We start from the raw sequence: 113,229 nt of genomic DNA on the forward strand, positions 1-113,229 counted from the left end.
GCCCGCAGCACGGCCACCCGCCGAGGAAAGGTCAGCACCATGCCCGAGACAACAACTCCCGCCACCGAACTGGCATCGCAGTACATCGCCCAGGTGACCGGAGACCTGGAGGCGAACCTCAAGGAGCAGGAACGGATCAGTGCGGAGATCGCCTCATTGCAGGAGCAGCTCGTCGCCCTGCAGCGTGACCACTCCGTGCTGGTGAACATGCGGCAGGCACTCGGCATCGAAGCGGCCCCGGCCGAGCCCGCTGCCGAGACTCAGAGCGCCACGGTGCCCTCGCCACGGCGGGGGAAGGCCGGCGCCACGCCCGACGGGAAGCAGAAGGCACGCAAGTCCACCACCACCCGTCCTCGGAAGAAGGCAGCCGGAAAGCCCGAGGCCAAGACTGCGGGTGCCACGAAGGCAGCCGGAAAGCCCGAGACCAAGACTGCGGGTACCGCGAAGGCAGCCGGAAAGCCCGAGACCAAGGCCGCGGGTGCCACGAAGGCGGCTCAGCCCACCCTGGTCGAGCTCATTCGCCACCACCTCGCCGAGCAGAAGGAACCGCGCTCCGCTGCGGAGGTCTCCGCGGCGCTCAACCAGGCTCACCCCGATCGCGACATCGCGACCAAGGTCGTGCGCGTCACGCTCGAGGCACTGGTCGCCAAGAGCCAGGCCGAGCGCACCAAGCAGGGTCGGTCCGTCTTCTACACCGCCTCCGCGTCGGAGCCGACGACCGCGTCCGACAACGAGGCACAGCCGGAGAACTCCGAGAACTGACAGAGCGTCAGCAGTGTGCACGCACGCTGAATGACATCGCGGCGATGCCGGGGCGTCAGTGCGGCCGGCAGGCCAGTCAGGCCCACGAGGCCTGCTTGCCGACGCAGGACGCGGTGGACGGCCGTCGGCGCCCCTGGGTGCCGACGGCGTCGCACAACTCGCTCTCGCTCACTGCCTTACTCGTCGCCCCCCTCGCGGAGGCGCCGGGATCAGCTGCCGCGGGTGAAGAGCTTGTCCTGGGTGGAACCGGTGGTGCACAGCTTCTTTTCCTCGCTCGTCATCTTGCGGGACTTGACCACGACCGCGCTGTGCTTGCCGTCCGTGCCGTTCGGGGCCGGGCCGGTGACCACGTCGGGGACGAACCAGTAGTAGTGGCCCCACTTGGGGTCGTCGTAGTGGGTCTGCCAGGTGCCGGTTATCCGCTGCATCACCTGGGCGCGGGAGATCCAGCCGACTTCTCCGGGCCGCACGTTCACGGTGAAGGAACTCGTCTCCGTGTGCGTGCTCTGCCACGTGTAGTTGTACGTCGCGGTCACACTGGCCGTGATGATGCCTTCGATGCCTCCGCCCGCCGTGACCGAGCCGCCCACCGAATGGGAGGAGCCGACGGTGTCGGCCCAGGACATCGACTGGGAGGCGGGCGAGTCGGTGCAGTTGTAGAGCAGTTCGGAGACCTGGCGGGGCTCGCCGAGGTAGGCCTGGCCGATGCCTGGGGAGTTGAAGGTGCACTTGCCTTCCCCGGACGCGCAGTCGGCCATGATCTGCTCCGCGGTGGGCTGTTCCTCAGCCGCCGCGGGGACGGCCGTCGCGATCACTCCGAGCGCGGTCGCCGTCAACGCCAGCGTGCGGCTGCCGTAGCGCAGTGTGCGGTTCTTCGTCATGGTTGGTGCCTCTCACCCTTGCATGGGGGGACAGTGACCACACCCTCCCTTTTACAGGAGGGTGTTCAGTCACCGCCTGGTGCCCATGAGGCTCACGTAAACCGCAGTCCATCTACACCAAGGAAAAGCAAAGTTGTAATTGATTTCCAGAAATGATGAAGAGTCAACAGAGCGATTTGAGCCCGGAGTTGGGGAGCAGGGCGCAGATCAGTTGAGGGGATCGAGGGTGAGGTAGGCCTGGCGCGGGTTGCCGTCGTGCACGAGGGACTCGTGGTGGCCCACGTCGTCGAAGGCGAAGGCGTACGCCTTCCCGTCGGCCATCTGGGCGTGGGTCTTGCGGGCGTAGTGGTTGGTGACGTTGTCCTTGTAGAAGGCGTCGGCGCTGGAGTCGGGCTGGTTGGGGTTGGTCAGCAGGGTGGAGCGGTTGAAGCCGGCGCACAGGGTGCGTGAGATCGGGCCGCGGACCTGGTCGTTGGGTGCGTCGAGCTTTCTGTGGCAGCCGAAGACCGATGAGGCGTCCGGCTTTTCGAAGCTGGTGACGGTGGTGCCGGCGCCGTCGGTGAAGCGCATGACGTTGCCGAAGACGCGGCCGTAGTACCTCGTGCCCGGCCGGTCGGCGAACGGGGTGACCGTCAGGGTCGAGGTGGAGTACTTCTGCCAGACGCGGTTGACGTAGTCGTCCATGACGGTGGCCGGCAGTGCCCCGGTCTCCAGGCCGTACAGCGGGGACAGGGCGCGCAGTACGGTGCCGTCGGGGCGGGTCTGGATCAGGTTGGCCCAGCCTCCGGGCTGTCCTCTGAGGGCGTTGAAGAAGCCCTGGTAGCCGCCGGGCTTGAGGCGCCCGGTGGATGCCGTGGTTCCGTCGGCTCGCTGCACTCCCACCGCGTACGGTGCGGAGAACATGTCGACCTGTGTGCTGTTGATCCACAGACCGGCGTCGTTGAGGGTGTACTCCGACCAGTTGAACAGGATGTTCCTGTTGGGGTCGGTCGGGTTCTGCACGGCGGGCTGGACCAGGCCGCCGGTGGTGAGTCTGAACACCAGCTTCTGGCCGTAGGAGAAATACACGCGGCCGGAGAACTTCGGCATGCGGATCGTTGTCGACTGGCCCGCTGCCGGGCCCGGGATCGACGCGTCGGGGGCGGGAGTCGGCGGGTTGCCGCCTGCCGGCCAGGGGTGGAACGTGCCGTTCGCGTCGGCCCAGCCCTGCCGTCCGGTCGACAGTTCGGTGCCGAGGTTGTAGATGTATACCTGCTCGCCGCGGGCCGAGTTGTTGGTGATCTTCAGGGGGATCGTCGCCGGGACGGCGGCGTGGGCCGGTGTACTCGCTGCGGTCGCGAGAAGTGAGCCGGTCAGGGCCGTGGCGAGGGACAGCCCGACAGCCGCGAGGCTGCGTCTGAGAGTGCGTAACATGCTCTGTCTCCGTTCGACAGGTGGCCGATCCGGGAAGGGGTGAGAGCGCTCTCAGAGCGTGCCGCTTTGGTCCGGACCTGTCAATGCGCCGGGACAGATGCGCGGTTGTGCGTCCGTCCCATGGTCCGGCATGGCTGTCCGTGACGCCGACCGCCTGGGGGCGGCGTCACGGACAGGGGGTCAGCGCCCGAGTGCCCGGTCGGTCTCCTCGCGGAGGAGGTCGACGTAGTCGCGGGTCCAGGCCTCGATCGTGGTGCGGTCCCACAGGTCGGCCGAGTACTCGACGAAGCCCTTCAGTTCGTCGCCGGCCGGGACGAGACCGAAGGTGAGCAACGTGCGGGACGCGGCGGGGGCCAGGTCCTCCACCGCTGTGGTCAGGCCGGGCAGTTCCACCTCGGCGTCCAGGGAGCTCTGGTACGCGAAGCCGACGTCCAGCCGGTCCGGTACCTCGACGCCCGTGCGCTCCTGCAACGCGGGGGCGATCCGGCGCACCGGCATGGCCTGGTCCATGCACTCCACCGCCGTACGGGCGACGCGGTCCGTCAGGGCGGCGAAGGCACCGGCCGCGCCGCCCCGCACCGGAAGCGCGAAGCCGGAGATCGTGCAGGCCAGCAAGGATTCGAACGCGCGGCGCTCACGGTTGGCGTAGGAGATGTTGAACACCACGTCGGACTGCCCGGACTTCTGCGCGAGCAGCCGGCCGAGGGCGGCCGCGGTGACGACGAACGGCGTCGTGCCCCGCTGCCGCGCGAGGTGTTCGACGGCAGAGCGCACATCGGCGGGGACCGTGAACATCACGGCGCCGCCCCGGCCGCTCGGGTGCTCGGGCCGGGGCCGGTCCACGGGCAGGCCGACCGTGAACGGCACGCCGTCGAGCTCGCGCAGCCAGAAGTCCAGCTTGCGTTCGTCGGTCGCCCCGTCGGCCTGTTCCCGCTGCCAACGGGCGTACTGGGCCGGCTGGCACTGCACGGGTGGCAGGGTGTGGGGTTCTCCCCGCAGGGCGGAGCCGTAGAGCGCGGCCAGTTCCTTCAGCAGCAGGCTGACGGACCATCCGTCGCACGCGGAGTGGTGCAGGACGAGGAGCAGCACCCAGGTGTGCTCGCCGGTGCGCAGCAGCCGCAGGGCCATCGGTGTGCCGCGGGTGGGGTCGACGGGAGTTTCGGCGGCCCGGGTGCTCGCCTGGTCCAGGGCCCGTTGCCGCTCGGACTCGGGGCGTGCGGTGAGGTCCTCGATCGGCAACTGGACCGGGCCGGGCCGCAGGACCTGCTGTTCCCAGCCGTTCCCGCTGCGGGACAGGCGGGTCCGCAGTCCCTCGTGCCGTTCGACGAGCCGGGTCAGGGCGGTGCGCAGGGCCGCGACGTCCAGGTCTCCGGAGAGGGTGATCCGCAGGGCGACGTTGAAGACCTGCGGGAGGGGGTGTTCGGCGTGCACCGTGGCGAAGCGGGTCTGCTGGGCGGTGGCGGGTGCGCTGTGCTCCACCGTGCCGGGGGCGTCTTTGGCCTCGGCGGCCGGGCCCGGTGTCATCTCCGTGAGCGTTTCGGCCAGGTGGGTCGTCATGGCCCGCAGCGTCGGCTCCTGGTAGAAGCTCAGCATCGGGTACTCGGTGCCGAACTCCTCCCGGACCTGGTTGACCAGCCGCATCGCGGTGATCGAGTGGCCCCCCAGGTCGAAGAAGGAGGTGTCGGCCGTGACGGTGTCGGCGTCGATGCCGAACTCGGCTGCCCACAGGCGTCGTACGCGCCGTTCGATGTCCGAGTGATGGCCGGACGCCCGGTCCCCGCCGGTGCCGCTCTGCCTGCGGGAGGGTGCCGTGGTGACGAGGTCGGGCGCCGGCAGCGCGGTGCGGTCCAGCTTGCCGTTGCCCGTCAGGGGCAGGGCGGTCGGGATCCGCCAGGCGCGCGGCACCAGGTACTCCGGGAGCCGTGTGGCCAGTTCCTCGGCCAGGAGGTCGGCGAGCGCCTGCCGGTCGTCGGCCGAGGCGCCGATCGGGTCGGCGGGGACGGCGTAGGCCGCCAGATACGCCTCTCCCCGGTCGTTGCGGCGGGCCAGCACGGCCGCCTCGCGCACGCCGTCCAGGGCGTTGAGCACGCGGGAGACCTCCTCCGGCTCGACCCGGAAGCCACGGATCTTGACCTGGTCGTCGGCCCGGCCGCAGAACTCCAGTTTTCCGTCGCCCGTCCAGCGGACCAGGTCGCCGGTGCGGTACCTGCGGGCGTCCGGGCCGCCGTCGGGGTCCGGCAGGAAACGCTCCTCGGTGAGTTCGGGGCGGTGCAGATAGCCGCGCGCGACGCCGGGGCCGCCGACGTACAACTCCCCCGTCGTGCCCACGGCCACCGGGCTGCCGGCGGCGTCGACCACGCTCAGCGTCACGTTGTCGGCGGGGCGCCCCAGCGCGATGGGACGGGCGGGGTCCTGCTCGCGCGGGGACACGGTCTCGGTGGTGCACAGGACGGTGACCTCGGTGGGCCCGTACACGTTCACCGTCTCGTACGGCGCCTCGGGCCGCGGGCGGGTGCGCAGGACGTCGCCACCGAGCAGCAGGTGACGCAGTGGCGGCTGGTCTGCCGGGGGCAGGCGGAGTACTTGTTCGCCCAGGGCGGTGGGGAGGATGGAGAAGGTGACTCCTTGCTCGGCGTACCACCGGGCCAGGGCGAGCGGATCCCTGCGCGGTTCCTCGCCGGCGATCGTGACCGACGCTCCCGCGGTCAGCGCCGGCCATATCTCCAGAACCGAGGCGTCGAAGCTCTGGCTGCACACCACGGCACTGCGGTCGGCCGGGGTGAAGGCGAAGCGCCGGTGCTGCCACTCGCACAGGTCGACCACGCCGCGGTGCGTCAGCACGACGCCCTTGGGAGTGCCGGTGCTGCCCGAGGTGTACAGGACGCAGCACGGGGACCGGGTGTCGGAGGCGGGCATGGTGGCAGGCGGGTCAGTGCGGCCGGTCGCATCGGCCGGTACGACAGTCACGTGCCCGGGCAGGTTCAGCGCGGCGGCCTCGTCGTGCGTGGACACCACGGTCCGGGCCCCGCACTCGGCGACGACCTGCTCGGCGCGTGCCCGCCCCAGGGACGGATCGAGCGGCACATAGGCGCGGCCCGCCTTGAGCGCGGCGAGCATGGCGACGACGAGGTCGGCGGAGCGTGGCAGCCACAGCGCCACCACGTCGGCGTCACCGTCGGCTGTGCTGTGCTGCCCGCGCAGGACTGCGGCCAACTGTCCTGCGCGCTCGTCCAGTTCGCGATAGGTGAGGCGGCTGCCGCCGCTGATCACGGCCGTACTGTCCGGTCGCACGGCTGCCTGCCGGGCGACGAGGGCGTGCACGGTGGTGTCCGCGGGCGGGCGGGCCGGGCCGCGTTGCCAGGACCGCGGTACGGACTCCCCCACGGTGGCGGTCTCGACGGCGGCCGGGGCGAGCCGCGACAGGGGGGCCTCGGGAGTGGCGACCGCGGCGGTGAGCAGGTCCCGGAAGGTGGCGAAGAACCCCTCGACGGTGTGCTGGTCGAACAGGTCGGTGTTGTACTCCAGATGGCACCGGATGCCCTGCGGCTGGTCGGTGAAGTAGACGGTGAGGTCCGTCAGCGCCTTGTCCGGACCCACGTCCAGCGGTGTGGCCTCGATACCGGGCAGGTCGAAACGGAACGGCTCGGCACGCTGGAACTCGGCGAACGTCTGGAACACCGGCGTCCGGTCGACCGCCCTGGCCGGGGCGAGTTCCCGCACGACCTTCTCGAACGGCACCCGCGCATGGTCGTACGCGTCGAGGGCGACCGAACGCACCCGGTCCAGCAGCGCGGTGAACGCCGGATCGCCGGACAGGTCGAAGCGCAGCGCGAGGGTGTTCACGAAGAACCCGAGCACGTGCTCGGCCCGCTCGGTCCGGTCCGAGAACGGGGTTCCGACGACGATGTCCGTCTGCCCGGTGATCCTGTGCAGCGTCGCCGCGTACCCGGCGAGCAGCGTCATGAACAGGGTGGTGCGGCGGCCCCGGCTCAGCTCGCGCAGCCTGCCGGAGAGTCCGGGGTCGAGTGTGTGGAACGCCGCCCGGCCGTTGGAGGTCATCGGCGACGGGCGCGGCCGGTCGGTGGGCAGGGCGAGGACGGGCAGGTCGCCGCCGAGGGTGCGGCGCCAGTGGGCCAGGTTCGCTTCGGCCTCGGGGCTGTTCGCCGACGCCGTCTGTTCCCTCGCGTGCTGGGCACAGCTCCAGGTGAGGGCCGGAAGGTCGGGGGTGGTGCCGTCGCGTTCGGCCCGGTAGAGGGCGGACAGGTCGCGGGCGAGGACGGTGGCCGAGGCCGCGTCGACCACGATGTGGTGCAGGGACAGGACGAGGACGTGCTCCGCCTCGGCGAGCCTGACGAGCCGGGTGACGAACAGCGGGCCTTCCGCCAGGTCGAAGCGGCGAGCGCTCTCGGCCGCCAGGACGTCCTGGACGGTGGTCCGGGGGTTGCCGGTGCCGTCCACGACCTCGAAGTCGGGCTCGGCGGATGCCCGTACCAGCTGACGCGGCTCACCGCCGGTCTCCCGGAAGACGGTGCGCAGCCCCTCGTGCCGGGCCACGAGCCCGCGGAGTGCCGCGTGCAGGGCGGGTACGTCGAGGGGGCCGTCGAGACGCACCGCCTTGACCTCGTTGTAGGCGGTACGCCCCGGGAGCAGGCGCTCCAGGAACCAGATCCGCTCCTGGCCGGGCGACAAGGGGGCGTCGCTGGGGGCCGGCTCGGCGGTGGACGGCCGGCGGTGGCGGCGGCGCAGTGCGTCCAGGCGGGGCAGGCCCGAGCGCAGCTCGTCGGGTGCGACACCGAAGTCGACGAGTGCCACGATCTCGTCGGCACCCGCCGCGGTCACCGCGTCCACGACCGGGCGGACCGTGTCCACCGTGCCGATCAGGGCGCGCTGGTCGCAGTAGCGGCCGTAGGCCCGGTGGAACACGGCCTCGAGATCGTCCTCGCTGAGCGCGGCCAGATCGACGCTGTGCCCGAGGCTGTTGGTGACGCCGCTGAACAGGGACAGGGACGCGCGCATGTAGCGGGACAGCGGTTCGTACGCCTCCGTCCTCGCGGTGTCGTGGTCCTCCGCGAGGTAGGTGTGCAGCAGGACGGCCACCCGCCCGGCGTCCGGGTCCAGGCCGTGCCGGGCCCGTGCGCTCCGGTAGCGGGCGATGTTCTCCGTGAGCTGTTCGACGCTCTGGGTCATCAGGTTGGTGACGATGCCCAGGCCGTGGCGGGCGGCCAGTTCGTACGAGGCGGGGTTGCCGACCACCGCGGTGTACATGGGCGGATCGTCCTGCACCGGCCGTGGGAAGAGCCGCAGGTCGGCGGCCTCGCCGTCACCGGTGGTGCGGCGCACCGCCTCTCCGCGCCAGAACCTGCGCACCTCCTCCAGCTGTTCGAACATCAGCTCCTTGTGCCGGCCGAAACGGTCCGGGAAGAAGGCGAAGTCCTTGGAGCTCCAGCCGCTGGCGACACCGATACCGACGCGCCCGCCGGAGAGGTTGTCGACCATCGACCACTCCTCCGCGACCCGGATGGGGTCGTGGAGGGGCAGGACGACGGACCCGGCGTTGAGACGGATGCGCTCGGTCTCACGGGACAGCGCGGCCGCGAGCACCGCCGGGTTGGGGAACAGGCCGCCGAAGGAGTGGAAGTGGCGCTCGGGCATCCACAGCGCGTGGAAACCCTGCCGGTCGGCGAACCGGGCGACCTCCATCAGGAGCTCGTACTGGCCGTGTCGGGGCGCCGAGGCGTCCTGCGGGTAGTCGCCGAAGAAGTAGACGCTGAAGTCGGCGGTACGTGGGCCGGTTTCGGCGGTACGTGGGGCGGCTTCGACCACGCGCGCCGTGCGGGAGCCGGTGACCGCCGCGGTGTTCCAGGCCATGGACGCCAAGGGGGCGGCGGATGTCCGCGCCGGCGCCACGGTGGGTGCCGGGTCCGGAGATGAAGTCGGAGCCGGGTCCGGAGACAGCCCCGGAGCCGGGGACGGAGGCGCGGCCTTGGGCACCACGGGCCGCCCGCCCGGGAAGAACCCCGCCGACCGCAGCTCGCGCAGCGAGTCCCGTACGGCGTCGGCCACGAACTCGATGTCACCGTCCGAGTGGGCCGTGGACAGGAAGAAGTTGCGCCACTCCCAGACGTGCACGCCGCGCAGCATCAGGTGGTGGTAGAGGAGCTCCATGTCGGCCCGGTGCTCGAAGCGGAACTGGGAGCCGAAGTGGGTCATCCGCAGCGGGTACTCCTCGGCCTCGAAGAAGCCGTTGAGCGTCGCGGCCAGTTCCGCGGTCCGCGCGTTCAGGCGCTCCTGGAGGTGCGGACTGTGCTCCTTGAGGTGCGTGAGGACAGCGCGGGCGGCGACCATCGACACCGGGTGCTGGATGTACGTACCGCCGAAGAACGTCGTGTCGGCGGGCGGGTAACTGTCGTCGCCGTACGACCAGTAGCCGCCGTCGACACCGTCCATGATGTCGGCGCGGCCCGCGATGGCACCGATGGGGAAGCCGCCGCCGAGGAGCTTGCCGAACGTGGCGAGGTCCGGAGTCACGCCGTACAGCTCCTGCGCGCCGCGCGGGGCGGGGCGGAAACCGGTCAGCATCTCGTCGAAGAGCAGCACGATGCCGTGGCGGCGGGTCAGCTCCCGCAGCTTGCGGACGAACTCGGCCGGTTGGAGTGAGGGGTGCCTGCTCTGCACCGGCTCCACGACGACCGCTGCGATGTCGCCGGCGTGCCGGGTGATCGCCTCCAGGGCGGCGTCGCTGCCGTAGTCGAGGACCAGCAGATCCGAGACGGAGGCCTGCGGGATGCCCCGGGAGACGGGCACGGTGATCTGGTCGGCGCCGCTGCCCGAGGCGCGGCCGAGGACGTTGTCGGCGTGGCCGTGGTACGCGCCCAGGAAGGTGACGATCTTGTCGCGGCCGGTGGCGGCGCGGGCCAGGCGGATGGCCGCCGAGTTCGCCTCCGTGCCGGAGTTGGCGAAGGCCACGCGCTCCAGTCCGGTGAGTTCGGCGAGGAGTTCGGCCGCCTCGCCGGTCTCGATGGTGCGGGGGCCGAGCTGGATACCGCGGGACAGGTGCTCGCGTACGGCCTCGGTGACGAAGTCCGGCTCGTGGCCGAAGAGGAGGACGCCGAAGCCCATGGTGATGTCGACGTACTCGTTGCCGTCGACGTCCTCCAGCCGCGCCCCGCTCGCCCGGCGGCCCGCGATCGGGTACAGCATCTCCTTCGTGCCGCTGCGGAATCCGACCACGGCACGGCTGTCGGCCAGGACGCGGCGGTAGCGCTGGGCGATCTGCTTGGAGGTGGGAGTCCTGGCGGTGTAGCGGCGGACCAGGTCGTCCAGATGCTTCTGCTGGGTGTGCGGGGAGGCGTCCCGCACCATGCCGGAGTTCCTCGCGACCGACACCCGAGGGCCGTGGACGCGTGCCGGTTCGGGGGACCGCTGCTCCGGGCCGGGGGTTCCGTCGCCGATCTGCCGGGCGATCCGCTGGGAGAGCTCCTCCATCGCGGCCAGGTCACGGTCCAGTGCGGCGGATATGCCGTTCAGCCCGCTCACTTGGCCACCCTGCCGTTGAGCCGATCCGTCACCGAGGCCGTCTGGAGCGCGAGCAGCTGGGAGAGCTGGGACATCATCTGGAGCTGTATCCGGGACATCTGCTGGATCTTGTCGGCCAGGTCCTCCAGCTCCTCGCGGGTCGCGTACTCCGGAGCCGGGGCACCGGCGGCCGGGGCGGGAGCGGGAGGCGCCGCGGGAGTCGGGGCGGGAGCAGGAGGCGCGGCGGGAGCTGGTGCGGGAGCAGGCGCCGGCGCCGGTGGGGCAACCGCGGGCTCGGGGTCGGCTGCGGCGCGTGGTTGCGATGCGCCCACCCCGGTGGAGCCCGCGCCCGCGGCGTCCACCGCCGTGCTGCCCGCGTCCGGCATACGGGCCACGATGAACTCCGCGAGCCGCCGCGGCGTGCCCGTCTCCTCCAGCAGCTGCCGCATGGTCACCTTGACCTGGTGCTCCTGTTCCAGTTCCCGCAGCACGCTGATCATCTGCAAGGAGTCGGCGCCGAGGTCGAAGAAGTTCGCGTCGCCGACGATCGCCGACGGATCCCCGCCGAGATGCCGGGCGGTCGCCTCGACGATGCTGTGCAGTACTCGTGCGACCGCTGCCTCTTGCTGAACCACTTCGGCTCCCTTGCTCGCTGATGTTCCCGTGCTGAGGGCCGTCGGCGCCGGCCCCGTCCAGTGGTCCTGATGCTGGAATCGGTATCCGGGCAGCGGGACGCGTCTGCCGCCGCTGCCGGCCAGGAGCGTCTCCCAGGCGACGTCCGCTCCCGCGCAGAGCAGCCCCGCGGCCGCACCCCAGAGGGCGCCGAGCCCGGTGCCACGCCGCAGGGACGGCAGGGCCCGTACGCCCGGCAGGGCCCGGCGCGCCAGACCGCTGAGAGTGGTGTGCGGCCCGATCTCCAGCAGTAGGTCGGGCTGCTCGGCGCCGATCTCGCGCAACGCCTCGTCGAACCGGACGGGCTCGCGGGTGTGCCGGAGGAGGCGGTCCGTGTCGGGGATCCAGCCGGGCGGGCGGGTCACACCGTCCAGGGCGCTGACGAACGGGAGCAGCACCGGGCGGAAGTCCACATCGTCGAGGACCTTCCGGAACTCCTCCAGCATCGGTTCCATCGAGGCGGTGTGGAAGGCGCGGGTCACCGGCAGCCGTTGACCCGGTGTGCCGCGGTCGTCCAGCAGTTCGCACGCCCGATCGACGGCGGCCACGGGACCGGCGAGGACCTGGGCACGGTCCCCGTTGGACACGGCCGCCTCCAGTCCGGGAACCTCCGCGGCCAGGGCGAGGGCGCTCGCCCGGTCGAGCGGCGCGGCCACCATCGCGCCGGGCGCGCAGCGCTGCCGCATCAGCCGGCCGCGTTCGGTGGTCAGGCGCAGACCGTCCTCGAGCGACAGGGCTCCGGCCGTGTGCAGCGCGGCGTACTCCCCGACGCTGTGCCCGGTCACGGCGTACGGTTCGACACCGCAGTCGCGCCACAGCCGGACGAGGGCGCATTGCAGGGCGAACAGCGCGGGCTGAGCGGTGTCCGTGCCCACGAGTGGCGCCTCCCCCGAGTCCTCCCCGCACAGCGCCGCGAGCAGGGAGTCACCGGTGAGGTCGCGGTAGTGCTGGTCGCAGGTGTCGAGCACCTCGCGCACGGCGGGGAAACGCGCGTAGAGGGCGGCGGCCATGCCGGGGTAGTGGCTGCCCTGGCCGGTGAACTGGAACGCCACGCGCGGGGCGCCCTCCGCGGGGGTCGTCCCCGTGGTCACCGCCGCTCCGGGGGTTCCGGCGAGCCAGGCGTCGAGGGCGTCGGCGAGGGCTGCCGGGGTGGAGCCTCGGGCCGCGAGACGGTGGCGGCCGTGAGTGCGGCCGAGGGCAGCGGTCGTGACCAGGTCCGACAGGTGCGGTGCGGGTGGCTGCCGTAACCGGTCGCGGAAGGCCCGGGCGTTGTCCGCGAGGGCCTGCGGGCTGCTTCCGGAGACGAGCAGCACGTCGGGAGGAGCGGCCGAGCCGGTCCTGGGCGCGGGTTCCGGGGCCTGTTCCAGGATCAGGTGGACGTTGGTGCCGCCGACGCCGAGTGAGGTGAGGCCCGCGCGGCGGGGTGTGTCGCCCGCGGGCCAGGGCCGGGCGGTCCGGGGGATGTAGAAGGGGCTGCCGTCGAGGTCGATGAGGGGGTTGGGCTCGCTGAAGTTCGCCATCGGCGGGATCACGCCGTGCCGCAGGACCAGCAGGACCTTGACGAGTCCGGCCAGTCCCGAGGCGGCGTCGAGGTGGCCGATGTTGGCCTTGGCCGAGCCGAGGGCGCAGTAGCCGGCGCGGTCGGTGTCCTCGCGGTAGGCACCGGCCGCGCCCTCGAACTCGATCGGGTCGCCCTTGAGCGTGCCGGTGCCGTGCGTCTCCAGGTAGCCGATGGTGTCCGCGCCGACGTCCGCGCGTCGCAGCGCCTGGCGGATGGCGGCGTGCTGGCCCTGGGCGCTCGGCGCGGTGAACGCCGACTTGCCCGCGCCGTCGTTGCTGACGCCCCAGCCGCGGATGACACCGTGGATCGTGTCGCCGTCGACGACCGCCCGGGCCAGCCGCTTCAGTACGACGGCCAGGACGCCGGTGCCTCCCACGGTGCCGTCGGCGCCGGCGTCGAAGGCCCGCAGGCGGCCGGACCTGGACAGAATCGAGCCCTTGACGTGGCGGTAGCCCAGGACCTGCGGCACGTGGACGGCGGTGGCGCCGACGAGGGCGATGTCGCAGTCGCCCATGAGCAGCGACTGGGCGGCCGCCTGCACGCCGACCAGCGAACTGGAGCACCCCGTCTGGAGGTTGACGGCGGGGCCGGTCAGGCCCAGCCGGTAGGCGACGCGGGTGGCGGCGAAGTCGGCGTAGTTGCCGACGGTGATCTGCATGTTCGCCGCCCAGTCGGACGTGGGATGGCTGGGCAGGACGTTGTTGAGCAGGTAGTTCTGGAAGGTGTACAGGTGGTATCCGGTGCTGGCGTAGACGCCGACGCGGGAACCGCCGCGTTCGTCCGGGTAGCCGGCGTTCTCCAGGGCGTGCTGGGCGCACTCCAGGAACAGGCGTTGCTGCGGGTCGGTGAGCCGGGCCTCGCGGGGGCTCATCCCGAAGTGCTGCGCGTCAAAGCCGGCGATGTCGTCCAGCAGGCCGGAGGCGCCGACGAAGTCCTCCGCCTCGTACTCCTCGGCGGGGACACCGGCGGCGGCGAGTTCCTCGTCGGTGAAGCGGGTGATGCGGTCGGTGCCGTCCCGGATGATGCGCCAGAAGTCCTCGGGCGTGTCGGCGCCGGGCAGCCGGAAGGCCATGCCGATGACGGCCATCCGCGGGTCCGGGTCGCTGGCGTTCATCAGCCGCGTTCCTCCGTCATGGTCGGTGTGTCGCGGCCGGCGGGTTCCGCCGCGGGCGGGGCGGGTGTCGTCCTGCCCCGGCTGACCAGCCACAGGAGCAGTGCCGCGCACAGGGCGATCGCGAGGCCGTGGAAGGCGGCCACCACCTGGAGCGGCGAGAAGGTCTCCAGGAGCGCGCCGCTGACCAGCATGCCCAGTCCGAAGCCGGCGTTCTCGGCGGAGGCGGTGAGCCCGAAGAGGCGGCCGCGCTGGTCGTCGGGGGCGGTCTGGAGCCTCGACACGTAGACGATCTCGGTGAATCCGTCGGCGGCTCCGGCGACGAGCGCCGCGATGACGGCCGGCACGGTCGGCAGCCCGCTGAAGACCACGATGAACCCGGCGGACATCACACAGGCGCCGAGCGCGAACGCCCGCTCCCCCGGTGTCCGCCCGGTCTTCTTGGTGACCCGGCCGATCACCTGCTGGGCGACGATGTTGCCGATGGCCCAGGTGGCCCAGAACTGGCTGATGAACGTGGCCGGATGGTCAGGGTCGAGGCTGCTGGAGTAGATGGGGAGGGCGACGTTGTGGGAGGACGAGCCCAGCCCGTCGACCGCCCGGATGGCGATCATCGCCATCAGCAGCGGTGCCGTGCCCAGCAGCATCCGGGCCGTCCAGCGTGCGGCGCCGGAGTCCTTCGCGGAGCCGCCGCCCGCGGCGTCGGTGGCCGCCCTGGTGCGGACGGGAAGCAGGGACAGCACGGTCGCGGAGACCAGGAAGGTCCCGGCGTCCAGCGCGAACGCCGCCGTGTAGCCGAGCTCCGCGACCACCACGCCCGAGGAGGCGAACCCGGCGATCATGGCGAGTGAACGCCCCGTCACCAGCAGCCCGTTGGCCCGGACCCGGTGCTCGGCGCCGACGATCTCGGGGATGCTGCTGCGCAGGGCGACCTGGGAGAGCGTCGAGCAGCCGCCCGTGACCACGGCCAGGACGTACAGCAGCCCCGGGCGGGTGCCGTCGGGGGCGAGCAGCAGCGACAGCAGGGCCACGGCCTGGCACAGGTCGGCGCCGACCATCAGGCGCTTGCGGTCGTGGACGGAGACGAGCCGCCCGCTCACCCAGCCGGACACGACACTGGTCGCCAGGCGTACGGCCATGAAGAGGCCGGCGGCCAGCGCGCTGCCGGTGGCGTCGTAGACGAAGACGTTCAGCGCCACCATGTTCAGGTAACTGCCGTACGCCGAAATGCCGTTGCCCAGGACGAGCAGACGGAAGTACCTCATGCACCTTCCCCTGGTCTGCATGAAGGGTGTGACTGGAGTGAGACCGCGATCGCCCTGCCCGCCTGCTCAGGGGCGATACGGGATCCAGGCGGACGGCGGTCGCGGGCGTATTCGCCCGTCGCGGCCGCCGGTCATGCCCCCTCGCAGGCCCAGCACAGAAACCATTCCCCCCAAGAGGCCGCCGGACGGCGGCCATCGGTCCGCAACCCAAGCAGATCCGGACTGACGCGTTCAAGACTCCGAGACTGGTCTAGACGACTTTCGGTCCGGATTTGGCGATTTCGGAACGCTCGGGAGCGGACCTGTCCTCACCTGGCGTTCAGCGGCACAGGTCCGCCGGCGTTCAGCGGCGCAGGTCCGCCTCGTTCGCCGCCGCGATGACGCGGTCGTGTTCGGTGCGGGTGAACAGGTTCTCGGACAGCCAGCGGCCCGCGAGCGTGCGTACGGCGCGTACGAAGTGCGCGGAGGCCGGGAAGGGGGCCTGCTGCCACAGGACGTCGAGGAAGGTCCGGCCGTCGGCGCGGGCGTGGTTCGGCACGCCCGAGTCGGACCCGCCGAACACGATCGCGGGTTCGGAGCGTCTGAAGTAGGCGTGGTAGGGGGCGTCGTCGCCGATGTGGAAGGGCGCGAGGGTCAGGTCGTGCGTGGTGAAGTGCAGGGGGCGGTTCGTGGGCCTGATCGCGTCGGCCAGGTCGCCGCGGAGGGTGAAGTCCTTGAAGAACGAGAAGGTGCGGAACTGCTGTTCCGGGCTCTGGGCCGTCAGGAGGAGCGGGCCGTAGAAAAGTGACTGGACGGTCGGATCGTCCAGGGCGCGTTCGATGCGCAGGCGGTAGGGCGTCGAGATGCGGACGCGGTCCCCCCGGCGCCAGTTCCTGTTCAGGGTGAGGTAGGTGCCGGGCTCGGCTTCGGCCCGGTGCGGGGCTCCGTTGACGGTGACCGTGACGCCTGCCGTGGCCCAGGACGGGACGCGGAGTTTCAGGGCGAGCGGGCCTCCCCCCTCGCGGAAGGTCAGGGTGCGTACACCCTCCGCCGGGTAGTCGCTCGTCTGCTCGATGACCAGGCCGCGTTCCGGCCAGCGCAGGGTGGAGGCCAGGTAGAGGTTGACGTACAGGGCGCTGCCGTCGGCGGAGCGGAAGTAGACCGAGTCCTGGTACTTGGTGTGGTTCTCCATGCCGGTGCCGCCGCAGCAGGTGCCGGTGTTGCCGTACTGGCGTCGTACGCCCGGGCCCATGCCGACGAAGTAGGTGACCTCGGGGCTGTCGGTGCCGGGGGCGTCCCGGCGCGAGGCGAGGATGTGATTGGTCAGGCCCCGCTCGTAGTAGTCCATGTAGGCGGGATCGGGGTCGTGGAAGAAGAGCTGCCGGCTCAGCTTGAGCATGTTGTACGTCGCGCAGGTCTCGGCGTTCTTGTCGTCCAGGGTGGCCGCGATGGCGCCGCGGGCGCGGAACATCTCGCCCTGCCCGGTGCCGCCCAGGGCGTACGTGCGGGGGCCCGCGACCATGCCCCAGAAGTTGCGGGCCGCGGCGGCGTAGCTCTCCTCGCCCGTGTGGTCGAACAGGCGGAGGTAGCCGGTGAACTGAGGGATGTGCTGGTTGGCGTGTCTGCCCTCCAGGATGTCGCGGTTCTCCGCGCAGGCGGTCAGCAGCGCGGTGTTGTCGAAGCAGCGGGCGGCGGCGAGGTGTTCCGCCCGGCCGGTGAGGGCGTACAGGTCCGTCATGACCTCGTTCATGCCGCCGTACTCACCGGCGATGTAGATCGACCACATGCGCTCCAGTTGGGTCTTGGGGAGGTGGCCCAGCCGGCTGTGCACCCAGTCGCCCATCTTCGCGGCGATGGTCAGCGCCTGTCGGTTGCCGGCCAGGGTGTGGGCGTCCAGGAGCCCGCGCATGATCTTGTGGCAGGTGTAGTACGGCGCCCAGATGGTGGGGTACGTCGTGTAGCTCTCCAGCAAGATGAACTGGGTTTCCGGGTAGGCCGCCAGATAGCCGGGATGACTGGGCTTCGGGCTGCCGTGTTCGGCGAGGGCCTGCTGGCATTCGCCGAGGGCGGTGACCAGGTGGTCGAGCTTGGACTTGAGGGCGGCCTCGCGTGTGTCGGCGTATGCCTGGGCGACGAGGGTGAGGAAGTGGCCGCCGTAGTGGCCGCGCAGGTTGCCGTCGGCCGTTTCCCAGCCGCCCGGCGGGCGCGCGCCCCGGGTGTCGAGTCCGGCGTTGGCGCGGAAGACCGCCAGGATGCGGTCGGCCGGGTACGTGCGGGCGTAGTCGAGCATCAGGTCGCGCTTGGTGCGGAAGACGCCTCCGCCGAGGCTGACCTCGTGCAGGGCGAAGGGCCGCACCGGCCAGGCGGGCTGGGCGGGCAGCGCTCCCCCGGCCTTCGCCGTGGAGGTCGCCGGGGCGGCGTGGGCGGCTTCGGCCAGGGGCCCGGAGGCCAGGAGCGGGGTGGCCGCGGCACCGGCGGTCAGGCTCAGCACGCGGCGCCGGGTGGGTGGCTGGGACATGGCGCACTCCGATCGTCATGGATGGTCAGCGGATGGAGAGGGCCCCTCCAGGGCGAGGGTCATCCGGGGGCGTCACGGTGACCGTGGCCGTGGCGCGTTGCGAGGTGCCCGGCACGGTTCCCCCGACCTCGAAGGTTCCGGGACCGGCGTACTGGTCCGGGTCCACCGGGTCCCAGGTCACCTGTGTGCGGCTGTCCTTGGAGCCGTCGTTGTACGTGGCGACCACCGTGGCGGGGAGCGTGGGGGGCCTGCCCGGGCGGGTGGTGACGCGTTCCCCGGCGATGCTGGTGATCTCCACCGCACCGTTGAGCCGGACCCATACGGTGGCGGTGACCGGCCGCGCGGTGCGGTCGGCGAGGCCGGTCACCGTCACGCTGGTGCCGCCCTCGGCGACCTGGTCCTCGGTCAGGGCCGGCCAGGCCACCGGGGAGCGCGCCGTGGAGCCGTCGGCGTACACCAGCGTCACCTGCTCGGGCAGGTCGGGGACGGTGCCGCGGAGGGTGGGGATGTGGGTCTCGCGCACCGACTCCGGTGTCTCGGCGTAGACCTTCCACTCCTGTACGCCGAGGGCGAGGTTCGGGTGTCCGGTGAGCTTCGCCCGCAGGGCGGTGGTGGTGACCGGGGTGAAGGTGGTCCGGTTGTAGCGGTCCTCGGCGGTGCCGTAGCCGCTGGGGCCGGGGACCTCGCGCCAGGTGTCGCCGTCGCGGTACTCGATGACCCAGGACTCGGGCACGCCCACGCCGTCGGCCGCGCCGGGCTGCGCGTCGCGGAAGAAGTACAGGTCGGAGCCGGCCACGCGGACGGGGTCGTCCCACGTGTACTGGACCCACTGGGTGCCCTTCTGCGGCCAGCTCCCCCAGCGCGGGGCGTCCGAGGACGAAGCGGGTTCGCGGCCGTCGTTGACCGCGGTCACCGACTCCCAGCCGGAGGTGTGGGACGCGGTGGGGGTCGCGGACGGTGCCAGGTTCACCTGGCCGTCCCCCAGCTCCCCGACCTTCACCACGACCCGCTTCGACGACGTCGACCGGCCGTCGTCGGCGGTGAGTTCCAGGGCATAGGTGCCCGCCTCGGTGAACCGGGCGACGGTCGTGGCGGCGCGCGGGTCGTCGAAGATGACGGTGCCGCCGTCCGGGCCGTCGGCCGCCTTCCAGGAGGCGGACAGGGTGCCCTGCGGCAGCCCGTCGTCCTCGACGACGCCCGTCAGCCTGACCTGGCCCGGACGCGTGTACGTCCTGTCCCGCCAGGCCTCGACGTAGGGCGGCCGGTTGCGGGCCGCCGGCGGGCGCGCGCCGGTGTCGTGGGCCTGGATCTCCTTCAGGCCGCTGGTGTGGCCGTCGCGATGGCGCAGCAGCACCCGCAGCTTGGCCGTGGTCACCTCCTTGAAGCGCACCTGGTTGAGGTTGGCCCGCGGGTAGGGCGGTGACTTGGCGGGGCCGGCCACGGCCTGCCACTCGCCGTTCCCGTCCTGGTACTGCACGGTGTAGAGGGCGGGTTCGGCGTATCCGCCGGGCCGTTTGTCGCTGTAGAAGTGGAGCCGGACGTCGTCGACCGTGCGTCGGCGGCCGAAGTCGAGCTCGTACCAGTCCTCGGTGTTGCCCGAGCCGCGGGCGCCCCAGTAGGGCTCGTTGACGGTGAAGCCGTCGACGGCACCGGCCACGCCGTGGCCGTCGGCCTCGTGGGAGGCGCGGGCGGTGGCGCCGGCGGCGAGGTTGTCCCCGGCCCTGCCGGTGAGGTCCCGGCCGGCCTTGGCGAACAGGTCGGTGACGCGGTCCTTCGGACCGTAGGCGACGTCCTGCGGGCTCGCGACCGCCGTACGCAGGCCGGTGGTCTTCGCCTTGGCCCCTCCCCCGTCGGGGAAGCTGACCTTGCGGGTGGCGGGGTCGTAGACGAGGTGGGCGAGGCGGTCGGCGGTGAGGGCGAGCTTCCCGTCGAGGTAGACGGAGTACCCCTCGGGGACCTGGCGGCCGTACGGCCGTTTCCCGTCGCCCGGTTCGTCCCACACGACGGCGACGTCCGTGCCGCGGTAGTTGATGTCGGTGACCGCGAAGTGCGGCCAGTCGATGTCGATCGGCGACAGCTCGATCTTCCGGTCGGTGCGCGGCCGGAAGCCCATCGCGTCCTCGATCACCGTCCAGTTGGTGGTGCCGAGGATGGTGTGGTGGATCCAGGAGCGGTAGCCGATCTTCTGCGGGTCGGCGGTGCCGTCGGCCCAGAACTCGTTCTGGTCGGGCCAGCGGTTGTCGCCGCCGATGTAGTGGGCCCAGGCGTTCCAGGACAGCAGTTTCTTGTACCAGGTGCTGTCGACGTACTTGTTCGGGTACTTCCGTAGCACCGAGGACAGGAAGCGGAAGGTGACGGTGGAGTTGATGACGGAGAAGTTGTTGCTCCCCGGGTGCCCCTGTTCCGCCGCCTCGGCCTTGTCCGCCTGGTTGGCGGTGAAGAACGGGAAGACGGGGTACTGCTTCGCGTCCGCCCACAGGCGCAGCGCTTCGAGGTACTGCGGGTCCTCGTCCGGGGTGGGCATCAGGCCCACGCTGTACGGGTAGTAGTTGTTGATCTCCTTCCAGGGCACCAGGCTGTCGCTGTCGACATGCCGGTGCTTGAGCAGCTTGTCCTTGGGGTCCCAGAGGTGTTCGAGGACGGCTTTCCGCACGCGGTTCGCCGTCGCGCGCATCTCGTCGGCCTTCGCGCTCTCGCCGAGCAGGTCGTAGGCGCGGGCCGCCGCTGTCGCGTTGCTGTAGACGTACGCGGATTCGGCGCGGTCCAGGTTCCCGGGTTTCCAGTCGAACGACACGGCGTCGGCGTCGTTGCCGGTCATGGCGCCCCAGTCGTACTCGATCAGGCCGTTGCCGTCCTCGTCGTAGTTCTCCAACTGGCCGCGGACGTCCTTCTCCGCGTAGCGGGCGAGGTTGCGCACGATGCCGTCGGGGCCGCCGTGCACCTGGTAGGAGCGCCAGGCCGCCTCGGAGATGTACTGGGTGTAGCTGTTGGACCAGTTCTCCGGGTCGCCGGGGTTGTCGGTGTACTTGCCGTTCTTCGAGACCTCTCCGGCGGACACCCACGGGCCGTAGGAGTAGGCCGGGTCGCGCAGGTACTTGAGGTCGTCGACGAACATGCCGACCGTGAGTGCGATCGCGTTGTTGTAGCCGAGCACGCCCTCCATGGAGGTCGGGAACTGGTAGTCGTTGCCCGGGATGTCGGCGTCGAGGTAGTTGTAACGCAGCAGCCACCAGCGGTAGTACAGCGTCTTCTCGATGTTGTCGTCGGGGATGTCGAGGTACGGCAGGTTCTCGGCCCACCAGCGGTTGTACGTCTGCACGTGCCGGCGGAAGGCCGTGGCCGGGGAGGCGGTGCGCACGGAGTCGTACGCGGGCCGGGAGTCGTTGATCTCCTCGGTGACGAAGCCCAGTTGCACCTTGGTGGTGAGAGTGCGGCCCGCGGGCAGGGTGAGCGCGCGCGTCAGGGACTCGTCCTCGGGGGCGAAGCCGTCACCGCTGAGGCGGGGGAAGACGGTCGTGAGGTTGTTCTTCGCGGGCACCGCGCCGGTGAGCTCCCGTCCCTCGGCGGTCGTCGCGTACGGGGACGTGGCGCGCAGCCGGACCTCGCGGCTCTCGGCCCCTGTGTTGGTGAGGGCCAGGTTGGTGACGGCGACGTTGGCCTCGGTGATGAATTTGGTCTGGGTCACCTTCAGGCCGGTCGCCTCGTGCGTGAACTCGCTCCTCCAGTAGCTGGGCGTCTGTGTACGGGTGCCGGTGTCCTCCCGGAGGGTGAGATTCTCTCCGTCGGCGTTCAGGGTGAGCGTGTACGCGGAGCGGTTGTCGATGCTCTCCCAGTAGGCGACCTTGCCGGCGAAGCCCAGCCTCGCGGGCTCGTGTTCCTTCATGAACACGGCGCGTCCCCGGGTGAACAGCCAGTCGCCTGCCGGGTCCTGGCCCTTGCGGGCCAGCATCCGGTCCATCCAGAAGTCGGTGCCGTCCCCCGCCTTCCGGTCGGCCTCGTACTGGGCGCGCAGGGTGCGGTGGACGGTGAAGCCGGCCGGGAGGGCGGGGACGGGGTCGTCCGTTCCGGAGTAGACCGGGTAACCGATCGCCGAGTTGTCCGCCGCGGCCGGGGTGGTCGCGGCGAGCGGGGCGAGCAGGCCCAGGGCCAGCGCTGCGGCCAGGGCGCCGCGGCGGTGTCGTCTTCGCGGTGCGGGCACGACTACCTCCGGGTGGGCGTCGTCGGGGGCGGGGGCGGGGTCGGGGACTGGGTGGTCGGCAGCCACACGCGCATGGTCGAGGGGCCGCGGTTCGCCCAGGAGTGGTACGGGACGAGCGTGATCCCGGTGCGGTCGGCCGTCGGTGCGGTGGCCCGGTCGAGCGGGCGGTACGGCCATGGGGTGTCGTGCGGGTCGGCGGGTGCGGCGAGTTCGCCGGGGGCGACGACCGTGCCGTCCGGGCCGTCCTCCGGTTCGGCGGACGGATCCACGCGGAGCGCGTCGACGTCGTGTCCGTCGGGCAGGTCGGTGGACTCGGCGCAGTAGACGAGGGGGCCGCGCTGGACGGCCAGGGTGCCTCGGGTCGCGTCGATGCGGGGGTCGGACCCGATCCAGCGCGGTGTGACGGGCAGTTCGAGGCGTATCTCGTCGCCGGGCCGGAAGATCCGGGTGAGCCGCGCCGTGCCCGGGGCGACCGTACGGCGTCGCCCGTCCGGGTCGACCAGCCAGGCGGTCGCGCCCGCCGCCCACGCGGGGACGCGCAGGGACAGGGTCCAGGGGCGGACCGGGGAACGGCTGATCCGTACGGCGACGGTCCCGCCGGACGGGTAGTCGGTGCGGACCCGCAGCGCCACGCCCTGCCCGTCGGCGAAGGACGTGGCGAGCTCCGCGTCGGCGTACTGGTGCAGCTGAACGCCGCTGTCGTCCGTGGTCGCCAGGTACGCGGGCAGTTGGGCCAGGATGCGCGCCACGTTGGTCGGGCAGCACGACACGGCGAACCAGGGGGCACGCAGGCCCGAGTCGGCGCGCGGGCTGACGCGGTCCGCCGGAGGCATGGTGCCGCGGTGGCGGCGGTGCAGGGTGTTGGCGTAGAAGAAGGCCCGGCCGTCCTCGGACGGGGACGTCGCGATCACGTTGAACAGGGTCCGCTCGGCCAGGTCGGCGAAGCGCGGTTCGCCGGTGGCGAGCAGCAGCCGCCAGGCGAGCAGCACGGAGGCGACACCGGCGCAGGTCTCCGAGTAGGCACGGTCCGGTGGCAGGACGAAGTCGTCGCCGAAGGACTCGTCGCGGTGGTGCGAGCCCATCCCGCCGGTCAGATAGGTCCGCCGGGCGACCGTGGCCTCCCACTGCCGTACGACGGCGGCGAGCAGGGCGTCGTCGCCGGTCTCCACGGCCACGTCGACGGCGCCGGCCGCGAGGTAGAGGGCCCGGACGGCGTGGCCCCGCAGTACTTCGGCCCGGCGGACGGGCAGGTCGTCCTGGAAGTAGGCGCGGCCGAACTCGATGTCGGCCAGTGTGCCGTGGCCGCGCCGGTCGACGAACAGCGCGGCCTGGTCGAGATAGCGCTGCTCCCCTGTCAGCCGGGCGAGTTCCACGAGGGCCGTCTCGATCTCCGGGTGTCCGCAGATGCCCGGGTTGCCTCCCGGGCCGAAGGAGGCGCAGACGTGGTCGGCGGCCCGGCGGGCGATCTTCACCAGCTCGCCCTCGCCCCGGGCGCGGGCCTGGGCGACTCCCGCCTGGATGAGGTGGCCATGACAGTAGAGTTCGTGTCCCCATTCGAGGTCGCTGTAGCGGGACTGCTGACCGGGGCGGCCGAAGGCGGTGTTCAGATAGCCGTCCGGGGCCTGGGCGGGGGCGATCACGTCGGTGAGTGCGGTGATCTCCGCATCGTGGGAACCGCCCTCCCACGCCATGGCTTCGAGCAGCTTGTACGTCTCGGAGTCGGCGAACTCCCGGCCGCGCCGGTCCCGTTGGATCCGGCCCTCGGCGGCGGCCCGGAAGTTGCCGGTCCAGCCCTCGCGTTCCATCCAGTCGCGGCAGTGTCCGAGCGTCGCGGTCGCGTTGGTGTGGCGGCGCCGGGCCCAGAAGCCCCCGGTGATCCTCACCTCGTCGAGGCCGAGCGGGCGCAGTCGGCCGCGGGTCGGCGCCACCGGCAGGACGGGCGAGTGTGCCGTGTTCCCCTTCACCGGTTCATGCCTTCGGTACGTCCCTTCGGTCATGGTCGGATTCCCTGCGCCTCAGCCCTTGAGCGCGCCGGACATGAAGCCCCTGATGTAGTGCCGTTGCAGAAGCAGGAACAGCAGCAGGCAGGGCACGGCGAGGACCACCACGCCCGCCTCGGTCGCGCCGTAGTCGACGGCTCCCATGCTCTGCTGCCGCAGGTTGGCGACGGCCAGGGGCAGGGGTGCCTTCTCGCTGTCGGAGATGAGGATCAGCGGTGCGATGAAGTCGTTCCAGGCCGCGAGGAACGCGAAGAGCCCCACGGTGATCAGCCCCGGCCGCACCGCCGGGAGCAGGACCCGGCGCAGCGCGCCCGCCGTGCCGCAGCCGTCGACGAGTGCCGACTCCTCCAGCTCGCGCGGTACGGCCTCGAAGGAGATCCGCATCATGAAGGTGGCGAACGGCAGCTGGAACATCGCGAGGACCAGGCTCAGCCCGATCAGCGAGTTCTCCAGGTGCAGCCGGCCCAGCAGGACGTACAGGGGGATGAGGAGCGTCGCGTACGGGACCATGAGGATGGCCAGGGTGAGCAGGAACAGCAGGTTCTTGCCGGGGAAGTCGAAGCGGGCGAAGGCGTAGCCGCCGAGCAGGGACACGCCGAGGGTCAGGGCGACGGTCAGCGCCGACACGATGGTGCTGTTGAGGAGGTACCGCCACAGGCCCGCGTCGTAGTCGAGCAGGGTCCGGTAGTTGCCGAGGCCGTAGCCGGACTGCTGGGCGGTGCCGGGCTGGCCGCTGACCGACGCCCAGGCGTTCCACAGCAGGGGGAAGAGGAAGATGACGGCGAGGCTCGCGGCGACGACGTAGTGGGGCGTGCGGCCGAGGGCGCGGGTGAGCACCGTGGTGTCCCTTCTGCGTGCGGCGGGGTTCATGAGTCGTCGGCGTTGCGCAGGCCGCGGAACTGGAGGGCGTTCAGCAGGAGCAGCACGGCCAGGACGACGATCGACAGGGCGGCCGCGGTGCCGAGGTTCAGCCGCTGGAAGGCCTCCCGGTAGATCAACTGGACGACGGTGACGGTGCTGTTGTCCGGTCCGCCCTTGGTGAGGATGAAGAACTGGTCGAAGGCGAGCAGGGACCCGGTCACGCACAGCAGCAGGCACAGGGCGAGGGAGGGCCGCAGCAGCGGCAGGGTGATGGAGCGGAAGATCTGGCCGCGGCTCGCGCCGTCCATCCGGGCCGCCTCGTACACCTCGTGCGGGATGCGCTGGAGGCCGACGAGCAGGATCAGCATGTAGAAGCCGGCGAACTTCCAGACGATGAGGAAGACCGTCGACAGCAGGGCCGAGTTCGGGGTGCCGAGGAAGGACACCGGGTCGTCGACCAGGCCGAGCTTCTCCAGCAGGCGGCTGAGAGGGCCGGTGGTGGGGCTGTACAGGCCCCAGAACAGCAGGGAGGCGGAGGCCAGCCCGAGGGCGCTGGGCAGGAAGTAGACCGTGCGGAAGAAGCCGGCTCCGGGGCGGGATTCCTGCACGAGCAGGGCGAGGCCCAGCGCCAGGGCGAGGAGTGCGGCCGTGACGATGACGGTGTAGAGGAGGGTGAAGCGGATCGCGGGCCAGAACAGGGTGCTGCCGGTGATGTCGGTGTAGTTCTCGGGCGCGTTGACGCCGCGGTCTCCCGCCAGCAGCGGCCAGTCGCTGAGCGACATCTGCCCCACCAGCAGCAGCGGCAGCAGGAAGAAGACCGCGACGAAGACGGCCGTGGGGGCCGCGTAGGCCAGGCCCTTGGCCCTGCGGGACCGCCACCAGGGCGGTGCGGCCGCCGGAGCCGGGCGTCGGGCTGGTACTCGGGGTTCGGCGGCCGTTCGGTCGGGCGCCTTGACCTGCATGGCTCTCCTCTGCCGGACGACGTGGGAGGGGCGGGGCCGGTCGCTCAGTCCGCGAGTGAGGCGGTGACCGCCTCGTTGTCCTTCGCGACGGACGTCCCGTCGCCGAAGACCGCGTTGCGCATCAGGGTCAGCCAGGGCCCGTTGGGGTCGTTGAAGGTCTGGCCGAACTTCAGGGCGTACGGGGTGCGGCCGTGGGCGACGAGTTCGTTGATGGTGACCAGCCTCGGGTCCGCCTTCGAGTGCTTGTTGGACGCCAGGTCTGTACGGGCCACCACGTCCTTGTGCGCGGCGACCACGTCGACCTGGGCCTTGTCGCCCAGGGACCAGGCGAGGAAGTTCCAGGCCTGGTCGGCCGATTCGCTGGTGGCGGAGATGCCGATGGCGTCGCCGCCGACGAACGTGGACTTGCCGCCGTCGGGTCCGGGGATGGGTGCGACACCGAGGTCCAGGTCCTCGGGCATGAGGCCGAGCGTGGTGGACGGCATGGGCATCACGCCGACCTTGCCCTTGGGGAAGACGCCGGTCCAGGTCGTGCCCGTCTCGTCGCGAGCGCCGGGGGCGACGATGTCGTCGCGCACCCAGCCGCGGTAGGTGTCGTAGACCTTCTTGGCGGTGCCGGAGGCGAGGTCCGCCTCGGTGCCCTCCTCGTTCAGGACGTCCTCGTCGGCCGCCCAGACGGACGGCCACCAGGTGAAGACGCCGCAGCCGCCGCAGTTGCCGCCGAAGAAGGTGCCGTCGACGCCACCGCCCAGGGCGTCCACGGCCCGGGCCTGCCGGTCCCACTCGCGCAGGGTGGTGGGCGGCTTCTCGGGATCGAGCTTCGCCTTCCGGTAGAGGTCCTTGTTGTAGAAGAGCACCGACAGGTCGAGGGTGTGCGGGACCACGTACTTCTTGTCCTCGTACGTGCCGGCCTTGATGTGCGACTGGGCGAGGTGCTCGGCGAAGGGCAGGGCGTCGACGCGTTCGGTGAGGTCGGCGAAGAGGCCGCTGGAGGTGTAGTTGGGCACGAACACGACGTCGGAGGCGAACAGGTCGGGCAGGTCCTTGGATCCGGCTGCCGCGCCGACCTTGGCCTGGTAGTCGTCGGTGGGGACGACGGTCAGCTCGATCTTGTTCTTGTGGCTCGCGTTGTACGCCTCGACCAGGGCCTCGCTCTGCGGCCGGGTCGCCGCACGCGTCCACATCGTCAGCTTCGTGCCGTCGTCGACACCCTTGGCATCCGCCGCTCCCCCTCCTCCCCCGCCGCCCGGGCCGCCGTCCCCCGACCCGCAGGCCGTCACCAGGCTCGCGGCGGCGAGCAGCGCGGTGATGCCGGTGACAAGGCGGCGCAGGTGTCCACGTGGTCCTGCCGTGCTCCCCATGGTCGATCCCCCTCGTGTCGCGGCGGACCGTGCGCGGGCCTGCCGGTCGGGACGATGGCTGTGGTGGCACTGAACTTGACGACGAAAGAAACAGAAAAGGCTTTCTGAGACGCTAGGACCCGACTCACCACCCGTCAATCCCCTTGTAACAGAAGGCGCTTGGCCAATCACCGAAACCGCTGAGAGCCTCTCGACCGAAAACCTTCGCGTAGTGTGTGACGCGAGACGAGACAGGAGAACCCTCATGGCAGAGGCCACCCGCCCCGCTCGTTCGCAGCCCGCCACGCTCAGCGATGTCGCCCGGCTGGCGGGCGTGTCGATCGCCACGGCGTCCAAGGCTCTCAACGGCCGCAGCCAGGTACGGGCGGAGACCAGGGAACGGGTCATCGAGGCGGCCGAGCGGCTGGCGTTCCGGCCCAACCAGGTGGCCCGGGGCCTGCTGGCCGGGCGGACGGGCACGGTGGGGCTGCTCACCAGCGACCTGGAGGGCCGGTTCGGGATCCCGATACTGATGGGCGCCGAGGACGCCTTCGGAGCGGGCGAGGTCGCGGTGTTCCTGTGTGACGCCCGGGGGGACGCGATCCGCGAGCAGCACCATGTCCGCGCGTTGCTGGGCCGCCGGGTCGACGGCCTCATCGTGGTCGGCAGCCGGACCGATCCGCGTCCGTCCCTCGGGCGCGAGCTGCCCGTCCCCGTCGTCTACGCGTACGCGCCGTCGGAGGATCCGGAGGACCTGTCCATCGTCCCGGACAGCGTCGGCGCGGGCCGCATCGCCGTGGAGCATCTGCTGGCCTGCGGCCGTACCCGCATCGCGCACATCACCGGCGACCCCGGCTACGGCGCGGCGCGGGAGCGGGCCGAGGGCGCCCGGGCCGCGCTCGCCGACGCCGGTCTGACGCTGGTCGGCGAGCCGCGGTTCGGGGCGTGGTCGGAGGGCTGGGGCCGGGCGGCCACCGCGATGCTGCTCGACCGGCACCCGGACGTGGACGCGGTGCTGTGCGGCAGCGACCAGATCGCCCGGGGCGTCATGGACGTCCTGCGCGAGCGCTGCCACCGGGTGCCCGAGGACGTGGCGGTGATGGGCTTCGACAACTGGCGGGTCCTGACGTCGGCGTCCCGGCCGCCGCTGACCAGCGTCGACATGAACCTCGAACAGGTCGGCCGCGCGGCGGCGCACGCCCTGTTCACGGCGATCGCCGGCACGCGGCGGTCGGGGGTCGAGACCCTGCCCTGCCGGGTGGTGATCAGGGGGTCGACGGTGCCGCTGTCGTGAGCCGGCAGCCGGTCACGGCGCGAGGCGGTCGAGCGCGGCCAGCACCGGTGCCACGCCGTCCTCCCGGGCCAGTCGGCGTGCCAGGGCCTGGGCGCGGTGGCGGTATGCGGGGTCGCTCGTGGCGTGGCGCAGGGCGGGGGCGAGGGCTTCGGCGGTGAGGCGGCGCAGCGGGACGGCGCGGGGCGCGGTGCCCAGCGCGACGAGACGGGACGCCCAGAAGCCGCCGTCGAACTGCACGGGCACCGGCACGGTGGGGACTCCCGCGCGCAGTACGGCGGCGGTGGTGCCGGCCCCGGCGTGGTGGACCACGGCGGCCATCCGGGGAAACAGCGACGCGTGCGGCACGTCGCCGACCGTGATCACATCGTCGGCGTCGGCGGCGAGGCCCGCCCACCCCTGCTGGATCACACCGCGCAGTCCCGCCGCACGCAGGGCGCGCACGATCTCGCCGCTGAGGTGTTCCGGGTCCGGCACGGTGGCGCTGCCCAGTCCGACGAAGACCGGGGCGGGCCCGGCGGCGAGGAACTCCTCCAGTTCCCCGGGCAGCGTGCGGGTGTCGTACGGCCACCAGTACCCGGCGATCTCCAGTCCGGGCCGCCAGTCCCGGGGGCGGGGCACCACCAGCTCGCTGAATCCGTGCAGCACGGGCCACCGCGCCCGCTCATGGGTACGGCGGAGCACGGACGCGCCAGGCAGGGCCATCCCGTGCCGGGTGCGCAGCCGGCGCATGGCCTGGGTGAAGACCCGGTCGACGGCGGCGGTGACGGCCACTCCGCCCAGGCGGTTGCCCACGGTGCCGAGCGGGCGTCCGCCGAGCATGGGTGCGCCGAACTCGCGTGTCGGATGCTGGGGTTGGAGGAACAGTCCCAGGCTGGGCAGAGCCAGGCCCGCGGCGATGGCGCGGCCCAGCGGAGCCACGGCACCGGCGGCCAGGACGGCGTCCGCGCCGCGGGCCGCCTGTACCAGGGCGTCGGTCATCTCCTCGGCCGCGGACCGTGCCATCGACACCGCGCGCAGCAGTTTGCCGAGTCCTGTGGTGCTGGCGTGCAGGCTGCGGCCGCTGTCGGAGCGCGACACGGCGTGCGGGTCGACCGGGGTCGGACGGAACCGCACTCCGGAACCGGCGGTCAGCGACTCGAACAGGCCGTGTGTGACGAGCGTGACCTCGTGCCCGCTCCGCACCAGCCCCGCGCCCAGGCCGGTGTAGGGCGCGACGTCGCCGCGCGACCCCGCCGTCATGATCACCACGCGCATGGTCCCAGTGTGGCCCGGCCGGGCGGGCGACACGCGGTGTACGGCGGCCGGTGTCCGGGAATCGCCGGTGCGGGTGATGCCTGGGACGTGGGCGAACGGGCTTCTGTGCGGTTTTCGACTTCCAGCCCATACAGCGCGTCGTCGCTGTCGACCGTCCGGGACTTGTCCTGCTTCGGCAGCGGCTTCTCGGAGACGAGGGCCTTGAGGACGTTCTCGGCGACGGGGCCGGGGGGCTTGGCGCGGCCGTCGGCGACCAGGACCACCACGCTCCCTACGCAGGAGGCCCCACATTGGGAGGGGACTCAGGTGGGCAACGCCGAACAGCTTCGCGCCGGAGCCGTGGAACCATCTGCTCTCCCATCCGGTGTTCACATCGACCGTGGTAACTCACCGCCCCGCGGGGCCGCCCGCCGCCACCGGTGCGGGGAGCGCTCAACAGGCCCTCGAAGTAGCGGCGTTCGCGGTTGCCGTGGGGTTCGTACCGTTCCTCCAGACCATCGCCGCCCAGGCTGCTCAGCGCACGCTCGATGCGGCACGCGCCACGATCCGAGCCCGTTTTCTTCGCGGTGACGGCCAAGTCTCCGGACCGCACCTGGTGATCGAGGAGCAGGACGGGCGCATGGAATTCCGTGTACCGAGCGACATCCCTGACGCGGCACTGGAAGCGCTCGTCGCGCTCGGCGAGCACGGCCTTGAATCGCTGGCCGAGCCCGACCCGCGGGGCCGGGCCGTCACGGTAGCGTGGAACACCGAACGCCAGAGCTGGGAACGGATCGTCCACCGGCGCTGAGCGAAACCGCCAAGGCGGCGTGGTGGATGACCGGTTTGAACTCTGCGAGGGACCGCCACGCCGGTGCAGCTCTACTTCTTCTTCCGGAACGCTCGCCGCAGCACGCCCTCACCGGTGTCGGGTTCCTGCGCTTCGACTTCCACCGCCGCCTCTTCCGTGTGGACCAACTCACCGACAGTCACGCGAAAGCTGACTTTTCTCCGGTCCTTCTGCAGGACAACTATCAGCGCATTCTCATCGATACGGAATACAGACCTCTGGTAGTCAGCATACCGAGTGGAATCCGGATATTTTTTGGCAATCTCGAGAGCCATCTCCCTGGCACGCGCACGCCCCCCATCGACATACTCAACCTCGGAGACGCTGAAAACATCACCTACCCCGTGATATCCGTTCTCCTCCACCAGGACATACCAAGACTCTCCGCTCGGCATGAGACATTCCTTTCTGCCTGGCCGCCCGACCTCTGTGTCGCACTGGCCGCCGTCATCAATCTAAAAGGTAAACTCCGGAGCAGGCCGCTCCCGTGGCGCGACCCTCACGCCGGCCGGGACTGCAGGCCTCAGCGGGCCCTTTTCTAACGCCGCGCACGGCCTCCGTACCGCTGAGCCTCCATGCGCCCCGGCCACAAGGGTGCCGAGGGCGGCCTGCTCAGCGACGGGCAGGTACGGGGCGATGACGTCGACGAGACCGCAGTACCAGCCGATGCCCGCCGGGAAGAATCAGTCGGTGTCCAGTGCTTCGAGCAGACCGGCGGCGGCGTGGCGCAGCCGATGGGAGGCGTCCGTGGTGAGGGCGGTCAGTCGGCTGTGCCCTTCCTCGCTTCCGGGTGGCAGCGTGCCGGTCGCCGCGACCCAGCGTCCGAGACCGAGCACGGCCTCGTAGCGGACCGGCTCGTGCGGGTCGTCCAGGCCGCACAGGAAGCGCCGTACGTCGTCGTGGGTGTGCTCGTCGGTCTCGTCGTCCCCGTCGAGCAGCGACAGGGCGGCGGCCCGGACCTCGCCGGAGGCCGCGCCGTCCGCGAGGCGCCGTACGGCGGGCAGGGCCTGGGTGAGGCCGTCGAGGGCGTTGCGTGCGCCCCAGGTGTGCGGTCCGCCGGCAGCGAGGCGGGCGACCAGGGCCCGGGCCACGGGACGGCGTTCCCACGGGCGAAGCCCGTTCTCGACGAGTTCTCCGAGACCGTCGATCGCGCCGGCGCGCACCCCGTCGTCGGGGTCGTCCAGCAGGGGCAGCAGCAGCCAGACGGCGTCCCATCCTCCGCCGGCCCCGACGGCCGTGGCCGCGGCGGCCCTTGGGCGGGGGTGGACCGTGCGGTCGGCCATGACCGTGCGCAGGTGTGCGGCGGCCGTCGACGGGGCCGCTTCCGCCAAGGCGCGCGCGGCCGGTGCTCCGGCCTCGGGATCGCGCAGCCATCGCACCGCCGGTCCGGTCACCCGCTCATCGCCCAGACCTCCGAGACGGCGCAGCAGGTATGCGGCCACCCCGGGATCCCGCTCGGTCCCCAGCGCCGCGGCCAGCGCGTCCCGCGCCTCGGGCCGTGCCACGTCGAACAACCTCCGGGCCACGGCTTTCCGGACCTCGGCGGAAGGATCGCTCAGTCCCGTGAGCAGGGACTCCAGGAGCTGCTCGGTGCAGCGGTCCGGCAGCAGGTCCAGGGCCCGCACGCGGGCGGCGGCCGGGCCCTCGCGGGCGGTGCGGATCACCTCCGCCCGTACAGCCGCGTCGTCCCTGAAGCGGTGCACCAGACTCCGGGCCCGCCCCCACACGGTGAAGTCCGGGTCACCGAGCAGCCCGACGAGGGAAGTGACGTCCCCGGGTACGCCCAGGGCCTCCAAACCGTCCAGGGCGTTGATCCGCAGGTGGTGGTCCGGGTCGGACAGCAGCCGTGCGAAGGCCTGTGTCACCGCGGGTCCTTGGAGTCCCAGTCGGATGGCGGCGACGGATGCCCTGCGCCGTACGCGGGGGTCCGTGTCCTCCATCAACGGGACCAGCACCTCGCCGCCCGCCTCGGGATCCCCGAGCCGGCCGAGGGCCAGGGCGGCGGCCGCGCGCACGGTGGACGCGGGGTCGCCGGCCGCCTCGGTGAGGACGCGGACGTACCTGGCCCCGCCCGTCCTCCCGAGCCCCTTCACCGCCGCCGCGCGCCGCGCCGGGTCCGGCGCCTCCGACTCGCGCAGGAGGAAAGCGATCTGATGGTCCGCCCCCATGGCCACCTCCGGGAAGGAAGACCTCCGAGCCGGGAGAAGGTTGCCCGGTGACCGCGGCGGGACCGGTCCCGCCGCTGCCCGGTGGCGTCAACTGCCGGACGGTGTGGGCCTGGTGTCCGGGCCGGCTTCCGCCATCCGGCGGTGTCCGGGTGGGCGTCGCCGTCCGCGATCGTGGCGAGCCCGTCGCCGAAGAAGACACGCAGAAGTCGATGATCTTCCCGCCCTTGGCGTAGTGCGCGGCGTCGGTCACCCGGACCTTGCGGGTCAGGGCGGGATCGGTGACGACGTAGGCCGGGGCGGGGCCTGTCCGGATGCGCACCACGGGTCCGTGGTGGAACTCCCTCGCTCGGTGATCAGTGCGTCTCATCCGGTTCGCGGAACAGCGGGTGGGTAGGTGCTCCCCCTCGCATCGCGGAGGTGGAGATGGACATCGGTATAGGCCTTCCCAACACGGTTCCCGGGACCGAGGGTTCGGTTCTCGTGGAGTGGTCCCGGCGGGCCGAGGAGGCGGGGTTCAGCACGCTCGGGACGATCGGGCGGCTGGTCTACCCGGGGTACGAGGAGCTGGTCGCGCTGAGTGCGGCCGCCGCGGTCACCAGCCGGATCCGGCTGACCACGAGTGTGCTGCTGGGGCCGCTGTACACGAACAGCGCGCTGCTGGCGAAGCAGGCGGCCTCGGTCGACCGGCTCTCCGGGGGGCGGTTCGTGCTCGGTGTGGGGCTGGGCGGGCGTGACGACGACTTCGCCGCGAGCGGTCTGCCCACCGAGGGCAGGGGGCGCCGGCTGGAGGAACAGCTGACGGAGATGAAACGCGTCTGGTCGGGCGAGGAGCGGGGGTTCGCCGGTGCGATCGGGCCGGCACCCGTGCGCGAGGGTGGTCCCGAACTCGTCCTGGGCGGGTCGACGCCGGCGAGTTTCCGGCGGGTGGCCCGGCTGGCCGACGGCTGGATCATGGGCGGTGGCACGCCGGAGATGTTCGCGGAGGCGTCGGCCGGCGTCGATGCCGCGTGGAAGGAGGCGGGGCGTACCGGTGCGCCGCGCAAGCTGGCACTGGTGTACTTCGCGCTCGGCCCGGACGCCCGGGCGCACGCGGACGGCTATCTCCAGGACTACTACGGCTTCCTCGGCGACGCCGCCGCGCAGATCGCGGCGAGTGCCGCGGTGAGCGCGGAGATGGTGACGTCCTACGCCGACTCGTTCGCCGCGGCCGGCTGTGACGAGCTCATCTTCGTGCCGGCGGCGTCGGGACTCGAACAGGTGGGGCTGCTCGCCGAGGCGACCGCCTGAACGGCCGGTGCTCGCCACTCACCTCTCGGCGGCACCGCCTTCCGGGAGCGTGATTCCCGCCTGCTCGGCGCGGAGTCCGGAACGGACGAGTTCCAGGAGGCGGCCCGTCCAGTTCCGGCCGCGGCCGCCGTTGTCGCCCCAGAAGCCGGAGTCGGAGTCGTCGTAGACGAGTGTCGCGTCGTGCGTGTCCAGGAGGATCCGGGCGAGGGCCGGGTGCCTGGTGTACTTGGCCCTCAGCAGGGCGGTCATGACGGCGGTCCGGGCCTGTTCCCACCCGTCGCGGCGGGGAGCGCCTGCTGCGATGTCCCGGGCGGCGTACACGGTGTTCGCGTCCCTGATGGCGGCCCGGGCGTCGGGGTCCGTGGTGGACAGGGCCCAGTACGCGTGGGCGACGGAGGGGTAGGTGATGCCGTCGGCCGGGACGGGGGCGGGGAAGTCGTTGCGCAGTGCAGTGGTGCCCGGGTCGTCCGGGACCTTGCGGAAATGGCTCTGGTACAGGTGGATCGCGGGGGCGAACGGTGTCGCGGGCCCGTCTGCCGGGACTCGGGCGGGCCGTTCCGCGATCCACTTCGCCCGCTCCTCGAAGTAGGCGATCGCGTCGTCGTACTCCTCCTGCGTGACCGGTTCGCCGGCCGGGGCGCCGTCCAGCTGCTCGCCGGGTCCGGTCACCAGGACCTGGAGCGGCCAGTCCTTACGGTCCATGTCGCCGAGCGCGTAGTGGCGTTGGGTCTCGGGGATGGCCAGGTAGGCGGCGCGGGCGGCGGTCCGGTTCTCCTCGGTGCGGTCGGCGAGGAACGCGTCGACGGCGGCGAGGCAGCGGTCCGTGGAGTCCGGGCGTCCGTTGAGCTGGTCGATGGTGTCCCGGACCTCGGCCAGCAGCAGCTCGGGCGTGAGCCAGGTGCGCGGCTCGCTGAACCGCCACGCGGCCAGCTCATGGGCGGACACCCTGGCGCCGTCGGGGAGTTCGGTGGCGACCCAGCCGCAGCGCAGCTTCTCCGCGAACTCCTCCAGGGTGACCAGGCCCCAGCAGTCGATCAGCCCGTCCGCGTAGATGAAGAGGTCGGTCAGGAAGTAGTCGCCGTTGCGGATGAAGGCGTGTCGCCAGGTCCCGGGGACGCGTACGCCGTCCGCCGTGCGGTAGGTGATGCGGTTGCCGATCATCCCGGCATTCTGTCGGAACCGCTGGTCGGCGCAACGAGTTTGCCGCCTGCCGACGACGCCCGGACCCCTTGGCGGCGACGCCGGGGCTCTTCGCGGCGACGCCGGGAGCCGGTCCTCCCCCACCGTCCGGAGGAGGGTCCGACTCCCGGCCGACCGGTGGCTCAGGACGACTGGGCGCTCTGGTACAGGTTCTGTGCGTCCGCGCCGAAGTACGGGCCGTACATGGCGTTGGGCAGGAAGTTGTACTTGAAGCTGTTCACCGAGGACTGCAGCCCGGCCCCGGTGGCCTCGTTGAACTGGGTGAACCACGGGCCGCCGCTGGAACCGCCGGTCATGTTGCAGGTCAGGCCGTGGTCGCTGGAGAGCAGGAAGTCGCGGTAGGTGGTGCCGCTGCAGTAGATGAACTTCTCGCCGTCGTAGGGAGCGGCAGCGGGGAAGCCGAAGGCGTACATGGCCTTGCTGTAGCCGGTGTTGAAGGCCAGGCCCTGGCCGCCGACGACGTCGGTCAGCTTCTTGCCGTCCAGCGGGGCGACCACGGCGGCGCCGATGTCGTAGTTGATGTCCTCACTGGCCGTCCACTGCGGCGTGGAGAGGATCTTGGACGCGGTCCAGGTGCCGTACGGGCGCTGCCCGTCGTGGTAGCCGGGCACGAAAACCCAGTTGGTGTGCCAGGCGCCCTCCATCTTCACGCAGTGGCCCGCGGTGATCACGGTGCTCTTGTTGGCGCTGGTGACGGCGTTGCCGGAGCAGGAGGCGGTGCGCCCCTGGAAGGTGAAGAACACCCGTCCGGCGGTCTTGGTCACCGCTCCGCCCCCGGTCCAGGGGCCGCCGCCGTGGGGTATCGCCAGGGGGCCGACGTCGGAGGCGGGCGTGCTGGGTGCCACGACGGTCGCCTTGCCCTTGCGTATGTCCGAGCCCCGCACGTCGGAGCGGTCGACGGACAGGACGTCGAGCGGGGTGGCCGCGCGCATCCGCTGGGGGGTCCAGAAGTCGAGGGCGCGTTCCCGCGCCGAGGGCGCCACCGTTCCCGGGTCCGGCGCGGCGCTCGCCGGTGTGGCGGTGACGCCGGTCGCCAGCAGTGCGGCGACGCCGGCGAGTGCGCCGAGGACGGTGCGACGAACGCGGGTGCCGCTGCCGGAGGAGCGAAGGCTACGAGGTGTGCCTGTCACGCGGTCTCCTTCTGCTGTGGGGGCCGGGTGGTGGGGCATCCACCCGGTCAGGCAGTGGTGTCGCTGCGAACCAGAGGGCAGCGTGCCACCAGGAGACCGATATGGACAGGTGCATGTCACCGAGATGACCGAAACACCACACATTCCCCGCGTCGGGGACACGGACGCGTCAGGAATACGGGCTCGGGGAGAAGGGCGGGGCACAAAAGAACCCGGCCTCCACCGGGTCTGTGGTGGAGGCCGGGGCCGGAAGCGCCGGTGCTCTGGGCGTCAGAGGGGGGTGGGGCCGGTGTCGCCGCCCGGCTGGATGCGTCCGCGCCAGGCGCCGGACTCGCCGCCGCGCTTCTCGATGTACTGCTTGAAGCGCTTCATGTCGCCCTTGATCTGGCGGTCGATCGTGCCGAGCATGTCCCCGGCCTTCTCCACGGCCCCGCTGGGCTCGACGTCCATCACGAGCTCCACCCGGGTGTGGGTGTCGTCCAGGCGCTGGAACCGGACACTGCCCCTCTGATGGGTGTCTCCGCTCGTCGTGCGCCAGGTGACCCGCTCGTCGGGGAGCTGGTCGACGATCTCGGTGTCGAACTCGCGCCGCACTCCGGCGACCTTGGTCGTCCAGTGGTTGTGACGGTCGTCGAGCTGCCTTACCTCCTCGACGCCCTCCATGAAGTTCGGGAACTCCTCGAACTGCGTCCACTGGTTGTAGGCAGTGTGGATAGGGACGTCGACTTCCACGGTTTCCTTGACGGTGCTCATCTTTTCGCCTCCGTTTTCCTGATCGACTGCTGGAGGCCCATCGGCCCACACAGAGGTCCGGGCCCGTGGCGGGACGAGTACCCGGGATCTTGCGGTTGCCACACGGGTTTCGTCGTGCCGTCCGGGAAAGGAAACGGAACCGGCCCGGCCGCGGTCGAACACGGATACGATCCCGGGCGTGCAACTCCCACTCCCCCGCTCGGCCTCCGGCTGGACCATGGCCGTCTTCGGTGTCCTCGCCGCCGCCCTCGGGGCGGTGGGCCTGGCCTCACCGGCCACGCAGTTGTCGCTGCTGGGTCTGGCCGCCCCGGGCGAGCGTGCCGCCGGGGACTTCACGCCCGCGTTCCTGACGGCGTCGTCCATGGCGGCGCTCAACATGGGCGTGTACTACGTGCTGGCGGCGCTGGCCGACTGGCGGGCCTTCTTCCGGTGGACCGTTCCGTTCCGGCTGCTCACCTGCACGGTCTTCACCATCGCGGCGCTCACGGGGAGAGCGCCGGGCGTCTTCGTCGGTGTCGGCCTGTGGGAGGGCGCCGGGGCGGTCGCCACGGGTGCGGCGTTGCTGCGGGAACGGCGCCGCCGGACGGACGGGCCGGCGCCCGCACCGTGACCGGACGGGACGGGACCCGCTCATCGGTCACGGCGCGAGCGGGTCAGGCGGCGGGGGCCGTGGCCCTGGCCGTCTCCGAACGGAAGCCGTGACCGAGCTCGGGGGCCAGGCCGTGGTAGTGGCGGAAGTTGTAGATGAGCGGGCTCCAGACGGCCGGGTCGATGTGGTGGGTTCCGGGTAGGACGACGCGGTCGGCGGCGTGGACGCGCAGGACCTCGCACTCGACGCTGAAGAAGAGGCCCGCTCCCCCGGGTGTCAGCGCGCGTGCCCGGGCCTCCAACTGGAGGGCGCATTCGGCGACGCGCGGCGGCTTCACGAGGTCGGCGGCGGCCGGAGTGAGCCCGGCCGCGGCGAACTTGTCCGGCTCGTAGCGGTACAGCGCCCGCTTGGCCTCCGGCACGGGGTGGGCCCCGGTGAGCGGTGCGAGGCGTTCCACGTGCTCCCACAGCTCCGGCGAGGCGATGTTGATCACGAGCTCCGGGCGCTCGGCGAGGTTGCGCACGGTCCGGCTCTCGCTGCCGATGCCCAGGACGACGTGCTGTCCCAGGGCCCACGCGGAGGAGATCGGGGCGAGATTGCAGGAGCCGTCGTCGTTCTCGGTGGTCAGCAGCACGACGGGCGTGCCGAAGTAGAGGACGCTGGGCTGGATCACACGGTGGGTGTCGGTCGTCATGGCCCAGGACGCTACGGGCGGGACGTTTCGATGCGCGTCGAAGTGTCGGGCGGGGACAATCGGTCGGTGACCAGCCCCGACGTCCATGCCGAAGAACCGGATCTCGCCTCGCTGGCGGCGCTGCTCGCCGATCGCACGCGTGCCGCGATCTGTCTCGCCCTGCTCGACGGCCGGGCCTGGACGGCCTCGGAGGTGGCCCGCCTCGCCGGTGTCGCGCCGTCCACGGCCACGAGCCATCTGAACCGGCTGGTGGCCGGTGGTCTGCTGGCTCAGGAGCGCCGGGGCCGGCACCGCCACGTGCGTCTGGCGGACGCCGGCATAGCGGAGATGATCGAGGCGCTGGCGGCCAGGGCGCCCCGTCGGCCGGTTCCGGTCCGTTCGCTCACCGCTGCCCGCCGGCACCGCGCCGTGGGCTTCGCCCGCGTCTGCTACGACCATCTCGGCGGCTCCCTCGCCGTGGCGATGACCGATGCCATGACCGCTCGTGGGCTGTTGTCCTGGGAGTCCGGCCCGGCCCTCACCGCGTCCGGCGCGGCATGGCTGACGGACCTCGGGATCGCGGACGAGGCGGTGGGGACGGCGGGCCGTCAACATGTGCGTACCTGCCTGGACTGGACGGAGCGGCGCCCGCATCTGGCGGGAGCGGTGGCCGCGGCCGTGTTCCACCGCGCACTGGAGGCGTCCTGGCTCGTGCACGGCGACGGCTCCCGCGTCGTGCGGCTGACGGATCAGGGGCGCGACGCCTTCCGACGGCACCTGGGCCTGGCGGACGAGGTGCTCACGACCGGCTGAGCACCTCCCCGCCCCGGGACGGCCGACCGGCTCAGAACCGGTGCTGCTGCTGCGGGTGCCCGTACGTCTGGCCGCCGTCGCCGCTCGCGCTCTGGGTCTGCAACTGTTCCGCCTGTTCCTTGGTCACCTTCTGTTCCGCGCCGCAGAAGGTGCACTGCGTGAGGTACTTCGTCGAGATCGGGAACAGCGGCACGAAGAACAGCGTGAACTTCGTGACGCGCTTCCTGAGCGTGTGCGCGGCGGGGTTGCCGCACTGACCGCAGACCAGCGTCAGTATCGCCAGCTGGTACAGGTACCCCTTGGTGCCGAAGATGATCACGTGACGGTCCTTCCCGGGTCGGATCTTCCCCCAGTGTCCTGTATCGCGTTCCACCTCGGCCAACCGGTACCCGCGGGAGATGTGCCCTCTTTGGTGGGGTAGAGCCTGGCGGGGCGCGGTCCAGTCGGATGAGAGCGGGCCGGGTGCCTCCCGGGTGCGCCGATACGGTTCCGCGGTGACCTCGCGGCGCATGTCGTCCTGCCCGCCCGCAGCCTGCGGAGCTGAAGCCCGCCCGGCCCGGGCCACCGTGATGTGGCCCGGGCCGTGGCGTGCCGGTGCTCAGCTGGAAAGCGCCGTCAGCACCACGGTCTTGGCCTCCTCCTGCACCTGGCGGAGGTGGTCGGGGCCGCGGAAGGACTCGGCGTAGATCTTGTAGACGTCCTCGGTGCCCGAGGGGCGGGCCGCGAACCAGGCTTTGTCGGTGGTCACCTTGATGCCGCCGATGGGTGCGCCGTTGCCGGGAGCCTCGGTGAGCACCGCGGTGACGGCGTCCCCGGCCAGGGTGTCCGCGCTGACCTGTGCCGGGGAGAGCTTGGCGAGCAGGGCCTTCTCCTCGCGGGACGCCGGGGCGTCGATCCGCGCGTACGCCGGTTCGCCGAAGCGGGCGGTGAGTGCGGCGTAGTGCTCCGACGGGGTCTTCCCGGTGACCGCCGTGATCTCGGAGGCGAGCAGCGCCAGGATGATGCCGTCCTTGTCGGTGGTCCACACGGAGCCGTCCCGGCGCAGGAAGGACGCCCCGGCCGACTCCTCCCCGCCGAAGCCGATGGTGCCGTCGACCAGCCCGTCCACGAACCACTTGAACCCGACGGGCACCTCGGCCAGTTCGCGGCCGAGGTCGGCGGCGACCCGGTCGATCATGGCGGAGGACACCAGGGTCTTGCCGACACCGGCGGCGGCGGGCCAGCGATCGCGGTGGGCGTACAGGTAGGAGATGGCGACGGCGAGGTAGTGGTTGGGGTTCATCAGGCCCGCGTCCGGGGTGACGATGCCGTGCCGGTCGGCGTCGGCGTCGTTGCCGGTGGCTACGTCGAAGCGGTCGCGCTGCTCGATGAGCGAGGCCATCGCGTACGGCGACGAGCAGTCCATCCGGATCTTGCCGTCCCAGTCCAGCGTCATGAACCGCCAGGTCGGGTCCGTGTGCGGGTTGACCACGGTGAGGTCGAGGCCGTGCTGTTCGGCGATCCGGCCCCAGTAGGCGACGGACGCCCCGCCCAGCGGGTCCGCCCCGATGCGCACCCCGGCCGCGCGGATCGCGTCCAGGTCGAGCACGCCGGGCAGGTCGGTGACGTAGGTGCCCAGGAAGTCGTAGCGGCCGGTGGTGGCCGCGGCGAGGGCCCGGGCGTGGGGGATGCGCCGGACGTCCTTCAGGCCGCCGCGGATGATCTCGTTCGCCCGGTCCTGGATCCAGGAGGTCGCGTCGGATGCGGCCGGGCCGCCGCTGGGCGGGTTGTACTTGAACCCCCCGTCGGCGGGCGGGTTGTGGGACGGGGTGACCACGACGCCGTCCGCGAGACCGGTGGTGCGGCCGCGGTTGTGGGTGAGGATGGCGTGCGAGACGGCCGGGGTCGGCGTGTAGCCGTCCGCGTCGTCGATCAGCACCGTCACCTCGTTGGCGGCGAACACCTCCAGCGCGGTGACCCGCGCGGGCTCCGACAGGGCGTGGGTGTCGGCGCCCAGGAACAGCGGGCCGTCGATGCCCTGGGCCGCGCGGTACTCGCAGATGGCCTGGCTGGTCGCGGCGATGTGGTCGTCGTTGAACGCGCCGCCCAGTGAGGTTCCGCGGTGTCCGGAGGTCCCGAACGTGACGCGCTGCCCCGGGTCGTCCAGGTCGGGGTGGAGCGCGTAGTACGCGGTGACCAGCCGGGCGACATCGACGAGATCTTCGGGACCGGCCGGACTGCCCGCTCGCTCGTGCTGCATGGGCCCGCTCCTCCACATGGATGTGATCCTTCGCTTGCGCTCTCATCCTTCCTCGTCACAGCCGTGACACGCGAGAGGGGCACCGCGGTGAGAGTCGGATGTGTGCCAAGCCACGCGGTGGACCGCCGGACCACACCACGCACCACAAGGAGGCGGCGCAGCGCACACAAGGAGGCGGCGCCGCGTGCCACCGGGACGCCCGGTGATGCGCCGCGCCGCCTTCCGGCCTTGTGGGCGTCCTGCCCAGGGGGTGTCCGTGGAGTCCCGCCTCGGGTCAGATCCGTCCGCCGGTGAGCCGGGTGAGCGGGCCGTGCGTGTGGCGTCCCGCGCGGCGTCCCACGGCGTACGACGCGGCGCTCAGGGCGGTCAGGCCCGCCCCGACGCCCGCGGCGACGGCCTTGCGGTGGGCGATCACCGTCCAGGCCGTCTTCGCCGTGGCGGCGACCTGGCCGGAGGCCGTGACGACGGCCTGGCGGCCCGCCTCGACACCCCTGGCCGCGGTCTGCACGGCCGCCGTCGTCGTCTCCGCGGAACGTTCGGCGCCTGCCTTGACGGCTGACGCCGCGTCATCGGCCTTGGCCGACGCGCGCTTCGCGGCCTGGGCCGTCGGCGCGGTCGCCTTGTCCGCGGCGCCGCGGGCCTTGGACTCCGTGGTCCGTATGGTGGTCGGCTTCTGATTCGTGCGCTTGTTCTCTTCAGTCATGGACTGCGACTTGCCTCTGACTCCGGCGGCAAACACGTTCGGTCGCGCACCGTCCGGGCGGGCGGAGGGCTGAGCCCCTCGTCGAAGGGGTAAGCGAGCTACAGGCAAGACGACGTCAGAACACGAAGGAAGTGCATCATGGCCGGCATCCTGAATCGCATCAAGCAGTTCGCCCGGAGCCCGCAGGGGCGGCAGGCCGTCGAGCAGGCACGGCGGGCCGCCGCCGATCCGCGCAAGCGGGCCCAGGCCCAGCGGCTGCTGGGCAAGCTCCGCGGGCGCCGCTGACCGGGCCCGCGCCGGCCGCACCGGCCGGGGAGGGAATCCTCCCGGAAACCAACTCTTCGAGCACGCAAGTGTGTTCATGCCCGGCATGGGCACTTGTGCCGCATCACACTGAGAGGAGCTGGTTCGATGAGCACGGCAGGCAAGGGCCGGAAGGCCTGCGCGTTATGCGTCGCCGGTGTGCTGGCCGGCACGGTGCTGGTCGGCTGCGGCGACGACGACGGCACGGGTGACGGCGCACGGGGTTCCTCGGCGCAGGGCGACACACAGGAGCAGGGCACCCAGGCGGTGCGCTCCGCCTACGACAGGACGGCCGAGGAGGACACCGCCAAGGTGAGGCTGCGGGTGCAGACCTCGGCCCAGGGCGCCTCGGAGTCCGCGAACGGCCAGGGCGCCGTGGACCTGGACGACGGCGACAGCGTCATGACGCTCACAGTGCAGGGGCAGCGGATCGAGCAGCGTGTGGTCGATCAGGTGCTGTACCAGAAGATGCCCAAGGGGCAGGCGCCGGGCGGCAAGCCCTGGATCAAGATCGACCTGGGGAAGGTCTCCGCACAGCAGGGCGCTGGCGACCGGTCCATGAGCGATCCGGCGCAGTCCGCGGCGTACGCGAAGGCGATCAACGACAAGGACGTGACGAAGAAGGGCACGGCCACGATCGACGGCGTCGAGACCACGCACTACCGCGTCTCCGTCGACGTCGCCGAACTGCCGGGCGGCGACGCGCTGCGGCAGCAGGTCGGCCCGACGCTGCCGATGGACGTGTGGCTCGACGAAGAGGGCCGCATGCGCCGTCAGCAGGTCGACATGACCCTCAAGTCCGCGCCGGGGTCCACGGAACGGTCCTCCACCGACGCCTCGCCGTCGCCTCAGCGGGTCACGGTGCGCACGGTCATGGACTTCACCGACTTCGGCACCGAGGTGGAGGCGGACGCGCCCCCGGCCGGACAGGTCACCGACATGACCGGCAAGGCCCTGGAGCAGGGCAAGAAGCAGGGCTGACCCGAGCTCATCGCACGCCACGGCTGCGGAGCCGCCGTACGAGGTCGTCCGCGGCCGTCGGCCAGTCGGGGTGTCCGAACGTGAAGCCCGCGTCCAGGAGGCGGCCGGGGACGACGCGGCGGCTCTTGAGCAGCAGTTCGGTGTCCGAGCGCAGGACGAAGGCGCCGGCCTCGGCCATCCAGCGCGTCGCGGGCAGGCCCACCGGGACACCCCACGCCGTACGCAGGGCGCGCATGAAGTCGCGGTGCGGCAGGGGCGCGGGAGCGGCGAGATTGACCGGGCCCGCGATGTCGTCCCGGGCGACCAGGAACTCGACCGCCCGGACGAAGTCCTGGTCGTGGATCCACGACACGTACTGCGCGCCGCCGGCGACAGGGCCGCCGAGGCCCAGGCGGGCCAGCCGCAGCAGGACGTCGAAGACGCCGCCGCGGTCCGGGCTCATGACCATGGCGGCACGCAGAGCCACCTTCCGGGTGTGCGGGGTGCCGGCCGTCTCCTGTTCCCGCTCCCAGGCCTTGGCGATGTCGACGCTGTAGGCCCAGTAGCCGGGGGCGTCGGGTTCGGTGCCGCCGATGACGCCGCTGGCCTCGTCGTTGGGCGCGTCGAAGCGGTGGGAGTAGACGGTCGCGGTGCTCATCTGGAGCCAGACCCGGGGCGGCCGGGCGGCCGCGGCGATCGCCTCGCCGACGACCCGGGCGGAGTGGACCCGTGAGTCCATCATCTCGCGGAGGTTGGCGGGGGTGTAGCGGCAGTTGACGCTCCGGCCGGCCAGGTTGACCACGACATCGCTGCCGTCGATCTCCCCCGCCCACGGGCCCAGGGTCGTGCCGTCCCAGTGCACGTCGTCCGGCTGCCGCGGACGCCTGCTGAACACCACGACGTCGTGTCCGGCCGCGCTCAGCGCGCGCTTCAGGACCGTACCGACCTGCCCGGTGCCGCCGGGTATCACGATCTTCATGTCACTCCCCCTTGACGTGTGAGAGTGACCCTAGCTCATATTTGAACGCGTTCAAAACCCTCGACGGCTTGGGCCTTAGCCTGCGCAGATGTGCCATCGGGCAAGATGGGGGCCATGAGCGTAGTCAAGATCAATGTGCTGACCGTGCCCGCCGAGCAGCGGGAGACGCTGGAGAAGCGGTTCGCTTCCCGCGCGCACGCCGTGGAGAGCTCGGACGGCTTCGAGTGGTTCGAGCTCCTCCGCCCGGTAGAGGGCACCGACACCTACCTCGTCTACACCCGGTGGCGTGACGAGGCGTCGTTCCAGGCCTGGATGGAAGGACCGATGAAGGCCGCGCACCAGGGCGGCGGCGAGGGCGGCGAGCGCCCCAAGCCCGCGGCGAGCGACTCGACACTCTGGTCGTTCGAGGTGGTGCAGCAGGCGGGGCCGAAGGGCGCCTCGTGATGTGATGAAACGCCTTAGCCGTCGCCCTGTTCCGTCGCGGGTTCGGTCGCGAGCACGAGGATCGCGATCTGTACGCGGTTCTCCAGTCCGAGCCTGGTCAGGATGCGGTTGACGGTGCTCTTCACGCCGGCTTCGCTGAGGCCGAGCGACCCGGCGATCCGCGCATTCGAGAGTCCGCGGGCGACCAGTTCCGCGACATCCCGTTCGCGCCGGGTGAGCGCGTCCAGCGGGTCGCCCGGGCCGCCGGGCGGCCCGTCGGCCGGTGACGGGCGGGGCCGCACGCCGGACAGCAGTGGCGGCGGCAAGTCGGAGAACGCCCGGATCAGCCGCCGCGTGACCGTCGGCGCGAGCATCGCCTCGCCCGCCGCGACCACTCCGATCGCCTCGGCCAGCAGCTCCGGCGTGGTGTTCTTCAGCAGGAACCCGCTGGCCCCGGCGCGCAGCGCGGCGTGCACGTACTCGTCCAGGTCGAAGGTCGTCAGCACCAGCACGCGCGGTCGCGGCCCGGGGTGCGGCCAGCCCCGGAGGATCCGCGCGGTCGCCTCCACCCCGGTCATGCCCGGCATCCGTACGTCCATCAGCACCACGTCCGGGCGGAGTTCGTACGCCGCCTCGACGGCCCGCGCGCCGTCCGCCGCCTCGCCCACCACCTCAACGTCCGTACGCCGCCGGAGCATCATCCGCAGCGCCGTCCTGACCAGCTCCTGGTCGTCCACGGTCAGCACCCGCACCGGCGGCGTCATCAGCGCTCCTCCGCCGCGTACGCGCCGTCGGCGAGCACGTACGGGCTGCCGTCCTGCGGCCGGAACGTGGCCTCGACCCGCCAGCCGCCGTCCGGGACGGGTTCCGCGCGGAGCGTGCCGCCGAACAGCGCGGTGCGCTCGCGCATGCCGATCAGCCCGAGCCCGGAACCGGGCATCGGGCGGCGGTCCGGGGTGGGCGCGGCGTTCTCCACGGTGACGGTCAACCGGCCGTCTGGGCAAGCCAGTCCGACGCGTACGGGGACGGCGCCGGCGTGCTTGCGCACGTTCGACAGCGCCTCCTGTACGACGCGGTACGCCGAGACCTGCACAGCGAGCGGCAGCTCCGTGACCGGCCCGGTCACCGTGAGCGTGACCGGGCAGCCCGCCGCCTCCGACTCCCCGGTCAGCCGTTCCAGGTGGCGCAGCGACGGCTGCGGGAGCGGCGCGGCGCCACTCTCCGGCGGCGGGTCCGCGAGCAGCCGGACCAGGCCGCGCATCTCGTCCAGCGCGGTGTCCGCCGCCTCGCTGATCGCCGCCACCCCCTGACCGGCGGCGCGCGAGTCGTCCGGCAGAACGACGGTGACCGCGCGTGCCTGCAAGGCGATCGCGCTGACGTGGTGGGCCACCAGGTCGTGCAGATCGCGAGCGATCCGGGCGCGTTCGGCGGCCACCGCGCGCCGGGCGCTGACCCGCTGCTCGGCACGGAGGCGTTCGGCCAGGTCGCGCAGGCGCGCGGCGTCCGCGTACAGCCGGCGCCGTGACGCGCCCAGCAGCCATACGGCGGCGGCCATAGCGGCGGCCACCAGGTAGTCGGCGGGGCCGAGCGGGACGGCGGTGTCGGCCGGGGAGATCACGTTCAGCCGGCCGTCGACCGCCTCCGGGACGAACAGCGTCGTGGTGAGCGCGACGGGAGCCAGGAGGCTGCGCGGCGCGGGCGTGTGCCGTGCCACCGAGTAGCAGGCCAGGAACACGGACTGGGCGTTGTCACCGAAGGGTTCGAGCAGTTCCCCCGTCAGATAACAGACCGCTGTGGCGGCCAGCACGAGCCCCGGACGCGAACGCCGCCACACCAGCGGCAGGCCCGCCCCGACGAGCGGTGCCATGACGGCGGCGGTCGGGCCTGCGCCGTCGGGCATCGGCAGGCGCAGCCGGAGCAGCACGGCGATGCCGGTGAGGACGGCGGCGACGAGCACGTCCGCGGGGCGCCCGGCGAGCCTGCGGCGCAGCGTGGCGGCGGACGCCCGTACGGAACCGGCGGATACCCGTACGGAACCGGTCGACGCCTGTAAGGCACCGCGCCGCGCCGGTGAGGACCGTACGGACCGATCCGTTCCGTGCCGCCGCCACGAACCCCCCGTCATGCCCAACCCCGTCCCCGCCCCCGGTCCCGCCCGCTCACCGCTCACCGAGTGGTCTTCGCCCCCGGTGGCCCTGCCGGCATCGTATGACCGGCGATCACAGGAGACGCAGGGCACGGAACGAAAGTTGCCCCGCCCGCCCCTCCCGGCGGACGACGCCCTCCCAGGGGTCCCGCTCCTAGCGTCGGTGGTGCTTGCTCACACAGCGTCCGCACACAGCGTCCGTACCCCTGGAGGATCCCGTGTCAGCCAACCCGTCCCGACGGCCTTCCCACTCGCGCCGCCGCCACGTCACGCCGGCGATCGCCGCCGCCCTCGTCATGGCGGTCGCCGTGCCGACGGCCGTCACCGACGCCGTCGCCCGGGTGAACGACGACGGTTCCGCCTCCGCCGCCGCGCGGCACACGCCGTTCCAGCGGGACGCCGACGCCGTACGCGACGCCGGCGCGATCGGCGTGCAGGCCCGGGTGAGCGGCGGCCGTCACGATGCCGCCACCGTGACGAGCGGCACCGCCGACATCCGTACGGGCCGCCCCGTGCCCGACGGCGGCCACTTCCGGATCGCCAGCAACACCAAGACCTTCGTGGCCGCCGTCGTGCTCCAACTCGTCGGCGAGCGGAAGGTGGCTCTGGAGGACACCGTCGAGAAGTGGCTGCCGGGCGTGGTGCGCGGCAACGGCAACGACGGCCGGAAGATCACTGTCCGCCAACTGCTCCAGCACACCAGCGGAATCCACGACGACTACCCCGCCATCGAGACGGCGAAGAAGTACTACGAGGTCCGCTTCCACCCGTTCACCCCCGGGCAACTGGTCGAACGGGCCATGCGGCACCGCCCGGACTTCCCGCCCGGCAAGGGCTGGAGCTACTCGAACGTCGGCTACATCCTGCTCGGCATGGTCATCGAGAAGGCCACCGGCCACACCTGGCACGACCAGGTACGGCAACGGCTGCTGAAGCCGCTCGGGCTTCGGCACACGTACTACCCGGGCGGCTCGCCCGCCGTCCGGAACCCGCACGCGCGCGGCTACCAGCGGTTCGGCACGAGACCGAAGCTCGTCGACGTGACCCTGTACGAGGACCCCAACGCGTCCGGCGGCCTCATCGGCACCACGGCCGATCTGAACCGCTTCTTCCGCGACCTCCTCGGCGGCAAGGTCCTCAAGCCCGCCCAGCTCAGGGAGATGAAGCGCACGGTCCCTTTGAACGACGAGTTCCAGGTGCCGTACCCGGGCGCGCGGTACGGACTCGGGCTGATGAAGACCGGACTGCCGTGCGGCGGCTGGGCCTGGGGCCACGGCGGGGACGAGATCGGCTACATGAGCCGGAACGCGGTGAGCGACGACGGCCGGGTCGCCGTCACCGCCTCGATGTCCACCGGGTGGGCCACCTCCGTCGAGGACGTGCTGAGGCAGCACCGGGCGGGTGTGCGGCTGGTCGCGAACGCGTTGTGCCGCGAAGGGAGGCAGACCGTACGGCCCTGGTGACGGGGTCCGGTGACACCTCCCCCGGGGACGGCGGCGGGATCGTGCTCAGGGGCGCCAGGAGCGTGACGGTGCGGCGGTACGGCCGACCGCCGCCGCCAGCTTGCGGAGCCGGCGCCAGTCCAGACGGGGTGGCGCCTCGGGGACCCCGGGGCGGTCGCGGGGCACCCGGACACGCAGGGCCCGGCGGGCGATGCGGCAGTGGACGGGGGAGGGCAGGGTGAGGGCCTCGCCGTCGAGGCCGACTTCCAGGTGCGGTGCGTCGGCTTCGACGACCACGTGCTGGGCGGTGAGCACCGTGAGCCCCTCCGGGCGCGGGGCCAGCAGGAGTTCGGCCGCTTCCACCGCACTGTCGACGCGGACGGCGAGCACGCCCAGCTTCCCGGAGTCGAGCCGCTGGCGCCGGCCGAAGCCGAACGGATCGTCCATGCGGTACGGGTTGTTGCTCACCAGCACGGCCTGCGGGTCGGCGATGGTGGTGCCGTCGGCGCCGGCCGTCAGCCGCGGGCCGCTCTGCCGGGTGAGCAGCTCCGGCAGCCGCTCCAGCGCCGCGCCCACCTTGTCCTCGCGATAGCCCGGGCTCTGGACGACGGCCCCGTACGCGCCGAACGACGCGTTGTTGACGAAGGGGCGGTCGTCGGCGAAGCCGAGGTCGACGCGGAGTTCCACCCCGTCGGTGAGGGCGTCGAGGCATGTGGACGGATCGTCGCGGTCCAGGCCCAGGTCCATGGCGAAGTGGTTGCGCGTGCCGGCCGAGATGACGAGGAACGGCAGGCCGTGCTCCGCCGCGACGGCGGCGACCAGCGCCTGCGTGCCGTCGCCGCCCGCGACGCCGAGCAGGTCGGCTCCCTCGGCCACGGCGGCCTTGGCCAGGGCGGTGACGTCCTGGTGCTGGTCCGGGTCGAGGAGGACGACTCGGGCGCCCAGCGCCTCGGCCTTCTCCTTGATGCCGAACTTCCCGACCTTGCCGCCGCCGGAGCGGGGGTTGAGCAGGAAGAAGGGGCGTTTCGGCGGTGGGGTGCGGTATTCCTTGACCCGTACCGGCCGCAGGCCCGTGCTGCGCAGGGCGTAGCGGCCGCTCCAGACCGCGAGGCACCACAGCAGCAGGGACGCGAAGACCACCCAGAGCAGATTCGCGACCGCGAAGAGGGTGATGACGGCGACGGGGGCGACGACGGCCAGCGCGGCCGCCGCCGTGCGGGCCGGTCCCCGGCGGGACAGGACCCACCAGACCGCGGCCGCGGTCAGGGCGAGTCCCACCAGGCCGGCCGCGAGCAGCAGCAGTCCGTTCAGACCGCCGGTCACGAGGGGCAGCGACGCAGCCAGCGCCACCGAGGCCAGGGCTCCCCTGGCCGCCCATCTCTGCCGGCGGTGATTCCGCTCGCTCATCGCCGATCCCATGTGGTTCCTCCGCTCGAAGGCGCGGGCGGACCTTCCGGACCGCGCCCGGCCGTGAAACATCGTGCCCGCCGACGGATCGGCATGGCTACCGCCATCCCTGATGGCTCCCCCGCCGTGAGTCATGTCAGACGTGACGATCTTCCGGGGCGGAGCCATCGGTAGCGTACGCGGCCCCGTGAGTGCGGTTCCGCGCACCGGGGCACGTCGGCGCACACTCGCGCCGCCGCTGCCGGCCGCGGGTCCGCACTCCCCCTTGACCCGGTGAGTCTTATTACGCAACTCTGCTGGCACAGTCCCTGTCGACGAGGAGGCCGGCACGCGATGGAGTGGACGGGCGCGCGCTACGCGGACAGACCGACGGTCGAGGTGACGACGTGGATCGCCGCTCCGCCGGAGCGGGTGTGGGCGCTGGTGTCGGACGTGACGCGGATGCCCGAGATGAGCGAGGAGGTGCAGTCGGTGCGGTGGGTCGACGGGGCCGCCGGTCCCGCGGTCGGAGCCCGGTTCGTCGGGTGCAACAGGCACGAGGCGTTCGGCGAGTGGGAGACGACCTCCACGGTCGTCACGTACGAGCCCGGGCGGGTGTTCTCCTGGGCGGTCGGGGATCCGGACGAGCCCAGTGCCGTGTGGCGGTTCGGCCTCGCACCCAGGAACGGCGGGACCGAGCTGTCGCAGTGGATGCGGATGGGACCCGGGCGCTCCGGGCTCTCCTTCGCGATCGACGCCATGCCGGAGAAGGAGCAGAAGATCGTGTTCGTGAGGTTGCGGGAGTTCGAGCGCGGCATGACCGCCACGCTGGAGCACGTCCGGCAGTGGGCGGAGGCGTGATGCGGGCGGCGACGACCGTCGAGGCGTCGGGCCTCGGCTCCTGGTCCCGGCAGGCCGACTTCGTCGCCGAGGCCGAGAGACTGGGGCTCGACATCTGCTGGGTGGCCGAGGCGTGGGGCTCCGACGCCCCGTCCGCCCTCGGCTTCTACGCGGCCCGTACGGAACGGATGCTGCTGGGCTCCGCCGTCATGCAGGTCGGGACGCGCACGCCGGTGGCTCTCGCGCAGACGGCGATCACTCTGTCCAACCTCTCCGGCGGACGTTTCCTGCTCGGCCTCGGCCCGTCCGGTCCGCAGGTGATGGAGGGCCTGCACGGGGTGCCGTTCGCCCGTCCCCTGGCGCGTATGCGCGAGACGGTGGAGATCGTGCGGCAGGTGCTCGCGGGCGGCAAGATCTCCTACTCGGGCTCGGAGTTCAGAATTCCGCTGCCCGGCGGGGAGGCGGTGCCGATGCGCCTGTCCCTGCGGGCCGAGCACGCCGTGCCCGTCTATCTGGCCGCGCTGTCACCCGCCATGCTGCGGCTGACCGGCCAGGTCGCGGACGGCTGGCTCGGCACCAGTTTCGTACCGGAGGGCGCGGCGGACGCCTACTTCGCTCCGCTGGACGAGGGGCTGGCCGCCGCCAGCCGCAGCCGCGCCGGCTTCGACGTCTGCCAAGGGGCCGAGGTCGCCTTCGCCCGGGACGAGGAGGCGCTGGACGCCATGGTCGCGGGCCGGAAGAAGGAACTCGCCTTCAGCTTGGGCGGCATGGGCTCCGCGTCGGCGAACTTCTACAACCGGGCCTACAGCCGGCAGGGCTGGGCCGAGGTCGCGGCGGAGGTACGGGAGCGCTGGCAGGCGGGCGACCGGGACGGTGCGGCCGGTCTGGTCACCGACGAGATGGTGCTGGCCACCACGCTCATCGGCACGGAGGAGATGGTGCGGCGGCGGCTGCGCGTCTGGCGCGACGCCGGGGTGGACACGGTCCGTCTCTACCCGGCCGGGGAGACCTTCGAGGACCGGCTCGACACCCTTGGCAGGGCGATCGAGTTGGTCCATGAGACCGGCGAGATCGGCGGCGCGTCCTGAACCCGGCGGCGGGTAAGCTCCGGTGCTGATCACCGGACGAACGACCAACGGGGGACACGTGCGGGCCAGGGCCACCGTGACGACGACCGCACTCGCAAGCCTGCTGGCGGGCGCCGCCCTGACCGGGTGCGGCGCCGGCGGCACCGGCGAGGAGAAGTCCGCCGGTGACATCCTCGACGAGGCCAACGCGACAATGCGGAAGCTGAACTCCGTCACGGTCGACATCAGCAACCGCACGACGAGCGGCGGTTCGGTCACCAACCGCCTCGTGACCGACCTCGACAGCCGGTGCAGATCCAGGACCACGTGGTCCGGGGGCAGCGCCCTGGAGCAGATCCGGCTCGGCGAGACCGACTACGTCCGGCCGAACCGGGCCTACTTGCAGAAGTGGAAGAACTATCCGGGCCTCACCGACGAGCAGAAGCTGTGGGTGAAGACGCCGGTGGACCCGGCCGGCGCCGGACGCGACGGTCTCGCCTCCTGCGAACGGCCCTTCGACTCGTTCGGCACGGCGCGCAAGGGCGGCTCCGCCCGCGTCGAGGGTACGAAGGCCGTCAAGTTGGTCGTCACCGACAAGGCGGACAAGGCGGGGACGTACACCTTCTACGTGGCTGCCGAGGGCAAGCCGTACGTGCTCAGGACGGTCTACAAGAGCGCCGCGCAGCACACCACCACCTCCTTCAGCTCCTTCGACGAGCCGCTCGACGTCCGGGCGCCGAAGGCGGGCGAGGTGCTGAGCGTGCCGGGCGGCAACTGACCCGCCGTCACGGGAGAGCGAGCGATTGTCGACAGCGCTTTCCGTTGGAATTCGGCAGCAATTGGCCGAGCGGGGCGAATCGGCCCACAAGGGCTTGACGGGGCGGGATGTCCTCGGCCTACTGGAAGGCGCAGCCGGCCGTGTCGGGGGTCTGGTCCGGCGCCGGCCCGGCGGGCCGAACAGCTCCGTCCTCCCCCACCGGCACGCGGGTCAGGGGTCTGATGGTGCGGCGACGATGGGCAGCGGCGGTGGGCCTGGTGGCGTGCCTGCTGTTGCTGCATCTCGTCGTGCCGGGGTTGGCGCGGGGCGGGCACCCGGCGGAGACCGCGGCCACGGCGGCGGTGGATGCGGTGGATGCCGCGGATGCGCTGGAGCCGGGGGCGACTTGGGGCACCGAGGCCCACGGAACCGGGGGCGAGAGGGCCGGTGCCGAAACGGCCGGAGAGCCCTGCCCCTGCGGGGAGGAGCCGTCGGTCCGGCAGCCGGTGGCGCGGACGCCGAGGGCGGCGGGAGCGGCCCGGGCCGGTGCCGTGGTAGGCGGACAGCCCATGGTGGACCGGGGTGGCACGGACGTCCGAGCGGCGGGAACGGCCCGGCGTCCGGAGACGGTCGCACCCGCCCCGAACGCCGTTGAGTTACAGACGTTTCGCTGCTGAGCGACGGCGGTACCGACAGGGCCTGCGCCGTGCGGCCCGAGTACTGCCTGGTGCCGGTACGCGGTGATGTGCAGGCCTTCGCGTGTCCCCATGCCGATGACACAGGAGGCGGAGTTGCCCGGAAAGCGTGTTCTGATTCTGAAGCCGGACGAACTGAGCCCGACCGACCAGAAGATGTGGCGGGAGATACGGACGGAGTCCGGAGCCCCGGCGAATCCTTTTCTCGACCCGGCGTTCACCACGGCGGTGGGGCGGGTCAGGCCCGCGGCCAGAGTGGCGGTGCTCCAGGACGACGGCTCCCCGGTCGGGTTCTTCCCGTACGAGAGGGGACCGCTGGGGCAGGGCCGCGCCATCGGGCTCGGGGTGTCCGACAGCCAGGGGGCCGTGTTACGCCCCGGGATCCGGGTCGACGCCCGCAGGTTACTGCGGTCCTGCGCGCTGTCGTCCTGGGAGTTCGACAACCTCGAAGCCGGCCAGGGGGCCTTCGCGCCGCACGCGGTCGAGGAGCTCGCGTCCCCGGTCGTCGACATCGGCGAGGGGTTCGAGCGGTACGCGGAGCGGCTGCGCGCGAAGTCGCCGAGCTTCCTCAGACAGACCCTGGCCAAGGAGCGCAGGCTCGCCCGGCAGGTCGGCGAGGTGCGGTTCGCGTACGACGCCCGGGACCCGGGTGCCTTGCGGGCGCTGATGGAATGGAAGTCGGCACAGTACCGGCGGACCGGCCGGCGCGACCGGTTCGCGCAGGAGTGGATCACGCGCCTGGTGCGGTTGCTCGGGGAGAGCGAGGAACCGGAGTGCCGTGGCGTGCTGTCCGTGCTGTACGCGGCGGACCGGCCCGTGGCCGCGCACTTCGGTCTGCGCTCGCGCACGGTGCTGTCCTGGTGGTTCCCGGCGTACGACCGCGACTACGCCAAGTACTCCCCTGGCCTCGTGCTCCAGCTGAAGATGCTTCAGGCCGCAGCGGCCGACGGCGTCGAGACGGTCGACCTGGGGAGCGGTCCGGCCCGCTACAAGGAGTCGCTCAAGACCCGTGATCTGCGGGTGTACGAGGGGGTGGTGCTACGGCCGGTGCCGGGCGGGGCCGTCCACTGGCTGGGCCGGGAGCCCGCGCGGGCCGCCCGTCGTTTCGTCCGCAACCGGCCCCGCCTGGCCGGCGCGGCGGCGCGGACGCTGGAGGAGGTGGGGCGGCTGCGCGGTCACTGAGACCGGACCGCCCGGGCGCCCGGCTCCGGGGAACCGGGCGCACCGCGATCACCTCGTGGCGGTCCAGCTGTGGGCGACGTCCACGATCACGCGGCCGTCGAGCTGCAACACCCGGAAGGGCAGCCGGGCGCGGACGCCGAGCCCGATCTGGGTCTCGCCCTCGAAGCTGCCGGCGAACCGGGTGTCCCGGAAGGTGCGGTAGCCGGTGAGGTCCACGCCCGGCAGCGGGCGCGCCACCCGGCCGGGATACGTGGCGGCGCCGGTCTCCGGGTCGTAGGCGGGCGCTGTGACCCGCACCTCGAGGACGGCTCCGCCGGCCACGGGCACCTCCCGGCCCGAGCCGTCCTGGTAGAGCCGGTCGACGTAGCGGACCGAGTAGCCGACGTCGCTGCCCCCGCCGGGCACGTCGATGACCATCCGGTCGAAGCAGGTGTGCCGGCCGGTCCGGATGTCCTCCACCGGCGCGATCGTGCCACTGGTGTCGGTCTTGGGAAGGCTCCCCCAGCCGGTCGGGCAGGCCGTGGCCTGAGTGGCGGCCTGGGCTGCGACGGGTGCGGCACCGGCCGGGACCGCCGCCACGCCCACCGTGGCGCCCACGAGCGCGAGAGTCGCGCATGCTGTTCTGATTCGTACCATTTCGGCCCCCGAGGCTCGCTTGTTGCTGGTATCGGGTGAGACGACCGATGGCACCGAAAGGTTGCACCCACCGCGCCGGACCGCCGACCATGGCACATCCTGGTGGGGAGCGATGGGGTCCGGTGCGTCCGTACCGGGAGGACGCGAGATGGATGAGTCAGCCGCCGTACCGGACGGGCCGCGGTCACCCGGGGGCCGGAGCCGGGGCGGTGGTGACGGCCGGGTCCGGACCGGGGACACCGGCCGGATCGAGGATGCCCTGACCGCTCCGCTGATCGATGCCGTGCGGGACCTCGGTGGCTACGGCGGGCTGGTCTACCTGCGTTCCCGCGACCGGCGTTCGCTCGTGCTCGCGCTGGTGACCGGGGTGCCCCGGTCGCTCCTGAAGACCTGGTGGCGGGTGCCGGTGGGCGGTGCGCTGCCCATGGCGGAGGCCTACCGGCGCGACGAGACCCTGTGGCTGCCGGACGAGCGCGCCACCATGGTGCGCTTCCCGCACTTCACCGCCGGGCTGCCGTACTCCTTCGGCTCGGCCTACCGGCCCGTCCGGGCCGGCGGCGAGGTCGTGGGTGTCCTGGTCGTGCTGCGTTCGGCCGCCCGGTCGCCGCTGGACGCCGACGCGGTGGAGCCGGCGCTGCGCCCCGCCGGACAGGTCATGGAGGAGCGTCTCACCCGCCTCGCCACCGGCCCGCCGGTCACGGGCTCCGCCGTGTACCGGATCGAGTACGACGGCGAACCGGTCGGCGTGCGGCTGCCCACGCCCGCCGTCCAGCCCGTCCGGGTCGGGCTCATCGACTGGGACCTGGACACCGACCGGTGCACGGCGGACGACGAGGCCCTCGCTCTCCTGGGCATCGGCCGGGCGGACTTCGGCGGCACGATGGCGGACATCGAGGCCCGCGTCAGCCCCGACGACCTGCACGAACTGCGGGCGAGCCGGCACGACGCGCTCACGCTCGGCCGGGTCAGATGCCGTCACTTCCGGGTGCGGGACGACTCCGCGGGCGACGAGGAGGCCGGCTACCGGCCCGTCGAGCTGTGGGGGCATCTCGTGCGCGGCGGCACGGGTGCCGACCGGATCCTGGTGGGGGCACTCGTCGACGCGGGCAGCGGGTTCACCGCCGCCGAGGCCGCCGAGCGGCTGCCCGACGGTCTCTTCTCGCTGGACCAGGACGGCCGCCTGACGTACGCCAACCGCGGCTGCGAGGAACTGCTGGGCGGCGGCCGGGAGGCGCTCCTGGGCCGCTATCCGTGGGAGGTGATCACCTGGCTCCGGGATCCCGCGTACGAGGACCGCTACCGGGCGGCGATGCTGTCGCAGGAGCAGGTGTCCTTCCTCGTGCGGCATCCCGCCGGGAACTGGCTGAGCTTCGTGCTGTACCCGGACGTGCACGGGCTGACGGGCCGGGTCCATCCGACCGGCCCGCCCACCGGGGCCGAGGCGGGGCGCGAGGCCGGGTCCGCCGCCGGTCCCGTGCCGGAGACCGCGGCCGTGGCGCCGCCCGGGCCGGTCGCCGCGGCGCGTGCCGGGGCGCTCTACCACGTGGTGCAGATGGCGAGCGTGCTCACCCAGGCGGTCACCGTCGAGGACGTCTGCCGGGCCGTGTCCGAGCAGCTGCTGCCCGCGTTCGGCGTCCGGGAGCTCGCCCTGTACACGGTCCGCGAGGGCCGGATGTACCTGCTGTGGGAGTCGGGCTACCCGGAGGGCTTCCTCGCGCCGTTCGAGGGTGTCACCCTCGACACGCAGCTTCCCGGTGTGCACGCGCTGACCACGCGCCTGCCGCTCTTCTTCGAGTCGCCCGAGGACCTCTCCCTCGCCTACCCGGGCATCACCCTGGACCGGATGAGTGCCTGGTCGTTCCTGCCGCTGATCGCCTCCGGGCATCCCGTCGGCTCGTGCATCCTCGGCTGGGACACCCCGCACCGGTTCACCGCCGACGAGCGTTCCGCGCTCACCGCGCTGAGCGGTCTGGCCGCGCAGGCACTGGAGCGGGCGCGGCTCTACGACGCCGAGTCCGCCGTCGCCCGCGGTCTCCAGGAGGGGCTGCTGCCGCACCGGCTGCCCGCCGTGGAAGGGCTGCGCACCACCGGCCGCTATCTGCCCGGCACCCAGGGCATGGCCATCGGCGGCGACTGGTACGACGTGATCACCACGGGGCGCGGGGTGGCCCTGGTCATCGGGGACGTCGAGGGCCACAGCGTGGGCGCCGCGGCCGTGATGGGCCAGCTGCGCAGTGCCGTGCACGCCTTCGCGGCGAGCGAGTGGCCGCCGCAGGAGGTCATCACGCACACCAACCGGCACCTGGCCGAACTGGAGGCGGACGTCTGCGCCACCTGCTGCTACATCGAGCTGGACCCGCGTACGGGGCGGGCGTTCGCCGTACGGGCCGGGCATCCCCCGCCGCTGCTGCGCCACCCCGACGGGCACGCCGAGATGCTGGACCTCGTGGGCGGCGTCATGCTGGGCGTGCAGACAGACGCGGTCTACCCCGTCACGGCGCTCACGCTGGCTCCGGGCAGTGTCCTCGCCCTGTACACCGACGGTCTGGTGGAGCAGCCCGGCAGCGACATCGAGACCGGCATCGAGGAGGTCCGCCGCTGTCTCGCCGACACCCCGGCGGACTCCGTGGACCATCTGGCCGACCGGCTGGTGCGGACGGCACGCCGCGCCCGGGAGCGGCCTGACGACGTGGCACTGCTGCTGACGGCGTATCGCTGAGCGAGCGGGCTGCCGGGACGTCCTCCGTCTCGCGCGATCGGCGTAGACGGCGGCGTGCGGGGTACGGTGGGCGGGACCGGTGAGCGAGGCGGTGATGGCGGTGGAGTGGCAGCAGTACGCCGAGCAGATGGCGATGCTCGCCCGGGACCTGGTGGCGCAGGACTCGGTGCAGGCGACGCTGGACGAGATCTCGGCAGCCGCTGTGAAACTGGTCGAGGGCTGTGACGCGGCCGGGATCCTGGCGGTGTCCAAGGGCCGGGCCGTGACGCTCTCCGTGTGCGGTGACATGGTCGAGGAGTCCGACCGGTTGCAGGGCGAGCTGGGCGAGGGACCGTGCTTCGACGCGGCCCGGCGCGTGGACGGCGAGCGGCTGTTCCGCATCGCCGACATGACGAAGCCGCAGCCGTCCTGGCCGCGGTTCTCACAGGCTGCCCGTGACCTCGGGATCGGCAGCATGACCGGTGTGCTGCTCTACACCGGCCAGGAGGACTTCGGCGCGCTCAACCTGTACTCGCGCCGGCCGGGGGCTTTCGGCAAGGACATCGAGGCCGCGGGCTGGCTGCTCGCCTCCCACGCCGCCGTCGCGCTGGCCACCGCCCGCACCGTCGACCAGCTGGAGCACGCCCTGGAGACCCGGCATGCCATCGGGGAGGCCATGGGGATCCTCATGGAGCGCCACCGGATGAGCGAGGACGAGGCCTTCGACGTGCTGCGGCGCATCTCCCAGCACCACAACGTCAAGCTGCGCGACGTCGCCCAGCACGTCCGCGTCGAAGTCCCCGGCCAGGCCTGACCGGAGCGACCGGGGTGTCGGCCTCAGGCCGGGCCGCCGTCGGGCCGGGTGGTGCGCAGGAGCAGCACCGTGATGTCGTCGGCGTGCTGTCCGGTGGGGGTCGTGTGGCGGACGAGCCGGTCGATGAGCCGTTCCAGGTCGTGGCCGTCGCCGGTGTCCAGCTGCCCGGCCAGGTCGGAGGTGGTCCGGGTCGCGTCGGTGCCGGGGAGCTCGACGAGTCCGTCGGTGTACAGGGCGAGGGTGGTGCCGGGGATCAGGGGCGTGGTGGTGACCGGGTAGTGGGTGCCGGTCTCGATGCCCAGCAGCGGGCCGGGTTCGACGTCGAGGACGCCGGCGGCGGCGTGGGCGGGGCGCAGCAGCGGGGGCACGTGACCCGCGCTGGCGAAGGCCGCCTGGTGGCGTGCCAGGTCGAGGTGGGCGTAGAGGCAGGAGACGAGCAGTTCGGAGTCGAGGTCGGCCAGCAGCCGGTTGGTGCGGGCGAGGACCTGGCCTGGTGCGGCACCGGCGGTGGCGTGGGCGTGGATGGCGGTGCGGACCTGGCCCATGAGGGCGGCGGCGGCGATGCTGTGGCCTTCCACGTCGCCGATGACGGCGGCCGCGGTCGTGTCGTCCAGGCGCAGGACGTCGAAGAAGTCGCCGCCGACCTCGACGCCGTGGCCGGCGGGCAGATAGCGGGCCGCGACGTCGAGTCCCGGCAGGCGCGGCAGTGCCCGGGGCAGCAGGGCGCGTTGCAGTTCGTGGACGAGTCGCTGCTTGGCGTCGTAGAGGCGGGCGCGGTCCAGGGCCTGGGCGATCAGGCCGGACAGCGAGGTGAGGACGGCGCGTTCGTCGGCGGTGAAGGTGTGCGGGTGGTCGTAGGACAGGATGCAGCAGCCGACCGGCCGGCCGGAGATGATCAGCGGGAGGAACGCCCAGGCCTGTTTGCCGCTGATCTGGGGTGCCCTGGGGTAGTTGCCGGCCATCTCGGCCGGGTCGGCGAAGAAGGCGGGGGCGCCGCTGGCGAGGACCTGGCCGGCGGGGGTGAGGCCGGTGTCGAGTGACAGGGCGTCGAGGCGTTCCACGACGTCGGCCGGGTAGCCGTGGTAGCCGATGATCTTCAGACGGCCGGCCTCGGCGGCGGACAGCACCAAGGCCTGGGCGCCGAAGGCGGGCAGGATCTGCTGGGCGATCAGCGTCAGGAGGTCGCGGACGGTCACCGTCTCGGTGAGCGCGGCGGCGAGGTGCACGAGTTGGTAGAGGCGTCCCGTCGGCGCGGCCGCGGGGGGCCTTGCGGCGGCGGGCGGCGGGTCCTCGGTCCGTTCTCCTCCCGGGACGACGCGGACGCTGATGCCGCTGGTGTCGGGGTAGAGCTGGAAGGTCAGCCACTGGTCCGGCGGGCGGAGCGCGGTGAAGGACACGGGGGCGCGGCTGACGACCGCCGTGCGGTAGTTGTCCTCGTGGACGGGGTTGTCCAGCCATGCCAGGGACTGCCAGGGGCGGGTGCCCAGCAGCCGGTCGGCGCGGCGGCCGAGCAGGCGGGCGGCGGTGGCCGTGGCGAAGGTGATGCGGCCCTCCAGGTCGAGGGCGAGGGCGCCCTCGGGGAGGCGTTCGAGGTAGTCGGCGGCGGCCAGGCCGGTCTGCACCGGGTGGTGCGCGGCGTCGACGGGGACGACGCGCGGCTGGTCGGGCACGGTGGGCGGCGAGGATGCCTCGTCGAGGAGGCGGGCCATGCGCCGGGCGCTGGAGGTGATGTGGCCCCGTTCGCGGGGCGTGACCGTGCGGGGACGCACGGCGGGCCACATCAGCACGATGCCGCCCCAGCAGCGCCGTACGCCGCTCAGCGGGACCGCGGCCAGGGCGAAGGGGTACGGCAGGACGGCGGCGGCCCGCGGGTATCGGCGGGCCATCTCGTCCTGGCTGCCGACGCAGACCAGGGCGTCGTCGCGGATCGCGTCGGCGACCGGGACGGGTGCGGTCAGCGGCAGGCGCTGCCACGGGGCGCTGAACGCCACCGGCAGACCGCACAGCGCCACCAGGCGCAGTACCGGCTCCGCCTCCTCGATGATGTAGAGGCCGCCGATCGAGGCGCCGGTGCCGCGCACGGTGTCGGCCAGGGCCACCCCCAGGGCGTCGTCCAGCGATCCGGCGCCCCCGGGTGGCTCGTTGCTCCCGGGCATGGTGTCCTCCCGCTCTTACCCGGACGCTACGCCTCACGGGGCGTGGGGGCACGTCATCGGGCCGGGCCGCGGAAGGATGCGTGGTGCCGGAAGGCATGGCCGGGCGGTGTGCCGGAAGGCATGGCCGGGCGGTGTGCCCAATCGCATGGCCGGGGCGGGTGCCGTGCTGGCAGAATCGGAGCCCTCGACGGCGACCGGGAGGCCGGCCTTGCAGACGCTCACATCGCAGGATCCCCTGGCCGTCGCCGTCACCGAGGCGATCCGGGGCGGCGATCTGCCCCGGCTGCGGCACCTACTGGCCGAGCATCCCGGTCTGGCCACCGTCCGCGTGACCGAGCACGGCGAGGACGGCAAGGGCACGCGCAGTCTGCTGCACATCGCGACCGACTGGCCCGGGCACTATCCCCATGGTCCCGAGGTGGTCGCCGCCCTCGTCGCCGCCGGGGCGGACCCCGGCGCCCGGTTCGGCGGTGCGCACGAGGAGACGCCGCTGCACTGGGCGGCCAGCAGCAACGACGTGCCCGTCCTGGACGCGCTCATCGCCGCCGGGGCCGACATCGAGGCCCCGGGTGCGGTGATCGCCGGCGGCACACCGCTCGCCGATGCCCGCGCCTTCGGCCAGTGGCGTGCCGCGCACCGGCTCGTCGAGCACGGCGCCCGCACCACCCTCCAGGACGCCGCCACGCTCGGCCTGCTGGACCGGGTGCAGGCGTACGTCGAGGCCGGTGAGCCGCCCTCGTCCGACGAGATCACCAGCGCTTTCCGGGGCGCCTGCCAGGGCGGTCAGCTGGCCACCGCGCAGTACCTCCGCCGGCACGGCGCCGACGTCGACTGGTGCGGCTACGACGACCGGACCCCGCTCGACATCGCCCGCGCCCAGGACGCCGACGATGTCGTGCGGTGGCTGCGCGGCCTCGGGGCGCGGAGCCGCTCGTAGTGTCCGCGAGGTCTCACAAGCAGTAGCGCACGAGCCACTCGTCCTGGTTGTACGCGGTGCGCGCGGGGTCCAGCGTGCTGGCCGCGCGCTCCTCGACCATGTCCTCCAGGCGCACCGGCTCCGGCAGCGTCCCGAAGCGGGCCTGGCGTGCTGCCGAGGCCTCCGTCTCGCTGCTCCGCTGCGCCATAGCGTCCTCCATGGCGATTCCCCTCTCCGGTTGGTCTCCTGGACCGATCGGCCTCCCTGGGCAATGAGTTGACGTACGGGGCGGACGCATGGTTCCCCGGGGGGATCGCTTGGTCGACCCTACGAACTTTCCGCTCGGCTGTTTCCCTTGCGGCGCACGAGTGATAGTAAACCTTCCTATCAGTTCTGCACGGCCGGCTCTTCCAACCCCCCACCCTGCTTGGAGGCACCGTGAGACACCCCTCGACCCCGGCAGCGCGCCGCACCGTTCTGGCGCTGTTCGGCGCCGCTCTCGCCACCGCCCCGTTCCTGAAGCCACCGCACGCCACGGCCTCCGTCCGTGCGGCCGGGCTCGACGACCCGGCGAAGAAGGAGATCGCCATGCAGCTCGTGTCGAGCGCGGAGAACTCCTCGCTCGACTGGAAGGCGCAGTACCAGTACATCGAGGACATCGGCGACGGCCGCGGCTACACCGCCGGCATCATCGGCTTCTGCTCCGGCACCGGCGACATGCTCGACCTCGTCGAGCTCTACGCGGACCGCAAGCCCGGCAACGTCCTGTCGAAGTACCTGCCGGCGTTGCGCCGGGTCGACGGCACCGACTCGCACGACGGGCTCGACCCCGGCTTCCCCGGCGACTGGCGCAGGGCGGCCCGCGACGCCGAGTTCCGGCGGGCACAGGACCACGAGCGCGACCGGGTGTACTTCGGCCCGGCGGTGCGGCAGGGGAAGGCGGACGGGCTGCGCGTGCTGGGCCAGTTCGCGTACTACGACGCCATCGTCATGCACGGCGACGGCAACGACCCCCTGAGCTTCCGCAACATCCGCAAGCGGGCGCTGCGCACGGCGAACCCGCCGGCATGGGGCGGTGACGAGGTGACGTACCTCGACGCCTTCCTGGACGCGCGCGTGTGGGCCATGAAGCAGGAGGAAGCACACAGCGACACCAGCAGGGTCGACACGGCGCAGCGGGTCTTCCTGCGCAAGCGCAACCTCGATCTCGACCCGCCGCTGGACTGGAAGGTCTACGGCGACAGCTACCACATCGGCTGACCCGCCGCGGCCCGGGCGGGGATTGGTCCACCAAGCAGGCACAGAAGTGGACCCCTTCCCGGGCCGCCCGGCTGCCTAGCGTCGCCCGTATGAACGCCACCACCACGCGCGGAGCCCTTCTCGCCGCGCTCGCCTGCGTCCTTGTCGGAGGCTCCTTCACGGCCAACAGCCTTCTGGGCGACTACCCGTACGCGGGCGGTCAGTTCCTGCGCTACGGGCTGGCCTGTCTGCTGCTCGTGCCGCTGGCCGGAAAGGGCGCGACCGCCCGGCTGCGGGCGCTGACAACCCGTCAGTGGGTCCGGCTCGCCCTGCTCGCCGCCGTCGGCATGGTCGGTTTCAACCTGGCCGTCATCGCCGCGGAACGCACGGCGGAGCCGGCGGTCCCGGGCGTGTTCGTGGGCTGTGCTCCGGTGGTGGTAGCCGTGCTCGTGCCCCTCCTGGACGGGCGCGGGCCCCAACGGGAGGTGCTGTACGGGGCGTTGCTCGTGGCCGTCGGTGCCTGCACCGTCCAGGGCTGGGGGCGCACCGACGGGGCGGGCATCACCTTCTCCGTGTGCGCCCTGGCGGGGGAGGTCGGGTTCGCCGTGCTCGCCGTACCCGTACTGCGGCCCCTCGGCCCCCGGCTGCTGTCCGCCACGGTGTGCGCGGTCGCCGCGCTGGAGTCGGCGGCGGCCGGGCTGCTCGCCGACGGCGCCGGGTGGCTGCGGCGTCCGGACGCCGTCGAGACCTCCGCGCTGCTGTGGCAGGCGGTGGTGGTCACGGTGGTCGGCTTCGTGTGCTGGTACATGGGCATGCAGCGGATCGGCGCGGAACGCGCCACCCTCTTCTCCGGTCTCATCCCGGTCGCGGCGGCCTGCACCGCACCGCTCGTCGACACGGGCTCCTACGGTCTCGCGCAGGCGGCGGGCAGCGCGCTGGTCGGCCTCGGCGTCGCCCTGGGGTCCGGGGCGCTGACGCGGACGGGCGGAGGCGGGCCGTCGGTGGTCCGGGCGGACGGCCGTACTCCCCCGGCCGCCGCCTTCCGGGGGAACGGCCGCCCTGAGGGGCGTGGCGACGCCGCGTCCGGCAGGCCGGAGTGATCCCGCGCGCATCTAATGGACGGCGTCGAACGTCCCGGCCCACAGGAGTCCAGGTCCATGCCGCACACCCGCACCGGTGAAGGGGACGAGAAGGCCGCGCGTGCCGGTCTGCTGCGGAGGCTGGGCGAGTGGTGCGCTCGCCACTTCGTGGTCGTCGTCATCGCCTGGCTCGTGGCGCTGGTGGCTCTCCAGGTCGTCAGCCGCTCGGTCGGGGGGACGTACTCCGACAACTTCACCCTGCCCCAGGCGCAGTCGCAGAAGGGTCTGGACGTGCTCCAGCAGCACGATCCGCAGGCCGGCGGCTACAGCAGCCAGATCGTGCTGCACGACGACGGGCAGTCCCTGTCCTCTCTGAGTTCCCAGATGTCCACCACCGTCGCCGACCTGGAGAAGCTGCCGCACGTCCTGTCGGCCCAGAACCCGCTCTCCGGCTCCGGCTCGTCCTCGGGTCAGTCGCAGCAGAACGTCGGGCCGTTGTCGGACGACGGGAAGACGGCTTACATCACCGTCCGCTTCGACGTGCAGCCGTCGACCCTCGGCGACGACTACCTGAACGGGGTCGACGACGCCGTACAGCCGCTGCGTTCGGCCGGAGCGGAGGCGGAGTACGGCGGGCCGCTCGGCGAGCTCGCCCGGCCGGCCGCCGACGACCGGGTGAGCGAGCTGATCGGCTTCGGCGTGGCCGTCGTCGTGCTGCTGGTCGGGTTCGGGAGCGTGCTCGCCGCCGGTGTGCCGCTGCTGACCGCGCTGATCAGCGTCGTCGGCGGCCTGGCCGTCCTCGGGCTGCTGGCCGCCGCGTTCACCTTCGCGACCGTTTCACCGACCCTGGCCACGATGATCGGCCTCGGTGTCGGGATCGACTACGCCCTGTTCCTGATCACCCGTCACCGGCAGAACGTCCTCGACGGAGCGGACCCGGTGCGGGCCGCCGGGCAGGCGGCCGCCACCAGCGGACGCGCCGTCCTCGTCTCCGGCTGCACCGTGATCATCGCGCTGGCGGGCCTGTCCGCGTCCGGGGTCTCCTTCATCGCCAAGCTCGGGCTCGCCGCCGCCGTCACCGTCGTCTCGGCCGTCGTCGGCGCGCTCACCCTGGTCCCGGCCCTGCTCGGGCTCCTCGGCCGGCACATCGACCGCTACCGGGTGCGCCGCCCCGTCGCCGAGACCGACCCCGAGGCGCTTGACGCGCCGCAGGGCACCTGGCACCGGTACGCGCAGCGGGTGGAGCGCAGGCCGCTGTGGTTCCTGGCGGCGGGTGTCGCCGTGATCGTCGTCCTCGCGATCCCGGTGCTGTCCATCCGGCTCGGCCACATCGGTGACGGTGCCGACCCGACGTCCTTCACCGACCGGCGGGCGTACGACCTGATGACCGACGCGTTCGGGCCCGGATCCAACGGTCCGCTGACGGTCGTCATCGACCAGACGGGAGTACCGGACTCGCAGCGCTCCGATCTGGCCTCGAAGGCCCAGCAGACGCTCGGCTCGGTCGAAGACGCAGCGGTCGTCACCCCCCTGACGCCCACCCAGGACGGGGACGTCCTGATCGGCACCGTCTACTCGACCCAATCCCCGCAGAGCGCGACGACCACGGACCTGACCAACCGTCTGGTCGACGACACGCTGCCGGACGTGGTTCAGGGCACGGACGCCAAGGGTTACGTCACCGGCACGACGGCGGCGCAGGTCGACTTCCGCGACATCGTCGCCTCCCGGCTGCCCTTGATCATCGCCGTCGTGGTCGCCCTGGCCTTCGTCATCATCCTGGCCGTGTTCCGGGGGCTGCTCGTCGCCGTGAAGGCCGCCGTCCTCAACGTCCTGTCGATCACCGCCTCGTACGGCGTGGTCGTCGCGGTGTTCCAGTGGGGCTGGGGTGGTTCCGCCCTCGGCGTCAACGGCACGGTGCCCATCGAGAGTTACGTGCCGATGATGATGTTCGCCATCATCTTCGGCCTCAGCATGGACTACGAGATCTTCCTGCTGTCCCGGATCCACGAGGCGTGGCTGCGCACCGGGGACGCCAAGGCCTCGGTCGCGCACGCCCTGGAGATCACGGCCCGGGTCATCACGTGTGCCGCGTTGATCATGGTGAGCGTGTTCGCGGCGTTCATCGTCAGTGACAACATCGTGGTCAAGATGCTCGGACTGGGGCTGGCCGTCAGCGTGCTCATCGACGCCACCGTCGTACGCCTGCTCATGGTGCCGGCCGTGATGACGTTGCTGGGGCGGCACGCCTGGTGGGCTCCGCGGTGGCTGGAGCGGGTGCTGCCGCACATCGACGCCGAGGGGCGGCCCGCATAGGCGTCGGCTGTCAGCGGAGCACCAGGTGGACCAGGGCGACGGTGCCGACCGACACGATCAGGGTGCGCAGGACGGCCGGGCTGAAGCGGCGGCCCGTCCTGGCTCCGATCAGGCCGCCCAGGGCGGAACCCACGGCGATGAGCAGGACGGCCGTCCAGTCGAAATCGGCGAAGAAGACGAACAGCACGGCGGCGACGGTGTTGACGACGGCGGCCAGCACGTTCTTGACGGCGTTGAGCCGCTGGAGGGTGTCGTCGAGCAGCATGCCCATCAGGGAGACGTAGATGATGCCCTGGGCGGCGGAGAAGTAGCCGCCGTAGACGCTGGCGAGCGTCAGGCCGGTGAACAGCAGCGGGCCGCCGTCACGGCGCGCGGGACCGTCTGCCGGGCGACGGCGGCGGACCCTCTTGGCGATCAGCGGCTGACAGGCGACCAGGACCAGGGCGAGACTCACGAGGACCGGCACGATCCGCTCGAAGGCAGATTCGGGCAGGGTCAGCAGCAGGACGGCGCCCGTGAGGCCGCCCAGCACGGCGCCGATGCCCAGCAGCAGGACGCGGCGCCGCTGCCCGCGGAGTTCCTCGCGGTAGCCGATGGCCGCGCTGATGGAGCCGGGGACCAGGCCGAGCCCGTTGGACACCGTAGCGGTGACCGGGGACAGGCCGGTGGCGAGCAGTACCGGGAAGGTGATCAGCGTTCCCGAGCCGACGACGGCGTTGACGGCGCCCGCGCCCATACCGGCCGCGAACACGGCGGCCATCTCGCCCGGCGTCACAGTGCCGCTCCGCTTACGGCAGCACCGCGTCCGGTGTTCCTGGTGAGGTTCATGGGATCACGCTAGAGGGTGGGCGGTTCGGCGGGCGTCGAAGGGTCACGGATGACCGGGGACGGGCAACGGCGGCAGGATCCGGTGGTGATCCTGCCGCCGTTCGCCGGTCGTGGCGGTGCCGTCTCTCAGCCTCGCCTGACGCGGCGCAGGACGACGAAGCCCGCGATGACCAGGACTGCGCCCGCAGCGGCCGGCCAGAGCTGGGCGCCGGTGTCGGCGAGGCCGCCGCTGCCGACCGCCTGGGGCTCGGTCCGGGACGGGAGCGACGGGGTCGGCGCGGCGCTGGTCGCCGTTCCGACGGCCTGGGACTGGCCGAGGCCGTCCGCGTCCTCGCCCGCGTCGTCCTTCGAGCCGCCCTGCTCACCGGCGTTCGCGGTGCCCCGTCCGGGCGTGGGCGTCGCGAACACCTCCGGTTCGTCGGCGCCCGGCGCGGCCGTGGGCGAACCGACCTGCTCCGGCTGCTCCGGCTCGGGAGCCGGCTTGTTCGTCACCGGGGGCTCGGCGGCCTGGTCCTTCCCGCCGTTGCCGTCGCCCTTCCCACCGTCACCGTCACCGGTGTCGCCGGGCTTTCCGCCCGCGTCGCCGTCCTGCGGGGCGCCCGGGGTGCGCGTGGGCTGCTCCTGCGGGGCCTCGGGGGCCTTCGTCGGCTCTTCGGGGGCCTTCGTCGGCTCTTGGGGGGCCTTCGTCGGCTGCTCCTGCGGCTCCTCCTCCGGCTTGTCGCCCGGCTCGGCGCCTGCTCCGGCGCCGCACTTGCGGCCGTCGTTGATGCAGTCGGCCATCTCCCGCATCAGGTCCTCGTCGAAGACGTTGATGAAGTCGCCGTGGTCCGTGACCGGCTTGTGGAGCTGCTCCGGGAAGGAGTCCACCGCGAACAGCGGTGTCGTACGGCCGCCGTCCTCCAGGCTCGGCGCGTCGACGTCGTAGACGATGCGCTGGACCAGCTGCGGAATGGGCCGGAAGCCGGACGGGCAGTTGCCGGCGGCGTCCGCGAAGGCCACGTGGGTGCGGTGGTTGGCGCTGTCGATGTTGCGGCCGTCCCAGCAGCTCTGGAACTTGAAGGTGCGCACCACGTCGCTGCCCTGCGGGCACAGCGGGTACTTGTCCTTCAGCTGCCGGTCCTCGAAGCCCGTGCAGCTCCAGGAGGCGTTGGCGTTGGCCGGGCCGTTGACGAACGACTTGGCGTCGCCGGTGATGATGCGCAGCAGCCGAGGCATCTCGGTGACCTTGCCCTGCGGGTTCCCCACGAAGTTCAGCGTGACCTGCTTCGGCGTGACGATCTCGCCGGCGTTGCCCTCGATGCCGCCGCCGGGCGACTTGGCGTCCTGCTCCTGGGTTCCGTTCTGAAGGCGCAGCACGGGCCAGTAGTAGGACGACTTGTCGCCCTGGTCTGCGCAGCTCGTCTCGGCGTTCGCGAGGTCCTGGTCGCTGGCGAAGGCGTTGTTGGCCTGGTTGCCGATGTAGTCGTGGAAGTGATGGGCGCCGTTGGTGACGCCCGGGGCGGCGATGATGTTGTCGGAGTTGAACAGGCCGTTCTCGTTCACGCCGCAGTCGGTGGTGAAGGAGCCCCGGGAGGCTTTCGTCCCCTGGCGGGGGCTGCCGGCGCCGGGCTGGACGCTGGTGATGGGCGCGAAGTCGGCGGCGACGGGACCGTTGCCCGCCTGTCCGCCGTTTGCGCCCTGGCCCTGGCCGTCGCCCTGCTCCTGGCCGTCCTGTCCCTGCTCCTGGCCGGGCTGTTGGCCGCCGTCGCCGTCCTGGCCTTCGCTCTGCGCGGGGGCCTGGTTGCCGGAGTCCCGTACGGTGCAGGCGGCGAGGGCATCGAGCCCTTCGGGACGGTCCCCCACCCGGTCGATGGCGATCGCGATGCGTTCGAGGGCCGCGCCCCGCTTCTCCTTCAGCGGGTTCATGATCGCGTTGTCGGCGAAGCCGGAGTCCTGCCGCACCTGCTGCGCGGACTCGCTCAGGCGCTGATAGGCCTTGGCGATCTGCTCGTCCAGGAGGGCGAGTTCCTTGTCGACCTCCCCCCGCGCCTGCTCGGGCACCGAAGTCAGTTTGGTGCCGACGTCCGGGCAGTCGATCGTGGCGCCCGCGGTCCGGACCCCCGTACCGGACCGCGTCTGGGCGGAGTCACCGCCCGAACCGCCGTCGGTCGCGGAGGCGTAGACGTTGGCGGCCATCAGGCCGCCTCCGCCCAGGATCAGTGCGAATGCGGCGAAGGTCGCGCGTCGTGGTCCGGTAGGGCGTCTTCGCGTGTTGCGTCCCAAGGGTGCTCTCCTGCGCTTGTGGCGAACCGGGCATGAAAATCCCCTCGCCCCATACGTACGGGAGCACCGGTGTGTTCAAGTGTCTCGAAAATTTTCGGAGAACTCTCATGAAGCCGCGAAACACCCGAGCCCCGCCGGACACACGGCCCGGCGGGGACGCGCAGGTCAGCGGAAGTTCACGTCACTGCACAGGAAGTAGGTCTGGTCCATGTGCGACGCCTGCCAGATCGTGTAGACGACGTGCCGGCCGCTCAGGCCCGAAGTGCTCACGGGAATCTCGTAGTTCTGGCTGGGCGCGTACTTGCCGGTGCGCGCGACGAGCCGGAGGTCGTTCCACGTGAGCGGCTGGGTGGCGGGGTCGAAGCCCTGCCGCGTGACGTACACCAGGAAGTAGTCGGCGCCGTGGCTGGCCTGGTCGTACAGCTTCACGGTGAAGTTGCCCGTGATGTCGGTCGTCTTCCAGGCGCCCACCGTGTCCAGGGAGTTGTACCGGCCGCCCTCGGTGCGTCCGCCGCTGCACAGCTGGCCGTCGGGGACCACGGCCTGGAAATTGCCGCCCGAGCCGTTGCGGTACAGGCCGTTCCAGTTCCACATGGCGTTGGGGTTGTCCTGCCACGCCTGCCAGCACATGGGGTCCTGCTGGGCCATCGCGGGGTTCTGGAAGTCGCTCCCCCAGCGCAGCCAGCAGCCGTAGTTGCGGGATGCCGGGTCGACGACCGAACCGTGCGCGACGGCGGTGCCGCTCCAGGGGATGAGGCTGAGCAGGGCGGCGACCAGGACGCTCAGGGCGAGCGTCAGGCGCGACCGGACCTTGAGGGCGCGCCCTCTAAGAACATGACCATGACAATCCATGATCTCCTTCTTTCGGATGTGGGGGTTGCCGTACTTTCGGTGTGTCTTTCGTGGGGAGTGCGACAGCGCGTGGGAGCGCTCCCGCAAGGCACAGGCTGCGCCCGATGAAGCAAGCGGGCAACGTTCGATTGCGCCACTTCCGCACCGCCTGGCGCGTTCGATTCGTTCGACGCTGCACAGCGTCCGCTCCTGCGCGGGTCTTCGGGAAAACACCCGGGTGTAGCCCTGGGTCCACCCGACCGTCAGATCGCTCCGGCACTTTTCATCTGTCTGAGCCCCCAACTCACCTGAGCCCCCAACCCATCAGGAGTCACATGTCTGCCCTCAACCGCCGAGGCGTCCTCATTGGCGCTGCCGGCGCTGCCACCGGGCTCACGATGGCCCCGGCCACGGCGTCTGCCGCCTCGCAGAGCCCCGAGCGGCGCGAGCCTCTGGCCGCCGGGCCCGGCAAGAAGTGGGACCTCGACGGCAACGCGCAGCGCTTCCGTGGCAACACGTTCGTCTGCCCCGTGCCCCAGGACTCGGCCTTCTTCCACGCCGAGACCGAGGCGATGGAGATCATGAAGCGGTCCTCCCTCGCCGATCAGTACGTCTGCCTGCCGCATCAGAGCATGCACATGACGGTGTTCGACGCCACGACACAGGACACCGTCATCGACAAGCAACTCCCGGCGTGGCTCGCTGACTGCGCGGATGTCTCCGAGGTGTCCCAGCGGATCCTCGCGCGTCTCCAGGAGTCGGCGCTGACCCCGGTGGGCCCGATCACGATGAAGGTCAAGGGGTTCGGCCCCTTCGACGCCGGCTTCACGATGAACCTCACCCCGGCCGACGATGCCACCTTCGACGGACTCTGGACGATCCGACGGGAGCTGAGCGCCCTGCTGGAACTCCGGGCGCCGGACTTCGAGACCTACCAGTTCCACTCGACCATCGGTTACCGCCTGGTCAAGCCGTTGGCATCCGACGTGCCTCCCATGGAGCGACTGGCAGCGAAGTGCTCCGCACTCTTCGCCGGCGACGCCGCCACCGTGACCCTGGAGCGCCCGGCGTTCAACCTCTTCGACGACATGCTCGCGTTCCCGCAGTTGTGGCGGCTGCCGCAGGCGTGATCCGCCGTTACCGACCGGCTTTCAGTGGTGCGGAATGGGGGCCGTGCCAGTCCAGGCACAGGACGGTGGCGTCGTCTTCCGGGTGGCCGTTGCAGGCGTCGGTGACTGTTGTGGCCAGATGGCGCGCGACTTCGCGCGGGTGCTCGCCGGCGGTGTCACGGATGAGGCCGGGGAGGTCGACTTTCTGCGCTTGGCGCTCTTGCATGCCGTCGGTGTACAGCACGAGGCGGTCACCGGGGCGAAGGTCGAGGTTCTGCACCTTGTAGGGGCCCTTGTGCGCGGCGACGCCGAAGGGCAGGTTCACTTCGAGGCGCAGTTCGTCGACCGTGCCGTCGCGCAGCCGTAGGGGCCAGGGGTGGCCCGCGTTGACGAGCTGGGCGCCGGTCCCGTCCAGGGCGATGCGCAGCAGCTGGCCGGTGGCGAAGGTCCGTCTGCCGTGGTCGAGGAGGGCCTGGTGGGTCCGGCGGGCCTGTTCGGCGAGATCGGTCCCGGCGCGGCGGGCACCGCGGGAGGCATTGACCAGGAGGGTGGCCATGAGGGCGGCGTCGACGTCGTGGCCCATGGCGTCGGTGATGGACAGGTGCAGGGTGTCGGGGTCGACGGCGTAGTCGTAGGTGTCACCGGCGATGTCGGCGGCCGGGACGAGGGCGCCGGCGAGGGCGAACTCGGCGGCCTCGCACGAAGGGGCCGAGGGCAGCAACTGGCGCTGGATCTCCGCGGCCAGGCTGACCGAGGTGGTGCGGTTGCCCCAGTGGTAGAGGTCGGTGAACCGGCGGTCGGTGACGATGATGTACGCCAGCGCGTGCGCGGCCTCTTCCACTTGCTCCAGCACATCCTGTGTGACCTGCGGAAGGAGCAGTTCCAGGACACCGACGGCGTCGCCGCGGTTGGTGACGGGGGCGAGCACCCGCTGCCCGCGCTCGCCCTCCGGAGCCTGCACCAGTTCCTGGGCGCGCAGGACCTCGTCGTAGATGCTGTCGTCGAAGGGAACCTTTTCGGCGCGGCGCTCCTGTCGCGTAGCCGCCTCCTCACTGACCCGCAGCAGGCGCTGGCCTACGACGTCGACGCACAGGAACGACACGTGCCGCGCGCCGAACCGGTCGCGCAGGTCGCGCGCCACGACATCGAGGGAGCCCACCGGTGCGGCGTCCTCCGCCGTTGCCAGCACCTCGGCCAGTCCGATCCGATCGCGTGCCACGTAAGCCTCCTTCTGGGTTGCCCATTCGTTTTCCCGCAGACGCGACAGGCACAGCACGGCTGTGACACATGCCTCAGCCTGTAGACGCCGGAACAGGAAGGACCCCCGGATACGTCACCCCCCTGACTGCTTCCGCACGCCTGATGCGAAAGTTCGGGGGTAAACGGGTCGCAGCATGTTCGGGTACAGGGGGGGTGGGCCGACATGGAGCAGACGGCGGGCGCTGAGGGCGAGCAGTCTCTGGTGGAGAACCTCGTATCGGTGTCGGGGGCGTTCGAGAACAGCGAGGACATCGCCGTCGCCCGAGATCTGGCCCGCAAGTTCCTCACCGACGTCCAGGCCGTGCACGGGCTGCCGGTGTCCGGGCGCGCGATGGGCATGGTGCAGCTCGTGGTCAGCGAGCTGGTGACCAACGCCCGCAAGTACGCACCCGGGCCGTGCCTGCTGACCCTGGAAGTCAACGGCGGCGTGGTGGAGGTGACCGTGTGGGACAGCAACCCGACGCCGCCGACGATCCTCGCGCCCGACCCGATGCGGATCGGCCAGCACGGGCTGGAGATCGTCATGGCGGTCGGCCAGAGTTTCGCGGTCCACCGCGAACCCGTGGGAAAACGGATCACCACGGCCATCGCGCTGGCCGACGATCCGGGCGGGGACGTCACCGGCCGACGGCTGTGACCGGACACTGAGCCGGTGCGGCATGAGACCAGGGCGGGCGGGTAAACGTCCGGAGCCGGCTGGGGAAGGGCCATGAAGCCTGGGGAGGTCGAAGGGCCCTTCCCTACCGACGGAGTCCGGCGCGCCCCTCAGCCGTCGGGGTCGGATCATTGTGAGCCCAGCTGTCAGAGCCGGTCGAGTTCCTTCGTGGTGCGGCCGAGGTAGGTGGCCGAGCCGGGCTCGGGGACGTCGAGCTCGTGGAAGCCCACGCGGTCGTAGAAGGCCCTGGCCCGGGTGTTGGCGGTCGCCATGGCCAGGTGGACGGCCGGCACTCCCCTGTCCTGGAGTGTGGCCAGGAACGTCCGCATCAGGCGGCGGCCGTGGCCGCGCCCCTGCCACTCGGGCAGCAGGTCGATGTGCAGGTGGGCGGGGTAGCCCGCGAGTTCGGGCAGCACCATCCGCTCGGGGTCGTGCAGCAGTCCCGCCATCGCCTCGTCCGGCGTGCGGGGCGGCTGCGGCGGCTTCCGGTAGCGGTCGGCGACCAGCGGCAGCCAAGTGGCGCGGAACGCCTGGACGAAGCGGGGGGTGTCGGCCGTGCCGAGGATGTAGCCGACCGCCCGCCCGCGCCCGTCGTCCAGCACGAAGGCCAGGTCCGGCTCCAGATGGACGTACGGAGCCGCGAACGTGGCCGGGAAGATGCCCGGGTCCGTGTAGTGGGGGCGGCTGTCCTGGCCGTTGTGCGCGGTGCGGACGCAGATCTCGTCGAGGGCCGGACGGTCCTCGGGGCGGTACGGGCGGATGGCGGGGAGCTTGGTCATGGCGGCATCGTGCCCGTGCTGGGAGCGCTCCCTCAACTCGATTCGGGGAGCTTCCGAAGGCCCTGGGACCGGCCGATGGCTGTGCGAGACTCCGGCCATGACCACCGTGGCCCAGTTGCGCAAGGCCGCGCTCGCCCTCCCTGAGGCGGAGGAGGGGACGCACTTCGGCATGGTCGCCTTCTCCGTGCGGGGCAGGGGTTTCGCCTCGGTGACGAAGGACGGCCGGGTGCAGCTGCACCTGCCGCAGGAGGAGACCGACGCCGCCCTGGCCGCGCATCCGGCCGGTGAGCGCCTCGTGCGCCGGGGCGCGCCGATCGGTTTCCGCGTACCGCTCGCCGACATCGACGGCAAGGACCTCAACGCCCTGGTCCGGGCGGCCTGGTTCAGCCGCGCCCCGAAGCGACTCGCCGCGGCGGAGGCGGGGGCCGGCGGTCCCGGTGACGGCCTGCCCACCGGAATCGGCAGGCCCGCCACGCAGGCCCTGCGCGGTGCCGGCGTGACCACGCTGGAGCAGGTGGCACAGCACTCGCGGGCGGAACTCCTCGCGCTGCACGGGGTGGGGCCCAAGGCGGTGCGTGTGCTGTCGGAGGCGCTGGAGCAACGGGGGCTCGCCCTGCGGGGGTGAATGACTCACGGATGACCGACGCCGTGGTCCGAGCGCGGCTTAACTGCCCAGCTCGGGGTTACCCGGTCCACATGGTGAAACTGCATATTCCAGGACGAAAAGAACATCACGACTCCGAGGCTCCGCCGCAGGACGCCGCCCCTGCCCGGGCTCCCGCTGCGGCTGGGAAAGAGCCCGGTCCGGCCGCGGAGAGGCCCGCTCCGAGGTCGGACGAGGAGCCCGGCCCGGGGCCCGAAGTGGAGCGGGCGGCACCGGACAGCCCGAGTGACCTCCCCCGGAAGTCGTGGGGGGCGGTGCTGAAGGGGAGCATCCGGGAGTTCAAGGACGACGAGCTGACCGACCGGGCGGCCGCGCTCACGTACTACGGGGTGCTCGCGCTGTTCCCGGCGCTGCTGGTGCTGGTGTCGCTGCTGGGCATCACCGGCAGGTCGACCACCGACAAGGTGCTCGACAACGTCCAGCAGCTCGCCCCCGGCTCGGCCCGCGACATCATCACCCGGGCCGTCGAGCAGTTGCAGGGCAACGCCGGTATCGGCTCGCTGATGGCGATCGTCGGTCTCGTCCTCGCGGTGTGGTCGGCGTCCGGCTACGTGGCGGCGTTCATGCGCTCGGCCAACGCCGTCTACGACATGCCCGAGGGCCGGCCGGTGTGGAAGCTGCTCCCGGTGCGGGTGGCCGTGACGGTCGTGCTGATGGTGCTGGCCGTGATCAGCGCGCTGATCGTGGTCTTCACGGGCGGACTGGCCCGGCAGGTCGGAACCACGCTCGGGATCGGGGACACCGCGCTGACGGTCTGGTCGATCGCGAAGTGGCCCGCTCTGGTGGTGCTGGTCACGATCATGATCGCGATCCTGTACTGGGCGACCCCGAACGCCAAGGTGAAGGGGTTCCGCTGGATCACGCCGGGCAGTCTGCTGGCGCTGCTGATCTGGATGATCGCGTCGGCCGGCTTCGCGGTCTACGTGGCCAACTTCGCCTCGTACAACAAGACCTACGGCACGATGGCCGGCGTCATCGTCTTCCTGGTGTGGCTGTGGATCACCAACCTGGCGATCCTGCTGGGCCTGGAGTTCGACGCGGAGACGGTCCGGCAGCGGGCCGTCGCCGGGGGTCATCCGCCCGAGGCCGAGCCGTACACGCAGCCGCGTGACACCCGTGCGTGGGACGAACAGGACCGGCGCCGCATGGAAGAAACCTGATCCGTTCAGCCCATGAGTCCGGCGGCGACCGTCGCGCCCAGTTCCCAGCACCTCTCGACGTCGCCCTTGCCGGGCTCGCCGGTCACGGTCACGGCCTCGGCGGCGCGGCGCCAGCCGAGGCCCGTCGTGATCGACTCGATGCCCCGCACGGCTCCGGTGACGTCGTTCCCGCCGTGCACCCAGTAACCGAACGGCCGGCCGCGGGTCGCGTCCAGGCAGGGGTAGTAGACCTGGTCGAAGAAGTGCTTCAAGGCGCCGGACATGTAGCCGAGGTTCGCGGGGGTGCCGAGCAGGTAGCCGTCGGCGGCGAGGACGTCGGAGGCTGTCGCGGACAGCGCGGGCACCCGGACGACCCGGACGTCCTCGATCTCCGGGTCCGTCGCCCCGGAGACGACGGCTTCGAACATCGCCTGGCAGTTGGGCGACGGCGTGTGATGGACGATCAGCAAGGTGGCCACGTCACCCGACCTTACAAGTCGTGACGACCATGCGTGCCCGGCGCGAGATCTGGTACTCGTCCGTCGCTCTCCGTACGAGAAAGGGAGGTATTCGCCTTGTCACAGGTCGAGACATCCATCGAGGTCCGGGTCCCGGTGCACACCGCGTACAACCAGTGGACGCAGTTCGAGGACTTTCCCCAGTTCATGGACGGCGTCGAGCGCATCGAGCAGCGCACCGACACCCTGACCCACTGGGTGACGAAGGTCGGCGGCCAGGAGCGGGAGTTCGACGCGGAGATCACCGAGCAGATCCCCGACGAGCGCGTCGCCTGGACCACCGTGAACGGCGAGGCCAGGCAGGCCGGGGTGGTCACGTTCCACCGCATCCAGGACGACACGACGAAGGTCATGCTCCAGATGGAGTTCGACCCCAGTGGCGTGGCCGAGACCGTGGGCGACAAGCTCGGGTTCGTCAAGCGGCAGGTCTCCGGTGACCTGCGGCGGTTCAAGCAGTTCATGGAGGCCCGTGGGACGGAGACGGGGGCCTGGCGCGGCGAGGTCTGACCCGGCGGACGACAGAAGGCGGCCGCCACCACGTGCAGTGGTGGCGGCCGCTTCTGTCGTCGACCGTGTCTCGTCGCCCGCTACGCCCGCACCGGTCGGCCCACCCCGCTCTGGAGCCGCTCCCGGGCCTGCTGACCCAGGTCGTTGAGCCGCAGGGCGAGTCGTGCCGCGGCGTCGTAGAGGGCGTGGACCGCCTGGAGGTGTTCCAGGCGCGGGGCCAGGGCCGAGAGGGCGATGGCCAGGGCCACTCCGGCCCAGCCGACGGGACCCAGCGGGGTGCAGCCGAAGAAGTGGCTGACGCCGGGCGTCTGGACGAGGGCGACGAGCACGGCGGCCGAGCCGAGGGCGGTCGCCCACACCAGCGGGCTGTGGCGCCTGCCGGAGAGGGTCTGCACGAGCTGGGCGCCGACCACGCCGCACAGGGCCATGGTGGTGGACCGGCGTTCGGTGCCGGGCGTGAGGCGGCCGATGAGGTACGCCGTGACCGCGCCGAGGCAGGTGGTGACGCCCCGGCGCCGGATGGAACGCAGCAGCGGCGCGCCGAGGGCGTTGAGGCCCATCGGGCCGGTCGCGGCGTGCTCCGCCGTCGAGGGGTCGTCGCTCGGCGTGACCGCCACCGCCATGGCCGGGAACATGTCGGTGAGCAGGTTGACCAGCAGCAGCTGACGCGTCGACAGGGGCGAGGCGCCGGCCAGCAGGGTGCCGAGGACGCTGAAGCCGACCTCGCCGGCGTTGCCGCCGATGAGGATGCTCACCGCGTCGGCGACGCTGCGCCACAGGGCACGGCCCTCGGCGACCGCGTCCACCAGGACGGACAGGTCGCCGGAGGTGAGCACGAGGTCGGCGGCGTTGCGGGCGGCCGCGGAGCCGCGGGACTCGATGCCGACCCCGACGTCGGCGGCGCGGATGGCGGCGGCGTCGTTGGCTCCGTCGCCGGCCATCGCCACGACCCGCCCGGCCTGTTGCAGGGCCTCCACGACGTGCAGCTTCTGCTCGGGTGCGACCCGGGCGATGACGCCCGCGCCGCGCAGCACCCGGACGCGTTCGCGGCGCTCCATGGCCACGAGTTCGTCGCCGGTCACCGCCTCGGTCTCCTCCGGCCAGCCCAGTTGCAGGGCGATGGCGCGGGCGGTCTCCGGGTGGTCGCCGGTGAGCATGACGGGCAGGATGCCGGAGCGGCGCAGTTCCGCGAGCAGGGCGTGCGAGGTCTCGCGCGGGACGTCGGCCAGGGCGACGAAACCGCTGAACTCCAGGTCCCCGAGCGGCGCGTCCAGTTCGGTGTCGGCGTCGTCGGCCCGGCAGCGGCGCCGGGCGACGGCGAGGACGCGCAGTCCCTGTCCCGCCAGCTCGTGGGCGGTGTCGGTCGCGTGGTCGGGGAGGTCCCGGCAGGCCGGCAGGATCGTCTCCGGGGCGCCCTTGACGACGAGGAGTTCGCCGAAGTCCGGGTCGCCGTCGCGGCCGACAGCCGCGGCGTAGCCCCGCCGTGTCTCGAAGGGCAGCTCGCCGGTCGGTGTCCAGCCCTCGTCGGGCGGGGCGACATCGAGGACGGCCTCGTCGGTGGCGTGCGCGACGCGGCGGCCCTGGCCCGTCTCCTCCTGCGGGCAGGCCCGCGCGGCCAGGCGCACGATCGGCTCGGCCTGTTCGGCGTCCACGGGCAGCACGGTGCCGTCGGCGGTGGCGACGCGGACCAGGCGCAGTTTGTTCTCGGTGAGGGTGCCGGTCTTGTCGAAGCAGACGGTGTCGACCCGCCCGAGCGCCTCCAGGGTGCGCGGGGTGCGGACCAGGACGCCGCGCCGGGAGAGCCGGCGGGCGGCCGCCATCTGCGCGACCGTGGCTACGAGCGGCAGTCCCTCCGGTACGGCGGCGACCGCGACCGCGACACCACCGCTGACGGCGCGCCGTACGGGGCTGCCGCGCAACAGGGACAGCCCGGTCACGGCGGCGCCGCCCGTGAAGGTCACCGGCAGGGCCTTGCGGGTCAGTTCCTGGAGCCGGGCCTGTACGCCGGCGGGCGGCGGGGTGCGGGCGGCGAGCGTGACGGCGCGGCCCGCCTCGGTCTGGTCGCCGGTGTTCACGACGAGCGCGGTGGCGCGTCCGGCCACGACGGTCGTGCCCTCGAACACCATGCAGGCGCGCTGGGCCACCGGCAGACCGGGGGTGGCCTCGACGGACTTGGTGACCGGCAGGGACTCGCCGGTCAGCGCCGACTCGTCGACCTCCAGGCCGTCGGCGTCGAGCAGCCGGGCGTCGGCCGGTACGACGTCGCCGGCGCCGAGGGTGATCTCGTCGCCGGGGCGCAGCCGGGCGGCGTCGACGGTGACGGTGCGCCTGCGGCCGTCGCGCCTGCGGGCCTTGGGCTGCTGCCGGGCGGCCAGCCGGGCCAGCGCCTGTTCGGCGCGCATCCGCTGGAGTCCGCCGGTCACGGCGTTGAGGTCCATGGCGCCGACGACCAGCAGCGCGTCGACGAGCGAGCCGAGCAGTGCGGAGGCGACGGCGCCGGTGGCCAGGACGGGCGTGAGCGGATCGTCGAGTTCGCGGCGTACGGCGCCTGCCGCCTGCCAGGTCCAGCGGACGGGGGCCATGGCCGGGTGTCGGCCGACGCGAGCGGCGTGTTGCCGTGAGCGGTCGGTGAGGAGGGCGAGTCCGGTGGGCTCGTCGTCGTGGTCGGGGCTCCCCAGCCGGTCGCGGGCCTCGTGGGGTTCCAGGGCGTGCCAGGGGATGTGCAGCCGGGGCGGGGGCGGGGTGGCCCGGGCCACGCGGACGGCTTCGAGCCAGCCCGTGAGCAGGGCGTTCGCGGCGGCGATGTTGACGGGGGCGTGGCGGGTGAGGGGCCACAGGAGGCGGCCCGGGGGCTGCCCGCCACGCGCGACGAGGAGCCCCGACAGGGCGGCGCCCGCGCGGGCCAGGGTCTGCGAACGACGTCCGACGCGCCGGGCCGCCGGGATCGCGGTGAGCAGCCGCCACACGTCGGCGAGTCCGCCCGAGGCCAGCGCGTCGGCGCCCCAGGAGACGGCCGCGCGGCCGTCGGTGAGGGCGATGGCCACGTCACCGGCGGGCAGTCCGGCCGCCACGTGTCCGTCGCCGGACCCGTCCAGGCGTGCGACGGTCACCACCACGTGTCCGTCGTCCTGGAGGGCCCGTACGACGTCTCCGAACGGTTTGGTGCCCGGGGCGACCTCGTCGGCGAGCCGGACGATGTCCTTCAGGTCGGAGCCGCCCGCGATCACGACGTGCAGTCCTGCCCGGCGGGCGGCGTCGAGGACGGCCTCGGCGAAGGGATGGACCGGGTCGTCGGGCAGCCCGTCGAGGTCGCCTTCGGCGTTCTGCCGTCGGCTGCGCAGGGCGTCGGCGTGCAGGACGAGGGCGTCGGCGATCTCGAGCTGGCGCAGGCGCTCCCCGCTGCGCACGAGGATCCCGGCCTGCGCGAGGAAGGTGCCGAGGGTCGCGGCGAAGGCTGCCGGACCGTAGCGGGCCGCCTTCGGGGATCCGGCGAGGACGGCTTCGGCCGCTTCCCTCGCGGAGTGCGTGACGAGGAGGGTGGCGGCGGCGCCGGCGAGACTGCCGGTGCTGGCGTGGGAGGCGTACTCCTGGGCGGGCGTCACCTTGAGCGGCGGCCGGGTGTCCGAGGGGTAGGGCAGGCTGGTGCGCTGTTCGTGACAGACGTCGTCGTGCAGTGCCTCGAAGGCCGCGGCCCTGGCCACCGCCTCGGTCAGCTGGGTGCTACGCAGCACGCCGTCGAGCACGAGCGCCAGCGGGGTCTGCCCGACGCCGTGTGTGGCGGCGTTGGCGGCGGCGAGGACGAGTTCCATGCCGTGGGTGCCGAACCGCTGCCGGAGCAGGGCCCGGAAGCGGGGGTTCTCCCGCAGCAGGGTGACGGTGGCGGTGACGATGCGTGAGGTGGGCGGCAGGCGCAGGGACCGGCCGGCGAGGGCACCGGCGGCGCCGGCGGCGTCCAGCAGGATCGCCGCCGCGGTGGCGCGCACCTCGCCGGGGTCGCCGGGGTGAGTGGCCTCCTCGGCCTCCGGGTCGGCGCCCTCGGTCAGGCCGAGGCGGGCGGCGAGCGCGGTGGCCCGCTCGCTGACGCGGTCGGTGACGGCGTCCTCGACCACGGTGATCACCAGGCGGGACAGTCCCTCGTCCCAGTACGCCGCGAGCACGTCCGGGTGGTCGAGCAGTTCCCCGGCGACCTTGTGGGCGAGGCCGCCGATGTCGCCGTCGGGCCGCCGCAGGGCGAGGTGGACGCGCTGTCCCGCCCGCCAGTGCTGTCCGCCGGCCAGGGCGTTGCGCGCGACGTTGCGGACGCGCCGCGTGGTGTCGTAGACGGACGTCACGCCCTGGGCGGTGCCGCGGGCGGCGCCTGCCGCCGCCCCAGCCATGGCCCCGACGAGCGGGGCGACGTCGAAACGTGTGAGCATCTCCTGTTTCCCGACTCAGCCGGTGGGCCGGCTGTCGTGTCCTTGCCGGACGGCCTGCTCCCGGTCCGGCTCCTCCCCGTGCGGGTCGTGGTGCGCGGTGGCCTCGGCGACCTGCTTCAGCGCGGAGGCGGTGGCGGTGTCGCCCACTTTCGCGGGCTGTTCGTGGACGTGGTGCTCCGGCGGGTCGTGCCGGTAGTGGGACGAGGCGAGTTTGTCGCCGGGGCCGTAGGACGAGAGGTCCTGATCGTCCGGACCGCCCTCGCCGCCGGCTCCGGGACGGCCCTGTCCGGCCTGACCGGTCCGTGACCCGCCGTTCCCCGGTGCGACGTCGGGCCGCTCTCCGGGCTTCGGCTGCGTCAGCCAGGCGACGGCCGCGCCGGTCAGCGCCACCGGCCACTCCACCACTCCGGCCACGCCGAGCACTCCGGCACCGGCGTAGACGGCCATCCGGCGGCCGCGCGGCGACACCGCGCCGATCCGGTCCAGGGTGTCTCCGGCCACCTTGCCCACCTGCTCCGCACCCGGCAGGTGCCTCAGACCCGAGGCGACGGCCCGCAAAGGCTGCGGAAGATCGGGCGAACGTGATGTCTCCTGGTTCATGGCGACCTCCACAAGCGCGTTGTCCAGCGGCTACAACCGGTTTCCCAGCTCTTTGCCCCATATTCCGACTTTGCTGGAGCTAGCGCTTGTCTTGCTCAGCCGAGGACTCGGCCGGGGTCTCAGCCGGGGTCCCGCAGGACGGTCTCGCCGTCGTGGACGCCGCCCACGCAGCGCTTGGTGTACGACTGCCATCCGTCGCCCACGGCGGAGATGACGATGGAGCCGCCCCCGGCGATGCACTGGCTCGCGGTGACGCCCGCCGGGCGGGCCGCGGCGTGTGCGGGCGCGGCGAGCTCCACCACGGCCAGGGCGGTGAGCAGGGCGTACGGCAGCTTGTTCACGGGGGGTCCTTCCTGCGGGGGGACGTGCCATGCCAGCCTCACCAGGGCGGGTCCGGGCTGCCACCGGACGTGGTCCGCCCGGGCCGCCGCGGGGCGGAGGGCCGGGTCGTCCGGTGGATCCATCGGTGATCATGTCGACGAGACGGCGCACGTGGTGCGGGTCCGGAACGAGCGTGGCTGGACACTCGCGGTCGCCGACCCCCGGCAGACGGTGCGGCTGACGCGCCGGAGGGCGGGCAGCGGCGGAGTCCGTACGGGCCGGAGGTGGACGGCCGCGACCTGGTGCGCACCGCCGCTCAGCTGCGCGACACGTCCAGGGGTGTGCCGTGGTGGAGCACCGCCCTCGGGCGATGACAGGGCCGGACGCGCCGGTCGGGCAGCCGTCCCGGTTCGTCGCGGTCGGCTCGGCCTCGGCCTCGGCGGAAACCGGCCCTCGGCTCGGTGCTCTTCGAGGGCCTCCCGTGTCGGTGTGACGGCTCAGGGTACTCAGAGCGGGCACGCAGCAGGCCGTCACGGGTCCGGCATCGCGCGGCGGCGGGGTGCCCTTTCGGCGAATGGAGTGGTCATGACGCAGAACGGTGATGACGCGACGCTCGTCCGGCGACCGGGAATCCCCGATTTCCGGCTGCCCCCGGACCAGCCCGAGCCCGCGCCACCACAGGACCCCCAGGCCGACGAGCCGCCGCAGGAGCTGCCTCTGGACCGCAACCAGGCGATCCTGGAGGCGGCCAAGCAGGTCGGCGCCCTGCTGAAGCGCAAGGGGCACCTCTTCGCGCTGGCCGGGAGCGTGGCCGCCTACGCCCACGGCGGCGAGAAGAACCTCCAGCACGACGTCGACTTCGCCATCCGCCCCGAGGACGCGGACGCGGTGGCGGCCACACTGCGGGAGGCCGGGCTGACGGTCTACACCCCGCCGGAGGACTGGCTGATCAAGGCCACGTGTTTCGGCCAGCCGGTGGACATCATCTTCGAGCTGGCGCACCGGCCGGTCGGCGCGGACATGCTGGAGCGGGCGGAGGAGGTCTCGGTCGACTCGGTGCGCATGCCCGTGCTGGCCCCGACCGACCTGCTGTGGAGCCTGATCGCCGCCTTCTCCGAGCACCACTGCGACTTCGGCGCGGCCCTGCCCATCGCGCGCGCCCTGCGCGAGAAGGTCGACTGGGAGCGGGTGCGGCGCGAGTGCGGGGACGAGCCCATGCCTGCCGCGTTCTTCTTCCTCCTGGAGCGCCTGAACGTCATCTGATGCGGAAGGAACACCCATGACTACCCACGGCTCACAGCCCCCGGGCGGCGGGGAGCCGGAGCAGAACCTGGAGTACCGGATCGCCCACCTCCAGGACCGCCTCGCCTCCGGTGAACTCGGCGAACTGGGCGTACGGGTCGAGGCCCGCGGCCGGACGGTGCTGCTCACCGGCACCGTGCCCTCGGCGCCCTGCCGCGACGAGATCGTCCGCACCGTCCAGGAGGAACTCGCCGGGGTCCCCGTGCACAGCGACCTCGTGGTGACCGAGACGTCCTCCCCCGACCACGCGGAGGAACTCGCATGATCCGCATCGCAGCCGTCGGAGACATCCACATGGGGCCCGACAGCCAGGGCCTGCTCCGGCCCGCCTTCGAGACCCTGCCCGAGTGCGCCGACCTCCTGCTACTGGCTGGGGACCTGACCCGGCACGGCACCCCCGAGGAGGCGCGGGTGGTGGCCCGGGAGGTCCGGGACCTCGGGGTTCCGGTGGTCGCCGTGCTGGGCAACCACGACCATCACGACGACCGGCCCGACGAGGTCACGGCCATCCTCCGGGACGCCGGTGCCCATGTCCTGGAGGGACAGGGCACGGTCCTGACGAGCGGCGGGGCGCGGATCGGCGTGGCCGGCACCAAGGGGTTCGGCGGCGGTTTCGTCGGCCGCTGCGCCGGGGAGTTCGGCGAGCCGGTCATGAAGGAGTTCGTCAGGTACTCGCGCCGGTGCGCGGACAGTCTGCGCACGTCCCTGGAGCAGTTGGGCGAGGAGGGCTGTGACGCGCGGATCGCCCTGACCCACTTCTCCCCCGTCCCGGACACGCTGGCGGGCGAGCCGCTGGAGATCTATCCGTTCCTGGGCAGCTACCTGCTGGCCGAGGCGATCGACACCGCCGGCGCCGACCTCGCGGTGCACGGGCACGCGCACGCCGGCACGGAACACGGCATGACGAGCGGCGGCGTGCGGGTGCGCAACGTCGCCCAGCCGGTCATCGGGCGGGCGTTCCACGTCTACCATCTGCCCGTCCGCGACCACGTGACCACCGGGGCCGCCGCACAAGCGGCCCGCTAGACAGCCCAGTCCCCCATCCGCCGCCGGCTCCCGCCGGCGGCGTTCTCGTGTCCCGGTCGTGTCCCGCTCGTGTCCCGCGACACGCGGCGCCCGCCAACGGTCCGCCGCTGACGGCTGCGTGACGTGACGAGCCGCTCCCGTACCGCCTCTGGTGTGAACGCCCCGCAAGTCGTGCCGCTATCAGGCATTTTGTCTGCTTAGCATGCTTGCTCCGCGCCCCGCACGAGAGGACACCAGATGGCGCTGACGGGTCGTCAAAGACCACCGTCCGAGCATGCCTTCTCCCCGCACGACACCGTACTGCGCACCGCGGCACCGCATGTCGCCCGCCGTCGCTTCCTGACCGTCACCGCGGCGGCCGCGATGCTCGCCTTCTCCACCAACCGGCCGGCCCGCGGTGTCACCGCCGCTCCCGAGCTCGACGCGGCGCGGATCACCAACGACCCGTTCACCCTCGGCGTGGCATCCGGGGACCCGCTGCCCGACTCGGTGCTGATCTGGACCCGGCTCGCTCCCGAGCCGTTCGCGGAGGACGGCGGCCTGGGCCAGCAGCGGGTCGTCGTCCAGTGGGAAGTGGCCATGGACGAGTGGTTCGCCCTCGTCGTGCACCAGGGGGTCGCCACGGCCCACCCCGAGTACGCCCACAGCGTGCACGTCGACGTCAAGGGCATGATGCCGGACAGCCACTACTACTACCGGTTCCGGGTGGGCACCTGGATCAGCCCCGTCGGCCGCACCCGGACGGCGCCGGCCGAGGGCAGTGCGGCGGACAGCCTGCGACTGGCCGCTGTCGCCTGCCAGGCCTACCAGGACGGCTACTACACCGCCCATCGTCATCTGGCGCGGGAGGACGTCGACGTGGTCTTCCACCTCGGCGACTACCTGTACGAGTACCCGGTGGACTCCGCCGGCGGGGACCGCCGCTACACCGACCGCAAGCTGCCCGACGTGTTCAACCGCGAGACCACCACGCTGGCGGACTACCGGCTGCGCTACGCGCTCTACAAGAGCGACCCGGACCTCCAGGCCGCGCACGCCCGGCACCCGTTCGTCGTCACCTGGGACGATCACGAGACCGAGAACAACTACGCGGGCGCCATCGACGAGAAGGGCGGTCCTGCTGAGCAATTCCTGGTACGGCGTGCCGCCGCCTACCGGGCGTACTGGGAGAACCAGCCGCTGCGTGCCGAGCAGCTGCCGCAGGGGCCCGACGCCCGGTTGTACCGCCGGCTGGCCTGGGGCTCGCTCGCCCAGTTCGACATCCTCGACACCCGCCAGTACCGCTCCGACCAGGCCTACAACGACCGGCCGCACGCGCCGGGCCCCGAGTCCGACGATCCGGCCCGCACCCTCACCGGCGCCGCGCAGGAGCGCTGGCTGCTGGACGGCTGGCGGGACTCCGCCGCGCTGTGGCACGTGATGCCCCAGCAGGTGTGCTTCTCCCAGCGCAAGTTCGACCTGGCCGCGCCGGCCCGGGTCTCCATGGACGCCTGGGACGGCTACCGCGCCTCCCGCGACCGCGTCATGGCGGGCGCGAAGGCCGCGGGCGTCGACAACTGGATGGTCCTCACCGGCGACGTCCACGTCGGGTACGCCTTCGACATCAAGGACGACTTCGACGACCCGTCGTCCAGGACGGTGGGCACGGAATTCACCTGCACCTCCATCGCCAGCGGCGGGAACGGCTCCCGGAAGCCGACCGAGTGGGACACGTACATGAAGGTCAACCCTCACATGAAGTTCTTCGACGGCCGGCGCGGCTACATCCGGGTCGCGCTGGGTCGCGAGAACGCCCAGGCCGACTTCCGGACCGTCTCGGCCATCACGACGCCCGGGGGCACCGTCTCGACGGCTGCGTCCTTCGTCACGGAGGTGGGATCGCCCGGTCTGAAGCCCGCGTGACTCGCCCGGCGTCCGCAGTACTGCACTTGGCGCCCCTCCCCCGCGCCCAAGCGCGAAACGGGGCGGCCCGGGACATCACTCCGGGCCGTTCCGGCAAGGCCTGTGTCCTTGCGACAGTTCCAACGTGAGCGAAGGAGACACACCGAATGGTCCACAGACATACCGTGACCGGACGCCGGGCGGCCCTGACCGCGCTCGGCGCACTCGTCGCCACCGGGATCCCCTCGGCCGTGGCGGCCGAGCCGGCGCCCCCCGCGGGATCTCTGCCCTCGTCCGCCCAGACCCTCGGCGCCGACCGGCCGTCGGCTCCGGTACTGCGTGCTTTGCAGCGCGACCTCGGGCTCACCCCGGCCCAGGCGTCCCGGCGGCTGGTCAACGAGGCGGAGGCGGGCACCCGGGCGGGGCGACTGCGGAACGCGCTGGGCAACCGTTTCGCGGGGGCCTGGCTGCGCGGCGCGACGTCACAGGAGCTGGTCGTGGCGACCACCCAGGCGACGGATGTGCCCGTCATCAGGGCCCAGGGCGCCAAGGCGGCCGTCGTGAAGAAGACGCTCCGCGAGCTCCAGGCCGCGAAGCGGAAGCTGGACGCGGCGGCGGGTCGCGCCAGCACGCGTGACACGCCCCTGTGGTACGTCGACATTCCGGCGAACCGAGTCGCGGTGGAGGCCACGAACAAGGCTGCGGCCGCCGCCTTCGTCAAGGCCGCGGGCCTCGACGGCAAGAGCGTGGGCGTCAAGGTGACGGCGGACCGGCCGCGCCTTCTGGCGGAGATCACGGGCGGCGACGCCTACTACATCGACGGCTCCGCCCGCTGCTCCGTCGGCTTCTCCGTCACCAAGGGCGCCCAGCAGGGCTTCGCCTCGGCGGGGCACTGCGGCAGGAGCGGCGCCAGGACGACCGGGTTCAACAACGCGGAGCAAGGCACGATCCAGGCTTCCACGTTCCCCGGCAAGGACATGTCCTGGGTGGCCGTCAACGACCAGTGGACGACCACCCCGAACGTGAGGGTCGAGGGCGAGCAGAAGGTGCAGGTCACCGGCTCGGTCCAGGCGCTCGTCGGGGCCGCTGTCTGCCGCTCCGGTTCCACCACCGGGTGGCACTGCGGCCAGATCGAGCAGCACGACACCAGTGTCAGCTACGCCGAGGGCAGGGTGGACGGGCTGACCCGGACCACGGTGTGCGCCGAGCCGGGCGACTCCGGCGGGCCCTTCGTCGCGGGCGTCCAGGCGCAGGGCGTGACCTCCGGCGGCACGGGCGACTGCAGGAGCGGGGGGACCACCTTCTACCAGCCGATCAATCCCCTGCTCAGGGACTTCGGCCTCACGCTCAGGACCGCCGCCGTCCAGGCCTCGGCACCGGGGGACAACGTCACGCAGTCGTGGGCCGCCGGACGGGTCTATGAGGCCGGTGCGACGGTGAGCCACGCCGGTGTGCGCTACCGGTGCCTGCAGACCCACCAGGCCCAGGGCGTGTGGGCGCCCAGCCTCACTCCGGCCCTCTGGCAGCGGGTGTGACGAAGGGTCAGGGCTGTCCGGCGCCGGAGCGGCAGGTGCCGTCGGTGCCGGACGGGCCCCGCTACTCCTCCTCCGCCAGCAGCGCGTACGCGGTGGCCAGGAACGGGTCGTGGGCGCGGAAGCGGCGGGTGCACAGCGCCGCCAGGGCCGTGCCGGTGTCGGGGCGGAAGCCCAGGAACGCCTGCTGGCCGAGGGTCGCGCCGCTGTGGAAGTACATCGGTCCACCGCCGGTCGGGTGACAGAACCAGGCGATGGTGTGGACGTGCCGGTGCCCGATGCCCCGGCGGAGCACGGGGCGGCGCACCGCGCGCAGGGCGGCGGCCAGCTGCGTTGGCGCTCCGGTCGGGTCCAGGTGAGCCTCGATGAAGGTGAGCAGGTCGTGCGGCGTGGCCCGCACGGCCCCCGCCGCCTGGAAGCCCCCGGCGTCGAAGGGGGGCACGGGCGACTCGCCGTCCTTGCCGTGCCCGGGGGCGTCGAACCCGGAGTCGTCCGCCCGCAGAGTCGTGCCGTCGAGGCCGAGCGGGCTCAGGACCTGGTCGGTGAGCAGGTCCTCCCACGGTGTGCGGGTCGCTGCGGCCAGTGCGTGTCCGAGTACCGCGACGCCGTAGTTGGAGTAGCGCCAGCGGGTGCCGGGGCGGTGGCGGGGCCGGTGACGCAGGAAGGCGTCGACGACCCGGGCGGCGGGGAAGCGGGCGTAGGGGTTGGTGTGCCAGGCGGGCAGGCCCCGGAGATAGAAGCCGGCCGGCAGGGCGGGCAGCCCGGAGGTATGGGTGATCAGGTGGGCGAGCGTCACCGGGTTCGCACCGGCCGGCCGCCCCCTGGCCAGGAAGGCGGCGGCCGGTTCACCGCCGGACAACTCGCCGCTGTGGATCAGCCGGGCCAGCAGCAGGCCGGTGAACGTCTTGGCGGCCGAGCCGGTCTCGTAGCGGAGGTCCTCGCGGGGAAGCGGCGGGGGCGGGGCGGTACCGCCGCTCAGGACGGTGCGGCGGCCGTGCCGGGAGAGGGCGAAGACGACGTCGGGGGCGTCGGATGCGGCGACGGCGTCCGCGAGCCGCTCGGCGAGCGGGCCGTCGACCGGGGGCACGGCCGAGCGAGGGACGCGCCCGGCCGTGGTCGCGGCCGCGGGCTCCGCACGGGGGGCCGGGGGCTCATCCGCCGCCGTGTCACGCCTCGGCGGGGACTCGTCCGCCGACCGGGAACGCAGAGCCGGGGTCCGACCCGCCGGTGTGTCGCGCGGAACCCCCGGGCCCCCGTCCGTCGCCGTGTCCCACAGGGGCGGAAAGCCGTCCGCCAGTCTGGCACGCGGAGCCGGAGTCTCGGCGCCGTCGAGCGGTTCGCCGGGCCACGGAGTGTGCCGACGGGCCGTCATGAGGCCTGGACCAGCCGGGACAGGGACCGGGACGTGGCCAGGACAGAGGCGTAGGCGGCGACCAGGGTCGGGTGGTAGACGATGTCGAACACCTCGTCGGGGGCGCCCTGGGGCATCGTCCGCAGGGCGGGCATGGCCCCGTCGGGCTGCTGTGCGGCGGCGAAGCCCTCCCACGCCCGTTCGTCCAGGGTGGGCCGGGGCAGGCAGGCGTCGACCACCAGCAGTTCGCCGAGCAGGTCCCAGCGTTCCAGGTCCAGCCAGTCGTCGATCCAGACCGGCAGCCAGGTCGCGAGGTACTCCGCGGTGCCGGGCGGCAGGCCGTCCGGCCTCTCCCCCCAGTCGGTCAGGTGGAAGACGTTGTGCGTGACGTCGTAGGCGATGTGCCCTTCCACGGTCCAGGGCTCGGGGGTGCGGGCCAGCCAGGTGGTGTCCCGCAGTTCGGCTTCCGGAGGCCGGGGCGGGAGGCCGAACCGGCGCTGGAACGCGGACAGGCCGAGCCGCCGGGTGGGGGTCGCCTCGAACGCCACCCAGCTGTCCAGCCGGTGGTTCAGGCGGGCCGCCCGCTCGATCTCCGGCTGGCTGTAGCCGAGTTCCTTGAAGGGCAGGTACACCTCGAACGGGATGGGGGAGAGCGGCTCCGTGAGCTGCCCCCGCACCAGCATGCGGCCGCCGTCCAGCGTCTCGCGCCAGGCGTGGTCGAGGAGTTGCCGGGCCAGCTGCGCCTGGCGCGATCCGGCGACACCCTCGCGGAACAGCACCTTGCAGATCATGGCGAGTTCGCCGATGGGTTTGAAGCGTTCCAGGAAGCCGATCTCCGGGTCGACGTCGGGTTCCAGCTGGAATCCGTCGCGGTGGGCCCACAGCCATTCCAGCGCGCCGGCTCCGACGTTGTGGATCAGGCGGGTGTCGGTCATCCCAGCACTCCTTGTCCGCCGGGCCGGTGGTGCGTGCCCGCCCGGGCTCCGTCGTCGAGCCGCCCGGTGGTCAGGGTTGCGGCGAAGGCGGCCATGAGGGTGGGGTGGTAGTGGGAGAGGAAGTCCGGGCCGATGTCGTGGTCCGTGCCGCCCCCCTGCTCCGGGATCGCGCCGGAGGGGTGCTGTACGGCCGCGATCCGCGCCCAGGCGTCCTGGAGGACATACCGTTCGGGCAGCAGGGGCAGGCTCGCCGCCACGGCCAGCAGCTCGCAGCCGAGGTCCCACATCCCGGCGTCCAGACAGGTGTCGAGCCAGGGCGGCAGCCAGTCGGCGAGGTAGTCGGCCACGTCCGGGGGGACGCCCCCGGGCCCGGCGCGTCCCCAGTCGGTCAGGTGGAAGACCACGTGGGTGAGGGAGTAGCCCGAGGACGCCTCGAAGGTCCAGGGCTCGGGCAGCCCGGCCAGCCAGGTGCGCCGCAGTGCCTGCGGCATCGCGTCGGATTCCCGGATGCCGCTGCGGATCTCGGCGTTCAGGACACCGAGCCGCCGCGTGGGCTCCTGCTCGGTCAGCTGCCAGCCGCGGGTGCGGGCCACCGTGGCGGTGGCCGCCTCGTACCCGGAGTGCCGCAGGCCCGCCGCGGCCATGGCGGCGTACACCTCCAACGGGTAGGTGGCGAAGGGCTCCAGCCGTTGCAGGCGCAGGAACAGCTCTCCCTGGCCGGTCTGCTGCCACGCGAAGGCCATCAGGTCCGCGGCGCACGCGTGGAGCGGATCCGGCGGCGCGGTGTGCCGGGACACGGTGGCGCACACCTGGGCCAGTTCCCCCAGCGGCTTCCAGCTGCGGTTCACCTGTCCGTCGGCGGCCAGCGCGTCCTCGCCCAGCGCGAACTGCTCACGATGAGCGGACACCCATGCCAGGGCGTCCTCGGCCACCTGCCGTGTCCCCCGTGACTCCCTCACACGAACGCTCCCGCCCGTGCCATCCGTGCCGCCCCTACCTGCAGCGCCACGAGTGGGTCCTGACCGCCCATCAGCTCCACGAAGTCCAGGCCGTTCTCGAGTCCCAGCGTCTGCGGTACGCCCTCCAGCAGGGTCAGCCAGCGTCCGGCGCCGGCCGCCTGCCGCCAGTCCCTGCGGCGTACCGCGCGCACGAAGCCACGGGCGACGTCGACCGGACGCTGACCGGCCGCGCGGGCGACCGCGCAGTCCTCGCCGGGCAGGGCGAGGGCGGCCAGCACCGCGAGCTGGTGCGTGAGGACTTGCCAGGTGGCGCCCTCCAGCCAGGCGGCGTCGGGTTCGCCGTCCGGGCCGTCGGCGTGGCCCGGGTCGAGCCGCCGCAGCGTACGCCGCATGGCCCAATGGCTCCACACGACGGCGGGGGCGGCGCCGGGGCCGGGCGGGTAGGCCTCCACGGCCTTCCGGAACACGGCGAGTTCGCCGGGCAGGGGCGTGGCGTGCAGAAGGGTGCCCGGCAGCAACGCGTCGGCTCCCAGCACGCGTACGGCCGCAAGGGTGAGGCCCTCCGCTTCCACGTCGGCCACCGCCGGGGCGGCCGCACGAGCGTGGTCTCCGCTCCGAAGAGCGGAGACCACGCCGGAAGCGAGTTCCTGCACCGCGCCCTGCAAGAGGGACGAAGTGCCTGACTGCTCCATGGTCACTCCTGTCGATCCACTCAACCCTTCTTGGGGCGCGGGGTGGGCGGCGACAGAAGCAGACCGTATCCGCCCTTGAACAGCGCGAGTGCGGCGCACTCACGGCTGTCGCGGTAGATGCCGTCGGTTTCTGCCGGGTCGAGTGCCGCCTCGATGTCGGCACTCTGGATGCCCGTCAGTTCCTCGGTGAACTTCTCGGTGGAAGTCATTGCACCATCTCCTTGGGGAAGCGGATGCTTTCTCCTCTAGTGCACCCGATATGGACATTTCATGCCAACTTACCCAAGAGTTTATTTTCGTAACATATTCAACATATGTCACATAAGTTACAGCGATGCCGGTACTTGACGCCGGGACGACCCGTGTCGGCATGCAGCGCCCGCACCTGACAAGGTGTCGGGGGACGGCCGCGGCGAGCGACCGTCCCCGTGGTGCGCCCGGTCAGGGCCAACTCCCCGCCGGCCACGCCGTGGAGACCACCTGCTCAGCCTCGCGCCACGACCCGCAGGGTGCGGACGGAGGAGTCCGCCGCGTCGGGGATGAGGACGCCGTGCTCGACGCCGCTGCGCAGGTAGTCCAGGACCTCGTCGGTGACGACCTCACCGGGTGCCACCACGGGAACGCCCGGCGGGTAGGGGCTGATCATCTCCGCGGAGATCCGTCCGGCGGCCCGCTCGGCGGGCACGTGCTCGACCGGGGCGAAGAACGCCTCGCGGGGCAGCATCGCCTGCTCCAGCTCCAGCGCCGAGGGCTCGGGCAGATGGACCGGCGGCCGCCGCTCGATGGTGTCCGCCCGCTCGACGAGCGCGGCGAGGGCGTCCACCAGGACCGTCTCCGTCTCGTCGTCGTCCGCGTAGGTGATGGAGGCGCTGATGCGGCAGGTGTCCGAGCCACCGACGTCCACGTGGCGGTGGGTGCGCAGCCACTCCGCGGCCTGCATCCCGCTGATGCCGAGCTTGCGTACGTCGATGACGAGCTTGAGCGGATCGAGGTCGGCGGTGAGCCCCTCCTCCACGACCTCACGGCCCATGGGCCGCAGACCCGGCAGGTCGGCGACCACCGCCCGGATGCGTTCGGCGCGGCGGATGGCGGCTTCCAGGAGCTCGTGCCCCTGTTCGACCATTTGGCGGCGCCAGCCGTCGAGCGTGGCGTAGACGAGGGAGGAAGCGCTGGTCGTGCCGAGCAGGTCCTCCCGCTGTTTGAGGGCCTCGGGCGAGACGCGGTCGTACTGGAGGTGGAAGACGGAGCTCTGTTCGACGGCCCCGCCCATCTTGTGCACGCTGGTCACCACCAAGTCGGCCTCGGCGTCCATGCCCCAGGCGGGCAGGGCAGGGTGGAACGGCAGGTGTGCGCCCCATGCCTCGTCGACGATGACGGGGACGTCGAACTCGTGGCACACCCGGGCCACTCCCCCGATGTCCGCGCAGGAGCCCCAGTCGGTGGGCGTGATGAGCAGCATGCCCTTGGCGTCCGGGTGTTCCCGGAGCCGTCGGCGGACGTCGTCGGGCTCGGGCGGGTGGGCCAGGTGCCGTTCGGCGTCGAACTTCGGATGCACCCAGATCGGCTCGACGCCGTTGACGACGACGGCAGCGATGACGGACTTGTGGGCGTTGCGCGACAGCAGCAGCTTCTCGCCCGGGCCGGCCGCGGCGATCATGGCCGTCTTCACGGACAGGGAGCTGCCGCAGGTGGAGAAGAACGCGTGCTCGGCACCGACCGCGTCCGCCATCAGCTCCTGGGCCCGGCTGAGGACGCCCTGCGACTGGCGGCGGTCGTCGAGGCCGTTGAGGGAGAGCACGTCGGAACGGAACACGTCGAGCCCGACGATCTCCGCGACCCGGGGGTCCACTCCCCTGCCCTGCTTGTGGCCCGGCGGGCCGTAGGCGATGTCGCCGCGGCGCCGGAAGTCCTCCAGCGCCTCCAGGACGGGCACGCGCGAGTGGTCCATGGTTCCTCCCGGATCCGCCCGCCGGCCGCCGCCGCGGCGTCCACGCTGTCGTGGCCCGGCGGGTACACCGACCGTGTTGCACTCGGGCACCGGTCGAAACGCGGCGGGTGCGAGGGCAACGGGCTGGGCCTGTTCAGGGCACGGCCGCCCGGGTCGAAGCGCGGCGGGTGACGCAGGCACCCGGCGTGAACCCGCCAAGAGGCACGACCGCACCGGCCGAAAGGCGGCGAGTACCGCGGCAGGGCGGAACCGGCCCGGGACACGGCGGTGCCACCGCGGCCGCCGGCGGAGACCCTGCCCACAGGCACCGCACCAGAAGAAACACAGCTGGCATCACGGCAGGGCGGACACAGCCGCACCGAGGAATCACCGCGGGTGCCGCCCGCACCCGGGGCGGACCAGCCCATAGGCACGACCGCACCAGACGAAGCACAGCGAGTACCACCGGGGAACCCCCAGCGGCACATCCGCACCGAAGACAACACGGGCGTGCCTCCGCACCCGGCAGAGACCCTGCCCACAGGCACAACCGCACCAGAGGACACAGCGAGTATGGCGGGAGGAAGAGACCCGCCAAGAGTCACGCGCCGCCCGGTGGGAGCGCGGCGGGTGTCGCCGCACCGGGCGGTGAAACCCGGTCGGGGACACACCGCAGCCGACGCCGGGGAGGCCCCTGTGGACCGCACGCGTGAGGACGTACACCAAGCCGTCCGGGAGGAGGTGGCGGTCCGGGCCGACGCGCTGTGGGGTGTGGCCTCACGGCTGCACGCCGACCCCGAGTACGCCTTCGCCGAGCACCGGGCGGCGGCCCTGCTGTCCGGTGAGCTGGAACGAGCCGGTTTCGCCGTGGAGCGTGGCGTGGCGGGGATGCCGACCGCGTTCACCGCGCGCTCGGGCCGGGGCCGGCCCGCGGTGGCGCTGCTGCTGGAGTACGACGCCCTGCCCGGCCTCGGCCACGCGTGCGGCCACAACCTCATCGCGGCGGCGGGCCTGGGAGCCGCGCTGGCGGTGGGGGCCGTGGCGGAGGAGTCCGCCGGGTCGGTGCTGGCGGTGGGCACGCCCGCCGAGGAGGGCGGAGGTGGCAAGGCCCTGGAGGTGGAGGCGGGGGTGTTCGACGGCGTCGACGCGGCACTGATGTTCCATCCGGGCGTCTACAGCTGGGCGCGGGCGCCGCTGACCGCGCAGGTGCAGTACCGGGTGGCCTTCCACGGCCGGGCCGCGCACCCCACGGGGAACCCGACGGAGGGCATCGACGCGCTCGCGGCGCTGGTGGAGCTGTTCAACGTGCTGGCCGTGCTGGGGCGGCGGCTGCCGGAGGGCTCGCACGTGCAGGGCATCGTCACCCAGGGCGGCACCGCCACGAACATCGTCCCGGAGTACGCCGAGGGCCTGTTCGGTCTGCGCGCGGCCACGACGCCGGCGCTGGAGGACCTCACGGACCGGCTGCGGGAGTGTGCCGACGGCGTGGCCCGGGCCACGGGCACCACTGCCGAGGTGGAGCGGGCCACCGTGCGCTACGAGCACTTCCGGGACAGCGAGGCGCTGTCCGAGCGGTTCGCCGCGCATCTGTCGCGGGCCGGGATCCCGCTGTCCCCGCCCGTGCCCGGCGTGTACCTGGGGTCGTCCGACATCGGGAACGTCAGCACGCGAGTGCCCGCCATCCACCCGTTCGTCGCGATCATGGACGAGGACGGTTCCGACCACACCCCGGAGTTCGCCGAGGCCGCCGCCTCTCCCCGGGCCCGCGAGGTGCTGGTCGCCGCGACGGGGGCCCTCGCGTGCACCGCCGTGGACGTCCTGCTGTCCGAGGAGCTGCGCGAGGAGGCCTGGGCGCGGCACCGGGCGGCGCGAACGGGGTGAGTGCTTCCGCCCCCGGTGGGGAACCCGGCGAACGCCGTACCCACCGACACCCTGGAGAGGGCCATGAGTCTGTTGCGCGTCCTCGGCCGTCCCATGCTGGCCTCGATGTTCCTCACGGGCGGCCTGAACTCCGTCCGCGACCCGAAGGAGGTCGCCCCGGTCGCCGAGCCCGTCGTACAACCGGTCACCGAACGCGTCTCGGCGCTGCCGGACCGCACCGAGCAGGTCGTACGGCTGAACGGCGCCGTGCAGGTCGTGGCCGGGCTGATGCTGGCCACCGGGCGCATGCCGCGTCCGGCCGCGCTGGCCATCGCGGCCACGCTGGTGCCGACGACGCTGGCGGGGCACCGCTTCTGGGAGACGGAGGATCCTTCGGAGCGGGCCCAGCAGCGGATCCACTTCTTCAAGAACATGTCCATGCTCGGCGGGCTGCTGATCGCCGCGGACGACACCGGCGCCCGCCCCTCGGTGCTGTGGCGTGGCAGCCACGCCGCCCGTGGCCTGCGACGGGACGCGGGCCTGGTGCGGCGCTCCGTCCGCGCCACCACGGGCCCGGCCGCGGCGGCCGGGCGTGTCCGGGCCAAGCTCCCGGTCTGAGCCATCGATGGGGCCTCGCCCCCGGACCGCGCGTTAGCCCCCTGGGGCCTTGGGGACCCGGGGGCTGGAGGTGAAGGACATGGGACACGGAGGAAACGTCATCGACGAGCTGGTGACCGATCACCGCGAAGTCGAGGAGATGTTCGGCAAGATCGAGGCACTGCCGTCCGGCCACAAGGACCGCAAGACGTACGCGGACCAGGTCACGATCGAGCTGGTGCGGCACTCGGTGGCCGAGGAGGCCTACCTCTATCCGGCCGTACGCGAGCACGTGGCCAACGGTGACGCTCTCGCCGACCAGGAGCTCGAGGACCACGCCACGGCCGAGCGGATCATGAAGGACCTGGAGGGCTGTGACCCGGGCGACGCCGACTTCGACCGGCTGATGGGCATGCTGATGAGCGAGATCCGCTCGCACATCGCCGACGAGGAGGGCAACCTCTTCCCAGCCCTGCGGCAGGCCTGCCCGATGGACGCGCTCAACGAGCTGGGCGAGAAGGTCCGGAAGGCGAAGAAGACCGCCCCGACCCGGCCCCACCCGGCCGCCCCCGACAAGCCTCCGGCCAACAAGCTCCTGGCTCCGGGCACCGGGATGATCGACCGGCTGCGCGACGCGCTGACCGGTCGCGGCAAGTCCGAGTAGAGCGGCCGCTGCCGCACACCGCGGTACAGGAGAAGGGCCCGTCGCCCCGGCGACGGGCCCTTCTCTGTCCGCTGTGGCCGCCGTCACGTGCCGCGGCCCGGGCGAGGTTCATGATCGACAACTGTGATCAACCACACTCGCGACCTCAAATGCCTGGAGGCTGGAGGCGGTTGGGACGCGTGGGGGCGGTGGACGAGGTACGGATGGATCCGACTCGGGGGTCTGCTCTGCCACGATGGTCGGCGCCGTATCCGGCGAGGGGAACCACCGCGCAGCGCAGCCGGTGCTTCTCGTTCCCCCCGCCCTCCTCCTCCTGAGTCCTCCGACTCGTCTTGCGAGTACAGCACTGTGTCTTCGTCGCCCTCCCCTGCCCTGCCCGCCTCGCGCTCGCCCTGGCGGTCGCTGCGGTACCGCAGCATGCGCTGGTGGTCCGTCGCGAACTTCGTGTCGAACGCCGGTACGTGGATGCAGCTCACGGTCCAGAACCTGCTGGTCCTCGAGATCACCGGGTCCGCCGCCGCGACGGGGCTGTCCATGTCCGTCCAGGCAGCCCCTGCCCTGCTGATGAGCGTCCTCGGCGGCGCGGCCGTCGACCGGTGGCCCCGCAAGCTGACCGCGACCGTGAGCCAGGCACTGCTCGGCGCGATCGCCTTCACGACGGCCGTACTCGTGGCGCTGGACCGGCTCGACATGACCTCCCTGATGGTGCTGGCCGCCGTCACGGGCGTCGTCGCGACCGTCGACAACCCGGCGTGTGCGCTGCTGGGCAACGATCTCGTCCCGCCGGAGGACGTGCCCTCGGCCATCGGGGTCGGGGCGCTGGTGCACCAGTCGGGCCGGCTCGTGGGAGCGGCCATGGCCGGTGTCGCGGTGGGGTTCCTCGGCACGTCCGCGGCGTACTTCGCGAACGGTGTGTCGTTCCTGTTCGTGGCCTCGGTCATTCCGTTCCTGCGGCCGGCTGCCGGGGCGGTGCGGGAGGTCGCCGTGGGCCCGAAGCGCACCGGCTCGGACATGTCCGTACGCGAGGGGCTGGCCTTCTTCGCGCGCCGACCGCGTCTGATGGCGCTCGCCGGGGTGACCGGGATCAGCGCGGTGTTCGGCCGCAACTACGGGCTCACCCTGGCCGTGCTCGTCACCGGGCCGCTCGCGGGCGGTGCCGGTTCGTTCGGCACGGTGTCGACCGTGCTCGCCGTCGGCGGCATCGTCGGCGCGGTCCTCGGCGCCCGGCTGCGCCGGCCGTCCGTGCGGCTCGTGGGGGCGCTGGCGGCGGCCGGGGCACTGCTCCAGGTGGTGGCGGGGCTGTCGCCGTCCCTCGCGGTGCTGATCGTGCTCGTACTGCCGATGGCCGTGGTGGAGTCCGTCTCCGACACCGCCGGCACGGCCGTCCTCCAGACCGACCCGCCCGCCCACCTGCGGGGGCGCGTGCTGGGCGTGTGGGGCAGCATCGGCACGGTGTGGAGCCTGGGCGGCCCGCCCGCGCTCGGCCTCCTCATGGAACTGGCCGGCGCCCGCGGCGCCCTCGTCACCGGCGGCCTGCTCATCGCCGGCTCGATCGGCGCGGGCTGCCTGCTGCGACAGCGCCGCACCACGACACCGGTGGTCATCCGGACGGAGGAGGGCGACGTCCAGGGCCGGCCGGCGCTGAGCACGGCGGCCTGAGCGGGCGCGTGGCGGGGGCGCAGGGGCTGGTGGCGGCGACCGGCTGAGGCGGATTCCGGGGCCCGCACGGCGGCCGGACGCGGCTGCCGGAGGGCCGGGGCAGCCTGAGCGGTCGTCGGCGCTGCCGCCGACGGGCCGGGAGGGCCGCACGGCTGATCGGCCGCCACAGCATGGAGAGACCCGGCCAGGTCGCGGAGATCGACCGACCGAGCTGCCGCCGAGCGGGGCGCCGCAGGGTCCGAGCAACTGATCGGCCGAGCTGCCCCGACAGGGCCGCAGGGTCCCATGATCGGTCGGCCGGACCGCCCCGGCAGGGCCCCAGAGCCACACGACTGCCCCGACAGGACCAAGCGCCCCACAACCGATCGGCCCGACTGCCCCAGGCGGGGCGCCTCAGCGGCAGATCAGTCGTTATGTCGTCATGTTGTCATGTCGTCACGAACCCGACGGCCGCAGAGCCACCGTCGCCGCCTTCGCCGCCCGGCGGGTCAGCAACGTCGTGGAGCGGCCGTCGAGGTAGGGCAGGACCACGGCCTGGCCGCCCCAGGTGCGGAGTGCCTCCGCCTCGGGCAGGTCCTGGACGGAGTAGTCGCCGCCCTTGACCCAGACGTCCGGGCGCAGCCGGGCCAGTACCGCTTCGGGGGTGTCCTCCTCGAAGACCACGACGGCGTCGACGCTGCCGAGCGCGGCGAGGACGCGGGCGCGGTCCGCCGCCGGGTTGAGGGGGCGGCCCGGGCCCTTGCGGCGGGTGACGGACGCGTCGGAGTTCAGGCACACGATGAGGCAGTCGCCGATGCGCCGGGCGCTCTCCAGCAGGCCGACGTGACCCGCGTGCACCAGGTCGAAGCAGCCGCCGGTGGCGACCACGGTGCCGCCCCGGGCCCGGACGCTCTCCGCGAGGGCGAACGCGTCGGTCGCGGCGTCGTCCGCGGGGCCGGGCGGCGGCTCGGTCCGCCACAGGTCGGGGTTGCCCGCGCCGCCGGCCGCGACGAACGCGGCGGCCTCGGCGACGGCCCGTTGCAGCGCCTCCTCGGGGAGCAGGCCGTCGGCGAGGGCCGCCGCCGTCGTCGCGGCGAAGCAGTCGCCCGCGCCGCACGGGTCCCCGGCGGCCCGGTAGGGCACGGGCACGAGCATCGGCGTACCGGAGCCGGGCCGGGCCAGCAGCACCCCGCGGTCACCGAGGGTGACGGCTACTCCCGCCGCGCGCCACCGCTCCGCGAGCCGCGTCCCGCGCTCGGCGTACGCGCCCAGCGACGTCCCTCCGGAGCCGGGGTGCATGGCTCGTGCCTCCGCCGCGTTCGGGGTGACGAGCCGGGCTCCGTGCACGGGCGGGTCGCCCTTGGGGTGCGGGTCCCAGACCAGGGGTGTGCGGCGGGCGGCGTCCTCCAGGTACGGCCGCAGGGCGCCCGCGGTGTGGCGCCCGTAGTCGGCGACGAGGATCGCGCGGGCGTTCGCCAGTGCCTCCCGGACCGCGTCGTCGGGTTCGCCGGGGGTGCCGCCGCCCCGGTCGATGCGGACGACGGGCCGGCCGCCCGCGAGGACGCGGGTCTTGACCGGCAGGGTGCCCTTGAGCGGCAGCTCCAGCAGCCGGACCCGGCCGCGCAGGTCACGCCGCACGGCCTCGCTGGCGTCGTCGTCGCCGAGCGCGGTCACCAGGACCACGTCCCGGCCGCCGCGCGCGGCGAGGGCGGCGGCCAGTCCGGCTCCCCCCGGGTGCCGCCGGTCGCCGGTGACGTCGACGACGGGGGCGGGGGCGTCCGGGGAGAGCCGGGTGGAGACGCCTTCGATGTCCTCGTCGAGGAGGACGTCTCCGACGACCGCGAGCGGTTCCGGTCCGGTCATGGCGTGCTCCCGTGGGTGATGACCGTGCGCCGTGCGAGCGGTGTCGACACGGCCGTGTCGAAGCACTCGCAGAGCAGGTGGACGGCGACGAGGTGGATCTCCTGGACGTTCGCGGTGCTGCCGGCGTCGACGCACAGGGCTTCGTGGGCGGCTTCCGCGAGGGGGTTAGGGCCGCGCCCGGTGAGCGCCCAGACGTGCAGTCCGGCCTGCCGGGCGGTCACGGCCGCGGCGATGAGGTTGGCGCTGCGGCCGGAGGTGGACAGCAGCATCAGGATGTCGCCGGGGCGGCCGTGGGCGCTGACCTGCCGGGCGTAGACGTGGTCGAAGCCGTAGTCGTTGCCGATGGCGGTCACGCTGGAGGTCTCGGCGTGCAGGGCGAGAGCGGAGTAGGCGCGGCGTTCCTGGCGGTAGCGGCCGACCAGTTCGGCGGTGAGGTGCTGGGCCTGGGCGGCGCTGCCGCCGTTGCCCGCGGCGAGCAGGCGGCCGCCGCCGGTGAGGACACCGGCGAGCCGGCTGCCCCAGTCCGCGATCCGTTCGAGGCCGTGCCCGCGGAACCGGCCGAGTGCCTCGTCCAGTGACCGGCAGTGCAGGCGGGCGGCATCGAGCGCGGGGTGTGCAGGGTGTTCGCTCATGCTGTTCGGGCGTGCCGCCGCCCCGTGGACGGTGGCGGACCCGCACCTCCTTCGGTCTTCGGGCGTCGGCGGCTTGTCGGACGGATCGGGTCAGCCGGCGCCCGTCGCGGCGGGCTCGGCGTCGAGGACCTCGCAGTAGGCGGCCTCGGTGGCCGCGGCGACCTGGCCCCAGCCGTAACGGCCCAGGACCCGGCGGCGGCCGGCCGCCCCGCACGCGGCGCGGGCCGCCGGGTCGGCGAGCAGGCCGGCGACGGCGCGGGCCAGGGCCTCGGGGTCGCGGGGCGGCACCAGCCGTCCGGTGCCGGGGTCGGCGACGGTGTCGAGCTGCCCGCCGACCGCGCTGGCCACGACGGGCACGCCGCAGGCCATGGCTTCGAGCGGGACGATGCCGAAGGGTTCGTAGTCGGCGGGGCACACCACGACGTCGGCGGAGCGCAGCAGCGGCGGCACCTCCTCGCTGGGCACGGCGCCGGTGAAGCGGACCCGGTCGGCGACGCCGGCGTCCCGGGCGATGCGCCGCAGCCGCCGCACCTCCGGGTCGTCGTCGAGCCGGTCCGCGGGCGGCCCGCCGACCACGACGAGCTCGGTGCCGGGCAGCCGGGCCAGCGCGGCGACGGCCACCGCGGCGCCCTTGCGCGGCACCAGCCGGCCCAGCTGGAGCAGCCGGTGCGGGTACGGTCCGCGTGGCGCGGCCGGGCCCTTGGGGCTGAACCGGTCGGGGTCGACGCCGCACGGCACGATGCCGATCTTGTGCGGGGGTATGCCCATGCGGGTCAGCTCGGCGGCCTCGTCGCGGCAGGTGGCGACGATGCGGTCGCAGCCCAGCCCGATCTCGGTCTCGCCGGGGATCCGCTCCGGCGGGCTGGTGTCGGCGTGGCCCTGGTGCCGTCGCTTCACGGTGCCGAGGGCGTGGTACGTGTGCAGCAGGGGCAGTCCGTGTGCGCGGGTCGCGCGCAGCGCGGCCAGACCCGACATCCAGTAGTGCGAGTGCACGAGGTCGGGGGCCCGGGTGCGCCAGCCGCGTGCCAGGTAGCGGCCGAACTCGCCCATGTACGGCAGGAGCTCGTCCTTGGGCAGCGGCTCGGCCGGTCCGGCGGGGACGTGGTGCACCTCGACGCCGTCGCGCAGTTCCACCCGGCAGGGCAGGTCGGGCGCGTCACGGCGGGTGTAGACGGTGACGCGGTGGCCGCGGTCGGCGAGCGCCCCGGCGAGGCAGGCGACGTGGACGTTCTGGCCGCCGGCGTCGACCCCGCCGAGCGCGGCGAGGGGGCTCGCGTGCTCCGAGACGAGCGCGATCGCGAGGACGCCCGGGTCGAGGGGGTCGCCGCCGAGGGGTCCGGTGGGGAAGGGGCTGAGGGACGGGGTCATGAGCACACCTCCGTGATCAGGCGCTCCCAGTCGGCCAGGAAGCGCTTGAGCCCGTAGCGTTCGAGGGCCGCCTGCCGGGCCCGGGCCCCGTCCGCGGCCGCGGCCTCGGGTTCGTGGAGGTAGCGGCGGGCGGCGCGGGCCAGGACCTCGGGGCGGGTGGAGAGGGCGCCCGTGCCGCGCGGTACCGCCTCGACGGCCTCGGTGGTGGCGAGGGCCAGGACGGGCAGGCCGAGGTGCATCGCCTCCAGCAGGGACAGGCCGAGGGAGGTCCAGCGCACCGGATGCAGGTACATGCGGCGTTCGGCCATGGCCGTGTGCAGCTCGCTCTGGGGCAGGTCGGCGGCGCGGCACCGGTCCGGTGGCAGGCCGAGGTGGCCGGTCAGGCCCTCGGTGCCCATGCCGAACACGTCGAGCGGCACCGCCTCGGCCAGAACGGGCAGCAGGTCCGTACCGGTGTACCGGGCGCGCCGCACGGGCTCGTTGACGACGACCGCGGCGCGCGCGAGCCGGCCGGTGTAGCGGTGGCCCGGGTCGACGATGCCGTGTTCGACGACCTCAGTGCGGGTGGTTCCGCAGTCCCAGAACAGCCGGTTGAAGTGCGTGACGTGCACGATCGTCAGATCGGCGCGGTCGGCGCACGGGTGCCGGGTGTCCGGTACGTCGCCGTCGGGCGCGTTGTGCTCCAGGTACAGCGCGGGCACGTCCCGGCCGGGGCGGCGTCCGCCGAGCCGGCGTTCGGCCAGCTCCGGTTCGTGCGGCCGTTGCAGGAGGACCAGGTCGACGGGCGTGTCGCGGAGTTCCTCGGGCGTGACCTCGCGCACCGAGGCGGGCCAGGAGAAGGTGCGGGCCCGCCCCAGGCCGTCCGGGTCGCGGCCCGGGGTGACGGGGACGAGGTAGGTGTGCGGGCCCTGGACGAACGCGGTCGTCCAGGAGCCGTGCACGTGCCACAGCAGGATGTTCATACGGCCGCTCCTCGCTCCGTCTGTTCTCCCTGGTCCGCCGGGTCGTCCGTGAGGGCCGCCACGGCGGCGAGCACCTCGGCGTCGGCGATGCCGTCCAGGCAGGGGTGTCCCGGCACGGGGCAGTGCCGTGCCCGGGTGTCCGCGCAGGCGGCGTACCGCTCGCCGAGCAGCACGTGCGGTACTCCGTAGGGGGCCCACCGTTCGGCCGGCACGACCGGTGCGAAGAGGCTGACGACGGGGGTGCCGACGGCGGCGGCGAGATGGGCCGGGCCGGTGTTCCCGGCCACGACGACCCGCGCCCCGGCGAGGACTCCGGCCAGGTGCGGCAGGTCGGTGGCGCCGCCGAGGTCCAGTGCGTGCCGCCCGGCGACCCGCGCGGTCAGCTCCCGCTCGGCGCGGCCTCCGGTGACGACGACCCGGTATCCCGCGGCGGACAGGGCGGCGACGGCCCGTGCCGCCCGGCCGGGGGTCCAGGCGCGGGCGGGGACGGCGGCACCGGGGTGGACGACGACGTACGGCTCGGGCCCGGTGAGGTGGGTGGTGGGGGGCGGCGGTGTGACGCGCAGTCCGCCGTCGTCGCCGGGCGGCAGGGCGTAGCCGGCGGCGCGGGCCAGGTCGAGGGCGGCCAGGGCCTCGTGGCGGTGCGGCGGTCTGCGGTGCCGCAGGTCGAGCAGCGCGCCCGGGTAGTCCTCGCTGTCGGCGGCGGTCCATCCGATTCCGGCGAGCCTCAGCAGCAGGGCGATCGGCAGCGGGCTTTGGTGGTACGACACGAGGACGAGCGCCCGGTCGAAGCGGCCCGCGGTGAGCGTGTCCATCAGCTGCCGGGTGGCCGCCCGCGTGACCGGCGGCGGCTCCAGCCCGACCCAGGGGGCGTCGTACGTCAGCACGTCGTCCGCCCCGGGCAGCATCCGCGCCGCCGGGGCGCCCTGCGGCCCGCACAGCAGCGCGGTGTACGAGGACCCGGCCGCGACGGCCCGCACGGCGGGTCCTGCCAGGAGCACGTCGCCGGCGCTGTCGAGGCGGACGACGAGGGTCCGGGGCAGGCGGCCGCGGGAACGGAAGGGGGTCATCGCGCCTCCCCCGTCGGCAGGGCGGGGTGACCGCGCGGTACCGCCGCCGGCGCGGCCCGGTGACGGCGCGGTTCGCCGGCCGGCCCGGCCGGTCTGTTCCGCCACTCCCCCGTCGCCGCACCGGGGTCCCGTCGTGGCTGTCCCGCCGGCTCAGCGACGGGTGCCGAGTCGAGGACGATACGGACGGCGGCGAGCAGGTCGGCCACCGTGGTGTCGGCCGCCGCGGTCTCCCCGGGGCGGGTGGCGGCCGTGGGGACCAGGACGCCGCGGGCCCCGGCGGCGCGCGCGGCCTCCACGTCGGCCCCGATGTCGCCGATGACGACGGTGCGTTCGGGCGGGACGGCAAGCCTGCGGCACGCGGCCAGGACCAGGCCGGGTGCGGGTTTGCGGCAGCCGCAGCCCTCCCCCGGCCCGTGCGGGCACACGGCCCAGACGGCGAACGGCCCGAGCAGTTCCTCCACCCTCAGGCGTACGTCCTCGACCTGGCGGGGGGTCAGCAGGCCACGGGCCACGCCCGACTGGTTCGTCACGATGCCGACGGGAATCCCGGCGGCGCGCACCGCTTCGACGGCCTCCCGGGCCCGCGGCATGGGTGTGACCCGAGCCGGGTCCCCGTTGTAGGGGACGTCGGCGACGAGCGTGCCGTCGCGGTCGAAGAGGACAGCGTCGGGGAACGGGCCGCCGGGGTCGTGCGCGTGCGGGGGCTGCCGCACGCCGGTGGGCCCGTACGGCCCGGGCAGCCCGTACCCGGAAAGGAGCCACGGACCGGTGGGCCGGGTCATGACCGCAGCCGTTCCCTGACCGCCGGGCGCAGCGCGGGCGCCGGCCCGCCGGTCCCGAGCGGGGTGAGCGGCCGGGCCGTACGGTGGGCGAGTCGCCCGCGCAGCCAGTGCCAGGTCGCGGCCGGCGGGATGAGCGCGCTGGTCACGACCATGGTGAGCACCTCGTCGCGGGTGCGCGGCCCGGGCAGGATCCGGGCCAGGGCGAACTCGGTCGTGCCGGCCAGCCATGCGGCGGCACAGACCCCGGCCGGCCGGTGCCGGCCGAGCAGGGCGCAGCCGAGCGCGGTCACCCCCGCCCCGGTGACGGCCAGGTGGACGGGCAGCCGCCCGCGGTGCGCCTCCGCCCGGCGCCACCAGTGGCGGCCGTGCAGCCGGGTCATCAGCACGTCGTCGGCGTTGCCGGCCTGGAGACGGACGGAGGTCCAGCGCCCGGCCGGCCGCACGGGGTGGGTGGTCGTGCGCCGGCCCCCGGTGAGCGTCCAGCCGGCGTCGAGGATGCGCAGGGCGAGGTCGGCGTCCTCCCGGAAGGCCCGCCGGAAGCGCTCGTCGAATCCGCCGACGGCGGCCAGCGCGGCCCGGCGGTAGGCCATGTCCGCGGTGATCCAGCGGGCGGCGGCGAGTCCGGCCGTGTTGCGTTCCCAGTCGGTCGGGCGGCGGTCGGCGGGCAGCGGCACCTCGATCCGGGCGGTGATCCCGGCGGTCCGCTCCGTCGCCGCGGACAGGTCGAGCGTCAGGTCGTCGCCCCAGGTGGGCCCGGGTACGACGTCGTCGTCGAGGAAGACGATCCAGGGCACGTCACCGGCCGCCCGCCAGCCGAGGTTGCGTGCGGCGGCGGGTCCGCGCGCCCCGCCGGGTACGACGATGGTGCGCGAGCGCAGGGAGGGCGGGACGTCGGCGGTGAGGGGCGGGCGGGCCGCGCCGGGCCGGTCGTCCACGAGGACCACCCGGACCGGCCCCGGTCCGCTCGCCTCGGCCAGGGCGTGCAGGCACACGCGCAGGCTGGGCCGTCCGAGGGTCGGGACGACGACGGCGTACTCGGCGTCCCGTGCACGGGCTCCGGGCTCGGTCATCGCAGGCCTCCGGCGTCCTCGGTACGGAACAGGTCACCGCGGCGGATGGCGTACGGGCCGATGGCGAGCAGATCGACGGGCGAGGAGCCGAAGCACTCCAGGGCGTCTCGCGGGTCGTCGACCATGGGCCGCCCGGCGGTGTTGAGGCTGGTGTTGACGACCACGGGCAGCCCGGTGAGCCGCTCGAACTCGCCGAGCACGCGGGCCACCAGCGGCTCGCGGCCCGGGTCGACGGTCTGGATTCGGGCGGTGCCGTCGACGTGCACGACGGCGGGGATGCGGTCCCGCCACTCCTGGGCGACGTCGTGCACGAACAGCATGTACGGGCTGGGCAGCGGGCCGTCGAAGATCTCGGCGGCGCGGTCTGCGAGGACCATGGGCGCGACGGGCCGGAACTGCTCGCGGCCCTTGACGTCGTTGAGCCGTTCCAGGTTGCCCGCGTGCCCGGGATGGGCCAGCAGGGAGCGGTGGCCGAGCGCCCGGGGGCCGTACTCGGAGCGGCCCTGGAACCAGGCGACGATCGCGTTGTCCGCGAGGGCCCGGGCGACGGTGGCGGCGATGTCCGGGGGCCGTTCGAAGGGGACGGCGGCCGTCTTCAGCCAGGCTCCGAGCTCCGCGTCGGACCAGTCCCGGCCGAGGTCGGCGCCGGTCATGGGCTCCGGCTCGTCGCCCTCGCCGGCGGACAGCAGCAGGGCACCGCCCAGGGCGGTGCCGGCGTCCCCGGCGGCGGGCTGCACCCACACCCGGGAGAAGGGGCCCTCGCGTGCGATACGGGAGTTGGCGACGCAGTTGAGCGCGACGCCACCGGCGAGGGTGAGCACCTGGTCGTGGGTACGGCCGTGCAGCCAGCGCACGAGGTCGAGCAGGGTCTCCTCCAGCACGGCCTGGGCGCTGGCGGCGACGTCGGCGTGTTCCTGCGTCCACGGCTCGTCGGGCCTGCGCGGCGCGCACAGCTCCTGCCACGGCACGCCGGTGGCGTGGAAACCGCCGTCGCCGGTCGGGTACACGTGGCGGCGGATTTCGGTGATCATGCGCGGGGTGCCGTGGGAGGCGAGCGCCATCACCTTGAACTCGTCGGAGGAGCGCAGGAAGCCGAGGTGTCCGGTGAGTTCCTCGTAGACGAGGCCGAGCGAGTGCGGCAGGTCCTGGGCGTGCAGCGCCTCCAGCCGGTCCCCCACGCGGCGTGCGGCCAGGTGGGAGGCGCGTTCGCCGCGGCCGTCCAGGACCAGCACGGAGGAGTCGCCGGCGTCCGGTGCGGCGAAGGCGCTGGAGGCGGCGTGGGCCATGTGGTGCGGCACGAAGCGGACGATGCCGGGATCGAGGCCGGGCAGGGCCGTCCGCAGGAACCCGGGTGCCTCGCGGGCGTAGGTCAGCCGCAGGTGGTCCCACGGGTCGTCCAGGCCCATGTCCTCGGCGGGCCGGGCCAGTGCCGGGTCGAAGGAGTAGGTGACCGCGTCGAGGTCCTGCGGGCGCAGCCCGGCCCGCTTCAGGCACCAGGCGGCGGCCTTCTCGGGCAGCTCCCAGGCGGAGAACGGCAGGGGTCGCTTCCCGTGCTTGCGCCGGGAGAACCGCTCCTCCTCCGCGGCGGCGACGGTCCGCCCGTCGATCACCAGGGCGGCGGCGGGGTCGTGGAAGAGGGCGTTGATTCCGAGGATGCGCATGGGGGTGGCGGCCCTTTCGGCGGTCGGAAAGAAAACCGGACGCGGTAGTGCCGGGTGGTGCCCGGGCTGGTCGGTCGTGGTCAGTCGTCGGTTCCGTCCTCGCGGAACCAGGCGATCGTGCGCCGCAGCCCCTCCTCGGCGCGCACCTGCGGTTCCCAGCCGAGCTTGTCGCGGGCCAGGGTGATGTCCGGGCAGCGCACGGCCGGGTCGTCCACCGGGCGTTCGATGAAGCGGATCTCCGACGCGGAGCCGGCGAGTTCCACGACCAGCCGGGCCAGGTCGAGCATGGTGATCTCGGTCGGGTTGCCGATGTTGACGGGGCCGCGCATGCCGTGGGCGGCCGCCGCGAGGATGCCGCGGACGGTGTCGTCGACGTAGCACAGCGACCGGGTCTGCCGGCCGTCGCCGGTCACGGTGAGGGGCTCGCCGGCCAGGGCCTGCCGAACGAACGTCGGCACCGCGCGTCCGTCGTGGCCGCGCATCCGCGGGCCGTAGGTGTTGAACAGCCGCACGATGCAGGTGTCGGTGCCGTGGGTGTCGGCGTGGGCGGTGGTCAGCGCCTCGCCGAAGCGTTTGGCCTCGTCGTAGACGCTGCGCGGGCCGACCGGGTTGACGTTGCCCCAGTAGCGCTCGTCCTGGGGGTTCTGCTGCGGGTCGCCGTAGACCTCGGAGGTCGAGGCGAGGACGAAGCGGGCTCGGGAGGACCGTGCGAGTTCCAGGGCGTTGCGGGTGCCCAGGCTGCCCGTCTCCATGGTGTGCAGCGGCAGTCGCAGATAGTCCGCCGGGGACGCCGGGGAGGCGAAGTGCAGGACGAGGTCGGGCCGTCGCTTGATCCGCAGGCGCTCGGCGACGTTGGCCTGCACGAGCGTGAAACCGGGTCGTTCGAGCAGCGGGGATATGTTCTCGGGCCGGCCGGTGCAGAAGTCGTCCACGCAGGTGACGGCCGCGCCCGCGTCCAGCAGGGCGGCGCACAGGTGGGAGCCGACGAACCCGGCGCCGCCCGTGACGACGGCGTGTTCCCAGCTCCGTGAGAGGGCGGTGGTCATCTCGGTCTCTCCTCCGTCAGCGGCGTACGGCCCGGCACGACGGTGCGCCTCGGACCGCTGAGGGTGGCCGGAGGCCGTCGAGCCCACGATCAGCGTCCGCCGACGCTGCGCACACGGCACGGTCGCGTACGGCAAACCGGTGAGTCACGGAGGGTGAGGGGGTGGGGCTACCGGCTGTTCGCGCAGGTCGGGGGGCGGGTCGAGAGAGTTGGGAGCGGAGGTGCTCGCGCAGCCTGCGGGGGGCGATGGGGGCAGGGCTCGGACCGGTGGGCGGAACCCAGCGGGCCGACGGATCAAGGCCCCCGCAGGCCTGTGGGCAGACGACCGTCGCGGACGGGGGAACGCCTTGGCGGGGCGGGACCCAGCTCGGTCGGAGACGGGCCGGCCAGCGCAGACGCGGGTCGGGGAGTCAGCGCGGGTCGCGCCGGGGCCGGGTCGGTCGCAGGGAAACCCACGCCGTCACGGACAGCGGTCCGCGAACGGGGCCCAGCCCGGTCGCGGACCGGGGAACCCACACCGTCGCGGGCCCGGGGCCCGGCATGGATCACGGATCGGGTGGCGGGCGTCATCACAGGACGGGGAATCAGCACGTCCGTGGACGAGCGGCCCAGACCGGTCGCGGGCCGGCCCAACCCACGCCGTCGCAGACCCAAGCCCAGCGCGAGTCGCGGATCGGATGACCAGCGCCGTCGTGGACCGACAGACGGACACCGCCGAAGCTCGACTGGCCGAGGCCGCCGTGAGCCGGTCAGGGCCGGCCCCGTCAGCGTTTCAGGGCCCGCGTCAGGCGATCAGTGTGCGGCCCGGGAGCAGGCGGTCGAGGAGTTGGGTGTGGTGCAGTTCTGCCACGGGGGCGAGCAGGTCGGGGTGGCGCAGCAGGGCCGCGGCGCGCTGGTCGCTGTCGTCGGGCGCGACGAGCCGGCGGAACTCGGCCGGTGCGCCGGTGCTGTGGCTGCCCTCGGCGAGCGCGGCCACCGCCAGGGCGGCCAGCTCCGGGTCGGTGAGCAGACTCGCCGCCCAACTGGCCACGACCTCGTCCACCCAGGTGCGCCAGGCGTGCGCGTCCACGTCGTCGCCCAGGGACGCGTCGGCGCCGGTGAGCCAGTCCAGCCGGGCGGAGCCGCCCGGGCCCGCCACGTCGACCAGGGCGGCGTCCATCGCCGTCGGGTACCTGAGCCATGCCGCGACCGTCACGGCCTGCCGGGCCTGCACCTCGCACAGCGCGGAGGCGAGCGCTCCGCCGGAGGCGGGGAAGGCGCGGGTCAGCCACTGGGCGGTCGCCGCGATGACAGGAGAGAGGTCTGCTTGCACTGCCGGGCCGTCCGAAAGGGGTGGGGAAGCGGGGAATCTGCCCGTAGACGGTAGCCGCCGCTCCTCGTCCCCGGACGTGATCGGGACCTCTTCCGGGCTGTGGCCTCGGCCACACCAACAAGGCTCGTACAACAAGGCCCGCACGCAGGGAGCTGATCCCGTTTCGCCGGGAAGGTCCCGGGCACCCGCCCCGCGTAGCCTTCCGCAAGCCGGAAAAGTCCGGTGAATCCCCTGTTCCCGGCCGCCGCCCGGGGCAGGGCCGGAGCAGGACAGGAGCAGTGTCATGACGGAACAGCGAACGGATCCGCCGGACGCCCACCGTGCTCCGGCCACCGACATGTCGCTGCTGGGCATCTACCTCAACGACCATCTCGCCGGCGCCACCGCCGGAACCGCGCGGATTCGCTATCTGCTGCGCTCGTGCCGGGGTACGGCGCTCGGTGACGCCCTGGCCCCGGTCGCCGCCGAGATCGCCGAGGACCGGGCGAGCCTGCTCCACATCATGCGGCGGCTCGACGTGCCGGTGCGGCGCTACAAGGTCTACGCGGGCCGGGCGGCCGAGCAGATGGGCCGGCTGAAGAGCAACGGCAGCCTGGTGCGGCGGTCCCCGCTGAGCACGCTGTGGGAGCTGGAGGCGATGGGTCTGGGGGTGGAGGGCAAGACGGCCGGCTGGCAGACGCTCCGCGACCTGGCCGCCACGGACCCTCGCCTGGACGCCCGGCAGCTCGACGACCTCATCGAACGGGCCCGGCGGCAGCGCGCCACGCTGGAGGAACTGCGCCGCAAGCAGGTCGATGTCGCCTTCCGCGAGACCTGAGGCACAGGCCCCGCCGCCCTCCCCGCCTTACCAGAACCTGCTGCTGAGAGCCGGCTGGTGCGAGAGCTCCACGGCGTCCCGCAGCCGCAGCGCGACGCTGATCGTGGCGCGCAGGGCGGAGGGACGTACGGTCTGGGCGGTCTCCGTGGCCAGGACCAGCAGGCAGGCCGCCGCCTGCTCGACGATCGGCGCGGGGAGGATGAAGTCGTTGTCGGCGGCCGCGCGGAACGCCTTCAGGGGGATCTCGGCCCCGTCGATGGCCCGGTGCGCGGCCTGCTCCAGGTGCTGTGCGGCCTGTTCGCACACAGGGGCGGGCAGGGCGATGGTGCGCTGGAACGATGAACTCGTCATGCTCCGACTGGTCCCCCGGCGGCGGCCGGTTCTGTCGGCACGCGGCGGGATTTCACCGTCCCGCGTGACCGGGTCGTGGCGAATGTCCCGGAATCGAAACGGCCGCGGAGCGGCGCGCAACGGCGGCACGGTACGACAGGTCTACTCCAGCGATCGGCTCCCGGGCGAACGGTCCGCCGCGGCCCGGGGAGCACGGAGAGAAGACCACAACGGGGGTACCAGAATGTTCCGCACCACTACCCGTCCGGGCCGCCGCCGCGCGTTCGCCGTCGGCTGCCTCGCCGCCCTCGGCATCGCCGCCGCGGCTGTACCGGCCGGCGCCGCGTCCGACGCCGGCGACCGGTACACCGCCGAGGAGATCCACACCTTCCTCGAGGACTTCTACGGCGAGCACGGCCCCGGCGACTTCGCCCGCAAGTACGGCATCTCGCCGCACCTCAAGGAGAAGGTCGCCGCCAGCCCGGAGTTCGACGTCCTGCTGTGCGCGCAGAACCTCCCCGCGTCCATCGACATCGGTCCGGTCACCACGGCCCAGTCCGCCGGGGTCGGCTGGGCGACCGTGAGCACGTACTGGAACGGCGGGTCCGACAAGGCGGACTTCACGGCGTACGTCGACCTGGACGCGACGCGGCCGATCCAGCTACTGGACGTCGATTGCGGGTCCGAGGGCTGAGTGCCGGGCCACCGGGGGCGCGGTCGTACTCTGGGTGGTTCGATCAAGCGCGGACCCGAGGGAGGAGCGCGTATGACCGCCCCTGCGGATGTCGTGGCCCGGCTCACAGGGCGGGCGGTCACGGGGGAACGGCCGCTGTCCGGAGACCTCGCCGAGGTCACGCTCGACGACGGGCGGGTGGTGATCGCCAAGCGTGCCAACGACCCGGGGGCGACGCGGGCCGAGGCTGCCGGGCTGCGCTGGCTGGCCTGCGCCGGCACGGTGCGGGTACCGGCCGTGCACGGCCACGACGGGAACTGGCTGGTCGTCGACCGGGTCACGCAGGGGCGGCCGAGCCGGGAGGCGGCGATCCGCTTCGGCCGTGACCTGGCCGCCCTGCACGCCGCCGGGGCGCCCGCGTTCGGCGCGCCGCCCCCGGACGGTCCGGCGGACGCGTACATCGGGCTCGCCCCGATGCGCAATGAGCCCGGCGCCGACTGGCCGGGCTGGTACGCCGAGCATCGCGTGCTGCCGTATCTGCGGCGCGCTGTCGACCAGGGCACCGTTCAGCCCGGTGAGGCGACCGACGTGGAACGACTGTGCGAGCGACTGCCGGAGCTGGCGGGGCCCGCCGAGCCGCCCGCGCGGCTGCACGGCGACCTGTGGAACGGCAACGTGCTGTGGGCGGCCGACGGACATGTCCGGCTGATCGACCCGGCCGCGCACGGCGGACACCGCGAGACCGACCTGGCGATGCTGCGTCTGTTCGGCTGCCCGCACCTGGAGCAGGTGCTGGACGGCTACCAGGAGGAGGCGCCGCTCGCCGCCGGCTGGGCGGACCGCGTCGGCGTGCACCAGCTGTTCCCGCTGCTGGTGCACGCCGTGCTGTTCGGCCGGAGCTACGCGGACCAGGCCCTCGCGGTGGCCCGTGGCGCCCTGACAGGGTGACCGGTCACCGGGTCACGACGTGCCGCTCGTCCGGCACGCAGTGGGTCATGGTGAGGCCCTCGACGTCGCGCGGCGGGTTCTTGCCCAGGTTGGCCAGGCGCTCGCGGTCCTCGTCCGTGAGGTCCTGGCTCGCCAGCGGCTCCAGCCCGGCCACGTCCTCGGGGCCGATGCCCAGCCCCTCGCCGACCCGCAGGCCGAGGTCGTTCTCGACCAGCAGGAAGTGCCAGACCATGCGCTCCTGCACGGGCCGGTCGCACTGGGACAGCAGGTCGGTGAAGTTCTTCACCAGGTCGTCGCGCTCCCAGTCCTCCAGGAGCAGGTAGCGCTGGCCCGCCTGCATGTAGTCGTTGGTGCGGGGGATGCGCTTGCGGGTGAGCCGCCCCTCGATCACGGGTCCCTGCTCGTCGTGGGTCGGGTAGCGGGCCTCGCGCAGCCCGCCG

At 72.7% G+C, this 113,229-nt stretch carries 93 protein-coding genes (1 of these 93 cut by a window edge); 37 read left to right on the forward strand and 56 right to left on the reverse strand.

The genetic code is table 11. The annotated features are described in order from the left end of the window. Positions 1-39 precede the first annotated feature (39 nt). Positions 40-762 (forward strand): hypothetical protein, encoded by a 723-nt coding sequence (locus tag ABFX81_RS31675; protein WP_086847536.1) that lies wholly within the window; start codon positions 40-42, stop codon positions 760-762. 209 nt (positions 763-971) lie between these two features. On the opposite strand, the gene ABFX81_RS31680 is transcribed toward ABFX81_RS31675, so the two are convergent. The 11 genes from ABFX81_RS31680 to ABFX81_RS31730 all read right to left on the reverse strand — a co-directional run bounded on the left by ABFX81_RS31680 (position 972) and on the right by ABFX81_RS31730 (position 27,059). Next, positions 972-1,643 (reverse strand): hypothetical protein, encoded by a 672-nt coding sequence (locus tag ABFX81_RS31680; protein WP_086847538.1) that lies wholly within the window; start codon positions 1,641-1,643, stop codon positions 972-974. A gap of 207 nt (positions 1,644-1,850) precedes the next feature. After that, on the reverse strand, positions 1,851-3,056 hold the full coding sequence (locus tag ABFX81_RS31685; protein WP_086847540.1) for a beta-1,3-glucanase family protein: 1,206 nt from the start codon (positions 3,054-3,056) through the stop codon (positions 1,851-1,853). 180 nt (positions 3,057-3,236) lie between these two features. After that, positions 3,237-10,592, reverse strand: coding sequence for a MupA/Atu3671 family FMN-dependent luciferase-like monooxygenase (locus ABFX81_RS31690; RefSeq protein WP_346139007.1), 7,356 nt, complete (start codon positions 10,590-10,592; stop codon positions 3,237-3,239). After that, a complete protein-coding gene (locus tag ABFX81_RS31695) occupies positions 10,589-13,918 on the reverse strand; it encodes a type I polyketide synthase (RefSeq protein ID WP_346139008.1) in 3,330 nt (1,109 codons plus the stop codon). Before ABFX81_RS31695 ends, ABFX81_RS31690 begins: the two co-directional genes overlap by 4 nt. Continuing rightward, positions 13,918-15,180, reverse strand: coding sequence for an MFS transporter (locus tag ABFX81_RS31700; protein WP_086848482.1), 1,263 nt, complete (start codon positions 15,178-15,180; stop codon positions 13,918-13,920). The genes ABFX81_RS31695 and ABFX81_RS31700 overlap by 1 nt, the downstream gene beginning before the upstream one ends. A gap of 343 nt (positions 15,181-15,523) precedes the next feature. Then, on the reverse strand, positions 15,524-17,677 hold the full coding sequence (locus ABFX81_RS31705) for a glycoside hydrolase family 127 protein (RefSeq protein WP_346139009.1): 2,154 nt from the start codon (positions 17,675-17,677) through the stop codon (positions 15,524-15,526). A gap of 25 nt (positions 17,678-17,702) precedes the next feature. After that, the gene (locus ABFX81_RS31710; RefSeq protein WP_346139010.1) at positions 17,703-21,941 is read right to left on the reverse strand and encodes an Ig-like domain-containing protein; all 4,239 of its coding nucleotides are present in this window, start codon (positions 21,939-21,941) and stop codon (positions 17,703-17,705) included. Further along, positions 21,878-23,872: a glycoside hydrolase family 127 protein gene (locus tag ABFX81_RS31715; RefSeq protein WP_346139011.1), complete on the reverse strand. Its 1,995-nt coding sequence runs from the start codon at positions 23,870-23,872 to the stop codon at positions 21,878-21,880. The genes ABFX81_RS31710 and ABFX81_RS31715 overlap by 64 nt, the downstream gene beginning before the upstream one ends. A gap of 18 nt (positions 23,873-23,890) precedes the next feature. Further along, positions 23,891-24,712 (reverse strand): ABC transporter permease subunit, encoded by an 822-nt coding sequence (locus ABFX81_RS31720; RefSeq protein ID WP_086855574.1) that lies wholly within the window; start codon positions 24,710-24,712, stop codon positions 23,891-23,893. Positions 24,713-24,741: 29 nt separating this feature from the next. Then, positions 24,742-25,698 carry an ABC transporter permease subunit gene (locus ABFX81_RS31725; RefSeq protein ID WP_086855575.1) on the reverse strand — a complete coding sequence of 319 codons (957 nt, stop codon included), beginning with the start codon at positions 25,696-25,698 and terminating at the stop codon, positions 24,742-24,744. A gap of 44 nt (positions 25,699-25,742) precedes the next feature. After that, a complete protein-coding gene (locus tag ABFX81_RS31730) occupies positions 25,743-27,059 on the reverse strand; it encodes an ABC transporter substrate-binding protein (protein WP_346139012.1) in 1,317 nt (438 codons plus the stop codon). Between the two features lie 244 nt (positions 27,060-27,303). Here ABFX81_RS31730 and ABFX81_RS31735 point away from each other — a divergent pair, with 244 nt between their 5' ends. Then, on the forward strand, positions 27,304-28,332 hold the full coding sequence (locus ABFX81_RS31735; RefSeq protein ID WP_086852662.1) for a substrate-binding domain-containing protein: 1,029 nt from the start codon (positions 27,304-27,306) through the stop codon (positions 28,330-28,332). Positions 28,333-28,344: 12 nt separating this feature from the next. On the opposite strand, the gene ABFX81_RS31740 is transcribed toward ABFX81_RS31735, so the two are convergent. Continuing rightward, positions 28,345-29,586, reverse strand: coding sequence for a nucleotide disphospho-sugar-binding domain-containing protein (locus ABFX81_RS31740; RefSeq protein ID WP_086852664.1), 1,242 nt, complete (start codon positions 29,584-29,586; stop codon positions 28,345-28,347). Further along, on the reverse strand, positions 29,574-29,852 hold the full coding sequence (locus ABFX81_RS31745; protein ID WP_086852666.1) for a hypothetical protein: 279 nt from the start codon (positions 29,850-29,852) through the stop codon (positions 29,574-29,576). Before ABFX81_RS31745 ends, ABFX81_RS31740 begins: the two co-directional genes overlap by 13 nt. 98 nt (positions 29,853-29,950) lie before the next feature. Here ABFX81_RS31745 and ABFX81_RS31750 point away from each other — a divergent pair, with 98 nt between their 5' ends. Further along, the gene (locus ABFX81_RS31750) at positions 29,951-30,376 is read left to right on the forward strand and encodes a hypothetical protein (protein WP_086852668.1); all 426 of its coding nucleotides are present in this window, start codon (positions 29,951-29,953) and stop codon (positions 30,374-30,376) included. Between the two features lie 71 nt (positions 30,377-30,447). Here ABFX81_RS31750 and ABFX81_RS31755 read toward each other — a convergent pair whose 3' ends face one another. Then, on the reverse strand, positions 30,448-30,810 hold the full coding sequence (locus ABFX81_RS31755) for a hypothetical protein (protein ID WP_086852670.1): 363 nt from the start codon (positions 30,808-30,810) through the stop codon (positions 30,448-30,450). A 288-nt stretch (positions 30,811-31,098) separates the two neighbouring features. Then, positions 31,099-32,583 (reverse strand): HEAT repeat domain-containing protein, encoded by a 1,485-nt coding sequence (locus ABFX81_RS31760; protein ID WP_086852673.1) that lies wholly within the window; start codon positions 32,581-32,583, stop codon positions 31,099-31,101. Positions 32,584-33,006: 423 nt separating this feature from the next. Here ABFX81_RS31760 and ABFX81_RS31765 point away from each other — a divergent pair, with 423 nt between their 5' ends. Then, positions 33,007-33,870, forward strand: coding sequence for an LLM class flavin-dependent oxidoreductase (locus ABFX81_RS31765; protein ID WP_346139013.1), 864 nt, complete (start codon positions 33,007-33,009; stop codon positions 33,868-33,870). 18 nt (positions 33,871-33,888) lie between these two features. Here ABFX81_RS31765 and ABFX81_RS31770 read toward each other — a convergent pair whose 3' ends face one another. From ABFX81_RS31770 to ABFX81_RS31780, 3 genes are all read right to left on the reverse strand, one after another. Beyond that, positions 33,889-35,031: a DUF7638 domain-containing protein gene (locus tag ABFX81_RS31770; RefSeq protein WP_086838938.1), complete on the reverse strand. Its 1,143-nt coding sequence runs from the start codon at positions 35,029-35,031 to the stop codon at positions 33,889-33,891. A 161-nt stretch (positions 35,032-35,192) separates the two neighbouring features. Beyond that, positions 35,193-36,200: a trypsin-like serine peptidase gene (locus tag ABFX81_RS31775; protein ID WP_086838936.1), complete on the reverse strand. Its 1,008-nt coding sequence runs from the start codon at positions 36,198-36,200 to the stop codon at positions 35,193-35,195. 270 nt (positions 36,201-36,470) lie between these two features. Continuing rightward, positions 36,471-36,953 carry an SRPBCC family protein gene (locus ABFX81_RS31780; RefSeq protein ID WP_086838934.1) on the reverse strand — a complete coding sequence of 161 codons (483 nt, stop codon included), beginning with the start codon at positions 36,951-36,953 and terminating at the stop codon, positions 36,471-36,473. Positions 36,954-37,170: 217 nt separating this feature from the next. On the opposite strand from ABFX81_RS31780, the gene ABFX81_RS31785 reads away from it, so the two are divergent. Next, positions 37,171-37,563, forward strand: coding sequence for a hypothetical protein (locus ABFX81_RS31785; protein ID WP_086838932.1), 393 nt, complete (start codon positions 37,171-37,173; stop codon positions 37,561-37,563). Between the two features lie 43 nt (positions 37,564-37,606). Here ABFX81_RS31785 and ABFX81_RS31790 read toward each other — a convergent pair whose 3' ends face one another. After that, positions 37,607-38,236 (reverse strand): flavin reductase, encoded by a 630-nt coding sequence (locus ABFX81_RS31790; protein WP_086838930.1) that lies wholly within the window; start codon positions 38,234-38,236, stop codon positions 37,607-37,609. Between the two features lie 66 nt (positions 38,237-38,302). Between ABFX81_RS31790 and ABFX81_RS31795 the strand changes: the two genes are divergently transcribed. Continuing rightward, a complete protein-coding gene (locus tag ABFX81_RS31795; RefSeq protein ID WP_428837231.1) occupies positions 38,303-39,028 on the forward strand; it encodes an ArsR/SmtB family transcription factor in 726 nt (241 codons plus the stop codon). 31 nt (positions 39,029-39,059) lie between these two features. Here the strand turns inward: ABFX81_RS31795 and ABFX81_RS31800 are convergent, their stop codons facing one another. From ABFX81_RS31800 to ABFX81_RS31810, 3 genes are all read right to left on the reverse strand, one after another. Next, positions 39,060-39,347: a zinc-ribbon domain-containing protein gene (locus ABFX81_RS31800; RefSeq protein WP_086838926.1), complete on the reverse strand. Its 288-nt coding sequence runs from the start codon at positions 39,345-39,347 to the stop codon at positions 39,060-39,062. Between the two features lie 279 nt (positions 39,348-39,626). Then, positions 39,627-41,267: a phosphoglucomutase (alpha-D-glucose-1,6-bisphosphate-dependent) gene (gene pgm, locus ABFX81_RS31805; RefSeq protein ID WP_086838924.1), complete on the reverse strand. Its 1,641-nt coding sequence runs from the start codon at positions 41,265-41,267 to the stop codon at positions 39,627-39,629. 274 nt (positions 41,268-41,541) lie between these two features. Further along, positions 41,542-41,970 (reverse strand): hypothetical protein, encoded by a 429-nt coding sequence (locus tag ABFX81_RS31810; protein ID WP_086838922.1) that lies wholly within the window; start codon positions 41,968-41,970, stop codon positions 41,542-41,544. A 138-nt stretch (positions 41,971-42,108) separates the two neighbouring features. Here ABFX81_RS31810 and ABFX81_RS31815 point away from each other — a divergent pair, with 138 nt between their 5' ends. Together ABFX81_RS31815 and ABFX81_RS31820 are read left to right on the forward strand one after the other, a co-directional pair. Beyond that, positions 42,109-42,255, forward strand: coding sequence for a hypothetical protein (locus tag ABFX81_RS31815; protein ID WP_167537512.1), 147 nt, complete (start codon positions 42,109-42,111; stop codon positions 42,253-42,255). Positions 42,256-42,381: 126 nt separating this feature from the next. Then, positions 42,382-43,254 (forward strand): SCO4651 family lipoprotein, encoded by an 873-nt coding sequence (locus ABFX81_RS31820; protein WP_086838920.1) that lies wholly within the window; start codon positions 42,382-42,384, stop codon positions 43,252-43,254. Between the two features lie 7 nt (positions 43,255-43,261). Here ABFX81_RS31820 and ABFX81_RS31825 read toward each other — a convergent pair whose 3' ends face one another. Further along, a complete protein-coding gene (locus tag ABFX81_RS31825; protein WP_086838918.1) occupies positions 43,262-44,212 on the reverse strand; it encodes a TIGR01777 family oxidoreductase in 951 nt (316 codons plus the stop codon). Positions 44,213-44,326: 114 nt separating this feature from the next. Here ABFX81_RS31825 and ABFX81_RS31830 point away from each other — a divergent pair, with 114 nt between their 5' ends. Further along, on the forward strand, positions 44,327-44,656 hold the full coding sequence (locus ABFX81_RS31830; RefSeq protein ID WP_086838917.1) for an antibiotic biosynthesis monooxygenase: 330 nt from the start codon (positions 44,327-44,329) through the stop codon (positions 44,654-44,656). Positions 44,657-44,670: 14 nt separating this feature from the next. Here the strand turns inward: ABFX81_RS31830 and ABFX81_RS31835 are convergent, their stop codons facing one another. Together ABFX81_RS31835 and ABFX81_RS31840 are read right to left on the reverse strand one after the other, a co-directional pair. After that, positions 44,671-45,399: a response regulator transcription factor gene (locus ABFX81_RS31835; RefSeq protein ID WP_346139014.1), complete on the reverse strand. Its 729-nt coding sequence runs from the start codon at positions 45,397-45,399 to the stop codon at positions 44,671-44,673. Next, positions 45,399-46,760, reverse strand: coding sequence for a sensor histidine kinase (locus ABFX81_RS31840; protein ID WP_346139015.1), 1,362 nt, complete (start codon positions 46,758-46,760; stop codon positions 45,399-45,401). Before ABFX81_RS31840 ends, ABFX81_RS31835 begins: the two co-directional genes overlap by 1 nt. A 239-nt stretch (positions 46,761-46,999) precedes the next feature. Here ABFX81_RS31840 and ABFX81_RS31845 point away from each other — a divergent pair, with 239 nt between their 5' ends. Beyond that, positions 47,000-48,244: a serine hydrolase domain-containing protein gene (locus ABFX81_RS31845; RefSeq protein WP_346139016.1), complete on the forward strand. Its 1,245-nt coding sequence runs from the start codon at positions 47,000-47,002 to the stop codon at positions 48,242-48,244. Positions 48,245-48,289: 45 nt separating this feature from the next. Here the strand turns inward: ABFX81_RS31845 and ABFX81_RS31850 are convergent, their stop codons facing one another. After that, positions 48,290-49,642, reverse strand: coding sequence for a diacylglycerol kinase family protein (locus ABFX81_RS31850; RefSeq protein ID WP_086852746.1), 1,353 nt, complete (start codon positions 49,640-49,642; stop codon positions 48,290-48,292). Between the two features lie 321 nt (positions 49,643-49,963). Here ABFX81_RS31850 and ABFX81_RS31855 point away from each other — a divergent pair, with 321 nt between their 5' ends. The 4 genes from ABFX81_RS31855 to ABFX81_RS31870 all read left to right on the forward strand — a co-directional run bounded on the left by ABFX81_RS31855 (position 49,964) and on the right by ABFX81_RS31870 (position 54,150). Further along, positions 49,964-50,470, forward strand: coding sequence for an SRPBCC family protein (locus ABFX81_RS31855; protein WP_086852748.1), 507 nt, complete (start codon positions 49,964-49,966; stop codon positions 50,468-50,470). Further along, entirely contained in the window at positions 50,470-51,537 is a 1,068-nt protein-coding gene (locus ABFX81_RS31860; RefSeq protein WP_086852767.1) for an LLM class flavin-dependent oxidoreductase, read from the forward strand. Before ABFX81_RS31855 ends, ABFX81_RS31860 begins: the two co-directional genes overlap by 1 nt. 76 nt (positions 51,538-51,613) lie before the next feature. Then, positions 51,614-52,294, forward strand: a complete 681-nt coding sequence (locus ABFX81_RS31865) for a hypothetical protein (protein WP_346139017.1) — start codon at positions 51,614-51,616, stop codon at positions 52,292-52,294. Between the two features lie 752 nt (positions 52,295-53,046). Next, on the forward strand, positions 53,047-54,150 hold the full coding sequence (locus ABFX81_RS31870) for a GNAT family N-acetyltransferase (protein WP_086852771.1): 1,104 nt from the start codon (positions 53,047-53,049) through the stop codon (positions 54,148-54,150). A 48-nt stretch (positions 54,151-54,198) separates the two neighbouring features. On the opposite strand, the gene ABFX81_RS31875 is transcribed toward ABFX81_RS31870, so the two are convergent. After that, the gene (locus ABFX81_RS31875; RefSeq protein WP_086852752.1) at positions 54,199-54,786 is read right to left on the reverse strand and encodes an AMIN-like domain-containing (lipo)protein; all 588 of its coding nucleotides are present in this window, start codon (positions 54,784-54,786) and stop codon (positions 54,199-54,201) included. A 148-nt stretch (positions 54,787-54,934) separates the two neighbouring features. Here ABFX81_RS31875 and ABFX81_RS31880 point away from each other — a divergent pair, with 148 nt between their 5' ends. Both ABFX81_RS31880 and ABFX81_RS31885 read left to right on the forward strand, forming a co-directional pair. Beyond that, positions 54,935-57,505 (forward strand): SpoIIE family protein phosphatase, encoded by a 2,571-nt coding sequence (locus tag ABFX81_RS31880; protein WP_086852754.1) that lies wholly within the window; start codon positions 54,935-54,937, stop codon positions 57,503-57,505. 94 nt (positions 57,506-57,599) lie between these two features. Beyond that, on the forward strand, positions 57,600-58,298 hold the full coding sequence (locus ABFX81_RS31885; protein WP_086852778.1) for an ANTAR domain-containing protein: 699 nt from the start codon (positions 57,600-57,602) through the stop codon (positions 58,296-58,298). A 23-nt stretch (positions 58,299-58,321) separates the two neighbouring features. Here the strand turns inward: ABFX81_RS31885 and ABFX81_RS31890 are convergent, their stop codons facing one another. Beyond that, positions 58,322-60,454, reverse strand: coding sequence for a SpoIIE family protein phosphatase (locus tag ABFX81_RS31890; protein WP_086852756.1), 2,133 nt, complete (start codon positions 60,452-60,454; stop codon positions 58,322-58,324). 208 nt (positions 60,455-60,662) lie between these two features. Between ABFX81_RS31890 and ABFX81_RS31895 the strand changes: the two genes are divergently transcribed. After that, positions 60,663-61,391 carry an ankyrin repeat domain-containing protein gene (locus tag ABFX81_RS31895; RefSeq protein WP_346139018.1) on the forward strand — a complete coding sequence of 243 codons (729 nt, stop codon included), beginning with the start codon at positions 60,663-60,665 and terminating at the stop codon, positions 61,389-61,391. Between the two features lie 13 nt (positions 61,392-61,404). Here ABFX81_RS31895 and ABFX81_RS31900 read toward each other — a convergent pair whose 3' ends face one another. After that, positions 61,405-61,590 carry a hypothetical protein gene (locus tag ABFX81_RS31900; protein ID WP_086852759.1) on the reverse strand — a complete coding sequence of 62 codons (186 nt, stop codon included), beginning with the start codon at positions 61,588-61,590 and terminating at the stop codon, positions 61,405-61,407. Positions 61,591-61,808: 218 nt separating this feature from the next. On the opposite strand from ABFX81_RS31900, the gene ABFX81_RS31905 reads away from it, so the two are divergent. The 3 genes from ABFX81_RS31905 to ABFX81_RS31915 all read left to right on the forward strand — a co-directional run bounded on the left by ABFX81_RS31905 (position 61,809) and on the right by ABFX81_RS31915 (position 66,004). Continuing rightward, entirely contained in the window at positions 61,809-62,630 is an 822-nt protein-coding gene (locus tag ABFX81_RS31905; protein ID WP_086852761.1) for a chitosanase, read from the forward strand. Positions 62,631-62,719: 89 nt separating this feature from the next. Next, positions 62,720-63,709, forward strand: a complete 990-nt coding sequence (locus ABFX81_RS31910) for an EamA family transporter (RefSeq protein WP_086852763.1) — start codon at positions 62,720-62,722, stop codon at positions 63,707-63,709. A gap of 57 nt (positions 63,710-63,766) precedes the next feature. Beyond that, positions 63,767-66,004 (forward strand): MMPL family transporter, encoded by a 2,238-nt coding sequence (locus ABFX81_RS31915; protein ID WP_086852765.1) that lies wholly within the window; start codon positions 63,767-63,769, stop codon positions 66,002-66,004. 10 nt (positions 66,005-66,014) lie between these two features. Here ABFX81_RS31915 and ABFX81_RS31920 read toward each other — a convergent pair whose 3' ends face one another. From ABFX81_RS31920 to ABFX81_RS31930, 3 genes are all read right to left on the reverse strand, one after another. Beyond that, positions 66,015-66,764 carry a sulfite exporter TauE/SafE family protein gene (locus tag ABFX81_RS31920; RefSeq protein WP_428837237.1) on the reverse strand — a complete coding sequence of 250 codons (750 nt, stop codon included), beginning with the start codon at positions 66,762-66,764 and terminating at the stop codon, positions 66,015-66,017. Between the two features lie 194 nt (positions 66,765-66,958). Further along, positions 66,959-69,007, reverse strand: a complete 2,049-nt coding sequence (locus ABFX81_RS31925) for a DUF1996 domain-containing protein (RefSeq protein ID WP_086854692.1) — start codon at positions 69,005-69,007, stop codon at positions 66,959-66,961. Positions 69,008-69,259: 252 nt separating this feature from the next. After that, positions 69,260-69,946: a lytic polysaccharide monooxygenase gene (locus ABFX81_RS31930; RefSeq protein WP_086854693.1), complete on the reverse strand. Its 687-nt coding sequence runs from the start codon at positions 69,944-69,946 to the stop codon at positions 69,260-69,262. A gap of 314 nt (positions 69,947-70,260) precedes the next feature. Between ABFX81_RS31930 and ABFX81_RS31935 the strand changes: the two genes are divergently transcribed. After that, positions 70,261-71,055, forward strand: coding sequence for a DUF1868 domain-containing protein (locus ABFX81_RS31935; protein ID WP_086854694.1), 795 nt, complete (start codon positions 70,261-70,263; stop codon positions 71,053-71,055). A gap of 7 nt (positions 71,056-71,062) precedes the next feature. Here ABFX81_RS31935 and ABFX81_RS31940 read toward each other — a convergent pair whose 3' ends face one another. After that, positions 71,063-72,253 carry a SpoIIE family protein phosphatase gene (locus ABFX81_RS31940; protein WP_086854695.1) on the reverse strand — a complete coding sequence of 397 codons (1,191 nt, stop codon included), beginning with the start codon at positions 72,251-72,253 and terminating at the stop codon, positions 71,063-71,065. A gap of 204 nt (positions 72,254-72,457) precedes the next feature. On the opposite strand from ABFX81_RS31940, the gene ABFX81_RS31945 reads away from it, so the two are divergent. Then, on the forward strand, positions 72,458-72,931 hold the full coding sequence (locus ABFX81_RS31945; protein ID WP_086854696.1) for an ATP-binding protein: 474 nt from the start codon (positions 72,458-72,460) through the stop codon (positions 72,929-72,931). Positions 72,932-73,095: 164 nt separating this feature from the next. Here the strand turns inward: ABFX81_RS31945 and ABFX81_RS31950 are convergent, their stop codons facing one another. Continuing rightward, complete coding sequence (locus ABFX81_RS31950) at positions 73,096-73,728, reverse strand: GNAT family N-acetyltransferase (RefSeq protein WP_086854697.1); 633 nt, start codon at positions 73,726-73,728, stop codon at positions 73,096-73,098. A gap of 97 nt (positions 73,729-73,825) precedes the next feature. On the opposite strand from ABFX81_RS31950, the gene ABFX81_RS31955 reads away from it, so the two are divergent. Both ABFX81_RS31955 and ABFX81_RS31960 read left to right on the forward strand, forming a co-directional pair. Next, a complete protein-coding gene (locus tag ABFX81_RS31955) occupies positions 73,826-74,353 on the forward strand; it encodes an MmcQ/YjbR family DNA-binding protein (protein ID WP_086854698.1) in 528 nt (175 codons plus the stop codon). A 74-nt stretch (positions 74,354-74,427) separates the two neighbouring features. Continuing rightward, positions 74,428-75,552, forward strand: a complete 1,125-nt coding sequence (locus ABFX81_RS31960; protein ID WP_428837238.1) for a YihY/virulence factor BrkB family protein — start codon at positions 74,428-74,430, stop codon at positions 75,550-75,552. 5 nt (positions 75,553-75,557) lie between these two features. On the opposite strand, the gene ABFX81_RS31965 is transcribed toward ABFX81_RS31960, so the two are convergent. Next, on the reverse strand, positions 75,558-76,010 hold the full coding sequence (locus ABFX81_RS31965) for an NAD(P)H-dependent oxidoreductase (RefSeq protein ID WP_086854700.1): 453 nt from the start codon (positions 76,008-76,010) through the stop codon (positions 75,558-75,560). A 96-nt stretch (positions 76,011-76,106) separates the two neighbouring features. Here ABFX81_RS31965 and ABFX81_RS31970 point away from each other — a divergent pair, with 96 nt between their 5' ends. Then, complete coding sequence (locus tag ABFX81_RS31970) at positions 76,107-76,556, forward strand: SRPBCC family protein (protein WP_086854701.1); 450 nt, start codon at positions 76,107-76,109, stop codon at positions 76,554-76,556. Positions 76,557-76,636: 80 nt separating this feature from the next. Here the strand turns inward: ABFX81_RS31970 and ABFX81_RS31975 are convergent, their stop codons facing one another. The 3 genes from ABFX81_RS31975 to ABFX81_RS31985 all read right to left on the reverse strand — a co-directional run bounded on the left by ABFX81_RS31975 (position 76,637) and on the right by ABFX81_RS31985 (position 81,912). Next, the gene (locus ABFX81_RS31975; protein WP_346139021.1) at positions 76,637-80,971 is read right to left on the reverse strand and encodes a cation-translocating P-type ATPase; all 4,335 of its coding nucleotides are present in this window, start codon (positions 80,969-80,971) and stop codon (positions 76,637-76,639) included. A gap of 15 nt (positions 80,972-80,986) precedes the next feature. After that, positions 80,987-81,571 (reverse strand): hypothetical protein, encoded by a 585-nt coding sequence (locus ABFX81_RS31980; protein ID WP_346139023.1) that lies wholly within the window; start codon positions 81,569-81,571, stop codon positions 80,987-80,989. 119 nt (positions 81,572-81,690) lie between these two features. Next, entirely contained in the window at positions 81,691-81,912 is a 222-nt protein-coding gene (locus ABFX81_RS31985) for a hypothetical protein (protein ID WP_086848419.1), read from the reverse strand. 565 nt (positions 81,913-82,477) lie between these two features. Here ABFX81_RS31985 and ABFX81_RS31990 point away from each other — a divergent pair. The 5 genes from ABFX81_RS31990 to ABFX81_RS32010 all read left to right on the forward strand — a co-directional run bounded on the left by ABFX81_RS31990 (position 82,478) and on the right by ABFX81_RS32010 (position 87,636). Next, positions 82,478-83,155: a nucleotidyltransferase family protein gene (locus ABFX81_RS31990; protein WP_346139024.1), complete on the forward strand. Its 678-nt coding sequence runs from the start codon at positions 82,478-82,480 to the stop codon at positions 83,153-83,155. A 16-nt stretch (positions 83,156-83,171) separates the two neighbouring features. Then, the gene (locus ABFX81_RS31995) at positions 83,172-83,459 is read left to right on the forward strand and encodes a BON domain-containing protein (RefSeq protein WP_086848408.1); all 288 of its coding nucleotides are present in this window, start codon (positions 83,172-83,174) and stop codon (positions 83,457-83,459) included. Further along, positions 83,456-84,220, forward strand: a complete 765-nt coding sequence (locus ABFX81_RS32000; RefSeq protein ID WP_086848410.1) for a metallophosphoesterase — start codon at positions 83,456-83,458, stop codon at positions 84,218-84,220. Before ABFX81_RS31995 ends, ABFX81_RS32000 begins: the two co-directional genes overlap by 4 nt. Before the next feature lie 237 nt (positions 84,221-84,457). Further along, on the forward strand, positions 84,458-86,122 hold the full coding sequence (locus ABFX81_RS32005) for an alkaline phosphatase D family protein (RefSeq protein WP_086848412.1): 1,665 nt from the start codon (positions 84,458-84,460) through the stop codon (positions 86,120-86,122). 146 nt (positions 86,123-86,268) lie between these two features. Continuing rightward, positions 86,269-87,636 (forward strand): alpha-lytic protease prodomain-containing protein, encoded by a 1,368-nt coding sequence (locus ABFX81_RS32010; protein WP_086848415.1) that lies wholly within the window; start codon positions 86,269-86,271, stop codon positions 87,634-87,636. A 61-nt stretch (positions 87,637-87,697) separates the two neighbouring features. Here the strand turns inward: ABFX81_RS32010 and ABFX81_RS32015 are convergent, their stop codons facing one another. The 6 genes from ABFX81_RS32015 to ABFX81_RS32040 form a co-directional block, all read right to left on the reverse strand. Beyond that, complete coding sequence (locus tag ABFX81_RS32015) at positions 87,698-88,720, reverse strand: serine hydrolase domain-containing protein (protein WP_346139025.1); 1,023 nt, start codon at positions 88,718-88,720, stop codon at positions 87,698-87,700. Positions 88,721-89,001: 281 nt separating this feature from the next. Then, the gene (locus tag ABFX81_RS32020; protein WP_346139026.1) at positions 89,002-89,919 is read right to left on the reverse strand and encodes a DUF6895 family protein; all 918 of its coding nucleotides are present in this window, start codon (positions 89,917-89,919) and stop codon (positions 89,002-89,004) included. Beyond that, the gene (locus ABFX81_RS32025) at positions 89,916-90,878 is read right to left on the reverse strand and encodes a DUF6895 family protein (RefSeq protein ID WP_346139027.1); all 963 of its coding nucleotides are present in this window, start codon (positions 90,876-90,878) and stop codon (positions 89,916-89,918) included. The genes ABFX81_RS32020 and ABFX81_RS32025 overlap by 4 nt, the downstream gene beginning before the upstream one ends. Further along, positions 90,875-91,570: a hypothetical protein gene (locus ABFX81_RS32030; RefSeq protein WP_346139028.1), complete on the reverse strand. Its 696-nt coding sequence runs from the start codon at positions 91,568-91,570 to the stop codon at positions 90,875-90,877. The genes ABFX81_RS32025 and ABFX81_RS32030 overlap by 4 nt, the downstream gene beginning before the upstream one ends. Positions 91,571-91,590: 20 nt before the next feature. Next, complete coding sequence (locus ABFX81_RS32035) at positions 91,591-91,779, reverse strand: hypothetical protein (protein WP_020270673.1); 189 nt, start codon at positions 91,777-91,779, stop codon at positions 91,591-91,593. A 275-nt stretch (positions 91,780-92,054) separates the two neighbouring features. Next, positions 92,055-93,518: an aminotransferase class I/II-fold pyridoxal phosphate-dependent enzyme gene (locus ABFX81_RS32040; protein ID WP_346139029.1), complete on the reverse strand. Its 1,464-nt coding sequence runs from the start codon at positions 93,516-93,518 to the stop codon at positions 92,055-92,057. 609 nt (positions 93,519-94,127) lie between these two features. On the opposite strand from ABFX81_RS32040, the gene ABFX81_RS32045 reads away from it, so the two are divergent. The 4 genes from ABFX81_RS32045 (at position 94,128) to ABFX81_RS32060 (ending at position 98,277) form a co-directional block, all read left to right on the forward strand. Further along, the gene (locus tag ABFX81_RS32045; protein WP_428837232.1) at positions 94,128-95,378 is read left to right on the forward strand and encodes an amidohydrolase; all 1,251 of its coding nucleotides are present in this window, start codon (positions 94,128-94,130) and stop codon (positions 95,376-95,378) included. Positions 95,379-95,441: 63 nt separating this feature from the next. Further along, complete coding sequence (locus ABFX81_RS32050; protein WP_086844805.1) at positions 95,442-95,975, forward strand: DoxX family membrane protein; 534 nt, start codon at positions 95,442-95,444, stop codon at positions 95,973-95,975. A gap of 79 nt (positions 95,976-96,054) precedes the next feature. Beyond that, positions 96,055-96,618: a hemerythrin domain-containing protein gene (locus ABFX81_RS32055; protein ID WP_086844803.1), complete on the forward strand. Its 564-nt coding sequence runs from the start codon at positions 96,055-96,057 to the stop codon at positions 96,616-96,618. Between the two features lie 417 nt (positions 96,619-97,035). Then, on the forward strand, positions 97,036-98,277 hold the full coding sequence (locus ABFX81_RS32060) for an MFS transporter (protein ID WP_428837239.1): 1,242 nt from the start codon (positions 97,036-97,038) through the stop codon (positions 98,275-98,277). 435 nt (positions 98,278-98,712) lie between these two features. On the opposite strand, the gene rfaE2 is transcribed toward ABFX81_RS32060, so the two are convergent. From rfaE2 to ABFX81_RS32110, 10 genes are all read right to left on the reverse strand, one after another. Beyond that, positions 98,713-100,119, reverse strand: a complete 1,407-nt coding sequence (rfaE2, locus tag ABFX81_RS32065) for a D-glycero-beta-D-manno-heptose 1-phosphate adenylyltransferase (RefSeq protein ID WP_346139030.1) — start codon at positions 100,117-100,119, stop codon at positions 98,713-98,715. Next, positions 100,116-100,751 carry a D-sedoheptulose-7-phosphate isomerase gene (locus ABFX81_RS32070; RefSeq protein ID WP_346139031.1) on the reverse strand — a complete coding sequence of 212 codons (636 nt, stop codon included), beginning with the start codon at positions 100,749-100,751 and terminating at the stop codon, positions 100,116-100,118. The genes rfaE2 and ABFX81_RS32070 overlap by 4 nt, the downstream gene beginning before the upstream one ends. 90 nt (positions 100,752-100,841) lie before the next feature. Continuing rightward, positions 100,842-102,119 carry a glycosyltransferase gene (locus ABFX81_RS32075; RefSeq protein WP_346139032.1) on the reverse strand — a complete coding sequence of 426 codons (1,278 nt, stop codon included), beginning with the start codon at positions 102,117-102,119 and terminating at the stop codon, positions 100,842-100,844. Further along, positions 102,116-103,081 carry a glycosyltransferase gene (locus ABFX81_RS32080; protein WP_346139034.1) on the reverse strand — a complete coding sequence of 322 codons (966 nt, stop codon included), beginning with the start codon at positions 103,079-103,081 and terminating at the stop codon, positions 102,116-102,118. Before ABFX81_RS32080 ends, ABFX81_RS32075 begins: the two co-directional genes overlap by 4 nt. Continuing rightward, entirely contained in the window at positions 103,078-104,151 is a 1,074-nt protein-coding gene (locus tag ABFX81_RS32085) for a glycosyltransferase family 9 protein (protein ID WP_346139035.1), read from the reverse strand. The genes ABFX81_RS32080 and ABFX81_RS32085 overlap by 4 nt, the downstream gene beginning before the upstream one ends. Beyond that, positions 104,148-104,933: a D-glycero-alpha-D-manno-heptose-1,7-bisphosphate 7-phosphatase gene (locus tag ABFX81_RS32090; protein ID WP_428837233.1), complete on the reverse strand. Its 786-nt coding sequence runs from the start codon at positions 104,931-104,933 to the stop codon at positions 104,148-104,150. The genes ABFX81_RS32085 and ABFX81_RS32090 overlap by 4 nt, the downstream gene beginning before the upstream one ends. After that, positions 104,930-106,003 (reverse strand): glycosyltransferase family 2 protein, encoded by a 1,074-nt coding sequence (locus ABFX81_RS32095; RefSeq protein ID WP_346139036.1) that lies wholly within the window; start codon positions 106,001-106,003, stop codon positions 104,930-104,932. Before ABFX81_RS32095 ends, ABFX81_RS32090 begins: the two co-directional genes overlap by 4 nt. Beyond that, a complete protein-coding gene (locus tag ABFX81_RS32100) occupies positions 106,000-107,664 on the reverse strand; it encodes a carbamoyltransferase family protein (RefSeq protein ID WP_346139037.1) in 1,665 nt (554 codons plus the stop codon). The genes ABFX81_RS32095 and ABFX81_RS32100 overlap by 4 nt, the downstream gene beginning before the upstream one ends. A gap of 80 nt (positions 107,665-107,744) precedes the next feature. Continuing rightward, on the reverse strand, positions 107,745-108,710 hold the full coding sequence (locus ABFX81_RS32105) for an NAD-dependent epimerase/dehydratase family protein (RefSeq protein WP_346139038.1): 966 nt from the start codon (positions 108,708-108,710) through the stop codon (positions 107,745-107,747). A 783-nt stretch (positions 108,711-109,493) separates the two neighbouring features. Then, on the reverse strand, positions 109,494-110,021 hold the full coding sequence (locus ABFX81_RS32110) for a hypothetical protein (protein WP_346139039.1): 528 nt from the start codon (positions 110,019-110,021) through the stop codon (positions 109,494-109,496). Between the two features lie 283 nt (positions 110,022-110,304). Here ABFX81_RS32110 and ABFX81_RS32115 point away from each other — a divergent pair, with 283 nt between their 5' ends. Further along, positions 110,305-110,838, forward strand: a complete 534-nt coding sequence (locus tag ABFX81_RS32115; protein WP_086854325.1) for a hypothetical protein — start codon at positions 110,305-110,307, stop codon at positions 110,836-110,838. 27 nt (positions 110,839-110,865) lie between these two features. Here ABFX81_RS32115 and ABFX81_RS32120 read toward each other — a convergent pair whose 3' ends face one another. Continuing rightward, complete coding sequence (locus ABFX81_RS32120; protein ID WP_086854324.1) at positions 110,866-111,189, reverse strand: hypothetical protein; 324 nt, start codon at positions 111,187-111,189, stop codon at positions 110,866-110,868. A 223-nt stretch (positions 111,190-111,412) separates the two neighbouring features. Here ABFX81_RS32120 and ABFX81_RS32125 point away from each other — a divergent pair, with 223 nt between their 5' ends. Together ABFX81_RS32125 and ABFX81_RS32130 are read left to right on the forward strand one after the other, a co-directional pair. After that, positions 111,413-111,862, forward strand: coding sequence for a hypothetical protein (locus ABFX81_RS32125; protein WP_086854323.1), 450 nt, complete (start codon positions 111,413-111,415; stop codon positions 111,860-111,862). A gap of 72 nt (positions 111,863-111,934) precedes the next feature. Next, positions 111,935-112,789: a fructosamine kinase family protein gene (locus ABFX81_RS32130; protein ID WP_086854322.1), complete on the forward strand. Its 855-nt coding sequence runs from the start codon at positions 111,935-111,937 to the stop codon at positions 112,787-112,789. 4 nt (positions 112,790-112,793) lie between these two features. On the opposite strand, the gene ABFX81_RS32135 is transcribed toward ABFX81_RS32130, so the two are convergent. Next, positions 112,794-113,229, reverse strand: partial view of a catalase gene (locus ABFX81_RS32135; RefSeq protein WP_086854321.1) — the 3' portion only. 1,223 nt of this gene lie beyond the right edge of the window; the window shows 436 of its 1,659 coding nt (coding positions 1,224-1,659); its start codon lies off the right edge, out of view — the gene reads right to left on this strand; its stop codon occupies positions 112,794-112,796.

Origin of the sequence: Streptomyces coeruleofuscus (assembly GCF_039532725.1) — a bacterium.
GTDB lineage: Bacteria > Actinomycetota > Actinomycetes > Streptomycetales > Streptomycetaceae > Streptomyces > Streptomyces coeruleofuscus.

Excerpts from the sequence above, each read along its gene's own strand:
- ABFX81_RS31945 (WP_086854696.1), top strand. The coding sequence starts at position 72,458 with ATGGAGCAGACGGCGGGCGCTGAGGGCGAGCAGTCTCTGGTGGAGAAC.
- ABFX81_RS32095 (WP_346139036.1), bottom strand. The coding sequence starts at position 106,003 with ATGACCGAGCCCGGAGCCCGTGCACGGGACGCCGAGTACGCCGTCGTC.
- ABFX81_RS31990 (WP_346139024.1), top strand. The coding sequence starts at position 82,478 with ATGACGCAGAACGGTGATGACGCGACGCTCGTCCGGCGACCGGGAATC.
- ABFX81_RS32060 (WP_428837239.1), top strand. The coding sequence starts at position 97,036 with ATGCGCTGGTGGTCCGTCGCGAACTTCGTGTCGAACGCCGGTACGTGG.
- ABFX81_RS31885 (WP_086852778.1), top strand. The coding sequence starts at position 57,600 with ATGGCGGTGGAGTGGCAGCAGTACGCCGAGCAGATGGCGATGCTCGCC.
- ABFX81_RS31925 (WP_086854692.1), bottom strand. The coding sequence starts at position 69,007 with ATGGCCGCCAACGTCTACGCCTCCGCGACCGACGGCGGTTCGGGCGGT.
- ABFX81_RS32115 (WP_086854325.1), top strand. The coding sequence starts at position 110,305 with ATGACGGAACAGCGAACGGATCCGCCGGACGCCCACCGTGCTCCGGCC.
- ABFX81_RS31875 (WP_086852752.1), bottom strand. The coding sequence starts at position 54,786 with ATGGTACGAATCAGAACAGCATGCGCGACTCTCGCGCTCGTGGGCGCC.
- ABFX81_RS31730 (WP_346139012.1), bottom strand. The coding sequence starts at position 27,059 with ATGGGGAGCACGGCAGGACCACGTGGACACCTGCGCCGCCTTGTCACC.
- ABFX81_RS32125 (WP_086854323.1), top strand. The coding sequence starts at position 111,413 with ATGTTCCGCACCACTACCCGTCCGGGCCGCCGCCGCGCGTTCGCCGTC.
- ABFX81_RS31815 (WP_167537512.1), top strand. The coding sequence starts at position 42,109 with ATGGCCGGCATCCTGAATCGCATCAAGCAGTTCGCCCGGAGCCCGCAG.
- ABFX81_RS31680 (WP_086847538.1), bottom strand. The coding sequence starts at position 1,643 with ATGACGAAGAACCGCACACTGCGCTACGGCAGCCGCACGCTGGCGTTG.
- ABFX81_RS31950 (WP_086854697.1), bottom strand. The coding sequence starts at position 73,728 with ATGACCAAGCTCCCCGCCATCCGCCCGTACCGCCCCGAGGACCGTCCG.
- ABFX81_RS32080 (WP_346139034.1), bottom strand. The coding sequence starts at position 103,081 with ATGAACATCCTGCTGTGGCACGTGCACGGCTCCTGGACGACCGCGTTC.
- ABFX81_RS31725 (WP_086855575.1), bottom strand. The coding sequence starts at position 25,698 with ATGCAGGTCAAGGCGCCCGACCGAACGGCCGCCGAACCCCGAGTACCA.
- ABFX81_RS31700 (WP_086848482.1), bottom strand. The coding sequence starts at position 15,180 with ATGAGGTACTTCCGTCTGCTCGTCCTGGGCAACGGCATTTCGGCGTAC.
- ABFX81_RS31675 (WP_086847536.1), top strand. The coding sequence starts at position 40 with ATGCCCGAGACAACAACTCCCGCCACCGAACTGGCATCGCAGTACATC.
- ABFX81_RS32085 (WP_346139035.1), bottom strand. The coding sequence starts at position 104,151 with ATGACCCCCTTCCGTTCCCGCGGCCGCCTGCCCCGGACCCTCGTCGTC.
- ABFX81_RS31830 (WP_086838917.1), top strand. The coding sequence starts at position 44,327 with ATGAGCGTAGTCAAGATCAATGTGCTGACCGTGCCCGCCGAGCAGCGG.
- ABFX81_RS31900 (WP_086852759.1), bottom strand. The coding sequence starts at position 61,590 with ATGGAGGACGCTATGGCGCAGCGGAGCAGCGAGACGGAGGCCTCGGCA.
- ABFX81_RS31995 (WP_086848408.1), top strand. The coding sequence starts at position 83,172 with ATGACTACCCACGGCTCACAGCCCCCGGGCGGCGGGGAGCCGGAGCAG.
- ABFX81_RS32020 (WP_346139026.1), bottom strand. The coding sequence starts at position 89,919 with ATGACCGACACCCGCCTGATCCACAACGTCGGAGCCGGCGCGCTGGAA.
- ABFX81_RS31810 (WP_086838922.1), bottom strand. The coding sequence starts at position 41,970 with ATGACTGAAGAGAACAAGCGCACGAATCAGAAGCCGACCACCATACGG.
- ABFX81_RS31870 (WP_086852771.1), top strand. The coding sequence starts at position 53,047 with ATGACACAGGAGGCGGAGTTGCCCGGAAAGCGTGTTCTGATTCTGAAG.
- ABFX81_RS31735 (WP_086852662.1), top strand. The coding sequence starts at position 27,304 with ATGGCAGAGGCCACCCGCCCCGCTCGTTCGCAGCCCGCCACGCTCAGC.
- ABFX81_RS31765 (WP_346139013.1), top strand. The coding sequence starts at position 33,007 with ATGGACATCGGTATAGGCCTTCCCAACACGGTTCCCGGGACCGAGGGT.
- ABFX81_RS31880 (WP_086852754.1), top strand. The coding sequence starts at position 54,935 with ATGGATGAGTCAGCCGCCGTACCGGACGGGCCGCGGTCACCCGGGGGC.
- ABFX81_RS32120 (WP_086854324.1), bottom strand. The coding sequence starts at position 111,189 with ATGACGAGTTCATCGTTCCAGCGCACCATCGCCCTGCCCGCCCCTGTG.
- ABFX81_RS31790 (WP_086838930.1), bottom strand. The coding sequence starts at position 38,236 with ATGACGACCGACACCCACCGTGTGATCCAGCCCAGCGTCCTCTACTTC.
- ABFX81_RS32070 (WP_346139031.1), bottom strand. The coding sequence starts at position 100,751 with ATGAGCGAACACCCTGCACACCCCGCGCTCGATGCCGCCCGCCTGCAC.
- pgm (WP_086838924.1), bottom strand. The coding sequence starts at position 41,267 with ATGCAGCACGAGCGAGCGGGCAGTCCGGCCGGTCCCGAAGATCTCGTC.
- ABFX81_RS31975 (WP_346139021.1), bottom strand. The coding sequence starts at position 80,971 with ATGCTCACACGTTTCGACGTCGCCCCGCTCGTCGGGGCCATGGCTGGG.
- ABFX81_RS32030 (WP_346139028.1), bottom strand. The coding sequence starts at position 91,570 with ATGGAGCAGTCAGGCACTTCGTCCCTCTTGCAGGGCGCGGTGCAGGAA.
- ABFX81_RS31915 (WP_086852765.1), top strand. The coding sequence starts at position 63,767 with ATGCCGCACACCCGCACCGGTGAAGGGGACGAGAAGGCCGCGCGTGCC.
- ABFX81_RS31825 (WP_086838918.1), bottom strand. The coding sequence starts at position 44,212 with ATGAAGATCGTGATACCCGGCGGCACCGGGCAGGTCGGTACGGTCCTG.
- ABFX81_RS31740 (WP_086852664.1), bottom strand. The coding sequence starts at position 29,586 with ATGCGCGTGGTGATCATGACGGCGGGGTCGCGCGGCGACGTCGCGCCC.
- ABFX81_RS31910 (WP_086852763.1), top strand. The coding sequence starts at position 62,720 with ATGAACGCCACCACCACGCGCGGAGCCCTTCTCGCCGCGCTCGCCTGC.
- ABFX81_RS31760 (WP_086852673.1), bottom strand. The coding sequence starts at position 32,583 with ATGGGGGCGGACCATCAGATCGCTTTCCTCCTGCGCGAGTCGGAGGCG.
- ABFX81_RS31755 (WP_086852670.1), bottom strand. The coding sequence starts at position 30,810 with ATGCCGAGCGGAGAGTCTTGGTATGTCCTGGTGGAGGAGAACGGATAT.
- ABFX81_RS31695 (WP_346139008.1), bottom strand. The coding sequence starts at position 13,918 with ATGAACGCCAGCGACCCGGACCCGCGGATGGCCGTCATCGGCATGGCC.
- ABFX81_RS31930 (WP_086854693.1), bottom strand. The coding sequence starts at position 69,946 with ATGGATTGTCATGGTCATGTTCTTAGAGGGCGCGCCCTCAAGGTCCGG.
- ABFX81_RS31770 (WP_086838938.1), bottom strand. The coding sequence starts at position 35,031 with ATGATCGGCAACCGCATCACCTACCGCACGGCGGACGGCGTACGCGTC.
- ABFX81_RS31850 (WP_086852746.1), bottom strand. The coding sequence starts at position 49,642 with ATGGGATCGGCGATGAGCGAGCGGAATCACCGCCGGCAGAGATGGGCG.
- ABFX81_RS32000 (WP_086848410.1), top strand. The coding sequence starts at position 83,456 with ATGATCCGCATCGCAGCCGTCGGAGACATCCACATGGGGCCCGACAGC.
- ABFX81_RS32105 (WP_346139038.1), bottom strand. The coding sequence starts at position 108,710 with ATGACCACCGCCCTCTCACGGAGCTGGGAACACGCCGTCGTCACGGGC.
- ABFX81_RS31715 (WP_346139011.1), bottom strand. The coding sequence starts at position 23,872 with ATGACCGAAGGGACGTACCGAAGGCATGAACCGGTGAAGGGGAACACG.
- ABFX81_RS32100 (WP_346139037.1), bottom strand. The coding sequence starts at position 107,664 with ATGCGCATCCTCGGAATCAACGCCCTCTTCCACGACCCCGCCGCCGCC.
- ABFX81_RS31785 (WP_086838932.1), top strand. The coding sequence starts at position 37,171 with ATGGCCGTCTTCGGTGTCCTCGCCGCCGCCCTCGGGGCGGTGGGCCTG.
- ABFX81_RS32050 (WP_086844805.1), top strand. The coding sequence starts at position 95,442 with ATGAGTCTGTTGCGCGTCCTCGGCCGTCCCATGCTGGCCTCGATGTTC.
- ABFX81_RS31980 (WP_346139023.1), bottom strand. The coding sequence starts at position 81,571 with ATGAACCAGGAGACATCACGTTCGCCCGATCTTCCGCAGCCTTTGCGG.
- ABFX81_RS31855 (WP_086852748.1), top strand. The coding sequence starts at position 49,964 with ATGGAGTGGACGGGCGCGCGCTACGCGGACAGACCGACGGTCGAGGTG.
- ABFX81_RS32005 (WP_086848412.1), top strand. The coding sequence starts at position 84,458 with ATGGCGCTGACGGGTCGTCAAAGACCACCGTCCGAGCATGCCTTCTCC.
- ABFX81_RS31705 (WP_346139009.1), bottom strand. The coding sequence starts at position 17,677 with ATGTCCCAGCCACCCACCCGGCGCCGCGTGCTGAGCCTGACCGCCGGT.
- ABFX81_RS31860 (WP_086852767.1), top strand. The coding sequence starts at position 50,470 with ATGCGGGCGGCGACGACCGTCGAGGCGTCGGGCCTCGGCTCCTGGTCC.
- ABFX81_RS31820 (WP_086838920.1), top strand. The coding sequence starts at position 42,382 with ATGAGCACGGCAGGCAAGGGCCGGAAGGCCTGCGCGTTATGCGTCGCC.
- ABFX81_RS32035 (WP_020270673.1), bottom strand. The coding sequence starts at position 91,779 with ATGACTTCCACCGAGAAGTTCACCGAGGAACTGACGGGCATCCAGAGT.
- ABFX81_RS32010 (WP_086848415.1), top strand. The coding sequence starts at position 86,269 with ATGGTCCACAGACATACCGTGACCGGACGCCGGGCGGCCCTGACCGCG.
- ABFX81_RS31840 (WP_346139015.1), bottom strand. The coding sequence starts at position 46,760 with ATGACGGGGGGTTCGTGGCGGCGGCACGGAACGGATCGGTCCGTACGG.
- ABFX81_RS31835 (WP_346139014.1), bottom strand. The coding sequence starts at position 45,399 with ATGACGCCGCCGGTGCGGGTGCTGACCGTGGACGACCAGGAGCTGGTC.
- ABFX81_RS31685 (WP_086847540.1), bottom strand. The coding sequence starts at position 3,056 with ATGTTACGCACTCTCAGACGCAGCCTCGCGGCTGTCGGGCTGTCCCTC.
- ABFX81_RS31920 (WP_428837237.1), bottom strand. The coding sequence starts at position 66,764 with ATGGCCGCCGTGTTCGCGGCCGGTATGGGCGCGGGCGCCGTCAACGCC.
- ABFX81_RS31955 (WP_086854698.1), top strand. The coding sequence starts at position 73,826 with ATGACCACCGTGGCCCAGTTGCGCAAGGCCGCGCTCGCCCTCCCTGAG.
- ABFX81_RS32130 (WP_086854322.1), top strand. The coding sequence starts at position 111,935 with ATGACCGCCCCTGCGGATGTCGTGGCCCGGCTCACAGGGCGGGCGGTC.
- ABFX81_RS32075 (WP_346139032.1), bottom strand. The coding sequence starts at position 102,119 with ATGACCCCGTCCCTCAGCCCCTTCCCCACCGGACCCCTCGGCGGCGAC.
- rfaE2 (WP_346139030.1), bottom strand. The coding sequence starts at position 100,119 with ATGACCGGACCGGAACCGCTCGCGGTCGTCGGAGACGTCCTCCTCGAC.
- ABFX81_RS31935 (WP_086854694.1), top strand. The coding sequence starts at position 70,261 with ATGTCTGCCCTCAACCGCCGAGGCGTCCTCATTGGCGCTGCCGGCGCT.
- ABFX81_RS32055 (WP_086844803.1), top strand. The coding sequence starts at position 96,055 with ATGGGACACGGAGGAAACGTCATCGACGAGCTGGTGACCGATCACCGC.
- ABFX81_RS32040 (WP_346139029.1), bottom strand. The coding sequence starts at position 93,518 with ATGGACCACTCGCGCGTGCCCGTCCTGGAGGCGCTGGAGGACTTCCGG.
- ABFX81_RS31890 (WP_086852756.1), bottom strand. The coding sequence starts at position 60,454 with ATGCCCGGGAGCAACGAGCCACCCGGGGGCGCCGGATCGCTGGACGAC.
- ABFX81_RS32090 (WP_428837233.1), bottom strand. The coding sequence starts at position 104,933 with ATGACCCGGCCCACCGGTCCGTGGCTCCTTTCCGGGTACGGGCTGCCC.
- ABFX81_RS31780 (WP_086838934.1), bottom strand. The coding sequence starts at position 36,953 with ATGAGCACCGTCAAGGAAACCGTGGAAGTCGACGTCCCTATCCACACT.